The 115,343-nt window shown below is 42.1% G+C and carries 108 protein-coding genes, 1 tRNA gene and 4 pseudogenes (2 of these 113 running past the window's edge); 44 read left to right on the top strand and 69 right to left on the bottom strand.

Translation table 11 applies throughout. The features are described from left to right. The 6 genes from mlaE to dxs form a co-directional block, all read right to left on the bottom strand. Nucleotides 1-485, bottom strand: partial view of a lipid asymmetry maintenance ABC transporter permease subunit MlaE gene (mlaE, locus tag AC4CU2_RS01870; protein WP_004691368.1) — the 5' portion only. The gene continues 295 nt to the left of window position 1, outside the view; the window shows 485 of its 780 coding nt (coding positions 1-485); it begins with the start codon at nucleotides 483-485; its stop codon lies off the left edge, out of view. Next, nucleotides 482-1,300 (bottom strand): ABC transporter ATP-binding protein, encoded by an 819-nt coding sequence (locus AC4CU2_RS01865; RefSeq protein WP_004691369.1) that lies wholly within the window; start codon nucleotides 1,298-1,300, stop codon nucleotides 482-484. The genes mlaE and AC4CU2_RS01865 overlap by 4 nt, the downstream gene beginning before the upstream one ends. Nucleotides 1,301-1,702: 402 nt before the next feature. Then, a complete protein-coding gene (locus AC4CU2_RS01860; RefSeq protein WP_490768192.1) occupies nucleotides 1,703-3,625 on the bottom strand; it encodes a DEAD/DEAH box helicase in 1,923 nt (640 codons plus the stop codon). Nucleotides 3,626-4,351: 726 nt separating this feature from the next. Further along, a complete protein-coding gene (locus AC4CU2_RS01855) occupies nucleotides 4,352-5,653 on the bottom strand; it encodes an IS4 family transposase (RefSeq protein ID WP_039891156.1) in 1,302 nt (433 codons plus the stop codon). Nucleotides 5,654-5,774: 121 nt separating this feature from the next. Beyond that, complete coding sequence (locus tag AC4CU2_RS01850; protein WP_004691373.1) at nucleotides 5,775-6,605, bottom strand: inositol monophosphatase family protein; 831 nt, start codon at nucleotides 6,603-6,605, stop codon at nucleotides 5,775-5,777. A gap of 116 nt (nucleotides 6,606-6,721) precedes the next feature. After that, the gene (gene dxs, locus AC4CU2_RS01845; RefSeq protein ID WP_490768191.1) at nucleotides 6,722-8,623 is read right to left on the bottom strand and encodes a 1-deoxy-D-xylulose-5-phosphate synthase; all 1,902 of its coding nucleotides are present in this window, start codon (nucleotides 8,621-8,623) and stop codon (nucleotides 6,722-6,724) included. 305 nt (nucleotides 8,624-8,928) lie between these two features. Here dxs and ribA point away from each other — a divergent pair, with 305 nt between their 5' ends. After that, the gene (gene ribA, locus AC4CU2_RS01840) at nucleotides 8,929-9,531 is read left to right on the top strand and encodes a GTP cyclohydrolase II (protein WP_058870370.1); all 603 of its coding nucleotides are present in this window, start codon (nucleotides 8,929-8,931) and stop codon (nucleotides 9,529-9,531) included. Between the two features lie 61 nt (nucleotides 9,532-9,592). On the opposite strand, the gene hemN is transcribed toward ribA, so the two are convergent. Then, nucleotides 9,593-10,957 (bottom strand): oxygen-independent coproporphyrinogen III oxidase, encoded by a 1,365-nt coding sequence (gene hemN, locus AC4CU2_RS01835; RefSeq protein WP_490769196.1) that lies wholly within the window; start codon nucleotides 10,955-10,957, stop codon nucleotides 9,593-9,595. A gap of 267 nt (nucleotides 10,958-11,224) precedes the next feature. On the opposite strand from hemN, the gene hemF reads away from it, so the two are divergent. From hemF to aroE, 3 genes are all read left to right on the top strand, one after another. Beyond that, nucleotides 11,225-12,166: an oxygen-dependent coproporphyrinogen oxidase gene (gene hemF, locus AC4CU2_RS01830; protein WP_490768190.1), complete on the top strand. Its 942-nt coding sequence runs from the start codon at nucleotides 11,225-11,227 to the stop codon at nucleotides 12,164-12,166. Between the two features lie 288 nt (nucleotides 12,167-12,454). Continuing rightward, complete coding sequence (locus AC4CU2_RS01825) at nucleotides 12,455-12,661, top strand: hypothetical protein (protein ID WP_010327619.1); 207 nt, start codon at nucleotides 12,455-12,457, stop codon at nucleotides 12,659-12,661. A gap of 100 nt (nucleotides 12,662-12,761) precedes the next feature. Further along, nucleotides 12,762-13,550 (top strand): shikimate dehydrogenase, encoded by a 789-nt coding sequence (gene aroE, locus AC4CU2_RS01820; RefSeq protein ID WP_159151591.1) that lies wholly within the window; start codon nucleotides 12,762-12,764, stop codon nucleotides 13,548-13,550. Nucleotides 13,551-13,593: 43 nt separating this feature from the next. Here aroE and AC4CU2_RS01815 read toward each other — a convergent pair whose 3' ends face one another. After that, nucleotides 13,594-15,987, bottom strand: coding sequence for a hypothetical protein (locus AC4CU2_RS01815; protein ID WP_159151590.1), 2,394 nt, complete (start codon nucleotides 15,985-15,987; stop codon nucleotides 13,594-13,596). 51 nt (nucleotides 15,988-16,038) lie between these two features. Next, the gene (locus tag AC4CU2_RS01810) at nucleotides 16,039-17,067 is read right to left on the bottom strand and encodes an IS701 family transposase (protein WP_007116247.1); all 1,029 of its coding nucleotides are present in this window, start codon (nucleotides 17,065-17,067) and stop codon (nucleotides 16,039-16,041) included. A 257-nt stretch (nucleotides 17,068-17,324) separates the two neighbouring features. On the opposite strand from AC4CU2_RS01810, the gene AC4CU2_RS01805 reads away from it, so the two are divergent. Both AC4CU2_RS01805 and AC4CU2_RS01800 read left to right on the top strand, forming a co-directional pair. Then, a complete protein-coding gene (locus AC4CU2_RS01805; RefSeq protein WP_159151589.1) occupies nucleotides 17,325-19,148 on the top strand; it encodes an acyl-CoA dehydrogenase C-terminal domain-containing protein in 1,824 nt (607 codons plus the stop codon). 192 nt (nucleotides 19,149-19,340) lie between these two features. Continuing rightward, the gene (locus AC4CU2_RS01800; protein WP_159151588.1) at nucleotides 19,341-20,102 is read left to right on the top strand and encodes a substrate-binding domain-containing protein; all 762 of its coding nucleotides are present in this window, start codon (nucleotides 19,341-19,343) and stop codon (nucleotides 20,100-20,102) included. A 124-nt stretch (nucleotides 20,103-20,226) separates the two neighbouring features. Here the strand turns inward: AC4CU2_RS01800 and hchA are convergent, their stop codons facing one another. Then, entirely contained in the window at nucleotides 20,227-21,096 is an 870-nt protein-coding gene (hchA, locus tag AC4CU2_RS01795) for a glyoxalase III HchA (RefSeq protein ID WP_159151587.1), read from the bottom strand. Nucleotides 21,097-21,597: 501 nt separating this feature from the next. On the opposite strand from hchA, the gene AC4CU2_RS01790 reads away from it, so the two are divergent. Continuing rightward, the gene (locus AC4CU2_RS01790) at nucleotides 21,598-21,975 is read left to right on the top strand and encodes a hypothetical protein (protein ID WP_126035149.1); all 378 of its coding nucleotides are present in this window, start codon (nucleotides 21,598-21,600) and stop codon (nucleotides 21,973-21,975) included. A gap of 160 nt (nucleotides 21,976-22,135) precedes the next feature. On the opposite strand, the gene AC4CU2_RS01785 is transcribed toward AC4CU2_RS01790, so the two are convergent. Together AC4CU2_RS01785 and hemW are read right to left on the bottom strand one after the other, a co-directional pair. Then, nucleotides 22,136-22,642: a hypothetical protein gene (locus AC4CU2_RS01785; protein WP_159151586.1), complete on the bottom strand. Its 507-nt coding sequence runs from the start codon at nucleotides 22,640-22,642 to the stop codon at nucleotides 22,136-22,138. A gap of 312 nt (nucleotides 22,643-22,954) precedes the next feature. After that, nucleotides 22,955-24,109, bottom strand: coding sequence for a radical SAM family heme chaperone HemW (gene hemW, locus AC4CU2_RS01780; protein WP_159151585.1), 1,155 nt, complete (start codon nucleotides 24,107-24,109; stop codon nucleotides 22,955-22,957). A gap of 124 nt (nucleotides 24,110-24,233) precedes the next feature. On the opposite strand from hemW, the gene AC4CU2_RS01775 reads away from it, so the two are divergent. Continuing rightward, on the top strand, nucleotides 24,234-24,695 hold the full coding sequence (locus AC4CU2_RS01775) for a DMT family transporter (RefSeq protein WP_131230683.1): 462 nt from the start codon (nucleotides 24,234-24,236) through the stop codon (nucleotides 24,693-24,695). A gap of 101 nt (nucleotides 24,696-24,796) precedes the next feature. Beyond that, nucleotides 24,797-26,098, top strand: coding sequence for an MATE family efflux transporter (locus tag AC4CU2_RS01770; protein WP_431189378.1), 1,302 nt, complete (start codon nucleotides 24,797-24,799; stop codon nucleotides 26,096-26,098). Nucleotides 26,099-26,153: 55 nt separating this feature from the next. Here the strand turns inward: AC4CU2_RS01770 and AC4CU2_RS01765 are convergent, their stop codons facing one another. After that, nucleotides 26,154-26,363, bottom strand: coding sequence for a DUF1737 domain-containing protein (locus AC4CU2_RS01765; protein ID WP_005401312.1), 210 nt, complete (start codon nucleotides 26,361-26,363; stop codon nucleotides 26,154-26,156). A 193-nt stretch (nucleotides 26,364-26,556) separates the two neighbouring features. Between AC4CU2_RS01765 and AC4CU2_RS01760 the strand changes: the two genes are divergently transcribed. Further along, entirely contained in the window at nucleotides 26,557-27,855 is a 1,299-nt protein-coding gene (locus AC4CU2_RS01760) for an ABC1 kinase family protein (protein WP_490768189.1), read from the top strand. 129 nt (nucleotides 27,856-27,984) lie between these two features. Beyond that, complete coding sequence (locus AC4CU2_RS01755; protein ID WP_004691406.1) at nucleotides 27,985-28,239, top strand: type B 50S ribosomal protein L31; 255 nt, start codon at nucleotides 27,985-27,987, stop codon at nucleotides 28,237-28,239. A 123-nt stretch (nucleotides 28,240-28,362) separates the two neighbouring features. Here AC4CU2_RS01755 and crcB read toward each other — a convergent pair whose 3' ends face one another. Next, nucleotides 28,363-28,740, bottom strand: coding sequence for a fluoride efflux transporter CrcB (gene crcB, locus AC4CU2_RS01750; RefSeq protein ID WP_279744796.1), 378 nt, complete (start codon nucleotides 28,738-28,740; stop codon nucleotides 28,363-28,365). Between the two features lie 387 nt (nucleotides 28,741-29,127). On the opposite strand from crcB, the gene AC4CU2_RS01745 reads away from it, so the two are divergent. After that, the gene (locus AC4CU2_RS01745; protein ID WP_104221770.1) at nucleotides 29,128-29,460 is read left to right on the top strand and encodes a HopJ type III effector protein; all 333 of its coding nucleotides are present in this window, start codon (nucleotides 29,128-29,130) and stop codon (nucleotides 29,458-29,460) included. A 218-nt stretch (nucleotides 29,461-29,678) separates the two neighbouring features. On the opposite strand, the gene AC4CU2_RS01740 is transcribed toward AC4CU2_RS01745, so the two are convergent. Next, on the bottom strand, nucleotides 29,679-30,239 hold the full coding sequence (locus AC4CU2_RS01740; RefSeq protein ID WP_058870379.1) for a hypothetical protein: 561 nt from the start codon (nucleotides 30,237-30,239) through the stop codon (nucleotides 29,679-29,681). Between the two features lie 174 nt (nucleotides 30,240-30,413). Between AC4CU2_RS01740 and AC4CU2_RS01735 the strand changes: the two genes are divergently transcribed. After that, nucleotides 30,414-31,055, top strand: coding sequence for a class I SAM-dependent methyltransferase (locus AC4CU2_RS01735; RefSeq protein ID WP_224468180.1), 642 nt, complete (start codon nucleotides 30,414-30,416; stop codon nucleotides 31,053-31,055). Between the two features lie 65 nt (nucleotides 31,056-31,120). Here AC4CU2_RS01735 and AC4CU2_RS01730 read toward each other — a convergent pair whose 3' ends face one another. Further along, nucleotides 31,121-31,594, bottom strand: a complete 474-nt coding sequence (locus tag AC4CU2_RS01730) for a Holliday junction resolvase-like protein (protein WP_004691414.1) — start codon at nucleotides 31,592-31,594, stop codon at nucleotides 31,121-31,123. Nucleotides 31,595-31,717: 123 nt separating this feature from the next. On the opposite strand from AC4CU2_RS01730, the gene AC4CU2_RS01725 reads away from it, so the two are divergent. From AC4CU2_RS01725 to AC4CU2_RS01705, 5 genes are all read left to right on the top strand, one after another. After that, on the top strand, nucleotides 31,718-32,362 hold the full coding sequence (locus tag AC4CU2_RS01725) for a ParA family protein (RefSeq protein ID WP_004977991.1): 645 nt from the start codon (nucleotides 31,718-31,720) through the stop codon (nucleotides 32,360-32,362). Nucleotides 32,363-32,499: 137 nt separating this feature from the next. Further along, complete coding sequence (locus tag AC4CU2_RS01720; protein WP_171503107.1) at nucleotides 32,500-33,621, top strand: AI-2E family transporter; 1,122 nt, start codon at nucleotides 32,500-32,502, stop codon at nucleotides 33,619-33,621. Between the two features lie 144 nt (nucleotides 33,622-33,765). Continuing rightward, nucleotides 33,766-34,317 (top strand): superoxide dismutase family protein, encoded by a 552-nt coding sequence (gene sodC, locus AC4CU2_RS01715; RefSeq protein ID WP_005401320.1) that lies wholly within the window; start codon nucleotides 33,766-33,768, stop codon nucleotides 34,315-34,317. A 216-nt stretch (nucleotides 34,318-34,533) separates the two neighbouring features. Further along, nucleotides 34,534-36,684, top strand: coding sequence for a YccS family putative transporter (gene yccS / locus AC4CU2_RS01710; protein WP_159151581.1), 2,151 nt, complete (start codon nucleotides 34,534-34,536; stop codon nucleotides 36,682-36,684). A gap of 114 nt (nucleotides 36,685-36,798) precedes the next feature. Next, nucleotides 36,799-37,098, top strand: coding sequence for a DUF3817 domain-containing protein (locus AC4CU2_RS01705; RefSeq protein ID WP_159151580.1), 300 nt, complete (start codon nucleotides 36,799-36,801; stop codon nucleotides 37,096-37,098). Nucleotides 37,099-37,200: 102 nt separating this feature from the next. Here the strand turns inward: AC4CU2_RS01705 and craA are convergent, their stop codons facing one another. Beyond that, a complete protein-coding gene (gene craA / locus AC4CU2_RS01700) occupies nucleotides 37,201-38,430 on the bottom strand; it encodes a chloramphenicol efflux MFS transporter CraA (RefSeq protein WP_159151579.1) in 1,230 nt (409 codons plus the stop codon). A 132-nt stretch (nucleotides 38,431-38,562) separates the two neighbouring features. Between craA and AC4CU2_RS01695 the strand changes: the two genes are divergently transcribed. Continuing rightward, on the top strand, nucleotides 38,563-39,222 hold the full coding sequence (locus tag AC4CU2_RS01695) for an IS1595-like element ISAba36 family transposase (RefSeq protein ID WP_000782406.1): 660 nt from the start codon (nucleotides 38,563-38,565) through the stop codon (nucleotides 39,220-39,222). 177 nt (nucleotides 39,223-39,399) lie between these two features. On the opposite strand, the gene AC4CU2_RS01690 is transcribed toward AC4CU2_RS01695, so the two are convergent. Both AC4CU2_RS01690 and AC4CU2_RS01685 read right to left on the bottom strand, forming a co-directional pair. Beyond that, entirely contained in the window at nucleotides 39,400-40,290 is an 891-nt protein-coding gene (locus tag AC4CU2_RS01690) for a pirin family protein (protein ID WP_159151578.1), read from the bottom strand. Nucleotides 40,291-40,377: 87 nt separating this feature from the next. After that, entirely contained in the window at nucleotides 40,378-40,554 is a 177-nt protein-coding gene (locus AC4CU2_RS01685) for a hypothetical protein (RefSeq protein ID WP_490768188.1), read from the bottom strand. A gap of 49 nt (nucleotides 40,555-40,603) precedes the next feature. Here AC4CU2_RS01685 and AC4CU2_RS01680 point away from each other — a divergent pair, with 49 nt between their 5' ends. Continuing rightward, complete coding sequence (locus AC4CU2_RS01680) at nucleotides 40,604-41,080, top strand: helix-turn-helix domain-containing protein (protein WP_005262470.1); 477 nt, start codon at nucleotides 40,604-40,606, stop codon at nucleotides 41,078-41,080. After that, nucleotides 41,076-41,615, top strand: coding sequence for an IS630 family transposase (locus AC4CU2_RS01675; RefSeq protein ID WP_126038012.1), 540 nt, complete (start codon nucleotides 41,076-41,078; stop codon nucleotides 41,613-41,615). The genes AC4CU2_RS01680 and AC4CU2_RS01675 overlap by 5 nt, the downstream gene beginning before the upstream one ends. A gap of 7 nt (nucleotides 41,616-41,622) precedes the next feature. Here AC4CU2_RS01675 and AC4CU2_RS01670 read toward each other — a convergent pair whose 3' ends face one another. The 3 genes from AC4CU2_RS01670 to AC4CU2_RS01660 form a co-directional block, all read right to left on the bottom strand. Continuing rightward, nucleotides 41,623-42,837 (bottom strand): AbiH family protein, encoded by a 1,215-nt coding sequence (locus tag AC4CU2_RS01670; RefSeq protein WP_490768187.1) that lies wholly within the window; start codon nucleotides 42,835-42,837, stop codon nucleotides 41,623-41,625. A 94-nt stretch (nucleotides 42,838-42,931) separates the two neighbouring features. Beyond that, nucleotides 42,932-43,309: a hypothetical protein gene (locus tag AC4CU2_RS01665; protein ID WP_094148680.1), complete on the bottom strand. Its 378-nt coding sequence runs from the start codon at nucleotides 43,307-43,309 to the stop codon at nucleotides 42,932-42,934. 140 nt (nucleotides 43,310-43,449) lie between these two features. After that, nucleotides 43,450-44,859 (bottom strand): FAD-binding oxidoreductase, encoded by a 1,410-nt coding sequence (locus tag AC4CU2_RS01660; protein WP_004978025.1) that lies wholly within the window; start codon nucleotides 44,857-44,859, stop codon nucleotides 43,450-43,452. Nucleotides 44,860-45,223: 364 nt separating this feature from the next. On the opposite strand from AC4CU2_RS01660, the gene serA reads away from it, so the two are divergent. From serA to AC4CU2_RS01645, 3 genes are all read left to right on the top strand, one after another. After that, nucleotides 45,224-46,456 (top strand): phosphoglycerate dehydrogenase, encoded by a 1,233-nt coding sequence (gene serA / locus AC4CU2_RS01655; RefSeq protein WP_004691438.1) that lies wholly within the window; start codon nucleotides 45,224-45,226, stop codon nucleotides 46,454-46,456. 138 nt (nucleotides 46,457-46,594) lie between these two features. Beyond that, entirely contained in the window at nucleotides 46,595-47,470 is an 876-nt protein-coding gene (locus AC4CU2_RS01650) for an EamA family transporter (protein ID WP_348942917.1), read from the top strand. 177 nt (nucleotides 47,471-47,647) lie between these two features. Next, nucleotides 47,648-48,520, top strand: coding sequence for an EamA family transporter (locus AC4CU2_RS01645; RefSeq protein WP_348942920.1), 873 nt, complete (start codon nucleotides 47,648-47,650; stop codon nucleotides 48,518-48,520). A 41-nt stretch (nucleotides 48,521-48,561) separates the two neighbouring features. Here AC4CU2_RS01645 and AC4CU2_RS01640 read toward each other — a convergent pair whose 3' ends face one another. The 3 genes from AC4CU2_RS01640 to truB form a co-directional block, all read right to left on the bottom strand. Beyond that, entirely contained in the window at nucleotides 48,562-49,020 is a 459-nt protein-coding gene (locus AC4CU2_RS01640) for a hemerythrin domain-containing protein (protein WP_348942915.1), read from the bottom strand. 158 nt (nucleotides 49,021-49,178) lie between these two features. Further along, the gene (locus tag AC4CU2_RS01635) at nucleotides 49,179-49,946 is read right to left on the bottom strand and encodes a sulfite exporter TauE/SafE family protein (RefSeq protein ID WP_348942914.1); all 768 of its coding nucleotides are present in this window, start codon (nucleotides 49,944-49,946) and stop codon (nucleotides 49,179-49,181) included. A gap of 34 nt (nucleotides 49,947-49,980) precedes the next feature. Then, the gene (truB, locus tag AC4CU2_RS01630; protein ID WP_490768186.1) at nucleotides 49,981-50,886 is read right to left on the bottom strand and encodes a tRNA pseudouridine(55) synthase TruB; all 906 of its coding nucleotides are present in this window, start codon (nucleotides 50,884-50,886) and stop codon (nucleotides 49,981-49,983) included. Between the two features lie 154 nt (nucleotides 50,887-51,040). On the opposite strand from truB, the gene AC4CU2_RS01625 reads away from it, so the two are divergent. The 3 genes from AC4CU2_RS01625 to AC4CU2_RS01615 all read left to right on the top strand — a co-directional run bounded on the left by AC4CU2_RS01625 (nucleotide 51,041) and on the right by AC4CU2_RS01615 (nucleotide 54,237). Then, a complete protein-coding gene (locus AC4CU2_RS01625; RefSeq protein ID WP_490768185.1) occupies nucleotides 51,041-52,072 on the top strand; it encodes a lipase secretion chaperone in 1,032 nt (343 codons plus the stop codon). A 54-nt stretch (nucleotides 52,073-52,126) separates the two neighbouring features. After that, on the top strand, nucleotides 52,127-53,092 hold the full coding sequence (locus tag AC4CU2_RS01620; protein ID WP_490769195.1) for an esterase/lipase family protein: 966 nt from the start codon (nucleotides 52,127-52,129) through the stop codon (nucleotides 53,090-53,092). Nucleotides 53,093-53,265: 173 nt separating this feature from the next. Next, complete coding sequence (locus tag AC4CU2_RS01615; RefSeq protein ID WP_131230717.1) at nucleotides 53,266-54,237, top strand: esterase/lipase family protein; 972 nt, start codon at nucleotides 53,266-53,268, stop codon at nucleotides 54,235-54,237. Nucleotides 54,238-54,296: 59 nt separating this feature from the next. Here AC4CU2_RS01615 and rplS read toward each other — a convergent pair whose 3' ends face one another. The 12 genes from rplS to ispH all read right to left on the bottom strand — a co-directional run bounded on the left by rplS (nucleotide 54,297) and on the right by ispH (nucleotide 65,048). After that, on the bottom strand, nucleotides 54,297-54,671 hold the full coding sequence (gene rplS, locus AC4CU2_RS01610) for a 50S ribosomal protein L19 (protein WP_004691454.1): 375 nt from the start codon (nucleotides 54,669-54,671) through the stop codon (nucleotides 54,297-54,299). Between the two features lie 140 nt (nucleotides 54,672-54,811). Next, nucleotides 54,812-55,552 (bottom strand): tRNA (guanosine(37)-N1)-methyltransferase TrmD, encoded by a 741-nt coding sequence (gene trmD / locus AC4CU2_RS01605; RefSeq protein WP_490768184.1) that lies wholly within the window; start codon nucleotides 55,550-55,552, stop codon nucleotides 54,812-54,814. A gap of 27 nt (nucleotides 55,553-55,579) precedes the next feature. Continuing rightward, nucleotides 55,580-56,128: a ribosome maturation factor RimM gene (rimM, locus tag AC4CU2_RS01600; protein ID WP_125273567.1), complete on the bottom strand. Its 549-nt coding sequence runs from the start codon at nucleotides 56,126-56,128 to the stop codon at nucleotides 55,580-55,582. 28 nt (nucleotides 56,129-56,156) lie between these two features. Next, entirely contained in the window at nucleotides 56,157-56,414 is a 258-nt protein-coding gene (gene rpsP, locus AC4CU2_RS01595) for a 30S ribosomal protein S16 (protein ID WP_004718284.1), read from the bottom strand. Between the two features lie 138 nt (nucleotides 56,415-56,552). Next, nucleotides 56,553-56,990, bottom strand: coding sequence for a type IV pilin protein (locus tag AC4CU2_RS01590; protein WP_125273568.1), 438 nt, complete (start codon nucleotides 56,988-56,990; stop codon nucleotides 56,553-56,555). Beyond that, complete coding sequence (locus AC4CU2_RS01585) at nucleotides 56,984-57,484, bottom strand: type IV pilin protein (RefSeq protein WP_490768183.1); 501 nt, start codon at nucleotides 57,482-57,484, stop codon at nucleotides 56,984-56,986. The genes AC4CU2_RS01590 and AC4CU2_RS01585 overlap by 7 nt, the downstream gene beginning before the upstream one ends. After that, nucleotides 57,484-61,194, bottom strand: a complete 3,711-nt coding sequence (locus tag AC4CU2_RS01580) for a pilus assembly protein (protein WP_490768182.1) — start codon at nucleotides 61,192-61,194, stop codon at nucleotides 57,484-57,486. The genes AC4CU2_RS01585 and AC4CU2_RS01580 overlap by 1 nt, the downstream gene beginning before the upstream one ends. Nucleotides 61,195-61,209: 15 nt before the next feature. Beyond that, nucleotides 61,210-61,953, bottom strand: a complete 744-nt coding sequence (locus AC4CU2_RS01575; protein ID WP_125273570.1) for a hypothetical protein — start codon at nucleotides 61,951-61,953, stop codon at nucleotides 61,210-61,212. Nucleotides 61,954-61,955: 2 nt separating this feature from the next. Beyond that, the gene (locus AC4CU2_RS01570; RefSeq protein WP_125273571.1) at nucleotides 61,956-62,867 is read right to left on the bottom strand and encodes a PilW family protein; all 912 of its coding nucleotides are present in this window, start codon (nucleotides 62,865-62,867) and stop codon (nucleotides 61,956-61,958) included. Continuing rightward, complete coding sequence (pilV, locus tag AC4CU2_RS01565) at nucleotides 62,864-63,382, bottom strand: type IV pilus modification protein PilV (protein WP_125273572.1); 519 nt, start codon at nucleotides 63,380-63,382, stop codon at nucleotides 62,864-62,866. The genes AC4CU2_RS01570 and pilV overlap by 4 nt, the downstream gene beginning before the upstream one ends. Further along, nucleotides 63,382-63,936 (bottom strand): pilus assembly FimT family protein, encoded by a 555-nt coding sequence (locus AC4CU2_RS01560; protein WP_094148546.1) that lies wholly within the window; start codon nucleotides 63,934-63,936, stop codon nucleotides 63,382-63,384. Before AC4CU2_RS01560 ends, pilV begins: the two co-directional genes overlap by 1 nt. 161 nt (nucleotides 63,937-64,097) lie before the next feature. Further along, complete coding sequence (ispH, locus tag AC4CU2_RS01555; protein ID WP_279731396.1) at nucleotides 64,098-65,048, bottom strand: 4-hydroxy-3-methylbut-2-enyl diphosphate reductase; 951 nt, start codon at nucleotides 65,046-65,048, stop codon at nucleotides 64,098-64,100. Nucleotides 65,049-65,182: 134 nt separating this feature from the next. Here ispH and gmk point away from each other — a divergent pair, with 134 nt between their 5' ends. From gmk to bfr, 6 genes are all read left to right on the top strand, one after another. After that, nucleotides 65,183-65,806, top strand: coding sequence for a guanylate kinase (gene gmk, locus AC4CU2_RS01550; RefSeq protein WP_490768181.1), 624 nt, complete (start codon nucleotides 65,183-65,185; stop codon nucleotides 65,804-65,806). Nucleotides 65,807-65,882: 76 nt separating this feature from the next. Then, entirely contained in the window at nucleotides 65,883-66,164 is a 282-nt protein-coding gene (gene rpoZ / locus AC4CU2_RS01545; RefSeq protein WP_058870403.1) for a DNA-directed RNA polymerase subunit omega, read from the top strand. Nucleotides 66,165-66,387: 223 nt separating this feature from the next. Beyond that, entirely contained in the window at nucleotides 66,388-68,487 is a 2,100-nt protein-coding gene (locus tag AC4CU2_RS01540; RefSeq protein ID WP_178904364.1) for a RelA/SpoT family protein, read from the top strand. Nucleotides 68,488-68,556: 69 nt separating this feature from the next. Further along, entirely contained in the window at nucleotides 68,557-68,940 is a 384-nt protein-coding gene (locus AC4CU2_RS01535; protein WP_004691470.1) for a RidA family protein, read from the top strand. 155 nt (nucleotides 68,941-69,095) lie between these two features. Then, nucleotides 69,096-69,290, top strand: coding sequence for a bacterioferritin-associated ferredoxin (locus AC4CU2_RS01530; RefSeq protein WP_010327639.1), 195 nt, complete (start codon nucleotides 69,096-69,098; stop codon nucleotides 69,288-69,290). A 253-nt stretch (nucleotides 69,291-69,543) separates the two neighbouring features. Further along, complete coding sequence (gene bfr / locus AC4CU2_RS01525; protein ID WP_004691472.1) at nucleotides 69,544-70,008, top strand: heteropolymeric bacterioferritin subunit Bfr; 465 nt, start codon at nucleotides 69,544-69,546, stop codon at nucleotides 70,006-70,008. Between the two features lie 59 nt (nucleotides 70,009-70,067). Here bfr and tfpZ read toward each other — a convergent pair whose 3' ends face one another. The 17 genes from tfpZ to AC4CU2_RS01440 form a co-directional block, all read right to left on the bottom strand. Then, on the bottom strand, nucleotides 70,068-70,802 hold the full coding sequence (tfpZ, locus tag AC4CU2_RS01520) for a TfpX/TfpZ family type IV pilin accessory protein (protein WP_490768180.1): 735 nt from the start codon (nucleotides 70,800-70,802) through the stop codon (nucleotides 70,068-70,070). 12 nt (nucleotides 70,803-70,814) lie between these two features. Next, nucleotides 70,815-72,470, bottom strand: coding sequence for an O-antigen ligase family protein (locus AC4CU2_RS01515; RefSeq protein WP_490768179.1), 1,656 nt, complete (start codon nucleotides 72,468-72,470; stop codon nucleotides 70,815-70,817). Between the two features lie 56 nt (nucleotides 72,471-72,526). Next, the gene (locus tag AC4CU2_RS01510) at nucleotides 72,527-73,075 is read right to left on the bottom strand and encodes a pilin (RefSeq protein ID WP_490768178.1); all 549 of its coding nucleotides are present in this window, start codon (nucleotides 73,073-73,075) and stop codon (nucleotides 72,527-72,529) included. A 194-nt stretch (nucleotides 73,076-73,269) separates the two neighbouring features. Next, complete coding sequence (locus tag AC4CU2_RS01505; protein WP_490768177.1) at nucleotides 73,270-73,830, bottom strand: TPM domain-containing protein; 561 nt, start codon at nucleotides 73,828-73,830, stop codon at nucleotides 73,270-73,272. Next, the gene (locus tag AC4CU2_RS01500; protein ID WP_490768176.1) at nucleotides 73,824-74,897 is read right to left on the bottom strand and encodes a TPM domain-containing protein; all 1,074 of its coding nucleotides are present in this window, start codon (nucleotides 74,895-74,897) and stop codon (nucleotides 73,824-73,826) included. The genes AC4CU2_RS01505 and AC4CU2_RS01500 overlap by 7 nt, the downstream gene beginning before the upstream one ends. Before the next feature lie 37 nt (nucleotides 74,898-74,934). Further along, nucleotides 74,935-75,525: a LemA family protein gene (locus AC4CU2_RS01495; protein ID WP_125273585.1), complete on the bottom strand. Its 591-nt coding sequence runs from the start codon at nucleotides 75,523-75,525 to the stop codon at nucleotides 74,935-74,937. Nucleotides 75,526-75,674: 149 nt separating this feature from the next. Then, nucleotides 75,675-76,553 carry a metal-dependent hydrolase gene (locus AC4CU2_RS01490; protein WP_205667520.1) on the bottom strand — a complete coding sequence of 293 codons (879 nt, stop codon included), beginning with the start codon at nucleotides 76,551-76,553 and terminating at the stop codon, nucleotides 75,675-75,677. Between the two features lie 220 nt (nucleotides 76,554-76,773). Then, nucleotides 76,774-78,195 (bottom strand): FAD-dependent oxidoreductase, encoded by a 1,422-nt coding sequence (locus tag AC4CU2_RS01485; RefSeq protein ID WP_490768175.1) that lies wholly within the window; start codon nucleotides 78,193-78,195, stop codon nucleotides 76,774-76,776. 72 nt (nucleotides 78,196-78,267) lie between these two features. Further along, nucleotides 78,268-82,743 (bottom strand): glutamate synthase large subunit, encoded by a 4,476-nt coding sequence (gene gltB, locus AC4CU2_RS01480; protein WP_171293176.1) that lies wholly within the window; start codon nucleotides 82,741-82,743, stop codon nucleotides 78,268-78,270. A 447-nt stretch (nucleotides 82,744-83,190) separates the two neighbouring features. Further along, the gene (locus AC4CU2_RS01475; RefSeq protein ID WP_094148566.1) at nucleotides 83,191-84,030 is read right to left on the bottom strand and encodes a hypothetical protein; all 840 of its coding nucleotides are present in this window, start codon (nucleotides 84,028-84,030) and stop codon (nucleotides 83,191-83,193) included. Between the two features lie 7 nt (nucleotides 84,031-84,037). After that, nucleotides 84,038-85,123, bottom strand: a complete 1,086-nt coding sequence (gene aroB, locus AC4CU2_RS01470; RefSeq protein WP_094148567.1) for a 3-dehydroquinate synthase — start codon at nucleotides 85,121-85,123, stop codon at nucleotides 84,038-84,040. Between the two features lie 30 nt (nucleotides 85,124-85,153). Next, nucleotides 85,154-85,687, bottom strand: coding sequence for a shikimate kinase AroK (gene aroK, locus AC4CU2_RS01465; RefSeq protein WP_062032260.1), 534 nt, complete (start codon nucleotides 85,685-85,687; stop codon nucleotides 85,154-85,156). Nucleotides 85,688-85,724: 37 nt separating this feature from the next. After that, nucleotides 85,725-87,803 (bottom strand): type IV pilus secretin PilQ, encoded by a 2,079-nt coding sequence (locus tag AC4CU2_RS01460; protein ID WP_094148568.1) that lies wholly within the window; start codon nucleotides 87,801-87,803, stop codon nucleotides 85,725-85,727. A gap of 19 nt (nucleotides 87,804-87,822) precedes the next feature. Then, on the bottom strand, nucleotides 87,823-88,350 hold the full coding sequence (locus AC4CU2_RS01455) for a pilus assembly protein PilP (RefSeq protein WP_094148569.1): 528 nt from the start codon (nucleotides 88,348-88,350) through the stop codon (nucleotides 87,823-87,825). Further along, the gene (locus AC4CU2_RS01450) at nucleotides 88,350-89,072 is read right to left on the bottom strand and encodes a type IV pilus inner membrane component PilO (RefSeq protein ID WP_125273592.1); all 723 of its coding nucleotides are present in this window, start codon (nucleotides 89,070-89,072) and stop codon (nucleotides 88,350-88,352) included. The genes AC4CU2_RS01455 and AC4CU2_RS01450 overlap by 1 nt, the downstream gene beginning before the upstream one ends. Next, a complete protein-coding gene (locus AC4CU2_RS01445) occupies nucleotides 89,069-89,725 on the bottom strand; it encodes a PilN domain-containing protein (protein ID WP_094148571.1) in 657 nt (218 codons plus the stop codon). The genes AC4CU2_RS01450 and AC4CU2_RS01445 overlap by 4 nt, the downstream gene beginning before the upstream one ends. Then, nucleotides 89,725-90,783: a pilus assembly protein PilM gene (locus AC4CU2_RS01440; protein WP_279731422.1), complete on the bottom strand. Its 1,059-nt coding sequence runs from the start codon at nucleotides 90,781-90,783 to the stop codon at nucleotides 89,725-89,727. Before AC4CU2_RS01440 ends, AC4CU2_RS01445 begins: the two co-directional genes overlap by 1 nt. A gap of 165 nt (nucleotides 90,784-90,948) precedes the next feature. Between AC4CU2_RS01440 and ponA the strand changes: the two genes are divergently transcribed. Continuing rightward, nucleotides 90,949-93,477, top strand: coding sequence for a penicillin-binding protein PBP1a (ponA, locus tag AC4CU2_RS01435; RefSeq protein WP_490768174.1), 2,529 nt, complete (start codon nucleotides 90,949-90,951; stop codon nucleotides 93,475-93,477). 31 nt (nucleotides 93,478-93,508) lie between these two features. On the opposite strand, the gene AC4CU2_RS01430 is transcribed toward ponA, so the two are convergent. The 10 genes and pseudogenes from AC4CU2_RS01430 to AC4CU2_RS01385 form a co-directional block, all read right to left on the bottom strand. Next, entirely contained in the window at nucleotides 93,509-94,315 is an 807-nt protein-coding gene (locus AC4CU2_RS01430) for a putative RNA methyltransferase (RefSeq protein WP_094148984.1), read from the bottom strand. 69 nt (nucleotides 94,316-94,384) lie between these two features. After that, nucleotides 94,385-95,503 carry a phospho-N-acetylmuramoyl-pentapeptide-transferase gene (gene mraY, locus AC4CU2_RS01425; RefSeq protein ID WP_004691502.1) on the bottom strand — a complete coding sequence of 373 codons (1,119 nt, stop codon included), beginning with the start codon at nucleotides 95,501-95,503 and terminating at the stop codon, nucleotides 94,385-94,387. After that, on the bottom strand, nucleotides 95,504-96,913 hold the full coding sequence (locus AC4CU2_RS01420; RefSeq protein WP_438330949.1) for a UDP-N-acetylmuramoyl-tripeptide--D-alanyl-D-alanine ligase: 1,410 nt from the start codon (nucleotides 96,911-96,913) through the stop codon (nucleotides 95,504-95,506). Nucleotides 96,914-96,922: 9 nt separating this feature from the next. Further along, nucleotides 96,923-98,419: a UDP-N-acetylmuramoyl-L-alanyl-D-glutamate--2,6-diaminopimelate ligase gene (locus AC4CU2_RS01415; protein WP_438330948.1), complete on the bottom strand. Its 1,497-nt coding sequence runs from the start codon at nucleotides 98,417-98,419 to the stop codon at nucleotides 96,923-96,925. 7 nt (nucleotides 98,420-98,426) lie between these two features. Further along, entirely contained in the window at nucleotides 98,427-100,250 is a 1,824-nt protein-coding gene (gene ftsI, locus AC4CU2_RS01410; RefSeq protein ID WP_130235298.1) for a penicillin-binding protein PBP3, read from the bottom strand. Between the two features lie 12 nt (nucleotides 100,251-100,262). Then, on the bottom strand, nucleotides 100,263-100,595 hold the full coding sequence (ftsL, locus tag AC4CU2_RS01405; RefSeq protein WP_004691506.1) for a cell division protein FtsL: 333 nt from the start codon (nucleotides 100,593-100,595) through the stop codon (nucleotides 100,263-100,265). Beyond that, nucleotides 100,595-101,518 (bottom strand): 16S rRNA (cytosine(1402)-N(4))-methyltransferase RsmH, encoded by a 924-nt coding sequence (rsmH, locus tag AC4CU2_RS01400; protein WP_058951622.1) that lies wholly within the window; start codon nucleotides 101,516-101,518, stop codon nucleotides 100,595-100,597. Before rsmH ends, ftsL begins: the two co-directional genes overlap by 1 nt. Nucleotides 101,519-101,705: 187 nt before the next feature. Next, entirely contained in the window at nucleotides 101,706-102,725 is a 1,020-nt protein-coding gene (locus tag AC4CU2_RS01395) for a sulfate ABC transporter substrate-binding protein (protein WP_058870429.1), read from the bottom strand. A 252-nt stretch (nucleotides 102,726-102,977) separates the two neighbouring features. Further along, a pseudogene (locus tag AC4CU2_RS01390) lies at nucleotides 102,978-103,901 on the bottom strand (sulfate ABC transporter substrate-binding protein). Then, nucleotides 103,871-104,929: an RNA-guided endonuclease InsQ/TnpB family protein gene (locus AC4CU2_RS01385; RefSeq protein WP_438330947.1), complete on the bottom strand. Its 1,059-nt coding sequence runs from the start codon at nucleotides 104,927-104,929 to the stop codon at nucleotides 103,871-103,873. The pseudogene AC4CU2_RS01390 and the gene AC4CU2_RS01385 overlap by 31 nt, the downstream one beginning before the upstream one ends. Before the next feature lie 20 nt (nucleotides 104,930-104,949). On the opposite strand from AC4CU2_RS01385, the pseudogene AC4CU2_RS01380 reads away from it, so the two are divergent. The 5 genes and pseudogenes from AC4CU2_RS01380 to tnpA (AC4CU2_RS01360) all read left to right on the top strand — a co-directional run. Beyond that, nucleotides 104,950-105,111, top strand: a pseudogene (locus AC4CU2_RS01380) (transposase); the annotation flags it as partial. A gap of 76 nt (nucleotides 105,112-105,187) precedes the next feature. Next, nucleotides 105,188-105,616 carry an IS66-like element accessory protein TnpA gene (tnpA, locus tag AC4CU2_RS01375; RefSeq protein ID WP_005401365.1) on the top strand — a complete coding sequence of 143 codons (429 nt, stop codon included), beginning with the start codon at nucleotides 105,188-105,190 and terminating at the stop codon, nucleotides 105,614-105,616. Beyond that, complete coding sequence (gene tnpB / locus AC4CU2_RS01370) at nucleotides 105,613-105,948, top strand: IS66 family insertion sequence element accessory protein TnpB (RefSeq protein ID WP_004691523.1); 336 nt, start codon at nucleotides 105,613-105,615, stop codon at nucleotides 105,946-105,948. The genes tnpA (AC4CU2_RS01375) and tnpB overlap by 4 nt, the downstream gene beginning before the upstream one ends. A gap of 74 nt (nucleotides 105,949-106,022) precedes the next feature. Further along, nucleotides 106,023-107,669, top strand: coding sequence for an IS66 family transposase (gene tnpC / locus AC4CU2_RS01365; protein WP_490768173.1), 1,647 nt, complete (start codon nucleotides 106,023-106,025; stop codon nucleotides 107,667-107,669). A gap of 32 nt (nucleotides 107,670-107,701) precedes the next feature. Next, a pseudogene (gene tnpA, locus AC4CU2_RS01360) lies at nucleotides 107,702-107,965 on the top strand (IS200/IS605 family transposase); the annotation flags it as partial. 72 nt (nucleotides 107,966-108,037) lie between these two features. Here the strand turns inward: tnpA (AC4CU2_RS01360) and AC4CU2_RS01355 are convergent. Beyond that, nucleotides 108,038-108,280 (bottom strand): hypothetical protein, encoded by a 243-nt coding sequence (locus AC4CU2_RS01355; RefSeq protein ID WP_026056400.1) that lies wholly within the window; start codon nucleotides 108,278-108,280, stop codon nucleotides 108,038-108,040. Between the two features lie 101 nt (nucleotides 108,281-108,381). Continuing rightward, nucleotides 108,382-109,022, bottom strand: a pseudogene (locus AC4CU2_RS01350) (transposase); the annotation flags it as partial. A gap of 411 nt (nucleotides 109,023-109,433) precedes the next feature. On the opposite strand from AC4CU2_RS01350, the gene AC4CU2_RS01345 reads away from it, so the two are divergent. From AC4CU2_RS01345 to AC4CU2_RS01325, 5 genes are all read left to right on the top strand, one after another. Then, a complete protein-coding gene (locus AC4CU2_RS01345) occupies nucleotides 109,434-109,718 on the top strand; it encodes a hypothetical protein (RefSeq protein ID WP_490768172.1) in 285 nt (94 codons plus the stop codon). A 148-nt stretch (nucleotides 109,719-109,866) separates the two neighbouring features. Beyond that, nucleotides 109,867-111,375 carry a glutamate--tRNA ligase gene (gene gltX, locus AC4CU2_RS01340; RefSeq protein WP_490768171.1) on the top strand — a complete coding sequence of 503 codons (1,509 nt, stop codon included), beginning with the start codon at nucleotides 109,867-109,869 and terminating at the stop codon, nucleotides 111,373-111,375. 92 nt (nucleotides 111,376-111,467) lie between these two features. Next, nucleotides 111,468-111,543: transfer RNA gene (locus tag AC4CU2_RS01335), tRNA-Glu, on the top strand. 152 nt (nucleotides 111,544-111,695) lie between these two features. Beyond that, nucleotides 111,696-112,037, top strand: coding sequence for a hypothetical protein (locus AC4CU2_RS01330; RefSeq protein WP_005401372.1), 342 nt, complete (start codon nucleotides 111,696-111,698; stop codon nucleotides 112,035-112,037). 149 nt (nucleotides 112,038-112,186) lie between these two features. Further along, a complete protein-coding gene (locus tag AC4CU2_RS01325) occupies nucleotides 112,187-112,966 on the top strand; it encodes a DUF4198 domain-containing protein (protein WP_438330946.1) in 780 nt (259 codons plus the stop codon). Here AC4CU2_RS01325 and AC4CU2_RS01320 read toward each other — a convergent pair whose 3' ends face one another. The 3 genes from AC4CU2_RS01320 to ettA all read right to left on the bottom strand — a co-directional run. Next, complete coding sequence (locus AC4CU2_RS01320) at nucleotides 112,967-113,461, bottom strand: IS630 family transposase (protein ID WP_438330945.1); 495 nt, start codon at nucleotides 113,459-113,461, stop codon at nucleotides 112,967-112,969. Nucleotides 113,462-113,508: 47 nt separating this feature from the next. Further along, nucleotides 113,509-113,814: an IS630 transposase-related protein gene (locus tag AC4CU2_RS01315; RefSeq protein WP_000122230.1), complete on the bottom strand. Its 306-nt coding sequence runs from the start codon at nucleotides 113,812-113,814 to the stop codon at nucleotides 113,509-113,511. Between the two features lie 123 nt (nucleotides 113,815-113,937). Further along, a protein-coding gene (gene ettA / locus AC4CU2_RS01310) for an energy-dependent translational throttle protein EttA (RefSeq protein ID WP_004691537.1) crosses the window boundary here: on the bottom strand, nucleotides 113,938-115,343 show its 3' portion. Its footprint extends 256 nt past the window's final position; the window shows 1,406 of its 1,662 coding nt (coding positions 257-1,662); its start codon lies beyond the right edge, outside the window; the stop codon is at nucleotides 113,938-113,940.

The following is a 115,343-nucleotide window of genomic DNA, read 5'->3' as shown; positions in this document are numbered from 1 at the left end:
ACCGCAGCGAAGATGACAGACAACATCGGCAAACTAAAAATACCGGCCCAAAGTCGCGGCGAAATCACACGTTTAAGTGGATCAACCCCGATCATTTCCATACTGGACAGCTGCTCTGTGGCTTTCATTAAACCAATCTCAGCCGTCAATGCAGAACCCGCACGACCTGCAAACAGCAATGCCGCAACTACAGGTGCTAATTCACGGAGTAAGGTCAATGCAACCGCTGTACCCAGCATCGCTTCACTACCAAAGGTCACCAAGATGCTATACATCTGTAAGCCCAGTACAGCACCAATAAATAGCCCTGACACCACAATAATGAGCAGCGATAACACCCCAACACGGTACATTTGGTAAACAAATAACCGAACACCTAAAGCAGTGGGCATCGAAAATAAAATTTGTAATAACATCAGGCTGGCAACACCAATGCCGCGAACCCGTTCAATCACGCGTCGACCTAAGAGTGCTATCGCATTCATGCTTGCACCTCAGTATTTAGATATGCCTTATGGCTAAATTGATAATCGACAGGCCCTTCAACCGCACCTGTTAAAAACTGTTTAACAAACGGAGAGGCATTCGCCTGTAACTGTTCAGGCGTGCCTTCACCTTGCACCTTACCTTCAGCAACAACATAGATATAGTCTGCGATCGATAAGGTTTCAGCCACGTCATGCGAGACAATAATTGTTGTTAAATCAAGAGCTTCTCGCAATGATCGAATCAGACGTGTGAGTACACCCTTCACAATTGGATCTTGCCCTGCAAATGGCTCATCGTACATGATCAGCTCAGGATCCAGTGCAATTGCACGTGCCAAAGCCACACGACGGTTCATCCCGCCTGAGAGCTCAGAAGGCATCATCTGTTCTGCACCACGTAAGCCGACAGACTCTAGTTTTAAAGATATAATTTCTGACAGTAAATGCTCAGGCAGCTTGGTATGTGCTCTTATCGGAAAGGCTACATTTTCATACACCGACATATCGGTAAACAATGCGCCACTTTGAAAAAGCATGCCCATACGCGCACGCGCAGCGAATAACTCTTTGCGTGACATTTTCGCAATATTTTGCCCATCAAAAAGCACTTCACCTTGGTCGGGAGTCAATTGACCGCCAATTAAACGTAGTAAAGTGGTTTTACCTGTACCTGATGGGCCCATAATGCCCGTAATTTGACCCTGTCGAATTTTTAAATTGACCTGATCATAAATGACACGTTCCCCTCGCTTAAAGCTCAGGTCTTTGACCTCAATGAGGGCTTGAGCAGTCAGAGGCGCTTGATTATTCATAGCTGTGCGTTTTCCTGCATTTTTTCAGCATGCATACTATAAAGGATTAAAAAACGATATGTTAGCGTATTCCGTGTCTAATTTTGTGCACGAATTGATTTCAGTTGGTTGTATTTATATTTATTTGAACTGCGAAAACAAGCTACATAAGATGAATTGCTTCATCCATAACGACTATAGACAAAGAAAAGAATGTTGCAAATCAGCAAAAAGAGTCCGAGATAATGTGCCATATTGACCTCTTTCATGTCAGAGAGTGTGGCGATTGATTCAACCTCATTATTGTGCATCATTATTATCAATACAATTAAAATATGACTCAGTATACATTTTAATTTATTTTTTTACAGCCGTAGACAAAAAAAAACCAGTGTTTCCACTGGTTTTTTTATTCATTCAGACTTAGTCGTTAAACTTACGACGTGGGCGGTCAAAACCACCTTCAGTACGTGGACGATCTGAATTAAATTCACGCTTCGGACGGTCTTCGCCACCAAAAGTACGCTTAGGACGGTCTTCACCACCGAAAGTACGTTTAGGACGGTCTTCACCAAAAGAACGTTGTGGACGGTCGCCAAAACCACCTTCACGACGTGGCGCTGGACGATCACCAAAATCACGTTTTGGACGGTCACCAAAAGAACCTTCACGACGTGGTTTGTAATCTACACGGTTACCGCGGTTGTCATCATTTGAGTCAAAACGTGGCTTATCGTTGAAACCGCCTTCGCGACGTGGACGATCAGAGTTGAATTCACGCTTTGGACGATCATCAAAAGAACGTTGCGGACGATCACCGAAACCACCTTCACGACGTGGCGCTGGACGATCACCAAAATCACGTTTTGGACGGTCATCAAAAGAACGTTGTGGACGATCACCGAAACCGCCTTCACGACGTGGACGGTCATTATTAAACTCACGACGTGGACGATCTTCACCACCAAATGATGGACGATCACCACGAGGTTTGTCATCGTAGCTACGACGTGGACGGTCATCACCACCTTCACGACGTTTAAAGTTAGACTCACCTTCGAAACGAGCACGACCGCCGCCATCGCGACCACCGAAACCACCGCGACCACGACCGCCGCCATCACGACCACGACCATCACGACCACGACCGCCGCCATCACGACTACCGCGTGCAGGAGGTGGAGATGGCTCAAGGCCTTCAATTTCAGATACATTCAAACGCGCATCTAAGAAATCTTCTAAAGCACGGATTTTACCCCGTTCACGGTAAGTTGCTAAAGTGATTGCTTTACCAGTACGACCCGCACGACCTGTACGACCAATACGGTGTACATAGTCTTCGTTCTTCATTGGAAGACCGAAGTTGATTACGTGTGAAATGGTTGGTACGTCGAGACCACGAGCAGCAACGTCGGTTGCAACTAAAATTTTTGCACGACCTTCACGGATGCTACGTAAACGACGGTTACGCACAGTTTGTGGCATAGCACCATGAAGTGCTACAACTGATAAACCAGCTTCAGCAAGTTCTTCAGCCAACATATCGGTGTCTTCTTGAGTAGAAGCAAATACAACAGCTTGATCTACGTCTTCAGCACTTAACCAATGCGTTAGTAATTTTTTCTTGTGCTCAAAGCCATCAGTCCAGTGTAAAGTCTGAGTGATGTCAGTATTCGTAGAGTGACCAGTTTCGATTGCAATCCGTTGTGGATCATTCATCATGCGTTCAGCAAGTGTAATGATACGACCAGCAAATGTTGCAGAGAACATTAAAGTCTGTTTACGGTTTGCAGCAAGATCGCTAATTGCTTCTAAGTCTTCAGAGAAACCTAGATCTAGCATACGATCTGCTTCGTCAACAATAAGCGCATCAACTTGGTCTAATTTAATTTGACGACGGTTTACAAGGTCAAGTAAACGACCTGGTGTTGCAACAACAACTTGCGCACCTTTTAACTGTTGGATTTGCTTACCAAACGGCATACCACCCATGATCGCTGCAATACGCGCACCTTTCATGTGACGGACAAACCCAATCGCGTCTTGGCTTACTTGCTGCGCCAACTCACGAGTTGGGCAAAGAACCAAGATATTCGGTTGAGTAATTGCTTTCATACGTTCTTTGAACGGAACGAAAGTCTCTTGGGCTGCAAGTGCGTTTAACGTTGGAAGTAAGAACGCTGCAGTTTTACCTGAACCTGTTTGGCTAGATACTAAAAGGTCTTTACCTTCTAAAGCTGCAGGAATCGATTGTTCCTGTACAGGCGTAGGAGAAGTAAAACCTAAGCTTTGTAAAGCTTGTTGTAACGATTCATGTAAAGGAAAATCAGCAAAAGTTTTGCTCATAGAGTATTTCACCCGAAAAATGGGTGCTCCATTAAATATATGGTCTGATGGACATCGGCAAAAAGCGGCACAGCAATAATCGCTGAAAATATAGAATCAGCGGCGATCCGAGAACGACGATGCGTATAACGCACATTTGATTACAGCCGCAACCTGAAGGAATCGCTTAAGCGATTGGGTGGGGCGCGAAATAATGTCCTCTCTTTGGACCGGACGCGCATACACAATGATAGAAGAGAATGTTCAGGTAATGAACGAAATTTAGTGCGTGGGCGGAGTATAGCAGGATATTTTTAAAAGTCACCTCTTTTCGTGAAATTGATACAATATTTTCCTCAAAGATTGAATAAATGCAGGTTTTCACTTTAATTTTTTTGACCATCTAGAAAAATATTGAATAGTATTCTTTGCTCTTTCCTCAACTATCAGCCATATGACGCAATTAATTGTACTAGCTCTTGCTCTAATGCTGCCGTGATTTGACATGCTATCTGACCTGTCATAAACATTAGACACAACAAGCTTAAATAGGTATCTATACACTGGTTAATTTTAACCCGCTTTATTTCTGTATAGCGTGATCTTCATTAAGAGGTAATCAGAATCTGGCACAGCCTATGTTTTACAATCTATAGAGGTTAAAGCCAGAAAGTAAATCACCACAAAGACCTTTATTTTTTTCATCCATATCAAAGAAAAAGCCCTCTTCTGAGTAATGCCAGTCAGTTAAGAAATTGACTGGCATTTTCTTGGGTACTTTTGAGGCTTTATTTTGACGACTCTAGGGCATTGCCTTGATCTTCTTTCAGGCAAAACAAACATTTTAGACTGTTCCAGCAAACGCTCTAAATGCTTGGGCAAATTCCCTGCCGATTCCAGCGGAGTATGCCTTAATATATTGATAATGCTGATTGAAGCAATATGGAAACTGATACGCAAAGGGCTGACTTTCGCCCGTTGAGCCATAAATTTCATTTGCCTTCTAAGAATATTATAAGCAATCAATACACCCCATAATTCCTGATACACCAATTCAGGCTGCTTGCTTCTTAAATGCATCCCATCTTGCAGGTCGCTCTTGATTTCACGGTAGCACATCTCGATTTCCCAGCGCTGAGCATACAGCGTACTGACCTCTTCCAGAGGATAAGCCTTTGAATCTAATAATGATGTAACGTATCGTCTAACCCTTCCAGACTGTTCAGTTTCAATCAGGCGGGCTTCCCAATAGTCACCTAAATCCGGATTCAGTTTCTTCGCTCTTGGAGAAACAGGCATTCTGATTTGAAAGTCATGCGCTGAGTTTTTCCTGATAATTTCATAGCGCAGATTGTCTTTAGCCCGCATAAGCCAATGGCAGTTTTCCCGAGACTGCCACCCTGATAAGAAATCAGCAGAGAAGTAGGCCCGGTCAAATAAAGTCAGGCTATTTGCAGGCACTTTCAATTTCTTCGCTAAAGTCAGCTCGCCTTGATCCATACTTCCAATCCCGGCATCAATCACTTCATGAGTATTGGTGTTGATCAGGCAAACCGCTCTGGCTTGCGGCCAAGGTGCTGCTATCGTTTTGCCTTTGGAAGAACCGAAGTGCCTGAAGTTCTCATCTGTGTGGGGCATGGACCAGACGGCTCCATCTACAGCGCAGATGCTTAGGCCATGAAAGGCGGAATATTGCGGCTGAGAATCTTCAAACCATGTCTGACTCAGTGTATTGAACAGGACATTTAAAGGCTCCAGACCCAAGCGCTGTCTGGCCTGCACTGATGCGCTTGGGGCGCAGCTTTCAGCCGTGCCAAAAACCAGCTGCAGCTGCTGAACAACATACCAGATGGGCTGGTCGCGGAACAATGCAAGTCCAATAACTAGCCATACAGCATGCTCTGCGGGGAGTTTTCTTTTTCTGACCGATGCTTTCCCGGTCCGTTTTAAACAGTCTTCAATCCAGTTTAAATCAATTAATTCGCTAAAATTAGAAAGTGAAGGAGCTGTCTGCTGAAATGCTGAACTTAAATTCTGAGAAAAAGTCATAAAAAAATGAGCGTATCTGGATACGCTCATTTTTACCGCATTTCAGCTATTTTGTCTTAACTGATCAGCATTACCTCTTCTGAGGGCTTTTTCAATGTCTTAAAACACAATCTACATGCTATTACTTAGCAGCTTCACCCCAAGCAGGTACAACTGCTTTCATCAGAGGTTTCAACATTTTCATAGAACATGCCAGTACTTGGCCATTTTCCATAGATTCGCTACCACCACGTGCATCAACTACTGTACCGCCCGCTTCTTTCACGATCAACTCACCAGCTGCGATATCCCAAGGCTTTAAGCCAAGTTCGAAGTACGCATCGAAACGACCTGCTGCAACATATGCCAAATCTAATGCTGCAGAACCTGTACGACGGTATTGCGCGCCAGCTTCAGTCACATTTAACAATGAATCAAAATGATTTTTTGCATAAGAAATCACTTCACCATTACGTTTTGCACGGTAAGCATGACCCACAGACATGAATGTATTTTCAAGACTGTCTTTCACGTTTACGCGAATACGGCGTTGGTTCATCATGGCACCACGACCACGACTTGCAGAGAACAACTCATCTTTCACAGGGTCGTAAATCACGCCGTGTTGAGTAATGCCTTTATGTTGAACTGCAATAGAGATACAGAAGTGAGGAACACCGTTAATGAAGTTTAGAGTGCCATCAAGTGGGTCGATGATCCAACACCAATCTGCGTCGTGACCTTTACCTTCTTGAAAACCAAACTCTTCACCAAGGAAGCTGTGATTTTTATAGCTTTTACGTAGGGTATCGATAGCCAATTGTTCCAAATAACGGTCTACACGCGTTACAGGACCATCAATTCCTTTTTCTTCGACTTGTAGATCGAGCTTATGACGATTTTGATGCGCTTTTAAAAGCTCTTGACCGACTAATTGAGCCGCACGCGCAGCCATCACCACCATAGGTTCCATTGAACACCCACTACAATTTGAAGATATTGATAAAGAATAATGCATAAAAGCCCGCGCATCTTATCAAAGATCGGGGCTTTTAGGGAAAAAATGTTTCTAAAATTTAAAAACGGTGCTTAAACCATATGTACAAGTTTTGACCATGCTTGGCGCACCGAGCTTTCAATGCCTTCTGCATCTAATCCTGCCTGATGCAACATTTGCGCATGAGTCGCTTGATGCATAAATGTATCCGCTAAACCAAGATTTAACATCGGTTTCACGATTTGAGCCTGTGCCAAATATTCATTGACTGCACTGCCCGCACCCGCCATTACCGCATGTTCTTCAACCGTAACAAATAAAGCCGTTGATGGTGCTAAAGTCGCTATCATCTTTTCATCAAGCGGTTTAACAAAGCGCATATTCACCACACGAACCGCTAAATCTTGTTCAGCCAATTTATGTGCTGCCTCTACTGCGGCCTGAACACGACTACCAAAGGCAAGAATGCTAATAACGTCGTCTTGGGCATCATTAAAGCTCGCTACAATTTCAGCCTGACCAATTTCCATCGGGGTCATCTGTTGTTGAATCTCAACACCCAAACCATTGCCACGCGGGTAACGCACTGCGGCAGGACCATTGTATAAATAAGCAGTATGCAACATTTGACGACATTCATTTTCGTCTTTAGGCGCCATAATCACCAGGTTCGGTACGGTGCGCATAAAGGCATAGTCATAGGCCCCAGCATGAGTCGGGCCATCTTCACCCACTAAACCTGCACGGTCGATACCAAAGGTAACATCCAGATTTTGCAGGGCCACATCATGAATCAATTGATCATAGCCACGCTGCAAGAAGGTCGAGTAAATTGCAACCACAGGTTTTAAGCCTTCACATGCCATACCCGCCGCCAAAGTTACAGCATGCTGTTCTGCAATCGCGACATCAAAAAAGCGCTGTGGATACTGTTTGGCAAAACTCACCATCCCTGAGCCTTCGCACATGGCAGGGGTAATCGCCAGTAAACGCTCATCTTGTGCCGCTTCATCACATAACCATTGACCAAAGACATCTGAATATTTGGGCGCTGTTTGTGGCGCAGACTTGGCATTTATTTTTGTAATCGCGTGATATTTGATTTGGTCAGCTTCAGCAGGGACGAAGCCTTTGCCTTTTTTGGTATAGACATGGATCAAACGTGGACCTTTACGTTTTTTCAATGCGGTAAAGACTTGTGTCAACTGCTCAACATCGTGCCCATCGAAAGGCCCAAAGTAATCAAAACCAATCGCTTTAAATACGTTGTCAGCCGCATCTGTCGCTGCGCTATGTAAACGTGAGTTATAAGTCCATTCAGGATGTGGCTGTACATAAGCTTCGCCATCATCTGAAATATTAATGGACTGCCCACTTTCCCAAATCGAAGCCAGATGTTTTGCAAAACCACCAGTACTACATGAAATCGACATATCATTGTCATTCAGTACCACCATCAGGTCCGCATCATGCGCAACTGCATCGTTCATGGCTTCAAAGGCCATACCCGCTGTCATCGCCCCATCACCAATGATCGCGACCACTTCACATGGATTGTTTTGATAACGACGCGCCAGCGCCATACCTAGGCCTGCTGAAATCGCAGTCGAAGAATGTCCGACTCCAAAGGTATCAAACACCGATTCATCACGCGCAGGAAAGGCAGCCAAACCATCTTTGGCACGAATCGTCGTGAGCTGTTCACGGCGGCCCGTTAATGCTTTATGCGGATAAGCTTGATGACCGACATCCCAAATTAAGCGGTCATTCGGCGTGTTGAAACAATAATGTAATGCCACGGTGAGTTCGACTACACCGAGGTTTGCACCAAAGTGTCCCCCACTTTGTCCTGCGGCATACAGAATAAATTGACGTAGCTCGTCTGCCACTTGTGCTAATTGACTTTGCTCAAGCAAGCGAAGTTGTTGAGGATGATCAATCGTATCCAACAACGGTGTTACAGGGCGATGAGCTGGTATTTCTGTATACAACATAATATGGCAAAGCCTTCTAAAGCCTGGCAAATCTAGCTAGGTCAAATGGGTAATTCGATCATATCGTCGAATGCTATCACCTTCAATCAGCCATATTTCTAGCGATGCAGTTTTGAGCAGTGCTCTCACTGGGTGTTCGTTTAGTGCAGGTGATTATCCTGAATAATCTTACTATTTATCAACTATTATCGTTCGCTTTATACAAAAAAGAAAATCTTCTGCATAAATTCATGGATGCAATTCTACCAATGTCGATGCATTACGCTATACTTTAGCCAATTTCTGAACTATTTACAGGTTTAGCTGTGCCTATTGAATTTGTTGCCACATCCCGTTTACCGACTGCTTTTGGTGAATTTAACATCACCGTATTTCAAGATCCTAAGACCGGTGAAGAACATGTTGCACTCTCAAAAGGTTTGGATCAGCCGATCACAGAACCCGTTTTAGTCCGTGTTCATTCTGAATGTCTCACGGGCGATGCCTTTGCGTCACTGAAGTGTGACTGTGGTCCACAATTGCAAGCCACACAAAAACTGATCAATGAAGCTGGGCAAGGCGTGATTCTGTATTTGCGTCAGGAAGGTCGTGGCATTGGGCTGACCAATAAAATTCGTGCTTATGCGCTACAAGATCAAGGGCATGACACAGTTGATGCCAACCTAATGCTCAATCTCCCTGCCGATGCACGTCGTTATGACATGGTCAGCATTATGTTGGATCATCTCAATATTCAACAAGTCCGTTTGATTACTAACAATCCATTGAAGATTGCAGCATTGCAAGAGCAAGGGATCAATGTGGTAGATCGTGTGCCTTTGACGGTCGGTTTAAATCCTTTCAATGAAGAATATTTAAAAACCAAACATGAACGCATGGCACACTTGTACAAGAAAGATGATTTTTAAAATTTGAAAACATACTCTAAGCCTCCTTAGACAAAGGCCGGCTTAGAGCACTTCAATCAGATTAGATGGTCATGGAGAAAATACGACTCTCAGGTCGACGGCGTTTTAAATGCAAATCAAACGCCATACAAATATTGCGGACAAAGGCTTTGCCCTGCTCAGTCACCCGTATACTGTGTGGTCTAATTTCCAATAAACCATCGTCCTGCATTTCTTCCAGTTGTCCCAAGACCTCAGCCAATTCCAGAAATTGCATATCTGAATCTGCCCACGACGTCTGAAAGCTACACATCAAATTTAAAATGTGGCGACGAATTAGCAAATCTTCAGCACTCAAAATATGCCCGCGATAGACGGGAAGTTCATTGTTTTCGAGTCGCACATAATAATCTTCGAGTTTTTTTTCATTTTGCGCAAAGCCATACCAACTGTCGCTGATTGATGAAATACCTAAACCAATCATCACTTGAGTTTTCGATGCGGTGTAACCCATAAAATTGCGATGCAGAGTGCCTGCCTGAAATGATTGGTACATCGCATCACTTTCTAAAGCAAAATGATCCATACCAATTTCATGATACCCCTGCGCAAGCAGCTTCTTTTTCCCTTCTTCATAGCACTGACGTTTTACTTCATCTTTCGGCACATCATGGTCTTTAAACCCACGTTGCCCGTTGCCTTTGATCCAAGGCACATGCGCATAACTATAAAAGGCCAGACGGTCTGGGCGTAAACGATTGGTTTGATCAATGGTGTTGAGCACATCATCTAGGTTTTGAAAAGGCAGACCAAAGACCAAATCATGTGAAATTGAGCTATAGCCTATTTCACGCGCCCACTGCGTCACTTGCTCGACATGTTCAAAAGGCTGTATCCGATGAATGGCTTTTTGTACGGTTTCATTATAATCCTGCACCCCATAACTGACACGGCGAAAGCCCAAGTCATACAAGGCTTGCAAATGCTCCCGTGTGGTATTGTTCGGATGCCCTTCAAAGCTAAACTCATACTGCTCGGCAATCTCTGCTTGCGCAAGGATACTTTCAATCAGTTGAGTTAAATGCGCTGGAGAAAAGAAAGTCGGCGTTCCGCCACCCAAATGAATTTCTTTAATGCACGGCTTTTCTTCAAGCAAGTCACAATAAAGAGACCACTCTTTTAAAACCGCCTGAATATAAGGCTGCTCCATCTCATGCTTTTTGGTCACGCGTTTGTGACAGCCACAAAAAGTACAGAGACTTTCACAAAAAGGCAGATGAATATACAAACTTATGCCTTCAGTCGAATTCGATTCAGCAAACGATGTTTTCAGCGTCTGTTTCCATTGCTCTAAAGAAAACTGTGGCTCTTCCCAATACGGCACCGTTGGGTAACTGGTATAACGTGGACCAGGAACATTGTATTTTTGAATCAATGAATCGCGCATATTTACCATCAGCTCTTCCACATTCAGAAAATGCAGCCTATTCTGCATCGCCAAACTCGGGTCTGTACTGTGGTTATTCTGCTGAGCTTAGGATCAGAATTCAACCTAGCGAATTGGTCAGGTTATTTTGCACATAGCAGCATTTCATTTTTGAATTGTCTCACAACATCGAATGCTGCTGTAGGACTCTTCGGAAAATATTCTTAATCTTTTTGCTGTTTTATGTTTTGATGTAGGCAGTTTTCATCTTTTCCCATGAGGCTTTTCATGCAGCACCCAACGTCTGCGGATATCCAACGCGTTCGCGAATTTCTCCTCGACTTACAGGCTCGTATTTGTGCCGCACTTGAACAACAAGAGTGTGCTGGTGGCGGGACTGCGCAGTTTGAAATAGATGATTGGGAGCGTCCTGAAGGCGGTGGGGGTCGTTCACGCGTACTGCAAAATGGCACAGTGATCGAAAAAGGTGGAGTGATGTTCTCACACATCAACATATCTAAACTCCCTGCTTCAGCGACTGAACGCCATCCGCAAATTGCAGGTGCCAAAGCACAGGCCATGGGTGTGTCCTTAGTGATCCATCCGAAAAATCCAAATGTCCCGACTTCACATGCCAATGTGCGCTTATTCGTGGCTGAAAAAGAAGGTCAAGATCCAATTTGGTGGTTTGGGGGGGGCTTCGATCTCACTCCATTTTACCCAAATGATGAAGATGTGCTGTCATGGCATCAGACAGCGCATGACTTATGTGCGCCCTTTGGCGCTGAAGTCTATGCCGAACATAAACAATGGTGTGATGACTACTTCTATTTAAAACACCGTGACGAACAACGTGGTGTCGGTGGATTATTCTTTGATGATCTCAATCAATGGGACTTTGAAACCTGTTTTCAATATATTCAAGCAGTCGGCAATGGCTACCTAGAAGCTATTCTTCCAATCTTCCAGCGTAACCAAGACAAGCCATTTAGCGAGGTGCAACGCGACTTTCAAATCTATCGTCGTGGTCGTTATGTCGAATATAACTTAGTTTATGACCGCGGCACGCTCTTTGGTTTACAAACAGGTGGGCGGATTGAGTCGATTTTAGTGAGCTTGCCGAATTTGGCGGGTTGGTCATATCGACCTGAATGGGAGGCCGATTCTGCTGAGAAAAAATTGACCGACTTTTACCTGAAACCCCAAGATTGGCTCAACCTGCTCAAATAGACACACAGTCTTACAATTCTATATCCCCCACGCATGCCCTTTTCACTAGATGAGGGCAGCTTATATATTAAATTTTATATATTTCCCGATCAATTCCTCGTAGAATGGCCACTACACAAAGCGTCATTTCTTTGCATTTATTAAAGCATTGTCACAGGTTTAAAACAGCAATTGGGTTCTTTTAAGTTCGCAAAAACCGTAAGCTAAATTAAGTCATTTTCAATGTATTCATTTTAATGACATCAACATTTAGTATCCTCCTTTGCTGTTCTCTCTGAGGTCCCAAACATGTTCGCAAAAAGAGTTAGCTCGACCACCATGGTTCTTTTCTGCTTTGCTATTGTGTTGCTAAGCTCGATCAGTACCACTATTTTTTCTGAAAGTGCGTTTAATGACAATGCATCCATCAGCATCACCGTATTTGCAGGTATCGGCTTAACCCTGACCGCAGCAAAATTATTGTTTGATGCGATTCACAGCATCTGTAACCCATAAGCCGCCTTTCTTTTCTCTATTGATAAAAAACCACTGAACGCTTTAGCCTGCGTGTAATTTGCCGTATATTGAACAGCATTTCTCACATGGATTTGGTGCGATGAGCAAACAATTCGCTGTCATTGGCAACCCAATTGAGCAGTCTCGCTCACCTGAACTTCACCATGCGTTTGCACAAAAAATGGGGCTCGACCTCAACTATAGTAAACGTCTTGCGCCACTCGATGGCTTCCTCGCCAACATCCAAGAATTCTTCTCACAGGGTGGCATGGGTCTTAATGTCACTGTGCCGTTTAAAGAACAAGCCTTTGCCGCCTGCGCAGTCCTCACTGAACGCGCTAAAATCGCAAAAGCAGTCAATACGTTGTGGATGATCGATGGTCAATTACATGGTGACAACACCGATGGACAAGGCTTAGTCGATGCCATTCATGCGTTGGACTGGAACTTAGACCAGACAGATGTACTGATCATCGGTGCAGGTGGTGCAACTCGTGGCGTCATTTATCCACTGGTACAAGCAGGGGTGAAAAAAATTGTGATTGCCAATCGTACCCTTGCCCGTGCTGAGCAACTGGTTGCCGATTTGAAAACAGCTGTACCGCAAGCCGAATTACAAGCCATCGGCTTAGATGCACTCGAAGGTCAGTTTGACTTGGTGATTAACGCAACTTCTGCCAGCCTAAGTGGCGATGCCCTCATTCTGCCTGAAGCTTTGCACTTTCAACATGCTTATGAAATGGCCTATGGCAAACCCTCAACCTTTTTAGATCAAGCCAAAGCTCGCGGCGTACCCACCTCAGAAGGCTATGGCATGCTGGTTGGTCAGGCGATTGAATCTTTTTCGATTTGGAATGGCATCAAACCGAACCTGAAAGATTTTTTATAAGCACAAATAAAAAAGAACCTCCGCAGAGGTTCTTTTTTTCAGATTAGTTCATGTGTTTCTGTACGGCTTTATAGGTCTCGTAATAGGTCGAGTCGCTAAAGAAGTCGTCATGTTCAAGTTTCAAACCTTGCAACGATTTTTCTGTCAATTGACCCTTTAAGTCATCTGCAAATGCTTTAGCAAAGACTTGTGCAGACTGAGTCAAATATGCAGTTTGCTCTTGGTCAATCTCATAGGTATCGGTGAATTTATCTTGATAGACCTGAGCAAAAACCGCTTGCTTGGTTTTGTATTTCTTCGCCAAATCCTTCCATTGCTGATTTTCTTGTACATCTTCCAGTGCATCATTAACGATATTGGCGATACTTTCACCCAACTCATCAAAGTCTTGTTCGTGTTGTAAAGCATGTTTTTGACGTAGTTTCTGCAAACGTTTAAGTGCTGCACCCTTTGGTTCCTCAATATCGAGGAACTCATAAGCATAGACTTCTGAAATTTCATTGATAGTCGCTGAGCTATAGTAACGAATATACTCTGGACGCTGAGCGGCAAATACCAAAGCAAATACCGTTTGGTACGCTTTGACTTCAGAAGGGTAACGTGCATAACTTTTCTGTGCAACCTGCTGATAATATTCAGAAATATCTTGAGATAAAGCTGTCGAGCCTGATGATGCGCTCTCTACACTTGATGAATCTGTACCTAACGGGCCCAGTATGCCTTTCACTACATTTTCCAGCAGTGAACCTTTAGACACTTCCTCAATCGATTTGGCATTTCTTAACGCTTGACGGTCAATGGCGGTCGCACTGCCATAATTAAACACCTGATTGGTGCTCTTAATTTGTAGCTTACCAATTTGCTCATCGCTAATCACAATGTTGTAATCCATGTTTTGCGCACGGCCTTTTTGGTCCAGTCCAACATCCATCACAAACGGTGAACGCTCACTACCCAGCTGTGCCATGATGGGTGTAATTTCAGCCTGATGTTTTTGCCAAAGTTGTTTAAAGCTTTGTGCGTCTACCAGTTGCTCTGTTTGATACGCGCTAAAGAGTGGTTTCAGCTCTTCCAAAACATTGGTCGCTGTTTGTCCAAAGCTCTCTTCATCTGCAGATTCATTGGTTACTTTAGGTGCAAGTACATCAATATCTTGATAATCACGGCATGCGGTCACCTTCCCAATAGGAATGCTCTTGCTGTTGATGAGGGCATCGCAAGCTTCTTCAGAGAGTGTATTTGGTGCTGCAGAAGTAGACACTTCAGTTGCTGTCTCATCAGCATCTTCTGTCGCGGCCTGCGCATAAGCCACATCTGCTGCTGCATCTACAACAATGTCTTGTTCATCGCTCTGCCCATAACCACTCAGGTTCTGCATTTTTTGGTTTACCAAATGACTGACTCGTTCGAGTGAATCATAGGCTGGATCTTCACTTGCGCTACTTGCAGCACTCTCTACTTCTTTCGCTGCCTGCATTGCATCTTCCGCTGCGCTTGGCGTTTTTGCAGCATCCTCAATCAGACGCTCAGCATCAAAAGCTTGTATCTGCTGGGTATAGTGCAGTTTATTGACGTATTCAAACAAGCCCAATTGTACTTGTGCTGTTTCTAAGTCACCCATATAGCGAATTTTCTTGCTTAGCCCTGCTTCTTTTTCTGACTTGCTTAAATCAACACTATGCACCTGATTTGGCTCTGCCAAAGCATATGGCAGTGCATTCATCTGCTTTAAGTATTCAGCAAACTTTTTAAAATCAATATGACCGAATGCATCTTTATGCTTAGAAAAGTCAATGTAGGCAAAGCGATCCTGACTTTCACGATTCACCATGAACGGCATAAAGGCAAAGTAGTTGGTATAAAATTTATAATCATTAAAATCAACCACCATCGGCAACTGTGCTTGCACTTGTAAGGTTGGTTTTTGATAGCTTAACTGCAAAGTCAATGCCGCCAATTTTTGACGGAAATGCACAGAGCCCTGATAACTAAACTGTAAGTCATTGAGTAAATTTACCAAAGATTCTGCGATTTGAACCTTAGCAGAACGTGATTCACCACCGCCATACAACGATGCATACGGATTTTGTTCACGCGCAAGTGCATCATATAGCGCTTGTTTTTCTTTGGCAGTAAAGGAAATCTTTTGATTTTTTAATAGTTGATCTAATTGTTTTTTCAACTCTGGATCTAAGTTCGTCCCATTTGACTGAGTATTCGACTTAGAATTTGGCTTGGACTCATTAAAATTAAAGTCAGATTGAATAGAGAACTGACCTTTAAAATCATAGCTGGAATTTTCAAACATGGCATTAAGACCATGCGTGGCTTGTTGCCCGAGCTGTTGATCTGAAGAAGCATTGGATTTAATGACATGCTGAGTACACCCACTGATACTCAAACCCAATAAACAAAGTGTTATATATTTTAAGCGCATAATACTTGCTGAAAACCTGAGTTAATTATAGTTTATAGGACTTACGCACTATTATTTATAGATTCTCTGTGGTAGCAGATGATTTTTATCGAGAATAAAGTCATCAATGAAGTTTTTGATAACTGGTCTAAATAATTTCTTCTGCCAACGATATACATTTTCAAAGATCCGCTCAAACTGGTTCTTTTGTATCTCGACGTAGGCCATCAAGGCTGAAAAAATATGATTCAAAATCAGTTTAGATCGTCTTACTTGAAACTTTTCAATATGACAAACCTGTTTAATCACCCGGTGATATTGCTCTATTTTCCAATGACTTGAATGTAATTCATGAAAACCCTCAAAGGACAATAAATCATCTTCATCTTGATGCACAATATAAAACCTCTGCTGTTCTTTTAACTGAGTCTTAAATAATTGTACAAAGCCAAAATCTTTGAGCCAGACCACTTGACCCTGATGGAAATTTGGCAATAAACGCAGTTGAAACCATTGTCCTTTTTCTGGGGAAACCTTACGGTTACAGTCGATACCAAACATAAATCGAATACCATATTTTCTTATGGTTTTTAGATTTCCAGTCGATGAATACCAACTATCACCTGTAATAAATTGAATCTTTGCACCCCAACTGAGTACTTCACTTAACATATCCATAAAGTAATCATTCTTGGTTTTACTTTCAGATTTGTCATAAATTCGGAAATTAATTGGAATATTTTGACCATTCTGATCTGTCGCATACAAGGTAATGAGATTAATACCCTTGACGGATCGGTGGTGTTTGCCTGACCAAAAATAGCTAACCAAGTCCATATGTTGACTATAGGGTTTATCTAAAACAGTATCATCAATACTGACTATAAGTTTATTATTATCAATATGTTGAATTGCTTCTTGATATAGGTCGTGAGGTGTGTAGTCTTCACGTTCTAGAAAGCGATTTACACTATCATGCGAGATGTTATAAGTCTCGGCAAGTTGTGTGCAGCTAATAGAGTTCGGTTCTGTCATGAGAAAGCCCATATAAATGGGTAATGTACAAGTTGCTGTAGAAGCATGTTTAATTCGTCTGATCACAGATACTTTATAAAGTATTTTAATACTTTTTTGAATCCGTCAATGCGTAAGTCCTAGTTTATTAAAAAAGTACATGATCAAAAGACCACCGAGTCAGTGTAACAGAACTGTCTTTTTAGATTGATGATTTTATCTACCAATTCGCCTTTCTGACATTTTCTCAAGTCGGATCTATCAATGTATTTTGATACGATGTATGAATAATGAAATGATCGATTTAAATAATCCAATACTATTTCTAAATTAGGATTACACACATGCCTGCATATAAAGCTCCCTTACATGATATTCGCTTCTTAATGAATGAAGTGCTGGACTATCCTGCACATTATCAAACTCTATCGAATGGTGAAGCTGCCGACGCTGATACGGTAGATATGATCTTAGAAGGCGCAGCAGATTTTTGTGAAAATATTTTATCTCCTTTAAACCAATCGGGCGATGAAGAAGGTTGTACCTTCGACAATGGTGAAGTGAAAACACCAAAAGGCTTCAAAGAAGCTTATGACCAGTTTGTCCAAGGTGGCTGGCAAGGTTTGTCTTTCCCTGAAGAGTTTGGCGGTCAGAACCTTCCACAATCATTAAACCTAATTAAATCGGAAATGATGGGCACAGCAAACTGGTCTTTCCAAATGTACCCAGGTTTAAGCATCGGCTGTATGAACACCATTTTACAGTTTGGTACAGACGAACAGAAAAATCTGTACATGCCGAACTTAGTGGCAGGTACATGGTCTGGTACCATGTGTTTAACTGAACCTCAGTGTGGTACCGACTTAGGTCAAGTCAAAACCAAAGCCGAACCGAATGCTGATGGCACTTATAACATCTCAGGCACCAAAATCTTCATCTCTGCAGGTGAACAAGATTTAACGGAAAACATCATTCACATCGTACTTGCTCGTCTTCCAGATGCACCTGCAGGCACCAAAGGGATTTCACTGTTCATTGTGCCTAAATTCTTGGTCAATGCAGACAGCAGCCTTGGTGAACGTAACCCTGTGACCTGTGGTTCAATTGAACATAAAATGGGGATTCGTGCTTCTGCAACCGCTGTATTGAACTTTGATAATGCTGTCGGTTACTTGATTGGTGAACCAAACAAAGGCTTACATGCCATGTTTACCTTTATGAACACCGCACGTATCGGTACAGCAATTCAAGGTATTGCACATGCTGAGCTTTCATTCCAAGGTGCACTGCCATATGCCAAAGAACGTATGTCGATGCGTGCACTTTCTGGCAAGAAAGACCCTGAAAAAGTGGCGGATGCTATTATTCATCACGCTGACGTTCGCCGTATGTTGCTAACACAAAAAGCGATTGCTGAAGGAGGTCGTTCAATGATTTATTATGCAGCACAAATTGCCGACAAAATGGCAGATGCACTTGAGCGTGGCGATACTGCTGCATTTGAAGCACATGATGATCACTTAGGTTTCTATACTCCAATTTTAAAAGGCTTCTTAACTGAATTGGGCTTGGAAGCTGCAAACCATGGTATGCAAGTCTATGGCGGTCATGGCTACATTAAAGAATGGGGCATGGAGCAAATTGCACGTGATGCACGTATTGCGACACTGTATGAAGGCACAACAGGTGTTCAAGCACTGGACTTAATTGGTCGTAAAGTACTTCTGACCTCTAAAGGTAAAGTGATTCGTGACTACACCACTGAAATTTTAAAATTCTGTGGCCAACATGCTCGCAACAAATACATGCGTCGTTTTGCATGGGATTTAACCAAAGTATGCGCACAGTGGAATGCCTTAACTGTTCGCATTATGCTTGCAGCTCGTAAAGACCGTGACGTGGTATCTTCAGCTTCTGTCGATTTCTTGATGTTCTCTGGCTATGTGATGATGGCGTATTTCTGGGCGCAACAAGCGGCTGTGGCTTCAGAAAAATTGGCATCAGGTGAAGGTCAAGAAACACCTGAATTCTATAAAGCGAAAATTAAAGTTGCAGACTTCTATTTCGAACGTTTATTGCCACGTACCCAAGGCCATGCTGAAGCAATGGTCAATCCTTCAAAAACTATGACGTCATTGGCTCCTGAACACTTTAGCTTTGATTACTAATTAACAGTATTAGACCGATAAAAAGAGCGCCTAGGCGCTCTTTTTATTTCTTGTTCGACCTTATATTTCTATAAACCTGCAACTTTGTAGTTGCTGCTGTTCTCTTTCACATATTAAAAAATCATTTAATAGAAAAAATAATATAAAGATTCAAATACATCAGAAAAACAAATATCAATAAAGGGAATAACAATGTCAAAAAATTATAAGTTCAGCCACTATATATTTCCGCTTATGCTAGGCTTTTTATCAATGGATGTTATGGCGGCAATCAATGTTTATGGTCCAGCTGGGCCAGCGCCAGCAGTGCATGAAGCAGCGAAACAATTTAAAAATAAGACAGGAATTGATGTCCATGTAATCGCAGGACCTACGTCACAATGGGCCGACAAAGCCAAACTCGATGCCGACGTCATCTATAGCGGTTCGGAAGCCATGATGTCTGATTTTGAAAACCTGTTTGCTGACAAAATCGTAAAGGACACAATTGAGCCACTCTACTTACGCCCTGCTGCCATTTTAGTCAGAAAAGGCAATCCCAAACATATTCAAGGATTTAAAGACCTAAGCACACCAAACACTAAAGTTTTGGTCACACATGGCGCAGGCCAAGTGGGCATGTGGGAAGATATTGCAGGTAGAACAGGTAACATTCAGCTCACAAAATCCTTCCGTAAAAATATCGCCATGTATGCACCCAATACTGGCGCAGCGAAAAAAGCATGGGAAGCGGACAGCAGCTATGATGCATGGTTGGTGTTTAATATTTGGGGAGTCAGTAATCCAGACATTGGGCAAATTATTCCGATCGAACCTGAACTGGTGATTTACCGCGATGCAGGTGTTGCACTGACTCAGCACAGTCTAAAAAATCCTGAAGCAAAAAGTTTTGTTACGTTTTTAAGTTCTCCACAAGGCCATGCGATTTTTAAACAGTTTGGTTGGAACAAATGAGTGCTTAATTTTAATCTTTGATCCACATTCAAGATCAGTTTCCAAGCTTAAAAAATCGAACTTTTAATAAGCAAATTGGACATAAAAAAGAACGCCACGGCGCTCTTGATTGAAGAAAATATAACTACTGAACCTCGGCCAAAAGCGCTTGTGCTGCCATTTTACCCAAGGTATTCGATGCCAAAGGACTATCTCCTGTAATTAACTTACGGTCTTGAATACACTGTCCCGACATCTCTTTATTGACCACTTCAACACCCAACTTTTCTAAGCGATCTACCAACAACCACGGTAATTCTCCTGGCATATAACCTATGTCTAAGTTTGCCCCTTGATCGAGTGCATCGGGGAACACACACATTTTATAGCCTTTAAAAATATAGTTTTCAGGCGCTTCATTAACCGCAGCTGCCAATAAACCTGCTGGTCCATGACACAACGAAATGACAAATTTATCTTTTGCCACCGCCCACTTCAGTAAAGTTTTTAAGTCTTCACTGTCAGGTAAACCAATTAAAGCACCATGCCCACCGGGAATAAGAACAGCCAAATAAGGTGAGTCTTCATCCAAACTATTTTTCAGTACATCTACCAGTTTTAAGGGTTTCTTAAACCGGGCTGAGTATTTTTGGAATGTTGCAGGTACGACAGCATCTTCATGGGGCATCGCCCACATTTCAAGTTTAACGGGATTGCCCGATAACGTCGCAATATCAATGTCAAAGCCTGCGCGATCTAAATGATACATAGGCAGTAAAGTTTCTACTGGGTGGTTGCCTGTGGAGAAGAACTTGCCATTTTTCATCAGTAGATAACGCTCATCGCTTGCGACCATCAAAACTTTTTTATGCCCAATATAGGGTGTTGGATAGTCGGTTCCATCGAAGTCGGTTTTACTGGCGGTGTATTGGGAAAGTGAATAAGGCGATGGGAAAAAGGCATTATCTTCAGCTAAATCAGGGCTTGGATTACGGTCTTGGCTGGTCTGTGCCATGCTGATTCTCCTTTATTATTGCTTGGTTATTTTCAGTTTTACGAAACCTAGAGTTCTGTACCACAGCTCATTTATTCAGCATAACAAAGTTTCAACGTGGCTCTGTTTTAAGATGTAAATATGAGCTTGCCTGTATGACAAGATAAAAATTTAGACAATAAAAAACCCCGACGTCCTGTCGGGGTTTTTCGTATTAAGTGCTGAGGTATGACTCCTGTCGTACCTTCGTCCTTGAGCTGATTTTTATTGTTATTCTATTGGAGCATCCTGCTCTCTATGGTTCTATATTAGAAAACTTACAGGCAGACGTATAGGCGAAAAAAGCGGGAATTGATGTAAGCTAATTCGTACAAATGAATCAACCCTATTCATTATCGGCTGAATCAAAAATGGCTGACCATTTAAAGCCTGATGATTATTAACTCTCTTAATTTCACGTGCAGGTATTCTTTTAGACTTTATGTTTTAATTCTTTTGTATTTTTAGCTGAGTTTAATCCTGATGAGAAAGCAATATCATTTTAGAAAAGTTGAAAATGATACCTATATTTGGGATGTCGATCGCTTGGTCGAAATCACTCAATCTTTTCAAGTCAGACAAGTTCCGCTATCAGACATCAAGGAATTAGACGAAGCTTATTGGTATCCAGATGCTCACCCCACCACTCAAGACATTATTGCGCATATGCAACTCATTCAAGAGGCAGATTTAGCTTATCCCATCATTTTATGTGCTCAAGGCCGATTAATGGATGGTATGCACAGAGTGGGAAAAGCAAAGATTTTAGGCAAAGCGTCCATTTCTGCGGTTCAATTTGATACAAATCCGCAACCTGACTTTATCAATGTGCATGAAGATGATCTGATCTATGATGATTAAATCATCCAGTCATTTTTTAAATCAAAACAATATAGATACATGAAACACTAATCACAGATTGGGCTTTGAATGAGACTTTATGTAAAAAGAGGGATTGAATCGTAAGCTTTATATTGTTTAATATTTGAGCTAAAACTTAAGTGAACTTAAAAGAAAATATCTATTCAAATTGTGGGTATACAAAATCGTAATACCCTGTTTTTATACGTTTCACTATATCAAAAGGGTTCACAACCACCCCTATTTCGGCTTTACGGTTTTCCCCCTCTAACTCTCCAACATAAGTAAATTGATCATCATTGATGTGCCATACATACCAGTTTTGAGATATTTTTATTGTTTCCTCTCCTACTTTCGCACCATATTCTCTTGAATCTCTAAATAGAATTTTAGAAATATCTCCAAGCTCCGTACTCTTGCCAACTTTAGTCCACAGATCCATTTTTACTCCCCATCTCGTCACACAGTGGGCATAAAACTCGACCTCACCATGAACAATATCCAATATGTCAGGGTGAGGTCCACATGGATACTCAGTTTTAAATACCCTAATCACATCACTATTCAGTTGTGTTTGATCATAAGCAATAAGTTGAAAATATTTCTTCGTGCCATGCTCTAAGTCTACAGAAAAAATATCGCCGATCTTTGTATAAACTCTTGCCATGCTTGAATACCCAAATTCTCAGTTTTTTTAATTAAATGAAGATTCTTACTGAAGGCCGTGATATTCGCTCCCCAATTTCATGTCTTCTATTTTTTCTCACATATCTTAGCCGACTACGAAATGAAGACTGTGCCGTGCTGATTTATAGGTCTTACAATCAACAACAATAAAACAATTTTTATTATATAAATCTATATCTTATAAAAAATATCAAAAATTAGAATTTTTATAGAAATTCCACAGCGCATGTATCGCTTTTGAGCCAAATTCAAAGCCATGATGGCAACTCACACAAGCATGGCTTTATAAAATTTAGATAAATTCTTCCAACACTGAGTTTAAAAATACATGCCCTTGCTCGGTACATGCTAAGCGCATGGCATCATCCACCATTAATTTTCGACTGCGTAGTGAGTCTAACGTTTCAGCCAAACTATCCAGATTCAAACCTGTACGCTGCGCATAATATTCAGCTGCAACCCCATCATTTAAACGCAAAGCATTCATCATAAACTCAAATGGAAGTTCGTCGGCTTCAATCCGCTTAAACTGCACATGCTCCGCAGGGACTTTAGCCAAATAGTCTTTGGGTAAACGAGTTTTCTGGAAACGATAGACTCCATCTGGCTGGGTAACTTTGGCATGCGCACCTGCCCCAATCGCCAAATAGTCGCCAAACTGCCAATAATTCAAATTATGTGCGGAAGGCTGCTCTTTACGCCATGCCGAAACTTCATAATTGATAAAACCCTGCGCTTTTAAATAAGCTTCACCTTGGGCTTGAATCTCTTCAAGCACATCGTCCACAGGTAAGACAGGCTTGATTCTAAAGAACACGGTATTCGGTTCAATCGTGAGTTGATACCATGAAATATGGGTTGCACCATTTTCCACGGCCAGCTTCAAATCCAGTAAAGCTTGTTCTAAAGTTTGCTCAGGTAAACCATGCATGAGGTCGACATTAATTCGCTGAAAGCCTGCATCACGCGCAAGACCAATCGCAGAAATTGCATCGGCGTTACTGTGAATTCGTCCCAACTTGGTTAAATGCTCAGTATTAAAACTTTGCACCCCGATCGATAACCGATTGATACCTGCTGCCAAATAATCGGCAAAAGGGTCATGTTCGACTGTACCCGGATTGGCTTCTAAGGTAATTTCACAATCCGCCTCAAAAGGCAGCAGTGCTTTTAACTGGGCAAATAACCATTGATACCCTTGTGCTGAAATCAAAGACGGCGTTCCGCCGCCAATAAACACACTATGAATATGACGCCCTTGAGCAAACTCAAGCTGAGTTTTAAAGTCCTCCACCAAAGCATGTAAATATTCTTGCTCTAGATCTAAAGACAGTTTGCCATCTGGTACCGCATGCGAGTTAAAGTCGCAATAGGGACACTTACGCACACACCACGGCATGTGAATATATAAAGACAACGGAATATTTGCAGGATGTAAATCAGTCAAGGAAGAGACTCTAAAGCACAGCGGTAATCTTGCATATTTTAACATGACTGCATCAAGACACTTATGAAATCTGTGTCTATTTGGATTAGACTGATAAAAAGACAAGAAGAATGAATGGTTTAAAATGATGAAAATATCGAGCCACTTGCTGTTTATGCTACCACTGGCCTTTGGTATTGGCATTGCTATGACTTTTCAAACGGCGCTGAATACACAGCTCAGAGAATATTTTTACTCTCCACTACAAGCCGCATTGTTATCCTTCTTCATTGGTACCTGCGTTTTAGTACTTTTGGTTGTACTCCAACCCGTCGACAAACCGCAGTTACATGATTTTTCCAATATTCCATGGTACTTATGGCTCGGTGGTTGCTTAGGGGTTTATGCCATCAGTATAAGCATCTATACTGCGCCTAAATTAGGCTTTCTCACGTTTTCAGGTTTGGTTATTTTTGGACAAATCCTGACCTCGATGATTTTTGACCACTATGGTCTACTTGGTACCGAAAAAACCCCTGTCAATTGGCAGCGTTTACTTGGTGGCGTCGTAATTTTTATTGGTGTGCTTCTCACTTTACAACGCTGAATTTATTTAGACCAAGCACATGATGAATATGAGTAATTTTTGTGTCGACTACAAATAAAATCACGTCCCATCGTTTCGAATTAAAAAAGTTATTGGTGTTAATGCTGCCCATCCTGATCACGCAGTTTTCTCAAGCGGGTCTCGGGTTAATTGATACCATCATGGCGGGGCATTTATCCCCTACCGATTTAGCCTCAATTGCCGTCGGTGTCGGTTTATGGATACCAGTGATGTTGCTATTCAGTGGCATCATGATTGCGACAACGCCGTTGGTGGCAGAAGCCAATGGCGCACGCACCCCTGAAAAAATCGCCACTATTGCTCGTCAATCCCTGTGGGTGGCCTTTATTTTGGGAAGCATTGCGGGTTTAATTTTACAAAGCATGCCGCTATTACTGCCACTCATGGGTGTACCTGCAAACTTACTACCTAAAGCCAGCCTATTTTTACATGCCATTGGCTTTGGCATGCCTGCAGTGACTATGTACGCAGCACTGCGCGGATACTCAGAAGCACTCGGCCATCCACGTCCTGTGACCTTCATTAGCTTAGCGGCCTTGGTTCTTTTGGTTCCACTGAACTTTGTCTTTATGTATGGTTTCGGCCCGATTCCAGCACTCGGTTCAGCAGGCTGTGGATTTGCTACTGCTATTTTACAATGGATCATGTTTTTCACCTTGGCCACTTATATTTTTAAAGCCTCGGCATATCAAAAAACGCAAGTGTTTAGCACTTGGGAGAAGATGGATCGCTACTGGATCGAGCGTATTTTAAAACTTGGTTTACCTATTGGCTTAGCTATTTTCTTTGAAGTCAGTATTTTTAGTACCGCTGCGATTATTCTCAGTCCATTGGGTGAAACCATTGTGGCGGCGCATCAAATTGCAATGTCGGTCACCTCTCAGTTATTTATGATTCCGATGTCTCTTGCCATCGCCCTGACTATTCGTGTCGGGACTTACTATGGCGAAAAAAACTGGGAGGCTATGCGAAAGGTGCAAAAACTCGGACTGGCTACAGGCACAGTTTTGGCGCTGATGACCATGCTGCTGATTGCACTGTTTCGTCCTGAAATTGTGGCGATTTATACCTCTGATCATGAAGTATCAGAAGTTGCGATGTATTTACTGCTGTTCGCACTCGCCTACCAGCTGATGGACGCTTGGCAAATTAGTGCCGCAGGCTGTTTACGCGGCATGCAAGATACCAAAGGCCCAATGTGGATTACCATGGTTGCCTATTGGATCGTGGCCTTTCCTGTCAGCATTTATTTGGCGCGCTACACCAACATAGGTGCAGCAGGTGTTTGGATTGGACTGATTGTCGGTTTAAGCGTGGCGTGTGCCCTGCTCTTGCTCCGACTTTATAACAACAATAAACGCCTCAGTCAGGACTATCCATAAGTCATGCATGGCACTGAATAGGAAGAAGTCAGTCTCTTCTCCTATTCCAGCTATTTTACTGCTGTGCCAAAGCGTCTTTCAGACCTTGTGGCACTTCACTTTCATCCTCAACATCTTTAACCACCACCTGCCCCACGATCACCTCACTGCCATTAAAGGTCATGGTGGGTGAACCATACAAACTATAGCCTTCATTCAATGCTTGGGTGACGCGCGCACAAAAATGTACATCGTCCTTGCCTGTAAAATAACGATAAACTTTCATTTATTTCTTACTCAAAATTTTTCGCACAGTGTAACGCGATTTTTAAATGCAGCGACATCTTGTGTGCAATTCACTCAACTGACCACTATTATTTAAATAGAAACATCAGCTTAACAATTTAAAGTAGGCAGTTTTGCATTTGTCGCCTATGATCAAATCTGAGATGTAATGAAGATGCCCCGAGGAATATCGCATGGCAAATACGACTCGTACGCCCGGTCGTCGCTTTATGAAACTTGCCAGCATGACAGCAAGTATCGCAACCAAAACTGTGACCAATTCAATTAAAAACTTCAATGCCGATGAAGATAAAAAAAATGCGGCGCGCAGTCAGCTTTTTCAGGACATTGGACTTCAAATTGCAGATACCTTAGGTGAAATGAAAGGTGCCGTGATGAAAGTCGGGCAAATTGCATCTCAATACAAAGACATTTTCCCGCCTGAAGTGGCACGTGCAATTAGTAAATTACAACGTCAAGCACCTGCGATGCCTTTTCAAGAGATCAAAGCTCAAGTTGAAAAAGAACTCGGCAAGCCGCTCAATCAAATTTTTACCACCTTTGATGAACAACCCTTTGCCGCAGCCTCCATTGGCCAAGTGCATAAAGCTACTTTACCGAGTGGTGAGCAAGTTGTAGTTAAAGTTCAATATCCGGGCGTAGAAGAAGCCTGTGAAAGTGACTTAAAACAGGTCCGTTTAGCACTACGCTTGATGGGTGTCCTTAAAATTGACCGTAAGCTGCAAGATCAACTCTTTAAAGAAATTCAGGACAGTTTAGACAACGAGCTAAACTATCAAATAGAAGCGCAAAACTTAGAGGTCGCACGTACCTTTCATCAAGCTTTAGACCCTAAAATTATTATTCCTCAAGTCTATAAAGACTATTCAAGCCGCCATATTTTAACCTTAAGCTTAGAGCACGGCGAAAGCATTGAAACTGCCAGTACATGGTCACAAGACACACGCAATGAACTGGGGCGTCGTTTATTTCGTGCCATTGGCCGTGAGATTTTCTTCTTAAAGCGCTTCCACTGCGACCCACATCCGGGCAACTTTGCTTTCCGAGAAGATGGTAGCGTGATCGTATATGACTACGGCGGTGTAAAAACCCTATCGACTGAAATCGTGATGCATTTTAAGCAGCTGATTCAAGCAGCGCGCGACAGTGATATCTTGGTCATGGAACAGCAACTGACTGCTTTGCACTCCATGTCTGAGCAAGGCAAGTTCCCTGCCGAACTGTATGAAGCATGGTTAGAAGTGCTCATGCGTCCACTGACTACTTTGTATGACTTTGCTGAGAACTCAGCGCATCATGATGGTATTGAATTGGTCAAACCATCGCTAAAATACTGGGATGTATTTAAACCCTCACCCGATACGCTGATGGTCAATCGTACAGTCTCAGGACATTATTGGAACCTGATTCATCTCAAAGTACACGACAACCTCAATGATCTATTTGAAGAGTTGGTGCCACCTCCTGCCTAAATAAGAACTGCGGGCACGATAAAATCACTACAACTCAATAAACCCAGTTACATAAAGTCACGGGGTTTATTTTGACTTCTTAAATGTTATATTATAACATTTCAGAATAATACATTTAAGGAGAAGTCTATGCGTGCCAATATTCATCCAGAGTATCGTGAAGTCCTGTTCCACGACACCAATGCCGACGCGTTTTTCGTGATCGGTAGTACCTTACAAAGTCATCAAACTCGTGAGTATGAAGGCAAGACCTATCCTTACGTCAGTTTAGATATCTCAAGTGCATCACATCCGTTTTATACAGGTGAACAACGCCAAACCAGTAATGAAGGTCGTGTTGCAAGCTTCAATAAACGTTTCGCGCGTTTCAAACGCTCACAATAATTTCATTTTTCTTTAAGCTATACGCGTTATAGTAAAGATATCAAGAAGCCTAAGACCTCCTCCAGCTTAGGCTTCTTTTTTATGCATTCTTTTCTGGTTCTGATTTTGACCATCTTTTTTTTCTTAATGTTTAAGCACGCTATCTAACAGATAAAATCCGATCCCAAGCACGATGACGCCCACCACTACACTCGACAGTGCATAACTCAACGCTAGGACAGTTTGTCCCTGTCTAAAAAGCTGAAAAGTTTCGAGGCCAAAACTCGAAAATGTCGTAAAACCGCCCAATATGCCCACCATCAAAAATAAACGTGCTTCTTGTTGCAGTACTGGAAACTTCTGGCTAAAAGCAAAGAAAATACCCGCAGCAAAACAACCGATGATGTTGATCCACCATGTCGGCCATGGAAAACTCATACTGGGTTTAAACAACCATAATCCTGCACCGTAGCGTAAACAGGCCCCTATTCCGCCCCCCATTGCCACCAAGATCCAATTCATTGACCTATCCTATTCTTTACAAAATGCAGTATGGATAAGTCCGAAGTTATCCACAGTTCATCAACTATAATGCTATTAAACCTGAATCAATCCTCGTACTTCAAGGTTTTTCAACATCGGTTGTTGATCCCTACATATCTTGCTGTCTCACTCTCAAAGTGAGCATCAGCATTCAAACTCACACATGCTTTACATGGGATATTAAACCTAGCATCGCCGAATATCTTTACTTCACCCTAGTGTACTCTATGACCAATACAACATAGATTCCCAAAATCACTAGCACCCGTTCTTCATGCAAAACAGTCGGTTTTCTCTCGGGCAAAAACTCCCAAACATGCAATTTTTGGGTATGATGTGGACATAAATTTAGTCGGAAATAGACGCATGGCACAGGTACTATTGGCTCAGCTTGCAGCGGGCGAAGCAAAATTTTCAGATGTATTGGCTTTTATTGAAGCAGCCTATACACATACACCAACTGCATTTAAAAATGGTTTGCAGCACAATGCGGCAACTGAAAACCAAGGCAGTGCAAAAGTGTTTTCGTTTGCACAACTTCAAGGTCTCGATCAAGCGCAAACTTTAAGCCTATTTGCAGAACACTATGCTTCTGTTTTAGCCACACCTGATGCAACAGATCATCAAAATATTCGTCAGTTCATGTTGAATGGATGGGATGGTATTGAATTTGACGGTACGGCATTAACTGCAAAATAAAGATAAAAAACCACGTTCAAGTTACTTGAACGTGGTTTTAAACAAATACAAGATTAATTTTATTATCAGATATTTATAAACACTATTAACATTGATACACCTATAAGCATCCGCAGATTTGACAAGTAGGTTTCACGTGGAGCAAGACTTCATATGGCTATTAATCGCCTAGAAAACATTAAAACAGCACGATGAAGTAACTCAGCGCTACTTCCACATTACCCCTTTACCCGTTCGATCCATTGGATTGAGCTGACCCGAAATACTTCACATGCTCCATCGCCCGTATCGGTCGGGGTTAAGGATGAGGTCCAGACCATATCTTTGTCTTTAATTTCAACCAACTCACCTTTTAAACGAACCAAATCACCACGTTTCACGTGTTTAATTTGTTTAGCAATTTCAGGGTTGGCTGGAATGATGTGCATATTTGACACCATTTGCATGGCTTGCTCGGCAGGCACAGGCAAACGATCGATTTTCCAGTTGAGATAACGGTCGTATTGATTCACGGTAATATGGCGTGCAATTTCAGGTTCAGCAAATAAGCCCCAACTTACGGCGTAGTCAATCGGAGAGAATTTGGCTTGTGCATCATCCGAATACATTTTAGAACCTAAAATTCGAAAATCACCTTTAAACGGTTTCAACACCGAAATCGATTGATCTTTAGAGGTCGGCGCTAAACCTTTGGCAATGTTGTAATCCACAGTGGCACTGGCACTGATGGGCAATAGCAAACTGCTGAGTAAACTGAGCAGGATAAATTTAGATTTCATTGCAAACCTCATTCCCATCGACCTAGGAAAATTCGAACCAATTTCATCTTAGTCCAGTTTCCTGAAAAGAAGCTTATGAACTTAGTAACATTGTGAACGAATTATGCAGTCTACTTTTAGCCACAGCACTTTTCAGTTAGGCTAGAGCTGAAGAACAGAGCCCCAAAAACAATCATGCTTTATAAATACTATCAACAACACATCTTTCCACATGTCCTGAATCAGGTCATGCAAGTACCAAGCTTAATGGACAAGCGCCGCGAACTGCTTTTGCCGATTCAGGGAGAGGTATTGGAAATTGGTTTTGGTACAGGGCTAAATCTACTCTTTTATCAAAATGTCGATACTGTCTTTGCCCTTGAACCCAGTCCTGAAATTTATCATTTGGCTTTAGAGCGGGTACAAGCAGCAGCATTTGAAGTGCATCATGTACAAGCCCTTGCGGAAAAGCTGCCTTTTGCTGACCAGAGCCTTGAGCATGTAGTCAGTACATGGACACTGTGTAGTATTGCTGAGCTAGAACAGGCTTTGGCAGAAATATTACGCGTGCTCAAACCGGGTGGCACCTTACATGTGGTGGAGCACGTATTAAATACAAATAACCTTTATATTCAGCGCCTACAACACTTACTCACGCCTGTGCAAAAGCGTTTAGCCGATGGTTGCCATCTCAATCGAAACATTGAACAGGCCTTAAAAGCAGCAGGTTTTAATTTGATAGAACAACACTACTTTTATGCCGAAGGTATTCCGAAACTCGGACAACTGATGTTTTTTGCACGTGCTCAAAAGCCACACTCAAGCGATGGATCATGATAGTCATGTAGAAGACATCTGCTCTATATCAAGCAAGATGCTTTCATGGGTAGACATTATCAAGCTTATTCAATCGTATCGAAGTCGATGCGGACCGTTTCAAAACGAACCCGCCCTGCTTGAATCGCTTGCGCAATGGCAACCTGTCCTTTGGTTAACCTCGCCCCACCGCTTTTAATATCAATGAGAACAATTTCAATATCTTCCGCCCTCCCCTCACCATCACGCAGGTCGGTATAGCCATCAAAGACCACATAGTCGACAGGATCACCCAAAAACTTGGCATCGCTGGGTAAGTATTCAAACTGGGGCATAATCGGTGCCAGTTGCTCTGCCATTTTACCTTTGAGCACTGCACGACTGGTATTGACACTGCGCTTTTGTGCTTGAGCCAAAGCCTGCTGATGCTCTAGTTCTAATTCGGCAATATAGCGCTCATATTCTGCTTTGATGCGTCCATTTCGGCTGTGACTTAAAATAAGAGTGGTCAAGACCACACCAATTGCTGCACCGATCAACATTGCCATCCATATGGACATGGTTCTTTCCTAATTTTGTGCTACAGGTAGCAAGATTTAAACTTACAACTTTGGTTTGGTGCCATATGCGACACACAAAAGAATGATATGCTAGGGGTGAGCAGAATAAAATCATTTAAGGTCATGAAAACGATATTAATCGCCAACCAAAAAGGTGGCTGTGGCAAAACGATAACCGCAATCAATTTAGCTTCGGCACTCGCACAAAAAGGTTATAAAGTGGCTTTGGCCGATGCCGATAATCAAAAATCTGCTCGTCAATGGTTAAAACAGCGTCCAGAGCAAGTGGCGCATATTCAAAGTTTAGATTGGCGCCATGAGAAATCGATTGGTGAAGTACCTAAAAACATTGAATATTTAATTATCGATGCGCCGGGTGCGCTGTCTGGTGAGCATGCCGAACAGCTGGTCAGTGAAGCGCATGCGATTGTGACGCCACTGCAACCCTCGTTTTTTGATATTGACAGTACCCGTCGTTTTTTAAAGCATTTACAAGATATTAAACGCATTCGTAAAGGCAAAGTGCAAATTTTGCTTTTGGCCAATCGGGTCAAAGCCAACAGCGCCAGTGCCAAAGACATCCAAGATTTTTTTGCGAAAATTGAACAACAACCTGTAGCATGGATTTCAGAACGTACCGCATATGGCCAATTGGCAATGCAAGGTTTAAGCGTATTTGATAAAACACAAAAGAATTATCTCTCCATTCAAAGCCAATGGCAACCGTTGCTCAACGCCATTGTCGATGACCCAAGTGCTTGGTTCTAAAATATTTTGCTATAGATAAAACGGGGCTATTCCCTATTTATAGTCGGTTATTCACGAGAACTTACTAAGGGTACGTTCTCGTGCGCATTTTTTTCAGTTAATATGACTTTGACCTTAGAGATATAGCAGTGAATACCGTGCAACGATACGCACCAGCCTTACAAAAAGTATTGTTATTTGGACTGATTTTTATTCTGTTCTATTTGAGCTTTCAAGTCCTGAAATACTTTATTGTACCTGTGCTTTGGGCTGCGATTATTGCCTACATCACATGGCCTTTATATCACTCAGTGCAGAAACTCTGTGGACCACGTCCAACCTTAAGTGCCACCATCATGATCAGTATGGTGGTGTTAGTTGTCGGTATCCCGCTGACCTTTGCCATTTTTATGCTGCAGCATGAAGGCCGTAATCTGTTTTATGAATTGCAAAGACAAGTGTTCTCAGGTCATTTAGATGTTCCGCAATTTATTCGGGATTTGCCGATTATTGGTAAAGAAGTCACTCGTACTTTAAAAGAAATCAATACCGATCCGAACAGTATTGTGCAGAATGTCTCGGGCTGGTTTCAAAGCCATTTAAATTATGGTCGTTTGGTACTGAGTGAAATTAGTAAGAATATTTTTAAACTCTGTTTTGCGGTGATGTCGTTATTCTTCTTCTATCGTGACGGACAAACCATTTTAAATCAGGTCAGTAAAGCACTGGAGATGGTGATTGGCCCACGTATCCACCACTATTTAGACACCATTTCCGAAACCACGCGTGCTGTGGTCTATGGAGTTGGCCTGACTGCAATTGCGCAAGCACTCTTGGCAGGCCTGAGCTATTTTGTTGCTGGTGTCCCAAACCCAATGGTACTGACCATTGTGACTTTTATCTTTGCACTCATTCCTTTTGGCCCTCCTGTGGCATATAGCGCCGTGTCTTTATGGTTATTCTCTCAAGGGCAGACTATTGAAGCGATTGGTGTGATGGTGTGGGGTGTCTGTGTGGTCAGCACAGCAGACAATGTGATTCGCCCATTGGTGATCTCAGGTGCAACGCAAATTCCATTCTTACTCATCATGTTTGGTGTATTGGGTGGTTTAGCCAGCTTTGGTATGGTCGGCTTATTTGTCGGCCCCGTGATTCTAGCAGTACTATTAGCCATTTGGCGCGAATGGCTACATGAACAAGTCCATGAACCACTAATGATGCCGAAAGCGACATTGGCTTATGATCCACCCGAAGAGCCTTTAGATACGCCCAAAAAATAAGTTCAGTGAAATGACTTCAACGCATGCTTTCAATGAAACCATGCGTTTTTTATGTCAGATACAAAAACGCTGTACGGACAACATTGAACAGAAGCCCTGGCTTTGTTTGAATGGTTCTGAATTTTAAGGAAAAAAGGATCCAACATGTTGTCTTCTGCTTTCAAACTAAGCGCACTTGTGACTTTAATCGGTTTAGGGACTGTGGCATGTACCACTACACCTACTGAAACCAACACAATGGTCAAAGACGTCGATGTACACGCTGTTTCAACTGCAGGTGTGGGACAAAAAATTGGCACCATTCGTTTTATTGATAGCCCTGTTGGTTTAGCGATTCAAACCAATTTGACTCAACTTCCACCCGGCCCACACGGTTTTCATATCCATGAAAAAGGTTCGTGTGATGTGGCTGAAAAAGAAGGAAAACCTGTGGCTGCTTTAGCGGCTGGGGGACACTTTAACCCAGAAAAAGCACCAAACCACGGCACACCACTGAATGGCCATATGGGTGATTTACCGATCTTGAATGTCGACTCGGCAGGTAATGCAAAAGTCAATTTACTCGCTCCTCGCTTAAGTTTAGCTGACGTTGAGGGCTTAGCGGTGATGGTACATGCAGGTGGTGATAACTATTCAGACACCCCTAAACCACTTGGCGGTGGCGGTGACCGTATCGCCTGTGGCGTGATTAAATAAGGCTATCGCCTTTGCACTGTGAATAAAACAGTGTTCTGACCTCGTATCTGTGGATAAGTTTCAACTTATACACACAATGCAGCGGAGCCATGCTCTGCTGCATTTTTATTGTCATAGGTGAATATTTGATGCAATGGACCACAGCATTAAATTGACAGTGCCCTGAAAAAAGTTCAGGCTAAAACCAAAATAAAACTAAGCCTAGACTATTACATCGTGAACAATCTTCGTCAGTGGTTTCAGTCCTTTCAGTCCAATGCAGTTTTTATGTATTGCTTGCAAATTTTGATTGTGCTGAGTGGCACAACCTTAGGTTTGTATTTTTTAGGACTGCAACAGCTCATCGTTCCGACCACATTAGGCGCAATTGCAACGGCCTTGACTGACTTCGACGACCGACTCAGCATTCGTCTCAGAAACCTTGCCTATGTCTGTATCTTGTTCTTTAGTGTTAGTAGCATTTTAGATTTTTTACATCCTTATAAATTCTTTTTCATCTTATATTTATCACTGTCTAGTGCTTGTTTTATTTTACTGGGGGCACTGGGGCAACGCTATGCAGCAATGAGCTTTGGCACCATTCTACTTTCCCTATACAGTATGTTTGGCCTAGGTGAATATTCGGTGTGGTACTTTCAACCCAGTTGTTTTGTCTTAGGGGCATTGTGGTATGGCTTTACCGCCATTGTGTTTTATATCCTTAAACCCACCTTGGCCGTTCAGGACAACTTAGCCCGCTGTTTTAATCAAGTTGCCGATTTGCTCAACGCAAAAGCACGTCTATTCGACCCAGACAATCGAGACAATGTAGAAGCGCTGCTCTACGATTTATCCTTACAAAACAGTACTGTGGTGCAAAGTTTTAATCACACCAAAAGTTCACTACTGACGCGACTAAAAGCGTCTCGTGCCAACCAAAATACGATTTATTGGCTCAACCTCTATTTTCTCGTTCAAGACATTCATGAACAAGCCAGCTCTAATTATTTACACTATGAGCAGTTACATCAAAACTTTAGCCGTACTGACCTCATTTTTCGTATTCAAAAAAATATTCGGCTGCAAGCCCTTGCCTGTCAGGCTTTGGCACGATGTATCTTAGCCAATCAAACCTATGTATCCGATCCAACGACCACTCAGGCGTTGCTGAATTTACACAGTTCCATGCAGGACTGGATTCGAGATCATCCACACAATATTGAAGTCAAAAATCTACAACTGATTTTAAATAATTTGGACAGTGTGCATGAACGTTTTCAGCACCTCAACGAACTACAATCGCGCCAAGAACAGCGTTATCAACAGCATATTGATAACCTCAACTTATATGATGATGATATTCATGATTGGCATGATCTGTGGCTCAAACTCAACCAACATCTCACTCCCCAATCCGCACTGTTTCGCCATGCGGTGCGTATCGCCTTTGTCTTTGCTGTCGGTTATGGCATCTCGCTTCTGCCCTTTGCGCAACATGGCTATTGGATTTTGCTCACCAGTTTATTTGTTTGCCAAATGCGTTATTTCGCCACCAAAAGCCGCTTAAAAATGCGAACCTTGGGCACTATTTTGGGCGTTATTTTAGGGATTCCGCTGCTATATTTTGTGCCGAGTATTGAAGGACAACTGCTACTAACCATTATTTTTGGCGTGTGCTTTTTCTATCTCAGTTCCAAAAAATATGCCATGGCGACCCTAATGGCAACACTCATGGTGCTGCTGATTTTTAATTTAAAAGGTGCAGGCTATGCCATTATTTTACCGCGAATTATAGACACCCTCATTGGTTGTGCCATTGCTTGGTTCGCAGTGAGTTTTATTTGGCCCGATTGGGACTTCCGCAATATTTCCAACACCATTAAAAAAGCATCCGATGCAACCCTCAACTATTTCAATGCCATCTGTGAGCAATATCAACACGGCAAAAATAATAGTCTGGCTTATCGCAGGGCACGACGTACTGCGCATAATGCCCAAACCGAACTGGCAAACATGATTTCTAGTCTCAGTACCGAGCCTAATCCAAACCCAGAACTGGTACATCATGCTTTTCGCTACTTGGTATATAGCCACAGTCAACTCAGTTATATTTCTGCTTTAGGAAGCCACCGAGAATTGGTGCAGGATACGCAAGTGCTGGAACTCATGCTGTGGTGTCAAAATACGCTGAATCATGTACTACTCCATCAGCAGGCATTAGCTGAACTCGATATCCAGCAGAAACTGGCAGAGATTAAACGCCTAAATGCGCAAGAAACAATGAGTCCGAATTTACACTTGGTCCTCAAACAAATCAGTCTACTACTGGAAACCTTGCCTGAATTGCTGAAGTTAAAAACTGAACTACTGGCCCGAGATATTAAATAAAATGGACTACACAACGACGATCTTTAAATGGTTCATGATGTAAGGACGTATTGTGGTTCATTTTTATCTGGTTCTTGCGTACATTCGAGCTTCATTCTCATAGATTTTTTGACCATGAACATTCAGACATTACGTGTTGTAGGATTTTTAGAAGGGATTTCTTTTTTACTGTTGTTATTCATTGCGATGCCAATGAAATACATCTTTGATAACCCGATCCTAGTCAAATACGTGGGTATGGGGCATGGCGTATTATTTATCTTGTTTTTAATTGTGCTGTTTGTGGTCTGTGAAAAGCAAAAATGGTCTTTGAAGATGTTTATTCTAGGTTTGATTGCTTCGATCTTACCTTTTGGACCTTTTGTGTTTGATGCCAAAATTAAAAAATTAGAACCTGAGCAAGCTCAAGCCTAAGTTAAAAAACTGGCTTTAAAAGAATTTTTTAGAGCAGTAATAAAAAGCGCCCATTCAAAGGAATGCGCGCTTTTTTTGATGTGAACTTAGCTGAATTCAATCTTAGTAAACACCACGCTCAAGACGTTTTTGCATCACTTTTTTCACGGTCGCACGTGGAAAGCTAAACCAAAGTGCAATTAAAATGAGGCAGACCAAACTATAGGCCCAAAGGCCAAATGCCACATAAGCCATGCGAACCAGTTCAATCACGAAGAAGAACGTAAACATCATCAATACCGAAACGGCTGCGGCAACCGTCCCTTTGGACACCTCCGATGACATCAACGCAAAGCGATATAACACCGAAAAACTGATACCTTCGCCAAAGCTCACCAAAGTCATCCCCACAATCAGTAACGGCAAGAAATAGCTTTGGAAAATGGTGCCGAGCACCACCAACAGCGTACCGACGAACATTAAAGGCAAACCGAGTAACACAGTTTTACCGAGTGCCATTTTGTCGATGACTTTAATCAATACAATGTTGCCCAGAATGAGACCGCCCAAGACGGGGAACTGTGCCAAGCCGTATTGCATACTGCTCAAGCCAAGTTCTTCCACCAAAATCACAGGCGACAGCGCAATCCACAGCATCAAAGGCATGGCGACCATGGGTAGGCCAAAGGTGAGCGCCAAAAAGATCTTATTTTTATAGACCGTTTTATAATCATCCCATATATAACTCAATGGCTTTTTAGAATGACGCTGTTGTGTTGCAGGCATTTTGGCTTTTAAACCAAACCAACTTAAAAAAGCCAAAAAGGCGATGCCAATAAAGCCCCAATGCCATGACACATGGTCGATCATAAACGCCCCGACCACAGGACCAAGTAACGGTGCTAGCAAAGAAATATTTGCCATAAGAGCCATGACTTTAATAGCATCACGCTCTTCAAAACTTTCCTGTACTGCGGCATAACCCACCGCAGAAATCATCGATAGCCCCACGCCTTGTAAAAAGCGGAGCGCCAAAAAAGACTCAATGTTTTGAGTGAGTAAAATTGCAAGGCAGGTCAGCACAAAAAATGCCACACCTGCGAGCAACACTTTTTTACGGCCTAAACGGTCTGAGAGTGGTCCAAGCAGCCACGCGACACAAGCCCCGCCCAGTAAGTAAAAGGACATAGACGATGGTGCCCACGCACTGCTTACCCCAAAGTCTTGAGTAATCGCGAGCATGGCAGGCTGGACTAAATCGTTACCGATATAGACCGAAAATTCGAATAAAACCAATGCCAAAGGAAACATCAATGTGGCGCGGCTTAACTTTAAATTTTGTACGTTTTGCATTGTTATCTACATATAAAATGCGTACACGCCTGAGCGAAGTCCGTTGGAGGGAGAGACGACTAAGCCCAATGGCAAGCACTGTAAAATTGAATAAAAAAAGGGGCTGTAGTAGATTAGCAGAAGTGCTACTCTATGAAAATGAAGATAAATCGTTGTAAATTAGATAAAAATACCCAAAGAAAGCTTGTCGAGTTCTTTGTTGCTGAGGTAACAGCTAGAACTGCGGCCAATTTGCTGGATATTCAGCCTAATACTGCCGCACTATTTTATAGAAAAATACGTGAAATAATCATGTACCACCTTGACCAAACTGCCGATGATATTTTTGAGGGAGAGGTTGAGTTAGATGAAAGCTACTTTGGTGGCACTCGTAAGGGAAAGCGTGGGCGTGGTGCTGGTGGAAAAGTGGCTGTATTTGGTATACTAAAGCGCGGTGGTATGGTTTATGTCAAGGTTGTCCCTGATACCAAGTCTGATACATTAATGCCTGTTATTACACGTAAAGTAGCGCCTGATAGTGTGGTTTATACTGATAGCTATCGAAGCTACAATGTGCTTGATGTTAATTGTTTTTATCATGAGCGAATTAACCATTCTAAAGATTTTGCAAAAGGTCGAAATCATATTAATGGTGTAGAAAATTTCTGGAATCAAGCTAAACGCATCCTAAGGAAGTACAATGGGATTGACCGAAATGCCTTTCCATTGTTTATTAAAGAATGTGAGTTTAGATTTAACTATGGGAGTCCAAAACAACAGCTCGAAATACTGTTGGATTGGACGGGTATTTGACCTTATCTACTACAGCCCCTAAAAAAATGTATGGGTGCTAGAAATGCACACTGGTTTTACGCTGTATTCACAAAGCGTTTTTAGAAAAGGTGTTATTAAAATAGACCGAGCCGTGACACCAACAAAGCTCAGTTAAGCTATTTTAGCAGTGTTGCATCTGTTTGTATTGTTACTTTTTTAAGTTTCATCTGTCGCATTTGGTTTGGTACTAGGCGCAATAAAATGCCCTTGTTTTAAGTCCTCATACGCCTGTAAAACTTCGGTGAAGCTGTTCATGACAAAATAACCGCGTCCATAAATCGGTTCATTTAAAGGCTGCCCACTGAGTAATAAAAAAGCGCTGTCTTGTACCGCTTTTATTTCAAGGTGCTCGCCATGATTGGACATGACTGCCATCTGCTGTGCTTCTATCATTTCTCCGCTATTGAGCTGAAGACGACCACTACGGATATACAGCAGTGTCGTTTCGCCTTCCAATGCAGGTAAAACTGTTTTTGTTCTTGCTGTAAGCTGAATATCCAACACGTTCATAGGGCTATGCGTTTGAGCAGGCCCTGTCTGGTTTTCATAAGTCCCTGCAATCACCCTGACCGTTCCTTGGGCTTGCGCTAACTCAAGCTCTGGAATGGCTTCATGACTCAAGTGTTGATAACGTGCAGGATTCATTTTATCTTTGGCAGGCAAATTGACCCACAACTGGATCATTTCAAATGCCCCACCTGTTTTGGAAAATGCCTCACTAAACACTTCTTCGTGCAGTACTCCTGCCCCTGCCGTCATCCACTGTACATCCCCTGCCCCAATCACACCGCCACTGCCTGTAGAGTCCTGATGGGCAAGTTCACCTTGATAAACAATGGTTACGGTTTCAAAGCCACGATGCGGATGTTCACTCACGCCCTTTTTTAAGCGAGTTGGCCGTAAATAACTCGGGCCGATATGATCGAGCAATAGAAAAGGTGAAACCGAATTTCCCAGTTCATAGTGTGAAAACACAGAGACGACTGGGGCAAAGTCGCCAACAGCCGTCCGTGTACTTTCTGAGTGAATAAAGGCAAGGGTTTTCATTTTATTCTGCTTATCATTTGAATAATTTGATCATAGCCTACCAAACAACCCCGTTCGATAGGTTAGATGAGTTTCAGTGTTTTGAATTTAGGATGCTTGATCTACATCTGGGCTTTCTTGAGCAAGAAATTTAATTTCTGGGTTAGGCTTAAAGCAAAGCCATTTATTTTTCATCCATTGCTCAACTTTGTCTTTACCCAAAATTGCTAACAAATTATTAAGTAATGAAAATTTTGCAGTTTTATTAAAGTAATAAGTTGACAAAAATAACTAAACATGCGAAAAGACATTTTTGGTTAAACGATGTTTGCACATGCCACGGATTGTTACCGTCCCACTCAGCTTAGAACAGCGTGCACAACTAATTCTCCTGACCAAGCATGCAGCACATTGGCGTGAAAGACAACGTGCCCAAACTATTCTCTGGCTTTCCGAAGGTAAAACTGTTGCCGAAGTTGCTGCGTTACAAGAGCGTATCCCAGAAACCATAAGGCTACAACGCCGACATTGGGAGCTACATCAGTTTGAATCGATTCAAGAAGGTCATCGCTCAGGCCGTCCCAATACACTGACATCAAACTATCAGGCTCAAATCTTAGAGTGGGTCAACACAAGCCCACTCAATGCAGAACAAATCCGAGTCAAACTGCATGAAAAACACGGTGTGTCCGTGTCTGTTGAAACTATTCGCAAGTTTTTGCGAGATTCAGGCATGGTCTTCAAACGCACCCGCCACAGCTTGAAAAAAAAGAGACCCGACCGCATTTGGACAAGCGCAACAGCAAATTGAAGCATTACGTGAGCAAGCGGCACGTGGTGAAATTGTATTGGGCTATGTCGACGAAACAGGATTTTCGGCTACGCCAGATAACCGTTATGCATGGACAAAGATAGGCGATGTTCATGCGGTTGATGCTGTAAGACTAAAGCGAGTTAATGTGATGGGTTGTCTCCTGTCAACGGGTCATCTGATCACCAGTTGCCTACAGGAGTCCGTTAACAGTCGCTGGTTTTATGCCTATTTGATGGGTGTAGCAGCACAGGTGAAACGCAGCTATCAAGTTCCTTTGGTGTTGATTGTTGACAATGCCTCGATTCATCGCAGCAAACAGATGGTAGATTGGCGCAAGCTTCTTGTACAAGAATATTCAACGACTTTGTATTTTCTACCTGCGTATAGTCCTGAGCTGAATAGAATTGAGATGGTTTGGAAGCAGATGAAGTATAACTGGCGGGATTTTAAGGTAATGAAGGCAGATCAAATAGAGCGTTGGGTTGGGCAGATTTCAAAGGGTTTTGGTAATGAATACATGTTTACTTTTTAGTTGATACTTAAACAGTAACTCGAACATTCCGATCGATATCATCATTTAAACCAAATAAATCTAGAATGTAATCTTTATCCGAAATATCTAGTGAATGTCCCCAAATTGTTATTTCTAAGTTCAATTTACCCTCATTCTGCTTTGCCCTAATTCTTCTATTTAAATCATCACGATAATTGGATCTATTTTCCCCCTTCAATTCATCTTTCAAAGCCAAAATATCATCTTCATTTTCTAAAATATTATTTTTATATTCATCTAGAAATAAATAATCCGTATCTTTAAAAAGCTTCTGATGGTATTTGGTAAAACCATATGCTTTTAGCTTTTTCAAAGAATCATCGTTTAAATCTGATATCCCTAAAACTATATTTTGATCCTGCCCATAACTACCATGCAAATATTCAACTATGACTTCTTTATGAATTCGCTGGTAAGTATTTGTATAATTGAAAGAATAAATCTTATCTGGCACTAACCGTGCTTCTAAGTTAATACTCAAACTACAATTTTCAATTAGCTTAGAAACAATCAATTCTAAATATAGATTAAAGATGAAAATAAAATCATCCAACTGATTAACTAAAAAATTTAAATACATATCTTTAGAAAAACCATATTCAGGTTTTTCTTGCGAGATGAACCATAGAGAACCTATTTCCGCAAACTTCTCATCGGTCCAAAAATCGACATGCTGACCATAATTACTATTTTTGGCAAGAAGTCTCAAATTCATTAGGTGATTACATTCGAGTAATGAAAGATAATATTGTTCAGCAACTTTTTTCTGCTCTCCATTTTGAATTAAATGAATTGGAAAGTTACAATCACCAAACTCTTCAAAGCTTGATTCAACTTGGTTTAAAAATTTATTCACTGTATTCAGTGCATTTTCAATTTTGACTTCAAAATCAATCCAAGTTTTAACTTCTTTAACGTGATCTGAAAAGTAATGATACCAAACATTTTCTTTAAGCTTCTTTTGTAATTCTTCAACTTGTTCAACAGCTAAATTTATATTTTCAGTCTTATAGATTACTTTTGTTTTATCAAAAAAATAGCTTTCTTTCTCATATAAAGCACCAAACAGATCATCAAAATTCATGTCACCTTTTAACACATCCCAATTTTCTATTGCTTCCATTGCGACCATAAAATGGTCGTACTTCGTCGGCAAATAGTGCGACAAATCAAAACCGTTCCCAACAATCAAAATATTCATTTTTATAAAACCCCAAAAAGCAAAAAAGCGCATCAACCGATACGCTTTTTATGAGGTAGAATCGTCTACATTTCAACCATAAATCAAAGATTTATTATGCACACTTCGCTGTTTGGAAGTTTTTGGTATTTTTACCGCGCGCACATTGGTAAGAGGTTTTCGTCGCAGTTTTTTCCCAGTCGCCATCAACCAACTTAAAGTTATACACGGTACGCACCGACTTTACTGAATCATCTAACAAACCTGTTTCAGTCACTTTGACTTCTGCCGCAGTCGGGGACTCCACTGTATTAAAGTACTGACGGATTTCAACCGTAGCTAACTCATTACGCAAATCTGGGCGCTCTTTAAGTACCTGAGTCAAAGGCGTATCAGATGTACCTACGCCTACTTTATTGACCAAATTCTTTGTCGTCGCACAACCTGACAATAATCCCACACATACGGCTGAAGCTAAAATAAGACGCAACATAAATCCCACCCAAAATTCATTATTTATCAGTCCATCATGCCTTTTTTAGGCCTATTACACTATTTAGTAAATGTAATTCAGTTGCTTCAGCCATAAAAAAGCGCATCACGGTAGATGCGCTTTTAAAATTCAATTCGAACTTAAAGGTCGAATAATTTACCAGGGTTCATAATCCCGTTTGGATCGAAAACTTGCTTCAATGCCTTCATATATTCAATTTCTTCTGCTGAACGGGTGTAGTCAAGGTATGGCTTTTTGGTCATACCAACACCGTGCTCCGCAGAAATTGAACCGTCGTATTTTTTCACAGTTTCGAAGACATATTTATTCACCACCTGACATTTGGCAAAGAATTCGTCTTTGCTTAAGTCAGCCGGTTTTAAAATATTTAGGTGTAAGTTCCCGTCACCAATATGACCGAACCAGCAGATTTCAAAGTCTGGGTAGTTACTTGCCACAATCGCATCAATTTCTTTAATAAATGCAGGCACATGCGTAATCAAAACTGAAATGTCATTTTTGTATGGTGTAAATGGTGCAATTGACTCAGAAATGTCTTCACGTAAACGCCATAAGCTTTCCACTTGATCGAGGCTTTGGCTCAACACGCCATCCAGTACCCAGCCTTGTTCCATGCAGTGCTCAAAAATTTCCATCGCCTTATCCATAATTGGCTCAAATGGCGCTTCAAATTCTAACAATACATAGAATGGACATTCAGTTTCAAATGGACGTTGTACATGACCATGTGCCAACACTTTTTGCATTGCAAGTTCACCAAAGAACTCAAATGCAGTCAGGTCAATTTTTGCTTGGAAAGCATGCAGTACAGGCATCACAGCATCAAAGTCAGGTACGCCCAATACCATTACTTGAAGGTCCTGCGGTTGGCGCTCCAGCTTGATTTCAGCTTCAGTTACCAAGCCCAGTGTCCCTTCACCACCAATGAATAAATGTTGCAGTGCATAACCGGTCGCGTTTTTGATCATGCCTTTGTTTAGACGCAGCACATCACCCTTACCCGTAACTACAGTTAAACCGAGTACCCAGTTACGCGTCATGCCGTATTTAATGACTTTAATACCGCCTGCATTGGTGCCAATGTTTCCACCAATTTGACTCGAACCCGCAGAAGCAAAATCGACTGGGTAATACATGCCTTGCTCTTCAGCATAGTTTTGCAGCTGTTCAGTCACCACGCCTGCTTGGACGCGAACCATACGATCTGCTGGGAAGAATTCCAAGATTTGGTTCATCTTGTCCATGCTCACCACAATTTCACCGTTGGCAGCGACTGCACCGGCAGATAAGCCAGTACGACCACCTGATGGTGTAATCGCAACATTAAACTCATTTGCAAGTTTCACAACCGCTTGCACTTGTTCCGTACTCGATGGAAAAACGATGACTGACGGGTTTGGATCAAAATGTTTGGTATGATCGCGTCCCCAATTTTCAAGGCTATCCGCATCGGTTTTAATGCGGTTTTCACCTACAATTGCTGTCAATTGGGTCAATAACTCTGGGGTTAAAGCGACTGGAGCATTCATCGTTTTCAGACCTTGCAAGAAGTAAACAAGTTGTTTGTGGCGCTAGGGTTCTCTGCATGAAAAGCGCTTCATTTCAGTCTTTCCATGCCCTAAGGCTCAGGCAGTTCGTGAGGATTTAAGCAGCAGTGTGCAACTGGCTTATTTTCACGGAGTTATATTATAAGGCATTTTTTCTGTTTCCCGCAGAAAAAGCTGTTTTATTCAGGATACCTTTGAAATGATTAATTTAATTAGACCAAAAAGACTTTTTTACGCACCATAGAGGCTAAAAATACCCAGCAGAGTCCGCATAAAGGAAATGTATATCGGGCGCGGTACGTGCTATTATATCGCCACTAAATTTGGCCTTTGTAGCGGAGCCGTAATGAGCCAACATCTTTCACTTCCTAAAGATAAAATTCGTTTCTTGTTGTTAGAAGGCGTTCACCAAAACGCAATCGACACACTAAATGCTGCCGGATACACCAACATCGATTATCGTAAAACTGCGCTTGAAGGTGAAGCGTTGAAAGAAGCGATTAAAGATGCACATTTCATTGGTATTCGTTCCCGTACACAACTCACTGAAGAAGTGTTTGAAGCAGCGAATAAATTAATCGCTGTTGGTTGTTTCTGTATTGGTACCAACCAAGTGAACTTAAATGCTGCGATGGTTCGTGGTATTCCAGTATTTAACGCACCATACTCAAATACACGTTCAGTGGCTGAACTTGTACTTGCTGAAGCTATCCTTCTTCTTCGCCGTGTACCTGAAAAATCGACAGATACACATGCAGGCGGTTGGAACAAGTCAGCTGTTGGTTCGTTCGAAACTCGTGGCAAAACTTTAGGGATTGTCGGTTACGGTTCAATCGGTTCACAACTTTCTGTCCTTGCTGAAAGCTTGGGTATGAAAGTAATCTACTTCGACACAGTAACGAAACTACCATTAGGTAATGCACGTCAAGTCGGTAGCTTAAACGAACTTTTAGCCAATGCTGATGTTGTTTCTTTGCATGTACCTGATGTTCCTTCTACACGTAACTTCATGACCAAAGAAAAATTTGCACAAATGAAAGAAGGTGCAATCTTCATCAATGCTGCACGTGGTACATGTGTCGTGATTGAAGACTTAGCAGATGCCTTGAAATCAGGTCATGTTGCTGGTGCTGCGGTTGACGTGTTCCCGAAAGAACCAAAAGCCAATGGTGAAGAGTTCATTTCTCCACTACGTAATATTCCAAACGTGATCTTAACCCCTCACGTGGGTGGTTCGACTATGGAAGCTCAAGCGAACATTGGTTTAGAAGTGGCTGAGAAATTCGTTTCTTATTCAGATAAAGGCATGACTTTATCTGCGGTGAACTTCCCAGAAATCGCGTTACCATTGACCGAAGGCAAACACCGTTTACTTCACATCCACAAAAACGTGCCAGGCGTGTTGTCAAAAATCAACAACTTGTTTGCTGAACACGGCATCAACATTTCTGGTCAGTCTTTAATGACCAAAGGTGATGTAGGTTACTTGGTGATGGATGTAGACGCAACAGCATCTCAAGAAGCTTTAGATACTCTACAAGACGTTGAAGGCACAATCCGCGTTCGCGTATTGTTCTAATTCGACTCTATTTAAAAACCACAGCTGCCAAGCTGTGGTTTTTTTATTTTTGAATACTTGTTAAAATTTTATGTGCGATCCAAGCACATTCTCCGCTACTTTTCGCAAGTATTCATTTCTCTATCTAGTATTCTAATAATGCCAAATCTAAAAAGTACTCCCCATCTCCAAGCGACTTTTTTATTGCTGATTGCAATGCTTAGCTTGCAAAGTAGTGGTTCACTGGCCAAAGTTTTGTTTGATCAATTTCCCATTTTAACCGTTTCCGCCATGCGCTTGCTGTTGGGATCAATCATTTTGGCCGTGCTGTTTAAAATTTGGCAGGTTGATTTTAAGCAAGTTAAATATAAAGCCATTCTTAGCTATGGTTTTGCTTTGGCAGGCATGAACCTATTGTTTTATTTATCCATTGCTCGCCTGCCACTCGGCATTGCAGTGTCGTTTGAGTTTATTGGCCCACTCAGTGTTGCTCTGTTTTATGCCAAACAACGCTTTGACTTTGTTTGGGTCGGGCTGGCTATTTTAGGCTTAGTTTTACTGTTTCCTTTCGACCAAGCAGCTCAACCTTTAGATCCTCTTGGGATTGCATTTGCACTAGGTGCAGGTGCATGTTGGGCCTTGTATATCGTGGCGGGACAGCGCCCATCGGGTGTTTCGGGCAATCATACCGTGTGCTTAGGTATGTTTGTCGGCATGCTGATATTAATGCCACTCACCCTGTTCAGTGGTTTACCCACAAATGTGTTTGAACCCTCAAACCTGATCTATTTCGTAGCTTTGGCAGTTTTGGCCAGCGCTTTGCCTTTTAGCTTGGAAATGATTGCGCTACGCAATTTAACCGCTTTAAGTTTTGGGACGCTCATGAGTCTTGAACCTGCTATCGCAGCACTATCTGGTTTTGTATTTCTAGGCGAGCAACTATTGTGGTCGCAGTGGCTTGCGCTTAGCGTGATTATCATGGCGTCTATTGGTTGTACTTATACAGCCCAGAAAAACCGCCAAGCCGCAGTTTAAACCATGTGATTCAGTGTTTGAATTTAGCTTTTAAATCCAAAGGCTGTATCGATTACTTTTAAATTCATGTCGTTGCATTTAAAAAATCAGCTTATTCAGCATCCAACTTGGGTGCTGAATCGTTATACTAATCCACCTTCTTAAAATAACAGGTCGCCATGACCTGATGTGTGCATGATGCCTAATTCTCAACTGATGGCAGTGATATTCATGGTCTTGTCCATGCTGTCCTATCAAATCAGTGCTTCTTTTGCCAAGCAGTTGATTGCCGTGCTGGATCCCCTCACCGTGGTGACCCTTAGACTGTGCTTTGCGGCAATTTTAATTGTGCTGATGTTCCGCTCATGGAGCATCATCAAACGCCTACCGCATTTAAAGTGGAAAGATTTACTCAGCTATACGGCAGCCTTATGCCTCATGAATATTTTATTCTACGCTTCACTGGGTAGATTGCCGCAAGGTATTGCCGTAGGTTTAGAGTTTTTAGGCCCTTTAACTTTAGCGCTACTCTCAATCAAACAACGTCGTGATTATATTTGGGTCGGATTAGCGATTTTAGGGATTGCACTGATGGTGCCGTGGCATCAAGCCAATGCAACCAACTTCTCTTTCTTAGGAGCTGCATTTGCGGTTTCAGCGGGTGCGTGCTGGGCACTGTATATATATTTTGGGCAAAAAGTCGTCCGTCAAAATATCGGCATGCATGCCCTCAGTATTGCTATTGTGATCTCAGCCTTGGTGCTTCTGCCCATTAGCGCCACGCATAACCCTACAGCGTTAAAGCAAACGGAATACTGGCCCAAAGCCTTATTGATTGCATTACTCGCCACAACCATTCCCTATGCTCTAGACCTCATGGCGTTGAAACGTTTAAGTAAACTCAGCTATGGGACGCTTTCAAGTTTGTCACCGGCTTTAGCAGCCTTGGCAGGTTGGTTACTACTGAAAGAACAAATTAGCATGTGGCAAACGTTGGCACTGGTTTGCATTATGATTGCCTCTGTTGGCGTTACTTTTAGAGCCAAACCGCAAAGTGATGACGCGATTTAATTACAAAAGATGGCACTCGCCATCTTTTGTTTAAAATGGACTTAAACCAAACTGTCTTTTTCAATTTTTTTGTACTTTTTGTATTCCTGCTGATACTGCTTGGCGAGCGCAGTCTTTTGAGCATCGAGTAAAATTTTTCCTGCTTGCTGAAAGAAACCATGTTCCTCTTCTTGTAAGTGATGATGTATGGTTTCCGATAATTTTTTTGCAATTGCCAACCAACCTGGATTTGAGAATTCCGTCTCCGTCAGTTGCTCCAATAACTCATCCATTTTATGGTGCTCTGCCAAAGCATGGCGGGTAATATTAAGGCCCGAATCAGTCATCATTAAAGGGATATAAAAATAACGATCTTCTGCCACAGCATGGGCAAATAATTCATTTTTAAGGCGTTCAAATAGCTCACGGCGTTCAGGCGTATCCCCTGAAGTTTGGAGTAGTCGTTCAGCCAAATTTCGTTGTATAACGTGACTTTCTCTTAAGGCTTCAAATATATTCATTCTATGCTCCAGTTCCATTCAACTTAAAACATCTTTTTTTATTGAAAAGCTTCTTGGCACAGCATTGAGTGCACTGTATTTATCTTAAATGCAATAAACGAGAAATGAGGTCACAGACTACGCGTTTTTTGTAATGAAGTTTTAAAGCTATCTCACCATTACATCAAAAACATTTGATAACTCAATCTTACGATCAGAATTGTCACCAAAATAAGAAATAAAATGCGGATAAAACCACTGCCGTATTTCAGCGCCATTTTTACCCCACAAATAGACCCGATCATATTTGCGACGGCCATCGTGCCTCCTACAGCAAAGAGCACATGCCCCGAGGGAATAAAAAAGCTTAGCGCTGCAAGATTGGTCATCACATTGCCAATTTTAGCCAATGCCGCCGCATGCAAAAAATCAACGCGTAAATAGCGAATAAAATAGAAAATAAAGAAACTGCCCGTGCCTGGGCCAAACAAACCATCATAAAAGCCAATGGCTAAACTCCCGATTCCCGCCAACAGCAAAATTTTAGGCGTCACACGCTGTGCCATATGCACTTGCCCAAATTGCTTCTTCATGAGGGTATAGACCGCCATCACAATCAACATGACCAAGACAAAGGGTTGGAGGACTTCTTTTGGAATCATGGCCACACTGGCCGCGCCCCCAAATGAACTGATGGTGGCACACACTGCGACCACAACCAAAAGTTTCCATTCAAAGCGAACTTTGCGGGCAAAGGAAACGGCGGAAGTGGCTGTACCGACCACTGCCGCTAATTTGTTGGTGCCAAATAAAGTGGCAGGTGCCATCGACGGAAATGCATTCATCAAAGCGGGAATTTGGATCAGTCCACCACCGCCAACGGCAGCGTCAATTGCGCCTGCACAAAAGGCAAAAAAGATCAGACTGATAATAATGTCGATGTCCACGCCTCATCCTTTTTGACCGAGTGATATATTTCGATTATAGATTTAAAACCCGCTTTGGAACCAATCTTTTCTTATCAGTAATTTCAGCCAAGCCTAAGCATTTTTCCCCATCGAAAACCAAGACCTGCGCTTCCGCTGCATGCTCAATATTACTTTCCATACCGCGACTAAAGTATTCACTGCGTCCTTCTGGAACTTGTACTTTAGGAAAATGATCTACAGGTGCATATACAGGTAACAACAGTGCTTCGCGCTCTTGTTCAGACAAGCTTTCCAAATACTCAATGGTATAACTTGGAATCAGATCAAAATGACCTGTTTTAATGCGGTGTAAATAAGTTAAATGACCATAAGTACCCAATGCCTTCGCAATATCTTCGCCTAAAACACGAATATATGTGCCTTTGGAGCAGGTAATATCAAGGGTGATACTGTCTGCTGTGAATGAAAGTAGCTCAATCGCAGAGATGCTAACCGGACGGGCTTCACGCTCAATTTCAATCCCTTTACGGGCTAACTCATATAAAGGACGGCCATCTTTCTTCAAAGCGGAATACATTGGTGGCACTTGCTGAATATCACCCATAAACTGAACCAAAACGGCTTCAATCAACTCTTTGGTTAACTCAGGTACAGCCTGCTCTAACAACCGTTCGCCTTCTACATCACCTGTGGTGGTACTGTGACCCAGCTGAATGGTGGTTTGATAGCGCTTCACTGAGTCCAACAAAAAGTGCGAAAACTTGGTCGCTTCCCCCAAACAAATCGGCAGCAGTCCTGATGCCAATGGATCAAGCGCTCCTGTATGCCCCGCCTTTTGCGCACGGTATAACCAGCGCACTTTTTGCAATGCCGCATTTGAACTGATCCCCAATGGCTTATTCAATAAAAATACACCATTCACTGCACGGCGCTGGATTTTTGAAGCAGATGATTTCATAACATAGACACGTCTTAAAGCTGCCGCAATACTATCAACCGCTTGTCTAGTTTTACAACTTTTCTGTTGTTTATTTGCCCTTTTGTTTCAGAATAAATCGAGTTCAGTCATATGAACCAAATAAAAAATACAATAGGGATGTTAGGCATAGGATATGCAAAAAAAGAAATTATGGCTCATTTTCGCCGTGATCATCGTTGTCATTCTTGGTTTTCTCACTTGGCTTGCACCCAATGCAACTGTTGGCTCAAACCAAGGGCCGATTCGCTCTAGCGCTAAAAACACTACAGGCTTACTACCCACAGCGTCAGACTTGCCACATGCATCAGGGTTGCCTTTTGCCAGTAACAGCCAACAGGACACCGAAGTCAACTGCCAACTGGTGCTCGACCAAAGTAATCGCTTAGTTGTAAATGAACAGACTCGTAATTGTTTTGAATATTTTATTACCCAATATGGTGAAAAAAATATTGACCAGATCAAGCAAGATTTTAAAGCCTATATCCAGCAAGGTTATAAAGAACCTGCGCTTAAGCAAATTTTAGATCTTTGGACTCGTTATTTAGATTATCGTGTGCAATTGGGTAGTCTGAAGGAGCCAAACCTAAATAAAGAAGATCCTGAGTACTATCGTAAAATTTTTGCTTCGATGAAAACCCTACGTAGCCAGTTCTTTTCCGACTATGAAATCGAAGGCCTCTTTGGCGCTGAAAATACCTACCATGAATATACCTTAGACCGCATGAGCATCATGGCAGATCAGTCCTTAACTGAAGTACAAAAAGCGCAGAAACTGAAAGAACTGTTTGCTCAACTGCCTGAAGATTGGAAAGAAAACCTAGAACAGCTCTCCAAACTCGAAGATCTGCGTAAACTGACCTCGGATATTAAAGCCCGCGGCGGCTCTGCCGAAGAAATTCGCCAAATGCGCCAGAATCTTGTCGGTGCCGAAGCGACCGTACGCCTAGAAAAACTCGACCAAGATCGAAACCATTGGAAATCTCGGGTCAATACTTACTTAGAACAACGCGACAGCATTCTCAAAAGCAACATGAGTCAAGACGCGCAGCAGCAAGCCATTCAAAAACTACGTGATCAACAGTTTAATAATTCACAAGAACAACTTCGACTAGGAGCCTTTGAAACCACACATGACACGGGAGGAAAACTTCCGTTCGCAGATTAAAGCTATACCGTGTTTGACTTTTTCAGGATGAAAAAAATGTTTATAACGAAAAGAATGATACAAACAATGTCACTCGTAGGTCTGGTTACCAGCCTTGGACTCAGCGCAACTACAGCCACAGCTGGATTACAGACGGTGACTGCAAGCGTAAAAAGTAATTATGCTCAAACCAAATATCCATTGCTATTTACCCATGGCATGTTTGGGTTCAGCCGAGTGGGCGTTGCCGAACTTGGACTCGATTACTGGTATCAAATTTTACCCGACTTGGCTCGAAATGGTGCGACCACCTTTGCAGCACAAATTTCCCCTTTAGAATCAACTGAAGTACGGGGTGAACAGTTACTACAACAAGTTGAAGAGGTCATCGCCCTGACTGGCAAGCCCAAAGTTAATTTGATTGGGCATAGCCATGGTGGACCAACCATTCGCTATGTAGAAGCAGTTAAACCGCAATATGTGGCCTCACTGACAGGTGTGGGGGCAACGTTTAGAGGTTCAAAAGTGGCTGATCAGCTTCTTGCCAATCAAGGCGGAACACAACTGCTCAGCCTAGCGGCGGATTATATTATTGGTCCTATGCTTGCTTATGGACAAAGTAACCCTTCATTAAAAAGCAATTTAACGGCATCACTCACTTCAATTAGTGAGCAAGGTTCCCGTGTTTTTAATCAGAAATATCCAACAACAGCACTGGCTTCGGACTGTAACAAGAGCGGTGCAACATCCAGCAATGGCGTGTATTACTATTCGTGGACTGGTACGTCTCAAGTCACGAACATTCTCGATGTCGCAGATAGTGCGATCTCACTGTTGGGGCCTTTGGCCTATGGCCATTTAGACAATGATGGTTTAGTGGCACGCTGTAGTACACACTTCGGTAAAGTCATCCGTGATAACTATGACTGGAACCATTTAGATGAGGTCAACCAAGTTATGGGACTACGTGGACTATTTAGCGCAGACCCTGTTGATGTCTATCGCCAACATGCCAATCGCTTAAAAATGCAAGGACTCTAGTTCTATTTTTCCCTTCGAATCTTTAACGTTTCGGAGGGATGCCTCCTAGAATTATCCAGTTACAAACTGTATTTAATTTAATCGGATTTCTCTACGCTCCTCCTCCCTCACCTTTATACTCATTTTTGACAACTTAAATTGTCGTCATAAAAAATAAAAAACGAGGATGATCAATGAAATATGGATTATTGATAGCTGGACTGCTGTCGACCTGCGCACTTGCTGCTACACAAACGCAAGCAGCCGCTTCACAAATTAAATCAAACTACGTTGCCTCTAGTTATGCAAAAACCAAATACCCTTTGGTTTTTGCACATGGTATGGGGGGCTGGATTCGAGCAGGAACCGATGAACTTGGTGTGGATTACTGGTATCAAATCTTGCCAGATTTAGCCCGTAACGGTGCAAACGCATGGGCAACACGCGTTTCTCCATTCAACACATCTGAAGTTCGTGGTGAACAACTGCTGCAACAAGTTGATGAAATCTTAGCGATTACAGGAGCACCCAAAGTCAATTTGCTTGGTCATAGTCACGGCGGACATAGTATTGCCTATGTCTCAAATGTTATGCCCAATAAAATCGCGTCTGCAACAGCCATTTCTAGTCCTTTAAAAGGCTCTCCTGTGGCGGATTTGATTATTTCCGCTCAAGGTACGCCGCTAGAACAACCGCTGGTAGGCTTAATCAACTTTGGGTCCAAGGCTATTGTTTGGGCACAACAGCAAGATCCGAAATCACTTCCACATGATGCACTCGGTGCTGGTAAAAGTTTAAGTCAAGCTGGTTCTAAAGCTTTTGCACAGAAATATCCACTGGGTATGCCAAAAACAAGCTGTGGTGAAGGTTTAGCGAAAGAAAATGGAGTTTATTTTTACTCTTTCTCTGGCAACTCAACGTTGACGAACGTACTTGATCCAGACTCATTACTGGCGGCGACAGGCTTACTCATGCAAGCGCCCAATGATAACGATGGCTTAGTCTCACGTTGTAGTGCCAAGTATGGTAAGACCGTGCGCGATAACTATAATTGGAACCATTTAGATGTGATTAACCAGTTCTTTGGTCTACGTTCTATTTTTGCTCCAGACCCTGTGGATGTTTATCGTCAACACGCCAACCGTTTGAAGCTTCAAGGACTCTAAAATTTAGGCATAAAAAATGCGCCATTGGGCGCATTTTTTTACTCGCATAAAACTTAAAATTAAGCTTTAACTTTACGAGCTGGTAACTTTTCACGAATACGTGCAGCTTTACCAGACAATTCACGTAGGTAGTAAAGTTTAGCACGACGAACGTCACCACGACGTTTCACTTCGATTTTAGCAACGATTGGAGAGTGAGTTTGGAAAACACGCTCAACACCAACACCGCTAGAAATTTTACGTACTGTGAACGCAGAGTTCAAGCCACGGTTTTTCTTCGCGATTACAACACCTTCAAATGCCTGAAGACGCTCACGGTCACCCTCTTTTACTTTAACCTGAACGATAACTGTATCGCCTGGTGCAAAAGCAGGGATGTCTTGTTTAAGCTGTGCATTTTCAACAGCTTGTACTAAAGGATGCTTACCGCTCATGGGGTATCTCCAATATGTGCGGGTCAGAAGAGGTCTGATATCCGCTGGGTATAGAGGCTAAATCGCATAGACCCGATTATCTTTCTCTTTATGCTTGACCACTTCAATGCACAAAGAGCCTATTAAAAGAATACTCTGAATTAAGTATTCAAATCTGTTAGCCATTTCTTTTGCTGCTTCGTCAACTCCACATTTTCCACCAACTCAGGTCGGCGTTGTTGTGTTCGTTGATAACGCTGCAAAAACCGCCATTTCTCAATATTGGCATGATGTCCCGACTTTAAAACTTCAGGGACATCCAAACCTTCAAAATGGTCTGGCTTGGTATATTGTGGGTAGTCCAAAAGACCATCCACAAATGAGTCTTGCACATGAGACTGTTCATCAGACATTGCACCCGGGAGTCTCCGAATAATACTGTCTAATAAAACCATCGCAGGAAGCTCGCCACCCGATAAAACGTAATCCCCTATCGACCATTCCTGATCAACATATTTTTGGATCAAACGTTCATCGACCCCTTCATAACGACCACACAATACAATCAATCCATCATAGTCGACAAACTGTTGTACTGCAGGCTCATTTAAGGTTTTTCCTTGCGGTGACATATACACCACAGGAACATGAACTGCACCTGCTTGCATGGCAAGCTCTTTGGCATGTTGAATTGCTTTTGCCAGAGGCTCAGCCATCATCACCATACCAGGACCACCACCAAATGGACGTTCATCCACTCGTTTGTAGTTGCCCTCAGCATAATCACGAGGATTAATACAAATTACTTGTACTAAATCACTTTTTGCTGCACGCCCGCTAATACCGTAGGCTGTAATCGCTTCAAACATTTCAGGAAAAAGCGTAATGACTGCAAAAAACATCGCAGACCCCCGTATTTCCAAAAATAATTAGTAATCTACGCCCCAATTAACGTAGATACGACCAGCTTCAAGATCAACGCGTTGCACCACATCTTTATGCCATGGAATCATACGCTCTTCAGCATCAACGCTGTCTGGTGTTGCGTGAACCACCATCACATCATTGGCACCTGTCTCAAACATTTCATGGATTTTTCCGAGATTTACTTCTTGTTCTTCATCATCCAAACCTAACACTGTTAAGCCTTTCAAATCTGACCAGTAGAACTCATCCATTCCTGCTTTAGGAAGTTGCACTTTTGAAATCCAGACATTTGCGCCAACTAGGTTATCTGCTGCAGTGCGATCAATGACGCCTTTGAGTGAAACAACTAAGCCTTTGCCATGCGGTTTCCAACGTTTTACATCTATGGTTTGCCAACCTGCTTTGGTTTCAATGTACCAAGGCAGATAGTCAAAGATGTTGCTCATCGGTTCTGTATTGGAATAGATCCAGAGCCACCCATTTAATCCATATGCTGAACGTAACTGTCCAATCTGAATACGATCTTCGGGAACATTCTGTGTTGGTGTCATGGGCTACCTACTACTTAATTAGCAAAAATTATGCAGTAGCTGCAGCTTTCTTAGCTTGAGCAGCTAAAGAAGCAACACGTTCAGATGGTTGAGCACCTTGAGCAACCCAGTGTGCAAAACGATCAGCATCTAAACGAAGTTTTTCTGCTTTACCTTGAGCTGTTGGGTTGAAGAAACCAATACGTTCGATGAAACGACCGTCACGTGCATTACGACTATCAGTTACAATAACTTGATAGAACGGACGTTTTTTAGCACCACCGCGTGCAAGACGAATAACTACCATGATACAACCTTATAGTTTTTACGGATTATCCCTGCCCCGACCACCGGAACATTTCAAACCCCTTTCATAGAGGGCGGTATTTTACGTGAATTTTGCCCTGAATGAAAGATCAAATTTTAGGTTATCAACAGTTAGAATTTATTTATCGGACCAAGCGGAACAAGTATCTGTTTTTACAGGTGAATCCATGCCTTTAAACCAGCATTGGCGACCTGTAGAATCTATCGTCATAGCGCCAGTCTTAGCTTGGGAACCAATAGGTTTAGCAGTCAATACCCAGTTATGGGTGGGATCTATTTCTGTACTTGATAATTCTAAGCTGTATGTTGCAGAACCAGATTTAGAAATACTACTACTGCCATACACCTTTGTTAAATTCGCTCCATAAAAAGAACCATTCGCTAATTTATAACTAGCCAATTTGTTCGCAATTTCCATTAGTTCAACTTGTGCCTCGACCCTCTTCGTTCTTTGCACATATTCCTGATATGAAGGGTAAGCAATAGCAGCTAAGATTGCAATAATTGCAACCACAATCATTAATTCAATTAAAGTAAAACCTTGTTTTTTTACCATTGTTCTACTCCACTTCCAGTACAAGCACTATAAGACACATTTGAACTCGCCGTAGTTTTACAACGAACTCCCGTACTTGTTAACAATAATGTATATAGCTTTCCGTCTGATAAATCTAATGGAGTCGCTTTCATTGACCAAACCATTCCATTGTCTGTGGTCAGTAAATTTTCAGTAGTCGCGCGGCTAATATCTTTTAACTCAATTTTATATTTGGATGTAGCTACATTAAATATCCCTCCTGGTACAAATACTTCAGGCATAGCAACAGTCCCCGCATATAAATATTTAGGATCAAATTTTTTATAAGAGAAATTTTTAGCTTTATGTCTCTCTAATTGATCAGCTAATTTCAACATTTCTTGCTGAACTTGGGCCGTTAGATTTTTGCGAATATAGCTTTGATAGCTTGGTATTGCTATCGCAGCTAAAATCGCAATAATCACCACGACAACCATTAACTCAATTAGAGTAAATCCAGATGATTTACGCATTACCCTCCCCCTTGCGCATATTGCTCATACCAACGGTTCGGAATAAGTCTCAAAGCACCACCATAATTTTTGATTTGTCCTGATCCACTACCAGTGACACCGTCTTTTTTATCTTCATTTAATACAAAGATAGAGCGTTTATTTGGATCGCCATCACGACCACCACCAATAATAGGCTCACCAATACCCGCACCTAATGGAATATAAATATTGGTTTTACAAATACCGTATGGCAAACAAAAGCGCTGTAATGCTGTTTCTCCTGCTACACCTGCACTACAACTTCCCGTTGTACCAGGTTTAGAAGAATCAAAAACAGGAACATATAAATCACGTTCCATTGCAACTAATGAGCCCAAACTTTTTAAAATTTGCTTATTCTTAGTTGATGTTTCTGCTGTTCCAGTAGCACTAAGTGCCTCTTCCTTATTAAATAAATAGTACCAACCACCATTTCCTGATGAAGAGTCTATTTTCGGACGTTTAATATAAGTTGGTGAATCATTATTATCCACACGATTATCCAATAATTTTAACTGACTTATGGCTGTTGCGTTGTTTGCACCTAAGGTACGAGTATCAAAAGCTGACGTTGGATACTTACTTGAATAGACATCATAGTCATAAATAGCAAACACACCATCAAAATCATCAACTCCGGACACAGGTGTCGCATGTCCATGTAATGGTTGACTCTTATTACCAGAAGCAAAACTGACTACAGCAACCCCCTCCTTGGAATGAACCGTAAAAGTAGGAGCATTATAAAAACGCTTACGAGTCGCACTTAGATCTAATACTCGATTAACTTGTGATTTAAATCCATTTGTAGAGGGTGAAAAATCGACGCGGAATGCTTGGCCTCTTAAATCACCAAAATATAGATGATCAATTAAGCCATCATTATTACGGTCTACCGTTTTTATTTCACTAACGATACTGTAATTCATATTTACAGTATTACCATTACCAGCTAATTTCAGATTGTTTGTACCACTTGTAGTAGTAGCTGTATTATTACCACTTACCGACCAAAGTAAATCACCATTATCGGCATCAAACATATAGACCCCAGCACCAATTTTGTTGGTTTGGTCATAGTCCGCAGCTTCATAGCCACCATAACCATCACGCTTATCTTTGACTAATTTACCTTCTTTTTTTGTATAAATTCCATCTCCATCAGCTTCTAAACCTGGTGTACTACCTGCATCATAGCCACCACCAACAATCATGACTAATTTTCGCGTACCAAACCAATTCACATACGCAAGCGTAGGCTTAGACCAGCTCTGGCCCATATATTTCAGCTCATCAATCGTTTTCGATTGAGTTACACTACCATCCAAATAATGTACCTGTTTATTATTTGGATCAATGTGAAATTTAACTTTAGGTGAACTCATGTCTGTTAGGTCTAATGAGTAATAACTTCTCCCACCCATTCGCAACCCACCATAAACCCATTGTTTTCCTTTTAAATTAATGGTTTCATCTTCACCAGCATCATTCTGAATTGTGCGTGAACCACCATCTACTGTAAGTTTCCCATTTGAGTCAGAAACATATACTGTATGTGCAGTCCATTCTCCATCTATACCGTAATACAGTTTATTTTTACCACCAGTATCAGCACCGCCATTAAGTAAAAAACCTTGATTCTGTAACTCAATCATTTCTTTAGGGATGAAAGCAAATACTTCATTACCTTTACCATTTTTTGCATCTAGTACATGTAATACGCCTTGTGTGCTCCCAAACAAGATATAGTCATCTCGATTTGTTGTATCAATAGTTGCTGATGTACTCGTTCCAGTAACTGTCGGTAAGCCAGATTGGGTTAAAAGTACAGGTTTTGAATGTAAAATAGCCCCAATTTGAGGTAATTTACCTGTTACAGTTCCTTGTGTTAAATCTTGACCACCTACTGCATTTTCATAGCCAAGCAATCCCATTAACGCCGCACGATAGGGCGCAGAACCATTCAAATTATATGCCGTCGTAATTGCGTTAAACTTAGTTTTTTTGTCTGAGTCGTCATACCAAGTTAAATTTAAATTTTGAGACACTGTTCCATCTTTATAACTAAAATCCGTAAGCAACAATCTTTCTTTGGGCGAACGATCAGCAACATAGCCTTGGACTAAATTACTTAATGCCCCTCCTTGAAAAGCAGTTTCATTTGAAGTTGGTACATATACCGAGTTCTTCCACAAGTCTGGTACATTCTTAATTTCATTGTTTTGCATTACAGGATTTGAACCTGTAATCGTACCTGGGTAGGATCCAGAGCGATTCCCATATAGTGACCCAAGAACAGCATGATATTTTTTTAAGTTGCCATACCAAGTCTGTTGTAATTCAGTTGTCGCAACTTTAGGTACAAATTGAGGAAAATAACCGTATGGTTGGATCGCATTACTATTCAGTGCATCGATAGGCAAGGTAGCATTACCAGTACTAATACCTGGAATATCTGTTTTGACAAAAGTTAAAAATTTTTCGAAACTCTTAACAATGGCTTTACTATCTAAACCTGAGTAGGACCCACCTTCTCCAAGCTCTCCCCACGACTTAGCATCCTTAACATCATTACTCGGATCAGTTGCTTCTGTATCAAAATCACGACCAAATCCTACAACAGCTGTTCTAATTTTAATGCCTACGGGGTTTTTTTCAGGATCTAACAAGGCCTGATTAAATTTACCAGTACAATTCCAAGCATGCTGATCACTATGATATGAAGAAAGACGACCCAATACACTAGTTGCTGTTGCTTTACAGTCAAATAAACTCCCCTTTGTATCCAAAGCAGATTTCATTACAGTATACGCATCTCCACTTTTTCCATCATCCCCTGGTGCCGTACCACCAGGCTCTGGTCTACCATCCGTTAAAAAATAAATTCCTTGAGCACTACACTGTTTAGCAGTATCAGTCGTTTGAGCTGAGATAGATACTGGTTTTGAGTAATTAGTACTAGAATTACTGTAATCTCCTCCACCAGTTTTCGTACCCATTAATATTGCTGCAGCCTCTGCATATGCATATGGTGTGGGTGTACCTCCTGTAGCTGTTAAATCTAAGATTGTTTGTACTAAGTTTTCTCTATGGGTCTTATCTAACTTTTTTACATCTTGAATTTTCTGACCTTTACTTCCTGAAAAAACTGCTAAACCTATATAAAGATCTGGACTTAATGGTTGGACAATATTATTTGGATCTGATTTATCACCCAATAATAACTGTAATAAACCTATTTTTAATTGTACTAATCGTGTACTTTGACGATCAATTTCACTTTCAAATGAACTTACCCAGCCAAAGAGCCCTAGTCTCCATTTTGTAGTCCCTCGTATACACTCTCTGTAACTAAGCGTTTTAGTCCCATACCAATCGCTATCGCCAAATGTGTGAGTTACGTCAGAATCAGCTTTCTTATACGAAAATCCACCTGCATCATTACTTTTTGAAGGACAGTTTTGCTCATCATAAGTAACAGTATTGCCATAGTCAGTAAAATTCATACTCCCCGATTTATCAAGCATGAATAAAACAGTTGTAGCTCCAGCACCCGATGCCGGCGCCTTATAAATATCAATATCACTTGCGTAGACACTGCTACAAATCAGTGCTGTAATAGATGCCGACAATATTGATAATCTTGCCTTAGTTAAGGCAGTATGATTTAAAATTTGCTTCATATTCATTTTATTTCTCCTACCTTAATTTACTTGGCGCAACTGATATTCCATTTCTTGACTACTATATGGAACATTCAATTTTGATAGACAATCAGCAACACTATCTTTGGTTACACCATCTACAACAACATTAAAACTTGGGTAATTCATCACACACTTATTAATTTCATCAGCAGACGCTGTAGATAAATTTGGAATAAAAGAAGTAGCATTTATAATAATGGTTCCGATATCTTTACCAGCATAGGTCTCTGAGTCAGTTCCTTCATACATATGACCCCAATCTTTACGTCCCTCGAGGATAGAACGTGCCCCGATACGAGTCACCACAGCACCACGATCTGAGGTAAAATCAGTAGTATTATTCACCTTACAGTAACCATCCTGCCCCATCTCATTTTTTGAAATATTAGCCCCTTGCCAATAAACAAGACTGGCTTTACCTAAATTATATTTATCGTCTTTTTCACTTTTTCTTAAACAATAAACCAACTCTTTGCCCTTATTTTCAGGTTTATTCACATATCCGATCATTCCGTTATCTAATTGAAGCTTTGCAATTTTAACTGCATGATCAGCATAAGATTCCAGCTGAAAGAATACAGCATCCGAATTTTGTACCAATAAAGCTTGAGCCTGCGCATTCGTTGTAATATTAAGTGATGTTATTGCTCCACGAATAGCCCAAGTACCAATGATTGTGATGAGCAAAAGTATGACCAAAACAAAAATTAATGTATTTCCTGCTTGTTTATTTTTCATCATGTTCACTCCGCCCGATTTTCCACACCAAACCCATTGCGTAAAGCGACTGTTTGGGTAATAACTTGACGTAAATATTTACTTTTATCTGGATCTGTTAATAACTCTTTATTTTCCAAATCTAAAACCGTAAATTTAGTCAATTCTGTGCCATTTGCCACGGATTCAGGTGAGCGAACCAAAATACCCAATTGAATAGACACAATTTGTGGTTTATCAATTAGCTTTATATATTCAGATGGAGAAACATAAAGAAAATCATCCATCACACCATCTTTGACTGCATTATCGCGAGCAACCCCTAATAACACACGTAAATGATCGACATTTGGGATCAGCATTTCACCATCACCAGATAAATCTAAACTCGTAGCAGAATCACCTGTATATACCGTCGCTTTGCAACGCAATGAAAGTGGTCTATATTGACCAGCAGTTACCGCTGCCTTTTCTTCCTTTAAAAAATAGCGTTGTACAACGAATTGATTTGGTAAAACTTTCACACCTTCACAATTAAATTGACTACCAATTGTATTTTTATATTGAATTACAATTTGATCACTCTTAAGGTTATTAAAATTACTAGGACCAATGGAAGATTTAGTTAACAAAGCATTTATGGATCCAGCATCTGTCATTGTCGCCTTGCTTATATTTTTATTATTAAAAACAATACCACCATGCAATGTATCTATTGTCATAGCTACACTATTTGAATCTATGTTCGCACGACGCAAGTCTCGAATAATGTAATCTATCCCAAATAAACCGCTATTTTGAATATTCGCACTGCTTTGTTGAAAGGCTAGACTTTGATTTGCATTAATAAAGACTTGTATTGAGGCCGCCACAATAAGTGATCCTAAAATCAAGGCGATCATTAATTCTATTAAGGTGAATCCTCTTTGAATATTCATGACCCATATGCCTCCATAACCAAACATTTAGCACCTGCAACATATACACCCGACACCATACAATTTGCCTGACTGGTCGCCGTAATCTCTGTGTCTCCCCAAGCGACATAAACACATTGACGATCCCCTCCGTGGCAATCGCTAATTATGATTGTCATATTCTTTTGTTTTGCCACGCCTAAAATTTGACTAGCATCAAAAGTCGCCAGTTCAGTTCGTGTACACATAGATGTAATGGGATCAGCAGGTTTATCACTATCCGCTCTTATGCAATTTTTAGTAGTCGCATTTCCAGGGGCATTAATTTCAGATTTATATTTACTAAGCTGTGTTCTATTTACGCGAATTTTTTCCGCAAGCTCTCGTGCGAGTGTCATTGCTGCTGTCCTATCATTTGCTTCTTGTATCGCGTCGAGTGCTCTAAACTGTAAAGCAGCAAAGCCTAGAACAGCTATAGCTAAAATAACTAGGGAAACAAGGACTTCCATTAATCCAACGCCACGTTGACTTTTCATCACTTACACTCCCCAATTAGTGGTTTATTTTGAATACGATCAATCACTCCACTCTTAAAGATTTTTATAGATTTAATTTCTGTTAATTTTTCATGACAAATCTCGAATACCAGTTCTTCAGTATTATCCCATTCGATAATTGTTTTCGGGTTAGTCAATGGATTTTCAGGAATTTCCTTGTTAAAATCCGGGTTTGGTTTTTCCAATTTACGAATCGATGTTGTGCGTTTTTTCACCAAACCTATTGGTGTAAAAGTAATCCCTTCTGGCAATCCTTTAGCAAGCACATGTACAGTTGACCTTGTCGTATCCCAATAGAACTTATCACCAGTATTTTCTTGATTCTTAAATTCTAAAGAAATATCTTTTCGAAGTGAAACGGCTGTTCCTCGAACATTTGACAATGTCATGGCTAAATCTCTTGCCTCTGTTTCCAATTGCTTCTTGTAAACAAATTGCATCATATTGGGTGCAGCCATCATTGCGATAATCGCCGATATAGCAATGGTCACCATCAACTCAATTAAGGTGAACCCGTTTTCTTTTTGTCGCATACTCCCCCCAAGACACAGACTTTGCCCTATTAAAAATAATAACCAACAACTTTACAAAATCCTCACACTTCAGGATAAAAGGCATAAAAAAACAGATGATTGCCAATTTACAATCATCTGTCAATTTTTCAATAAAATTAGAATGTTAACCAATCCACCTTTTAAGCTTGAGTTACCGCAATACGTAACTCTTTTGGCAGACTAAAGGTAATATTTTCTTCCGTTCCAGCAAGCTCTTGTGGTGGCGTTGCACCCCAATCTTGTAATCGTTGAATTACTTGCTTAATTAAAATTTCAGGTGCAGATGCACCCGCTGTGACGCCAACCTTGGCGATATTTTCAAACCACGGTTGTTGAAGTTCATCTGCATTATCGACCAAATAAGCGGCTTTACCCATTCGCTCGGCCAATTCTCGTAAACGATTCGAATTCGATGAGTTTGGTGAACCGACCACCAACACCACATCACATTGGGTTGCTAAATCACGCACCGCATCTTGACGGTTTTGAGTCGCATAACAAATATCATCCTTACGCGGCCCTTGAATCTCAGGAAATTTCGCCCGTAAAGCATCAATCACTTTTGCAGTATCGTCGATCGACAAAGTAGTTTGGGTCACAAAAGCCACACGCTCAGGATGATGCACTTGAAGCTCTGCGACGTCTTGTTCATCTTCAACCAAATAAATCGCACCACCATTTTTCAGATCATATTGCCCCATGGTACCTTCAACTTCTGGGTGGCCTTCATGACCAATTAAGATGGCTTCAACCCCCTCACGGGCATATTTAGTGACCTCAATATGAACCTTGGTCACCAATGGACAGGTTGCATCAAAAACTTTTAAACCGCGACGTTCGGCTTCGATCTGTACCGCTTTAGAGACTCCATGCGCACTAAAAATTACAATATTGTCATCGGGTACTTCATCCAATTCATCGACAAAAATTGCACCACGTTGACGTAAATCGTCCACGACAAATTTATTGTGCACCACTTCATGTCGTACATAAATGGGTGGATTAAAGCACTCAAGTGCACGATTTACGATGGCAATCGCACGGTCAACACCTGCACAAAAACCACGTGGATTGGCCAATACAATTTCCATATGTTCCTCGATACCACTTTTCAATCAGCGGAAACTAATAAAATAAATGTAAACAAAGTGACGCCTTGCTATTTCGTTTAAACCTTGTCTACTCTAAAATAGAGAAGATATTTTATCATATCAGGAAAAATATCATGTCGGGTCTCTTGTTTGTCGTTTCTGCAGCTTCAGGAACAGGCAAAACATCCCTCGTAAAAGCCCTCCTTGACCGTGTAACGAATCTTCACGTTTCTGTTTCTCATACTACACGTGGGCAACGTCCCGGCGAACTTGATGGTGTACATTACCATTTTACCGAAAAAGACTCATTTTTAGCCTTGGTTGAACAAGGCGGTTTTATTGAATACGCCGAAGTCTTTGGTAATTACTACGGTACAGCTCAAGCTACAGTAAAAGAACAATTGGCGAAAGGTCATGATGTCCTACTAGAAATTGACTGGCAAGGCGCACAGCAAGTTCGTAAGCTTTTTCCTGACTCTAAACAAATTTTCATTTTGCCACCGAGCCAGTTTGATCTGCGTCAACGTCTGTCTAACCGTGGGACAGATTCAGTTGAAGTGATTGAACACCGTTTAGGTTGTGCAGTTGAAGATATGCAGCATTATCTTAATTTTGAATATCTGATTATTAACGATGACTTTAACAAAGCCTTACATGATTTAGAATGTGTCATTATTGCCAATCGCTTAGTGTTATCGCAGCAGGCTGCGCGTCATGGTGAACTCATTCAAAAATTAATAACACTTGATGAAGAGTGATTAAAACTTGAGTCTTCGGACAAAGCCTTTTATACTGCCCAGTCTGTTCAGATTTACTATTCAAACGAGAATTCTTATGGCACGCGTAACCGTTGAAGATTGTTTAGACCATGTAGACAACCGCTTTGAGCTTGTACTAGTGGCAAGCAAGCGCGCGCGTCAATTGGCACGTCAAGGCATTGAACCTACTGTTGAGTGGGACAATGACAAACCGACTGTTGTTGCATTACGTGAAATCGCAATCGGTCATGTTTCTAAAGATATTTTGAAACAACGCGACCAAGACTACCAAACTTCGAGTCTTGATCTTGCACTGTCTGCAAACAATTTGAATTTAGATGGTTTTTCTTTCCAATAAGAAAAATTTATCGTTTAAAAGCCTAGTTTTTAACTAGGCTTTTTTATTGGATAACTTTTATATTTGTGCAATACACGTTATAACTAGAAGATAAGATTCATCGTGGTTTAGGTGTATCTTTTTTGCTTTTCTCTCAATGAATAAATTGACAACTCATGCAATATGTTTTTCATTAGAGGATCAGTAAAATTTTCTTGTAATTGCTACGTCTTAAAGGTGTTTTATGCCAGGCCCAATGGTCAGCCAAGCTAAACAACAGCTCAAAACTATTATCGATGCTTACTTAACTGAAAGCGACGTCGAGCGAGTGCTTGCGGCCTGTGATTATGCGGATATTGCCCATGATGGTATTACCCGTAAAAGTGGCGAACCCTATATTTTGCACCCGATTGCGGTAAGCTGTATTTTAGCGCATATGCGTCTAGATGCCGAAACGCTGATGGCAGCACTTTTACACGATGTCATAGAAGACACAGACTTTAGCAAAGAAGATATTGCAGAAAAATTTGGAAAAACTGTCGCCGAACTGGTCGATGGCGTCACCAAACTTAGCCAATCCAGCGATAAAGAATATAACAAAGCCGCTTCATTCCGAAAAATTCTGCAAGCCACACTACAAGATCCACGTGTCATTATTATTAAACTGGCTGACCGCTATCACAACATGACCACCTTGGATGCACTGCGTCCCGACAAACGCGCACGTATTGCCCAAGAAACCTTTGATATTTTTGTCCCAATGGCACGTATTGTTGGTATGAATGAGATGGGCGATAACCTCGAACATCTGTGTTATCAAAACCTCGATCTCGACATGTATAACAATGTCCAAGAAGCCCTCCTGCAAACCAAACCCAAACGCTGTGAATATCAAAGCAAATGGGAAAATAATCTTACTGAGCTATTAAAAACCCATCAAATTTCAGGTCGAATTAAAAAGAAAAATAATAATATCGAACTGTTACGTCACTTTGTAAAAAATGACATTGATCTACATGAACTCACGCATAGTCATGCCTTTGAAATTATTCTAAATAGTATTGCTGACTGTGACCGCTTAGCCGATGTGTTGCGAGAGAGTTTTCAAGTTTTACACTTTGCAGACCATATTCGTAAACCACTCCCAGGTGGTAACCAATCGCTACTACTACGTTTAAAAGGTGAAAATACAACCTTATCAGTCACCATTCAAACCGAACTGATGCGCAAAGCGGCGCGTTTTGGTGTAGTACTAGGCGACAGTGCTCCACAAGCGTGCCGCTCTGCGATTCAAGCCTCGATGCAGAACTTAAATGTCTTGATCGATGGTGCCTGTGCCAAAACCACTTTTAGCGAACTGCTCGATTATTTACACCAAGAGAAAATTTGGGTTTACACCCCGCAAGGTCATTTACACGAATTACCGCAAGGAGCAACAGTCGTCGATTTTGCCTACTCTGCCAGCTTATTTTTAGGTAACCATGCGGTAGGCGCAAAAATTAATGGGGAGACCAAGCCCCTTTCTACACCATTGCACAGTGGGCAGGTGATTGAAATTATAACCGATGTCTTGGCCACCCCAAATCCAGATTGGCTCAGCTTCGTCAATACGCAAAAAGCCCGTCGTGCCTTACAAAATATACTGCGTGAGCAAGACATCGAAGAACAACGCCTCGTTGGACAACAAGCTTTAAATCGTGCTTTAAAACTATTCAATGTATCCATTAAAGATTTAACCGAATCAGACTGGTTAGAGCTTTTACAATGGCGACATATTGAAAGTAAAGACCAACTCTTTGAACAAATTGCCGTGGGCGATTTACTGCCGCAATTGGTTGCGAATCATTTGTTTGCGCATGACCAAAGTGCACAGGAATCTGACAGACTCATTCAAGGTACTGAGGGTGTCGATGTTAAATACGCACATTGCTGTAACCCCGTGTTGGGTGACCCAATTCAAGGACATTTATCACGCCGCGGTCTTATTGTGCATCGTGCACGTTGTCATAACCTCCTACATGAACAACATCTGCACCCTGAAAATATCATGCCGTTGCAGTGGACCAATGAGAATGAAGAAGAAATTAGTTTTACTGCATATTTATTGATTAACATGGCCATGGATGACGAACAAATTTCTGACCTAATTTATCAATGCCGTAAAGAAAAAATCGGGGTCGAAATGGTACGTAATCAAGATGATAAGACTTATGTCAATGTTGTGGTGCACAACCGTAAGCAAATTGCAAAAATAATTCGCGATCTACGCATGCATTTTGGCTTCCCACGTATCAGTCGATTGGCTCAACCTGTTAGTATTGCGGAAACATCGATTGCGAGTTAATTGTTTAAATCCACACATTTTAATGCCAATCTAGGCTATGATTGATGGTGAATATAATAGGAGAACACGATGTCCCGCCAAGTAATTCATACTGAAAATGCCCCTGCTGCGATCGGCACTTATTCGCAAGCAATCTTAGTCGGCAATACACTTTACCTTTCTGGTCAGATCGGTTTAGACCCATACAGTATGGAGTTGGTTGAAGGCATTGAAGCACAAATTCGTCGTGTGTTTGATAATTTAAAAGCTGTCTGTGAAGCTGCTGGTGGAACACTGGCTGATATCGCGAAGTTGAATATTTTCTTAACCGATCTTTCAAACTTCCAGTTGGTCAATCAAATTATGGGCGAATATTTCGCACAACCCTACCCTGCACGCGCAGCGCTCGGTGTGGCTAGCCTACCTAAAAATGCATTGGTTGAGATGGATGGCATTGTGATTATTAATCAATAAGTTATATTTTTTTAAGAAAAAGCCACCGATTGAGTGGCTTTTTTTCATCCAAAATTCCAATAAAGACAAATGAGATTTCAAATGATTTTTATTGACAAACGATAACAATTATCAATAATATTACTTATCTTATTTCTTTCATGTGGCTTGCTGAAATGTACGTGTGCTTATGCCGTGGTATTACAGATCAAGATATTAAAGACGCTGTTGAAAATGGTGCGGGTAGTTATCGTGAAGTTCGCGAGATGCTCGACCTCGGCACATGCTGTGGTCGCTGTGCACCAGAAGCACGCTCAATCATCAGTGCTGAAGTCTCTGCGATTGCCTCACGCTTAGCCATTGCTGCCTAGATATTTGATTCGTTTTTTAGAATAACCATAATTATAAACTTACTCTTTATGAGTAGCTTCTCCCCCGCTTATGACTCTAGGCGGGTTTTCTTTTTTAAAGGTCTCAAAATAAAATTTGCATCCCGCATGCTTTTGATTGCGATTTTCATTTGCTGTTCTATAAATTACTCGCCAAACTCCACTTTGTTGTTTAAGATATTTCTCATAAGTTATTGATATTATTTTTAAGCAGCAGTTTGAATGGAGCTTTCTCATGAAGGGCAATCGTGATGTAATTAATCAGTTAAATCAGGTGCTTTATCATCATTTAACTGCCATCAACCAAAATTTCCTACACTCTCGTATGTTTAATGACTGGGGCATTGAGCAACTCGGTTCTGCAGAATATAAAGAATCAATTCGTCAAATGAAGCATGCGGACAAAATTATTGAACGTATTCTATTCCTAGAAGGTCTACCAAACTTACAACACTTGGGTAAACTCTACATCGGTCAACATACGGTTGAAGTATTGAACTGTGATGTACGCAAAGTGAAAGAGAACATCGAATCCATTCAGGCAGCGGTTAAGCTTGCTGAAGAGCAACTGGACTATGTGACGCGTGATTTGGTACAAGAAATTTTAGAAAAAGAAGAAGAGTGGTTAGACTGGACAACTACACAACTCGATTTGGTTGAAACCGTCGGTGTAGAAAATTATATTCAGAGTCAAATTTAAGACTTTTCTATCATTTAAAAAAACCTGCATATGCAGGTTTTTTTATTATGGTTTTAGGTTTACTTCCAAGGTCTAAGGTCGACAATTTTAATCACTTCGCCTTTTTCTTTATTAATTAAAACTGTCATATCAACAGCATTTGCTTTTAAAGGAACAAAACCAGTTGCTTGTGGATATTTTGATAAAATACGATCTACTTGTTGTACATCATTATACTGATTAAGCTCTTTCAAACTTCTTACTCGTTGTTGTAATTGTGATCTTGCTTGAACAAAATCGACATAACGCTCAGGTTTCTGCGCAATCGAAATACCTCCAAGCACCTCAGTAAACAGGTCATCATTACGCGTTTTTGTATCTCTAGCAAACTGTATAGCCACATATTGAGGCTTCAACCAAGGAACATTTTGATATTGTGGCAAAACTTGATCAATATAATTATTGACAATTTCATTTTTTCGAACCAATTCAAATCTATCGATGTTATAAGCAATCCAAACAGGTCTACCTTGCTCAATACTAAAGAGACCATAGCAAAGCGCAGCAATTTGAATACCAATGATCAAACTCAAATCAAACTTAAGCGACTTTTTACCTTGCTTGTAAACCAATAATCCCAAAAATGGTCCAACAATGACATCGATTACCAACAGCATTAAAAAGATATGCGTCACACCTGCTGCTGTGGCAAGTGGTGATGGATACCATATAAAAAAGACTACCCCAATAACTACTAAAGTAATCAGAAATGAAATAAATAAATGGCTAATAAAAAAATTTAGACGTTTTGACATAATAACTTTAAGTCACTCTTTCATGTTTGTTTTTAATTTTATGGATCCTAAATACGGGCTTGAAATATTACTAATTCTAGCATCACGCTTTTGACATATCTCTTCATACTTAATTTTTTTATTATAAAGTGCATTCGATATTTCAAAATAGTGCCTTGCCTTAACAAAATCATGATTGTGATATAAAATTTGACTAAATTTAAATAAATTAAAATAACTTGGCTGACTATCTACATAACGTTGAAAATCCTCTAAATCCCTAACATTATACTCTTTTTTAGATTCAGCAACTAAAAACTTCTCTTGTGCTGAAAACTGTGAAAACAAAATTGAACTATGGTTTTTAAACTCCCCCGTACCCTCCATACCAGATGCATAACCTAAATGGCTTTGCCATTGATCATAACATTTAAAAACAGTCGCATAAATTAGAATGCCAAATAAAAATATAAAATAATTTGTATTTTTATTTATAAAATAAACTTTAGATTTTATATTTATCAACAATAAGCCAATAAAAAAACCTGTAGGAAATAGAAAATAAGAATAATATAAAGGGAACTCAAGATTAGCATGTACCAAGATACACATAAGCATTGAAAATATATAGAAATCTGAAAGTGTCTTAATATGTAAAAATAGTAACCTTAATAAATAAAGCGTATATACTACAATCGACAATCCAAAGGGAACCCCTACCCAAAGCACTAAATCAAGAACAATATTGTGAGCACTACTCAAATAACCTTCATTCTTAAATAAGAATACTCCTTGTAGCTGTGCAATATTGGTTTGAAACCAACCATAGCCCAACCAGGGCTGTTGAGAAGTAGCGTATAATAAATGTTTCCACATTTCTATACGCAAATAACCTGTACTCATGCGTTCAACTAAAGACTGCGGTTGCATCAAATATAAATATTCTGCAATATTTACATTAAAATAAAATAATGAAAAATATCCAATAGTCATACCTAGCAAAATTATATACATCCATTTTCGTTGGCATCGTTGTTTTTGTAAAAAATAGAATATTGGCAAAACTAATAATACTATCGATACAGTTCTAGATTGGCTGAGGGAAATTGCAAAAATATGACAGCTCAGTAAGAGTAAAAATACTTCTGTACGAATTTTTAAATGTTCATATAATAGGACCAAACTGCATACACCCATCATCAACAAGGTTGCCATATTATTAGGTTGGTTAAGATTCGCATAAGGACGATTATGATAAAGTGGTGAAATAAATGAATAGTCAACTTGTAACCATTGTGCCATCGCAAAACAAGAAGTTAGAAATCCAACACTTGAAAAAAATAACGCACAATGCAAAATCAACTTTTGCGGATTAATCTGTTTTGGGCTGTTATATGCCAACACCACCGCAATGAAAAAAGTAAATAAAAAACAAAAGCTAAAAAAACTCGTAGAAAAATAATAATTTTTTTGAAAAGAAAGCTGTAAAAAAGGAATTATTGAAATAATTAATATAGGAATAATAATTTTAGGTATGGATAATTTTTTATTTTTATACAAGACAGATAATAGAATAATACCCAAAAACCACAACATATCTTGTGCGTAGCTTATCCACGGATTTGCCGCCCCCCCTATAAAATAAGATAAAAATATACAATATATAAAAAAATAATAATAAATTTTCAATTTTTCATCCTAAAAAAAGCTGACCTTTGTCAGCTTTTTTTAACATCTTTTCTATTCTAGAAAGTACCAGCAGTTTGTGTAGCACGGCAGGTTGCAGGTAAATATTTCTGCTTATCAACATCAGCAGAAAGTAAACCACAAGACCAAGATTTAATTAAAGCTGAGGTCGCTGTATTAACAGGAGCACCAGAAACAGTTGTGATAGTTAAAGGAGTTGCACCTGCTGTATCAGATGTTGGAGTCATAAAAATATTAAGATTCGCTGCTGATTTCAATGATGAATCACCTGTTAAGGTTACTCGAATTTGACCAACTGCTGCTCCAGTTTTTGAAACTGCAATTTGCTGTACGTATTTAGTTGCAGCAGTACCACCAGCAGCAGCACCTTGTTCGCAACCCCAAGTATTCGTACCTGTTGGGATATTGCCAGAATCTACACCCTCTGTTACCGCTGATCGGCAAGAAGAGGCAGCCAAAATACCTTCAGATACTTTTGCTCGAACTGTATAGTCTTGGTAAGCAGGTAGTGCGACCGCTGCAAGAATACCGATAATCGCAACAACAATCATTAATTCAATAAGAGTGAAACCCTTTTGAGCGTTCATAACATTCTCCACAAATGTTTTGTTAATTTTTTATAAGCTTTTTAAGCTACTTTGTAATTAGCATGTATTATGCCAACTTTTATTATATTTATTTTCAAATAAAAAACAGCACTTTATTTCACTATTTAAAAATTTATTTTTGATCATTGTGTTTTTATGTAAAAAACTGACAAATATTGTCAATTTACCTCTTTCTAGTTCAACATGATTGGAGAATTACCCAATTCATCAGCTTTATCGTCTATTTTATTGGCATAGAATTCGTCCAAAATAGTCGCAATTTGGGTTACGCCATCGACTAAAGCCTGCCGATACTGCTGCTGTGACATTTTTTCAATAATGCATTGGCAAACCTCATCCCACACTTGCTGTGTAGTGGCATCCTGTATCCCACGATCAATCACAATTTCAACTTTTCGCTCACACAAGTTTATGTAAAGCAAAATACCACTATTCAACTCGGTATCCCACACACCAAGCTCAGCAAAAAGCTGTTTTGCACGTCCACGAGTATCTAAATAATAGGCTTCTCGTGCAGGCATATGCCCTTCGATCACTACCTGAATTTCACCAACATGACCCTGTTCAGCAGCAGCTACCGATTGTGCAATCGCATGTTGATCTTGCTGATTAAAGAAACGTTTACTCGCTGGCATATGTAGCAAATGCTTTAACCAACGTTTAAAACTCGGTTGCATTACTTCATCTAGCTTTGGTTTGGTGACGATTTCCGTCGTTTCAGTTGTTGTTACCATGACCCTGATGCTCCTCCACCGCCGAAGCCGCCGCCTCCGCCACTATATCCACCTCCACCAAAACCGCCGCCGCCACGACCTCCGCGCCCACCTCCACCGCCAGAAGAGAGAAAGAGCTGAAAAATCGTTTGGGCTAAGGTCGTGATGAGTAAAAAGAAAATCCCACCACCAATCAGTAAGCTGGTGATTAAGCCTGCTCCATTCACCAAGCCTGCCACGGTTCCTGCAACTGCAGCCGTCGAGGCACTTAAACGCTTACCCACCACAAATGAGCCAATTGCGCCAGCAATTAAGATAAATAAAGCAGTACTCAACGTTTTACTTTTGGCTTCCTGCTCTCGAATGGCTTGATCTTGGCGTTCTTGTAGTTCTTGCGCCGCTTGGGCTGCAACTTCAGGATCAAGATTTAAAATCCGTTCAATTTCAGCAAGCCCTGCATTGATCCCTTGAGCATACTGTGCTTGCTTAAAATACGGCGTGATTTGTTGGTTAATAATGCGATTCGCAATAATGTCAGGAATGACTCCTTCTAGCCCATAACCCGTAAGAATCTGCATACGTCGGTCATTAACAGCAATTGCAATTAGTAAACCATTATCCTGCTTTGCTGAACCGAGTTGCCATTGGTCTGCAATACGCATGGCAAAACCAAAAATATCCTCTTGACCTGTAGTCGGGACAATCACCACGCCTATTTGGGCTTTTCCAGTGTCATGCAAGGCACGGATTTTTTGGCCAATGGCTTGCTTATCTTCAGCACTTAAAATATGTGCTTGATCAATCACGGGTTCATTTAAGGTCGGTAACGCCCGTATCGATTCACCTTCTGCCATATCATTAGCAATAGGTGGTTGTGGCACGACATCAGTATTCGTCGAGCTTACCTTATTGGAACTCTCCGCTTGCTGACCTTGAATAATTTTTCCAGCGATAACTGTTTCAGCACCACCATCTGTTACTGTAGCAACCTCTGCCCATGTTAAAGAACTTAGACACAGCAGTCCTGATAAAATGAATGCAACCACCCATTTATACGAAAACCGTAAGAACTGCTGCTGTACTATCATTCATTCACCCTATGGTTGCGATTACTTTAAGTCACAGCTAGTTAAATGACACCGTTGGTGCTTTTTGCGCGCTTTGCTCTGCACTAAAGTTCGGTTTGGTGTCCATACCAATCACCTTCGCGGTCATGACTTGTGGGAACTGACGCGCATAGGAGTTAAAGTCTTGTACTGTACTAATATAGCGATTACGCGCCACAGCAATACGGTTTTCGGTGCCTTCGAGTTGAACCTGTAAATCACGGAATTGCTCATTGGCTTTTAAGTCTGGATAATTTTCTGAGACCGCAATTAAACGCGACAATGCACCTGTCATTTGCGCCTGCGCTTCTTGATATTTTTGGAATAATGCAGGGTCTTCTAATACTTCTTTATCGACTTTTAAACCTGCCACATTGGCACGTGCCTGCGTAACTTCGGTCAGGACTTGCTCTTCATGTTTAGCATAGCCCTTCACCACATTCACCAAGTTTGGCACCAAATCTGCACGGCGCTGATATTGGTTTTGTACTTCCGACCACGCAGCTGTAACCGCCTCATCTTTGACCTGTAATGTATTATAACCACAGCCCGATAGCGTTAACGTGCCCGCAAGGGCAACAACGACAGCAGTTTTTTTCATAAAATTCATTCAGCTATCCTCTTTCTTTTGTATTTATTGCAATAACCTGATTGTAAACACATTTGATTCTCCTTTTGTTGCTTTTAGTTAAAGTAGCTAAAAGTAAAAAACCGAGTGATCTTCACTCGGTCTTTATTGCTCATTTTTTATATTTAATACTAAACAACCGCGTGCAACTCCTGCTGAAAACCTTCGAGTTGATAGTCTTCTGCCAAACGGCTTTTCCAGTATTTCAACAACTGGGTGTAATCAATATCTGAGGGATGAAAGTTGGTTTTGTAGTAAGACAGATATTCTGGCAGCAATTGCACAAATATCTTCGCCAGCAAATACAATCCAAAGAGATTCCCGCCCAATTTAGGTATACTCTTTTTGTGGTCTTGTAAAAATAATCGACTGGCCGAGTAAAAAGTTAAACTGGCGAAACCTGTCGTTACACTGCGCATAATTAAACAGCGAATCTTGTCATCACCATAGACATCTTGATATACATCAAACGCAACCGCACGATGCTCAATTTCTTCAATGGCATGCCACACCCAGAGCTTAACCGCATCATCATCCAAGGTACTCAATACCTCAGGATGCCTTAAGATATAGCCACCTAGAAGTGCCGTAAAATGCTCAAAAGCGCAGGTGATTGCGAGCTGAATTTTAGGATGCAGATTTTTCACATCATCATCTTTACGCGCCAACCATGCCTGAAAACGGTCAAGATTATAATCATCACGGCGCCATGCAGCATTAAATGCAGTGTGTGCTTGAGAATGCATCGCCTCTTGACCAATAAATGCCGCAATCTGCGCTTGCAGATTGTCATCCTTCACTTGGTCACGTACATTGCGTACGCTATGCACAAAGAACTGCTCACCGATAGGAAACGTCGAAGACAATGCCGTCAGCAAATGCGACATGACCGGTGAATTGGCAAAATAATGCCGACGGATGGCTTTGGGGTTGAATTGCAAACGTCGAATCGTAATACCCTGAGCTTTTGGACGATGTTGATATAATTTTTCTGTCGTCACTTGAGTCATGTCTATTTCCTAACATTTAACCGAGCGATCTTCAGTATCTAAATTTAGAGGCCGTTCACATATGGCAAAAATGCTTAGTGCGTTTGCAAATTCGTCCATTTTATCAGACACTACCAGATCTCTTTCGATTTATCCCGATCCACCTCTTTCATATCATCTCAGGCAAACAGTGATCAATAAAAAACCCGCCGAAGCGGGTTTTTGTGTTGAACGATTTAGATTAAATGTCTAAATAATCCAAAATACCTTCAGCTGCTTGACGGCCTTCCCAAATCGCTGTGACAACAAGGTCTGAACCACGAACCATATCACCACCCGCAAAGATTTTCGGATTTGAGGTTTGGAATTTATAGGTTTGCTGTTCAGCCGCAACTACACGACCTGAACCATCAAGGTTAATATTCACATTTGTAAACCAATCCGCAGGGCTGGTACGGAAACCAAATGCCAATAACACTGCATCTGCAGGTAAAATTTCTTCTGAATCTGGGATTGGTTCTGGGCTGCGACGACCACGGCTATCAGGCTCACCAAGTTGAGTTGTAACCACTTTCACACCCGTGACTTTGCCATTTTCACCGACAATTTCAATCGGTTGACGGTTAAACAAGAAGTTCACACCTTCTTCTTTGGCATTTTGCACTTCACGACGTGAACCCGGCATATTTTCTTCATCACGACGGTATGCACAGCTCACCACTTCTGCACCCTGACGAATCGAAGTACGGTTACAGTCCATTGCAGTGTCACCACCGCCAAGAACAATCACCTTTTTGCCTTCAACACTGATGTACTCACTTGGGTCTTTTTCCCAACCTTGAGTACGGTTGACATTGGCAATCAAGAAATCCAATGCATCATAGACACCATTAAGGTCTTCACCTGCAAAGCCGCCTTTCATATAGGTATAAGTACCCATACCCATGAACACCGCATCGTATTCTGCAAGTAGTTGATCGATGGTGACATCTGTCCCAATTTCAGTATTTAAACGGAATTCCACGCCCATACCCGTGAAGATTTCACGGCGACGCTTCATCACATCTTTTTCCATTTTAAATTCTGGAATACCAAAGGTCAGTAGACCACCAATTTCAGGGCGTTTGTCGAATACAACAGGTTTAACCCCGCTACGCACCAAAATATCAGCACAGCCTAGACCCGCAGGGCCTGCACCAATGATCGCGACTTTTTTATCTGTCCACTTTACTGAAGACATATCTGGACGCCAGCCCAGTGCAAAAGCGGTGTCATTGATGTATTTTTCAGCGTTACCAATCGTCACTGCACCAAAACCATCGTTTAAGGTACAAGCCCCTTCACATAAACGGTCTTGCGGACAAACACGACCACATACTTCAGGTAGCGTGTTGGTTTGGTGGCACAATTCTGCTGCTTGGAAAATACGACCTTCAGCGATCAATTTTAACCAGTTTGGAATGTAGTTATGTACTGGACATTTCCATTCACAATATGGGTTACCACACCCTAAACAACGGTGGGTCTGATTTGCTGCCACTTCCGCTGTAAAAGGTTTATAAATTTCCACAAACTCTGCTTTGCGGACCTGAATCTCTTTTTTCTCTGGATCTTGGCGTGCTACATCCAGAAATTGAAAGTCATTGTTTAGGCGCTCTGCCATGTCTCTCTCCGTGGGTAGGTGCAGCCCGTTTATCTATCGTCTGCACCTGCCTATGTATCAGCAGTAGTGGAATTATTGTGGATCAGCTTGAGTGGTTTTCAACAAAGTCTGTAAGTTGGCAGCTTTCGGTTTCACCAACCAGAATTTACGACTGTAGAAATCAAACTCGTTACGGATCTTGTACGCCCAAGCACTACCAGTCTCAGCAATGTGTTCATCTAAAATACGGCTTAAGAACTCTTTATGTTCTTCCATCGACTCAGTCGAAATACGATTCAGCTCAATCAGCTCGTGGTTGTAATGATCAACGAAGTCATTATCAAGGTCAAGAACGTAAGCAAAACCGCCTGTCATACCTGCACCGAAATTATGACCCACTTTACCAAGGACGGTCACGATACCACCTGTCATATATTCACAGCAGTGATCGCCCGCACCTTCAATTACAGCGAAAGCACCCGAGTTACGTACTGCAAAGCGCTCACCAGCTGTACCTGCCGCGAACAATTTACCGCCCGTTGCACCGTATAAACAAGTGTTACCAATAATTGCAGTTTCTTGGGTTTGGAAAGGCGAACCTTTTGGAGGGAAGATCGATACGCGACCACCCGCCATACCTTTACCCACGTAGTCGTTCGCATCACCTTCAAGTTTAATATGAAGACCACCTGCGTTCCATACACCTAATGATTGACCCGCTGTACCGACCAAGTTCATTTTTACTGGGTGCGCTTCCATGCTGAGATTGCCATAACGACGCGCAATCTCACCAGAAATACGAGCACCAATTGAACGGTCACAGTTACCAATGCTGAAGTGATATTCACCTGTGGTCCCAGCTTCAATTGCTGGTAGCATTTCAGCCACCATTTTCTCAGCGAGCAAGCCTTTATCAAATGGAGCATTGCCTTGTACTTCACAGTACTGCGCCTTACCTTGCGCAGAAGGATGTGACTCAAGAAGTGCGCTCAAATCAAGGTGCGCATGTTTCTCCGTTTCACCTGGAAGCATTTCAAGCAAATCTGTACGACCAATCAAGTCTTTGAGGCTTGCAACACCCAACGCTGCCAGCCACTCACGTGTTTCTTCAGCAATGAAGGTGAAGAAGTTGATGAGCATTTGTGGCTCGCCAATATAATGTTCTTGGCGTAAATGATCTTGCTGAGTCGCAACACCCGTTGCACAGTTATTCAGGTGACAAATACGCAGGTATTTACAACCTAAAGCAATCATTGGTGTAGAACCAAAGCCAAAGCTTTCTGCACCTAAAATGGCTGCCTTCACCACATCTAGACCGGTTTTCAAACCGCCGTCGGTTTGAACACGAACTTTACCGCGCAGGTCATTGACACGAAGTGCTTGATGCGCTTCAGAAAGGCCCAACTCCCAAGGCGAACCTGCATGGTGAATTGAAGACAATGGCGATGCTGCTGTACCACCGTCATAACCTGAAATGGTAATGAAGTCGGCATAAGCTTTTGCCACACCTGCTGCAATGGTACCTACACCCGGCTCAGACACCAGTTTCACTGAGACCATCGCCTGAGGATTGACTTGTTTTAAGTCAAAGATCAATTGTGATAAATCTTCAATCGAGTAAATATCATGGTGCGGTGGTGGAGAAATTAAGGTCACTCCCGGCACAGAATAACGTAAACGTGCAATTAAGCCATTCACTTTACCACCTGGTAATTGACCACCTTCACCCGGTTTAGCCCCTTGTGCTACTTTAATCTGCAAGACTTCAGCAGAGGTTAAATACGCAGGTGTTACACCAAAACGACCTGATGCAATCTGTTTGATTTTCGAGTTACGAATCGTGCCATAACGCGCTGGATCTTCACCGCCCTCACCCGAGTTTGAACGGCCACCAATGGTATTCATCGCAATCGCAATCGCCTCATGTGCTTCAGGAGACAATGCACCCAAGGACATGCCTGCAGAGTCGAAGCGCGGTAAAATCGCTTCTACAGACTCCACTTGATCTAGAGCAATCGAGTTATCTGTTTTTAACTTTAATAGGTCGCGAATTGTTGCCACTGGACGGTTATTCACCAGCTCAGCATATTCTTTGAAGTCTGTATATTGACCAGAACGCACTGATTTATGCAAAGCATTGATCACGTCTGGGTTGAATGCATGGTATTCCTTGTCGAAGACAAATTTCAGCAAACCACCTTGATCGATTGGTTTACGTGTTTTCCATGCGGTATCAGCCAATTTCTTTTGGTCATTTTCAAGGTCAACAAAGGTTGCACCTTTGATACGGCTCGGTACACCCGTGAAGCATTTTGAAACCACTTCTTCAGACAGACCCACCGCTTCAAACAACTGACCACCACGATAAGAGGCAACTGTTGAAATACCCATTTTTGAAAGAACTTTTAACAAGCCTTTTTCAATGCCTTTACGGAAATTCACTTGCGCTTGGATTGGGTCACCCAATAGCTCGCCTTTTGCAACCAAGTCATTGATCACATCATAAGCAAGGTAAGGATAAATCGCAGTTGCACCAAAACCTAGAATAACCGCAAATTGGTGCGGATCACGTGCCAGCGCCGTTTCAACAATAATGTTGGCATCCGTACGTAAACCAACATTAATCAGGTAGTGATGCACAGCACCTGTTGCCATCAATGCATTGGCAGGCAAGAAACCTTGACGAATTTTCTTATCAGACAACACCAACAAGGTTTTGCCGTCACGAATCGCTTGCGCTGCTTCTTCACAGATACGCGCAATTGCAGCTTCTAGACCTTCATCTTCCGCATAATTTAAATCGATATCTGCAATTTCATAACCCTTACGACCCAACGTACGGATTTGATGCATTTTCGAATTTGACAACACTGGGCTTGAAATGATCAAACGATCCGCATGCTCAGGGCTTTGTTCAAAAACGTTTTGCTCACGGCCTAAACACGTTTCCAATGACATCACAATCGATTCACGTAATGGGTCGATTGGTGGGTTAGTGACCTGAGCAAACTGTTGACGGAAGTAATCCGATACATGACGTACTTGGCGAGACAAAACTGCCATTGGCGTATCATCACCCATTGAACCCACTGCTTCCTGACCGCTTTCAGCGATTGGACGAAGCAATTGGTCACGCTCTTCAAAGGTCACCATAAACATTTTTTGTGATGCTTTAAGGTCGTCGCCTTTTAAGCCTTGATCACATAAATATTCTTCAAGCTCTGGACTACCTTGTACACGAACCGAGTTTTCACGTAACCATTCACGGTAAGGACGCATTTTTTTCAAATGCGTGCTGACATCTTTAGTGTCGAGCATTTTACCTGTGAAGGTATCAATCACTAAAATTTGACCTGGACCGACACGACCTTTAGAAATCACATCTTCAGGCTCGTAGCCCCACACACCAATTTCAGATGCCAGTGTGATGTAACCATTTTTGGTAATCACCCAACGTGCTGGACGTAAACCATTACGATCCAACATACAAATTGCATGACGACCATCTTGAATCACGAGACCAGCAGGGCCATCCCACGCTTCCATATGCTTCGAGTTAAACTCATAGAATGCGCGTAAATCGGCATCTAAAGTTTCCACGTTCTGCCATGCTGGCGGAACCAACATACGCAATGCACGGAACAAGTCCATACCGCCGCCCACCAGAATTTCAAGCATGTTATCTAAGCTTGAAGAATCCGAGCCAGTACGGTTCACGATTGGGTTTAGCTCAGTTAAACCAGGCAATAATGGGTTTTCAAACTTTGGCGTACGCGCCATCGCCCAGTTACGGTTCGCAGTAATGGTATTAATTTCACCATTGTGCGCAAGATAACGGAATGGCTGCGCCAAAGGCCAACGCGGCAAAGTATTGGTCGAGAAACGTTGGTGGAACACCACAATATGTGACTCAAGACGTGGGTCTGCCAAGTCTGTATAGAAGTCAGCAATCGCTTCAGGCATCATCAAGCCTTTATAGCTAATCACTGTTGAACATAATGTAGTTACATAAAATGATGAGTCATTGCTGAGCTGCTGTTCTGCACGGCGGCGTGCCAAGAAGAGTTTACGGTTAAACTCAACTTCAGACACACCCATTGGGCAGTTCACAATAATTTGCTCAAATGCAGGAAGTGACTGCATCGCAATCGAACCCAAAGCATCGTTATTGGTCGGGACCACACGCCACGCCAATACTCGGCAACCTTCAGATTCAATTTCTTTAGTTAGAATTTGTTTTGCATGTGCTGCAATTGCTGGATCGAGGCTTAAGAACACCGTACCGACAGCAAAAACCTCACTGAGTGTAATATCACTGATTTTTTTCGCTTCTTCACGGAAAAACTGTTTTGGCATTGCTAAGAGTAAACCGCAACCATCCCCTGTCTTACCATCTGCAGCAATACCACCGCGGTGGGTCATACAGCTCAGACTGTGCATAGCGGTCTTGACAAGATCATGGCTTGCATCACCCTGCATATGGGCGATTAAACCAAAACCACAGTTATCTTTAAACTCATCCGGTTGGTATAAACCTTGAGCGGGAGCTACAGTATTAGGCGATGGCATGTGCATAGCGTACCCTTCTTTCTACAGGCCCTGTCGGGCGTCTAACAATCTAATTACTTCTTGCCGATTCGTTCAATTGACTCATATTCAGATTCTGATTGAAGTACAGCATTTTTTCTTCACACCCAAGATAGACTGATTTTCGTCTTTATGCATGTCTTAATTGAAAAAATGTATGCAGCAGTCACGCACTTATTTAAGGCACTTGGCCGCTACTATTTCGCTCATAAATCGAATCTTTTTTGCGCCAAAACAGTGACATCAACTCAATTCATGCACCATTAAAGCAAGTTTTGTGCCAATTATTTATTTTGTGTGTTAAGCGCTTTAGTTTTATTAGGTTTGTGTTTTTTAAGTAAAAATAAAGTTCGAGGTCAATCCATTTATTGCACCATATTTGTGCGTATATGAAATTTACATTTTTTGATGCGCCATAATGAACCAATTTTAATTAAATGGGTCGGTCACTTCAGGTTCATTTGTTTTATTTTGTGGCGCATTCTCTACGGTTGTTTGTGACTTTTGCACATCAACCACATTTCCATCCGCATCACGACGAGTAACCGTCGTCGATGTTGTCGATTGTTTATTTTGTGCAACTGCTGCACGTGCCGCTTGTTGACGCGCAGCAAGAGTAGCTTCATCAATCACGGGCACAGCGGCTGGTTTCAACTGCACAGCATAGAGCTTATTGCTAAGGCCAAGTTCATCAGAACCGAGGTCATTGACATATTCAGCATAACTTTCAATTTTTTCAACTTTGGGTTGCACCGACTTCGGCAACGTCAGTTTTAAATCCGCCAATGCCTTTTGCGCCTCATTGGCATTTTTATACACACCATAGATCAGCACATATTGCTCAATTTGGTTTTCACCCGTCAGTCTTAAATAGTTAAAAGCTTGACGATCAGATTGTCTTTGCAAAAAGCGCTTAATAATCGCTTCTTCTGAGACTCTAAACAGTTCAACTGTACTGTTCTTTTTATTTTCCTGAATAAATTTGGTCCCACGAAATTCAGCTTCATGCTGTGCAATGGCCACCACACGTGTCGTCATATCCAAAGGTTTTACTTCATCAATAAATGAGCCCAAATGTGCGGTGGTTGCGACTTTTTCTGGCTGAATTTGTAACTCAACTTCAGATTCAGCCTTTTTTTCAACTTCAACCACAGTCTCTTGATCTGTAATAGCCCAAAAGACTAAGGCGCCAAACAAGCATACCCCTCCAAATGCAAGCCAAATATAATTTTGCTTTGTCTGCCACTGGGTTCGAAGGGTTGTTGCCATAATAAAGTTATGCCTGTTCTTGGTTGGCTAAAATTGCCTGTTTCATCAATTCTACATCAAATGTTTTGGTAATGATGGCCTGCCCTACCGCTTGCATCAAAACCAAACGCAGCTGCCCGTTCAAAACTTTTTTATCATGAGCCATATACGCTAAAAAGTCATCAAGGGGAATCTGCGGACATACTATCGGTAAATTCGCACGTTGAATGATATTTTTTGTACGCGCCAAATCTTCTGCACTGATCCATCCCATACGCTGCGATAGATCTGCTGCCATCACCATGCCTGTTGCCACAGCCTCACCATGGAGCCATTCACCATAGCCTAGATACGATTCAATCGCATGTCCAAAGGTATGCCCAAGATTCAATAAAGCACGCTCACCTTGTTCTTTTTCATCATTGGCAACAATACGCGCTTTATGAGCACAAGAACGATAAACAGCTTCAGCCAGTGCAGCTTCGTCCCCTTGCACCAAAGCATCCATATGTTGTTCCAACCAAGCGAGAAAGTCAGCATCGCCCAAAAGTGCGTACTTAATCACTTCTGCCAAACCCGCGGATAACTCACGTGCTGGCAGCGTTTTAAGTTGAGACATATCCGCCAAGACCACTTGCGGTTGTTGAAATGCCCCGATCATATTTTTACCCAGCGGATGATTAATCCCTGTTTTACCACCGACACTCGAATCAACCTGTGACAGAAGTGTCGTTGGCACCTGAATAAAATAAACCCCACGCTGGAAGCATGCCGAAGCAAAGCCCGCCATATCACCAATCACACCGCCGCCTAAAGCTAAAACTGTACAATCACGGTTGAAACCTGACGCTAACAATGCATCAAAAACCAGGTTGAGGTGCTCAATATTCTTATATTTTTCACCATCAGGCAAAATACACGTTGCAACTGTTTTCCCTAGCGCCTCAATTGCAGCCACATAACGCGCTAAATACAAAGGCGCGACCGTTTCATTACTCACAATCATCACTTGGCGACCATGAATATACGGCTCAAGTAAAGCTTTCGGATCTAAATCACTACCAATAAAGATCGGGTAACGGCGTTCGCCAAGTTCAACATATAAGGTTTGCATGGATCAAATCACTTCAAAACTGAATCAAAACTACTTTACAAGAATCAAGTTTAATATACGCTGCGCGAGATCACGTGCAGCCCCTTGATTGGTCTCGATAATATAATGGGCAACTTCACGATATAAAGGATCTCGAACGCTGAGCAAGTCAGTTAACTTTTGTTCAGGATTCTCCACTTGAAGCAGTGGACGATTTTTATCACGATAGGTTCGCTGTAGTTGAATCTCTACAGGAGTATAAAGATAAACAACGATACCACGTTGTTTGAGAAATGCGCGATTTGGAGCCTGAGTCACCGCCCCACCACCTGTGGCCAAGACCAAGTTGGGTCGAGAGGTTAACTCATCAATTACAACCGTTTCACGACTACGAAATCCAAGCTCACCCTCTTTTTCAAAGATCCATGGAATCGTTGCCCCTGTTTTACGCTCAATCTCATGATCGCTATCAAGAAATTCACGTCCTAACAGTTCAGCTAAATGTCGTCCTACCGTTGTTTTTCCAGCCCCCATAGGCCCTACCAAATAAATATTTGGTAGGGTTTCAAACTCTTTGCTTGGCAAGGAGTCACCTTTTAGATTTGTTCAAATTGAAAATATATTAATGATTTCTTGAAACACTGTCATTAACAATTCGTGGTGTCACAAAAATCAATAACTCAGTTTGCGCACTAGATTTGGTGTTATTTTTAAATAAAGCACCCACTACAGGCAAATCCCCAAAAAATGGAACTTTCTCATATTGATTTTGCTTAATGTCATCAAAAATACCACCAAGTACGACTGTTTCACCATCATCCACCAAAACATTGGTTTCAAGTTCATTGGTATTAATCAAATAACCCGCTGCGGTTAGTCTACCAATAGTATCTTTTTCAATTTTTAGCGACATTTGTACGCGACCATCAGGTGTAATACTTGGCGTGACTTCTAACTTCAAATTCGCATCAACAAAACTAGTTGTTGTTCCTGTATCCGCACTCCAAGTTTGGTAAGGAATTTGATCTCCACGTAGAATATAGGCTTTCTGCTTATCACCTGTTAAAACTTTAGGAGCTGACAACACTTCACCGTGACCATCTGCTTGTAGTGCCGTTAGCTCAAGGTTCAACATATAATCTGAAATTTTCAGCAATCCAAAATTAAACGTTCCTGCTGTCGCTGTTGTCAGATCCACACCTAAATCAAAACTCGGTTGGAAATCCCCACCCCACACAGGATTGTTATTGAGTTTTTGCGCACTCCAACGAATACCTAATTCGCGAGAGAAATCTGTTTGTGCGGTTACTATTCGGGCTTCAACCATCACCTGTTTCACCGCAACATCAAGCAAATCAATCATGCGACGAATCTTATCAATATTCTGTGATGTGTCGTTTATGATTAAAGTATTGGTTCGTAAATCAGCAACCACACTACCACGTGAACTCAGCAAGCTTTCTAATGCCAGTGAGTCTGTGCCAGCAGTACCGTTAGATGCCGCCCCTTTGCTATTTCGAGAGTCTTCTAGCAATTTTAAAACATCAGCAGCTTTCGCATAGCTCAACTGAATATAATCAGTTTGAATCGGTGCAAGTTTAATACTTTGTGCAATGGCTTTGGCTTCATCATCCTCAGATTTGATCAGTTCAGCTACAGGGGCAATCCAAATCACATTACCATTACGCCGCTTGTCCAAACCCTTGGTTTTCATAATAATATCAAGCGCTTGATCCCACGGAACATCTTTAAGGCGCAAGGTGATATTTCCTTGTACTGTGTCAGAAGCCACCATGTTAATGCCTGTAAAATCAGCTAAGAGCTGTAATACACGTCGTACTTCAATATCTTGAAAATCTAAAGAAATCTTTTTGCCCGTATAAGCACTTGGTGCTTTAGGCTTCATTGGATTTTTATCTTCAGGGCGCTTCAAACTAATAGTGAGCTTATCTTCTGCCTGATAAGCCATATATTCAAAACTGCCATTCGATTGAATCGTAATCAGGCCGTTACTGCCATCGTTTTGTGCATCTATGGTCGATACAGGCGTTGCGAAATCATTCACATTGAGACGGCGCGATAAGTGGGCAGGAATTTTATTCCCCAAAACGCGCACCACAATTTTACTGCCTTGTTGTTTCACATCGACAGGGGTATTGCTGCCTTTTAAATCAATGACAACTTGGCCTTCGCCGTCTGAACCACGTTGGAAGCCAATATTCGAAATACCTTGCTCTGAACGTGCCGCAGCAACAGGTGTTGCTAGCACTGGGTTCGCTGAGTTAATTTTCAGAATAAAGGTATTACCTTCAACACGTGTAGTAAATGCACCGGCATCAGCCAAATTTACAGTTAAACGTGAACGCTGCGCATCTGAAGTTACATCTACTGTACTTGCTTCAGCCGTTGCTACGGCAATACGGCCTTGTTTTAAGCTCTGCTGTGCTTTATCAAAATCTAAAACCAAACGTGATGGCTGTTCCAACTGATAGGCTTGCGGCTGTGGTGGCAAACCGTTGAACATGACACGAATTTCTGTTCCCTGTCCCGAAATTTGCATCGGCACAATATTCGTAATACTGACTTGCGCACTTGCAGCCTGCATCACCGCCATTGCAATTGCACCCATTGAAAACTGACGGAACATATGGTTCATCGTATTGCCATCCCCAAATATAAAATCTTTAGCACTATTTTTCATTTTTATTCCTTTTCCTTTTTTAAGGCGCCGGCCCAATTAATACTAGGCTTCTCGGGCGCTCGACATAGCCCTCACGCCCATCCGGAATAATTTCAATCAAATCAATTTGTGTGGCAGTAATATTAATCACACGACCATGATTCATCCCCAAATAACTACCACGCTGCACGCGTTCAATTTCACCATCTGGTGTTTGAATCAACGCCAAAATTTGTCCATTTTGTCCGCGCATGCTGCCTTTCATGTTAAGCGATTCAATCGCATAGCTTTCCAAGGGTTGTAATTGGCGAGATAGGTTTGGATAGACACGCTTTCCAGCCATAATCTTCAGTTCAGCCGCTAACGAGCTTGGCATAAACGGGCTCTTTAATTGGTGCGCAGCATAGTTAAAGGTCGGTACAGGTGGGAAATCTGGCGCAGGCTCAATCGGCAATGGTGGCTGATTGCGAATTTCAGCCATTTGCATATTGACCGCATCTATACGTGAATCACAACCGACAAGGAAGAGTCCTACGCAGAGACTAAGCATGAGATTTTGATATTTCATTACTGAGCTCCTCCTGCATCTACCTTAGCTATATCTTCCACACCAGTAGCAGCTGTCGCCCCGACATAACGGTAGGTTTTAGCCTTTACACTGTATGAAATTTGCGGAATATCCGTCTTTTTCTCATTGTTACTTGATGCTGAGATATCGAAGTCATGCAAGGTCACAATACGTGGCAAAGCTGCAATTCCACTGACAAATGAACCAAAAGAATGATAATCGCCAGTCGCTTCAATGGAAATCGGCTGTTCGATAAAGAACTCTTGGCGAATTTCTGGCTCTAAACGAATATTTTTAAACTTTAATCCAGAATTTACGCCGCTCACGTTGATATCTTCAACCAAACCTGGAATTTCAGTTTCTTTCGGCAGCTGTTCTAACTGCTGATTGAAATTGGCTTCCATTTCTTGTAATTGCGCTTGATATTGCTGCAAGTTACGTAATTTTGAATCTTTTTCACGAAACTCATTCAGTAAATTTTGCTCTTGTGCATGTGCATTTGAAATCGCATCAAGCTTCGGCTTAATCACGACAAAATAACCCAATGCCGCAATCACTAAAATGATAAAGATCCAACAAGTCAATTTGACTGAAAAGGGCCAACTGCCGTAATTGTTTGGATCTAAGGTATTAAACTGTTGAAAAAACTTATCAACCGTCATTTTCTTCTTGGTTACAGCATGGTTTTCTGATGTTAATTCTTCAAATTCATCGCGACTCATTGTGCTGCCCCCGCTGTTGAATTATTAACTGTGCTTGCGGCTTCAGGTGTCGTCGCATCAGGCGCTACTGGCTGTGCAATCTCATCTAAATCTGCCGTGACCACAAAGGTGCCATAGGTTTCTTCAATACGTGGCACGATGGAACTTAGTGCTTTATCTTTTTTCTCTTCAGCAACCAAGAATGAATTCATAAAGGCATTGCGATACCACGCCGATGCTTCGAGATTACGTAAGAATTCCGCAACTGTATTCGGGCTTTCCGCTTTACCTTCAATGGTAAATTTATCACCTGTACGCACAAACTTAGTAATGTACATATTACTCGGTGTAACGCGTACCATTTCATCGACCAAACGCACAGCCACAGGGCGTTGACCTTGCAAACCTTGGATCAACTTCATCCGTTCAACAATCGCATTGCGCTGCTCTTGCAGACCTTCCAATGACTTTAATTGGACATCTAAGTTTTGATTGGTACTCACCACCAACTGATTGGCTTGTTCTTGATCTTCCAGTTTTTGACTGTAAAAGAACCAAGCTAAAGCAACAGCTAAAACCCCAACTAATGCAGCCCCAACACAATAGGCAATAAATTCTTTTTTTCGTTTCTCTCTTAATGCATCACGCCAAGGGAGTAGGTTTATTTTTGCCATTAATCAAAACTCCTCAATGCCAATCCACATGCCACCATGAGTGATGAAGCATCATTTTCAATTTTTTTAATGTCGATTTGTGGAGAAAAGCCCATTTGTAAAAATGGGTTAGCAATGGTGACCCGATAACCTAATTTTTGTTGTAATAACTTCGCCAGTCCTGGAATATTGGCATTCCCCCCTGCCAATAAAATATGGTCGACCTCATTAAATTGAGAGGACGAAAAGAAGAACTGCAAAGAGTGTGCTGCTTGTTGCACCACAGCTTCAAGAAAGGGTTCAAGCACTTCAATATCATAGTCGTCAGGCAGGGTACGGCTTTTTTTGGCGCGTCCAGCTTCTTCAAAAGACAAACCATAACGATTTTGAATTTCTTGAGTCAGCTGTTTACCACCGAACACCTGCTCACGCGTATAAATGACTTTATTGTTTTGCATGACAGATAAGGTGGTCATGGTGTGACCGATGTCCAGAATCCCAACGGTGTTTACACCCATTGGAAGCGTATCTGAAAAGACTTTGAATGCATTTTCAATGGCGAAACTTTCAACATCGGCAATCTTAGGCGTTAAACCACCCAACTCCAATGCTTCGGCACGCGCCTCTACATTTTCGATGCGGGTTGCAACGAGAAGTACATTGACACGATTAGGATTGGCTAAACGGTCTGGAAGGACTTCAAAATCCAAACTCGCTTCATCTAATGGGAATGGAATATATTGCTCAGCATCATCACGAATCTGAATTTCACGTTCGTCATCGTTCATATCGGCATCCATTTCAATGATTTTAGTAATCACCATGGACGTCGGAACTGCCAGTGCTACGTCTGTCGATTGAACATTGGCCAAATTTACCGCACGCTCAAGGGCATCACCAACTGCTTCTGGATTCAATATATTTTTTTCGACCACACTTCCTTCTGGTAATGGGACTAGTGCATAGCTCTCCACCCAATACCGATTGTTTTTAACAGAAAGTTCCAATACCTTAACAGAAGTCGAACTAATATCTACTCCTATTAACCCCTTACTTGGCTTACGATATAACCTGAGCACAGTATCATTCCTATTATTTTTTTATCCCCAAAAAAAGTAACCCACTAATTAGTCCGCGTCTATAATTTTATACGGATACAATAACTCATCTAACATTCCGTATGTGTAAAGGATATACTGACCGCTAATTAGTTTGCCATTAGCTCTTATTAAAACTTACTTGTTATGAAAAAGCTATCTTGTTCGGGCCGTGTTCATCCATTTTTTTTGATCATTATTATAATGTTGGTCTCAATTCCAATGGGTTTTTATGGCATGTATCTCTATATTGCCCCATCTTTGCCGCAAATGACAACTCTAAAAAAGGCGCCATTACTAAAACCTTTACAAGTTTATAGTGCGGATAACCAACTCATTTCGGAATACGGTGGCAAGCTATCTGTACCCGTAGATTACGATCAGATCCCTCGAAGTTTTATTCATGCCTTTTTAGCGGCGGAAGATTCTTCTTTTTTTGAGCATAGTGGTATCAGTTTTAAAGGTTTAGGACGTGCAGTCAGTGAAAGTATTACTGGGTCAAACGTCCAAACGGGTGGCTCGACCATCACCATGCAAGTGGCAAAAAACTATTATCTCAGTCCCGAACGTACCTTAAAACGTAAGTTGACTGAGGTTTTTCTGGCACGAAAAATTGAACAAAATTTGACGAAAGAGGAAATCTTAACCCTCTATGTCAACAAGATTTTCTTGGGTAAAAATGCCTACGGTATCGCAGCGGCAGCTAAAATTTACTACAACAAAAGCTTAGATGAACTCAGCATTGCACAAATGGCGATGATTGCAGGTCTGCCTAAAGCGCCGTCTAAATACAATCCAGTGGTCAACCCCGAACGTGCTTTAGAACGTCGTAACTGGATTTTGGGTCGTATGCTCCAGCTAGGCTACATTAACCAAAGCCAATATGAAAAAGGGATTGCTGAACCAATTAACCTTGATATGCCTGACCGGGGGGTAAGCAACCGATTTCCCTATATCGGTGAAATGGTCCGCAGCGAACTGATTGAAAAGTTTGGCGAGCACGCGATTGACTCTGGTTATAAGGTTTACACCACCATCAACAGTGAACGCCAAGCCTATGCCGAACAAGCGGTACAAGATGGTTTAGAAGCCTATGACCGTCGTCATGGTTGGCGTGGTGCAGAAGCCCATGACAAACCCTTAAGTAGCTTTAGTGCATTTGCCAACACCTTCCCTGCCGAAGTTACCCGTGTCAATCAAAATAGTTTTGATGCCCTAATGCAAGATGGCTCAACAGTAACCGTGCCATGGTCTGGCATGTCTTGGACACGTCCTTATCGCAATGCGAATGCGGTAGGCAGTGCACCATCAAGAGCATCTCAAATTGTTAAAGTGAAAGACATTGTACGTCTGCGCCCCAATGACAACAAAACCTCATGGGCTTTGGTGCAACTGCCTAAAGTTCAGGGCCAGCTGATTGCACTTAACCCAAACAATGGCGCTGTAGAAGCACTGGTTGGTGGTTATAATTTTTATCAATCTAAATTTAACCGAACCACCCAAGGCTGGCGCCAACCAGGTTCAATTATTAAACCCTTTGTCTATGCACTCGCTTTAGAGCGCGGTATGACCCCATATAGCATGGTCAATGACAGCCCAATCACCATTGGGAAATGGTCACCACGCAATGCCGATGGTCGCTATTTAGGCATGATTCCATTGCGTCGTGCACTCTATTTATCGCGTAACACCGTGTCAGTTCGACTCTTACAAACTGTGGGCATTGAACGGACACGCCAATTGTTCATGGACTTCGGCTTAACCGATGAACAGATTCCGCGTAACTACACCATTGCACTCGGAACACCTCAGGTTTTACCGATTCAAATGGCTACTGGATACTCAGCCTTTGCCAATGGCGGTTATCGTATTCAACCACACTTCATCAATCGTATTGAAGATGCCTATGGCAAGGTCATTTATCAGAACAACCCTGAATATGCATGTATCAGTTGTATCTCTCAACAAGAATCAAATCCTCAGTCTGCTGACACCATCACACCTGATGATGAAGTAATTGAAGTCACTAACCAAGATCTAAACCCCACTGAAAAATCGGCAAATCCAGTGGAGATCAACAGTGACTATCGTCAAGCGCAACGTATTTTAAAATCTAGCTCTGCTTATGATATGGCGAATATTTTAAAAGACGTGATTCAACATGGTACAGGCCGTGCTGCGCTGCGTATTGGACGAGATGACTTGGGCGGTAAAACAGGAACCACCAATGATGCAAAAGATGCTTGGTTTGCAGGCTTTAATGGCAAATTGGTGACTGTAGCGTGGGTTGGTTTCGACCAACCCACAACTTTAGGACGCCGCGAATACGGCGGTGTGGCTGCGCTTCCAATTTGGACAGACTTCATGGCCAAAGCCTTACAAGGCACGCCTTCGGCGTGGGTTCAACTCGATGCCAAAGCCAAAGCGCCAATTCAACGCCATCAGAAAGAAACACCTCAGAGCAACTTAGGGCCAACCCCACCTTTGGCGCAGCCGTTGTATCGCCCTGCACCGGTGGTGGTTCCACGTGCTCCTGAGCGTGACTTTGATGATTTGCCTGGTGAAGAGGAAACGTTGGTTCCAAAGAACAGCACCCCACCCACCATGCAAGCACCCAAAGAACAACCAAAACCTAAATCAGATGCGCTCGATCATTTGATTGATCAAGTCCAATAATAAAAGCCCGCATCTGCGGGCTTTTTTATACTTATGCTTTTTTCTGAAACAGTAAAATTTGATACTGCGCTTGTAGTTCAAAAGCTGTTTGAGCCTCTAAAGCTTCACGGCGCTCTTGTTTTGCTTTATAGGCATAAGGGGTCATGGCAATCAGGTTTTTTAAGTCCTGCTGATTAAGCTTAAGTTCAGCATCAACAACATCATCACTCACCAAGTCAAATGCATCACTCAACTGCTCTACAAATTTGCTCGGTTCATGCGGCTTCACCTCTTCGAACAGAGCTTCACGCATGGCATACAAATGCTGAGGCGCAGGCGTCACTACAAATAAATATCCTTGCGGCTTGAGCACCCTTAAAATCTCTTGTTTTGGAATCGGGCTAAATAAACTGCTACATAAATCAATTGACTGATCCAGTACAGGTAAAGTTGCTCCAGTACCCACAACCCAAGTAATCTTTTTATTGATTTTCGCAGCCACTTGCACTGCATTTTTCGCAATATCGACACCAACACATTGCAGCACTTCAGCCTGCATCGCGTCTGTGTAATAGCCTTCACCACAGCCAATATCGAGTAAATTTTCAATACGTAAATCACGCACCTTATTTACAACTGCTTGCTGTAAAGGCGCGTAATGACCTGCACTTAAGAAGGCACGGCGGGCTTGTACCGACTCAGGCGTATCCCCCGGATTTTTGCTGTGCTTATGTTGGACGACATGCAGATTGACGTAGCCTTGTTTCGCCACATCATAACTATGTGAATTCGCACAGCGCCATGTTCTTTCGTTTAAAGTTAGAGTCTCACGACACACAGGACACATGAGCAGATTCATTATTTTCTCCAAGACATTACCTCACGCATAAAAAAAGCCGGCAAATACCGACTCTTTTCATACTTTTGCTTAGCGCAATTTTAAAGTCATTAGCCCTAAAACTACCAGCATAATTGTGATAATCCAAAAACGAATCACCACTTGGGTTTCACGCCAGCCTTTTTTCTCATAATGGTGGTGTAAAGGTGCCATCAGAAATACCCGTTTATTGCGCATTCTGAGAGAACCAATTTGCAAGAAGACTGAAATCGCTTCGACCAAAAACACACCAGCCATAATGGCAAAGACAATTTCCTGACGAACCATGACCGCAATTGTACCGAGCATTGCACCCAATGATAATGCACCCACATCGCCCATAAAAACCTGTGCAGGGTGTGCATTAAACCAAAGGAAGGCTAGACCTGCGCCAATCATGGCTGCACAAATCACCACCAACTCAGAAGCAAAGCGCACATAAGGAATATGTAAATAATTGGCAAAACGGACATCACCGGCCAAATATGCAAATACACCTAAACCCGCTGCAACCAGCACTACAGGCATAATCGCTAAACCGTCCAAACCATCGGTCAGGTTCACGGCATTTGATGCACCATTAATCACCAAATAGGTGAAAATGATAAAACCAATACCCAGCGGAATCACCGATAAAGGAATACTTAAATCTTTAAAAAATGGAATCAGCAGATCCAGCATATTTGCGGTATGTACAGGATTGCTCTGTTGCTGTGCAATTACATATAGTGCAATACCAGCACCCAGTGACGCAAGCGACGTCCAGAAGAACTTTTTACGGGCAGGTAAGCCAGCATTGTCTTTATAGCGAATCTTGATCCAGTCATCGGCCCAACCCACTGCACCAAAAATCACCATCACTGCCAAGACAATCCATACATAAGGGTTGGATAAGTCTGCCCACAACAGTGTGGAGATACCAATTGAGAGTAAGATCAGCACCCCACCCATGGTTGGTGTACCCATTTTTTTGGCATGATTTTCAGGAGCATATGAACTCACGGCTTGACCATATTTGAGTGCTTGCAACTTGCGAATCATCACAGGACCGAGCACTAGACCAATGGTCAGTGCGGTTAAAACACTGAGCAAAGAACGCAATGTTAAATAACGAACCACCTGAAACGAACTATGGTAGCCCGCCAGTTGTTCAAATAACCATAACAACATTTAGAGTTTCTCCATCAAATCAGCCATCAACGTTTCCATATGGGTATAACGAGAACCTTTAAACAGGAAACTCATAGACTGGGGTTGATGTGTTTCAATTAAACTGAGTAAGAACGGCAAAGCCTGCTCTTGATTCAAAAAAGCCTGCATTTTTTTGCCATATTGGGTGCTGCGTGCACCTTCTTGTGCCGCAGGTGCAAATTCACCGACAGCCACTACGAAGTTCAGCCCTTTCACTGAGACCAAATCACGCCCCAGCATATAGTGCTGCTGTGCAGCAGAGCTACCTAGCTCACCGATATCACCCATCACCATCACCCGAACCCCCTCTTGCTGTGCAAGCACTTCAGCAGCGGCACGCATAGAAGTTGGGTTGGCATTATAGGTATCATCAATCAACAAATGACGGCCTTGTTGAATAAAGTTCAAACGCCCTTTTGCACCGACCGCTTGCTCAAGGCCAAGCACGATATCATCCAAGCTAATACCAATCGCTAAAGCAAAAGCTGCCGCAGCGGTTGCATTTTGAACATTATGCTCCCCAGCAAATGGTAAATTCACCTGACGCACGCCTTGCGGGGTATTCAACTTAAACGTTGCAGATTGCGCCTGTAGTTCAATCTCAGTCGCAAAGACTTCTCCACCCGCACCAAAGCTGAGCACCTGTTCAGTTTGCACTGCTTGACGAATGCTATCGGCAAAATCATCGGCCGCAGGAACAATCGCTGTACCATTTGCAGTAATATGCGCATAAATCTCAGACTTGGCACGGCAGATGCCATCGCGTCCACCAAACTCACCCAAGTGTGCTGTACCAATATTGATAATGCCTGCAACCAAAGGCTGGACCAAATTCGAAGTATAGTCAATTTCACCTTGATGGCTTGCACCCAACTCCATCACTGCATATTGATGCTCAGGACGTAATTCCAATAACATGACTGGCACACCCAGGTCGTTATTCAGATTGCCACGGGTCACCAACGTTGGTGCTATACGTGACAAAATACTGCCTAACATTTCTTTGGTGGTGGTTTTACCACTACTACCCGTCAGCGCAATCACTTTTAGCTGTGGGTTTTGTGCACGACGATAAGCCCCCAGCTGTCCCAATGCCAAACGTGTATCAGGCACCACCAACTGACAAATCTCTGCATCTATAGGCTGACTCACAATGGCCACTTGGCAACCTTGTTCAGCAACTTGCGTAATAAAAGCATGTGCATCAAAACGTTCGCCTTTGAGTGCTAAGAAAGCATCTCCTGCTTCTGCATCACGCGAATCCGTCAAAATACGTTTAATTTCAGTATTTGGCGCTTGATCATTTAGCCAATAACCTTGGGTGGCTTCGAGTAACTGTGCGGCGGTCCATGACACTAAAGGCACTGTGCTGGTTGTTGAGGTATGCATACGACTTCCTTAGTGTGCAGGATAAGCAGAATCAGTAGTGTGGTGCTGTGCATCAATCGCGGATTGCACTTCGACGACATCGTCAAACCAATGCCGAACACCCTCTATTTCTTGATAGTTTTCATGACCTTTGCCTGCAATCACGACAATATCACCCGATTGGGCGTGTTGAACGGCAAATTTAATCGCTTCACGACGATCATGGATTTCATGAACCACACGGTTTGAGAAATCAATCCCCGCTTTCATATCGGCAAAAATTTGCTCAGGATTTTCTGTACGTGGGTTATCTGAAGTCAACAACACCACATCTGCTCCGTTTAATGCTGCTTGGGTCATGAGTGGCCGTTTGCCACGGTCGCGGTCTCCACCACAGCCAAATACCGCCCAGAGTTGCTGCTCTACATGGCGCTTCAACGTGCTTAAGACTTGCACCAGAGCATCAGGCGTATGCGCATAATCAACCACAAATAAACGCGCATCATCACGAATCACTTGCATACGGCCTGGTGCACCTTTGAGTTGTGCTGTCATAGCAACCACATCGGCTAAATCAAAACCCGCTTGTTCAACCATAATTAAACTTGCGACCAAATTTTCAATATTAAAATGACCCAATAATGGGTTCTGTACCTGATATTCGGCCTGTGCCGTACACAGGCTAAAGTTCGCACCCGTCAGGCTATATTGAATATTCTTCACCTGATAGTCTGCAGGCTGTGTGGTTGAATAGGTTAAAATTTTCGGTTGGGCTGGATTATTTTGTGCCGCTTGAATCATGACTCCAGCATGCTCATCATCCAGATTGATGACTGCAACTTTCAATGATGGAAATTGAAACAAGCGAGATTTAGCTTCGGCATAGGCCTCAAGCGTGCCATGGTAGTCCAAATGGTCGCGACTTAAGTTGCTATACGCAGCAATTTCAATTTCACTGCCCGCTAAACGGCCTTGTTCCAAACCATGTGAAGAGGCTTCAATCGATGCAAATTCAGCACCTTGCTTGGCATAGCTATGTAATGCATTTTGTAAGTGCAGCGCATCCAAGGTAGTATGCGACGATGCTTCTAAATTGGGTAAAATCCCATTACCTGTCGTGCCCATCACAGCACAAGACTGACCTTGCAACATCAACAGCTCAGCAACCAAACGAGAAATGGTGGTTTTACCATTGGTTCCTGTCACCGCTAAAATGCGAGCAGGCTGGACTTGGCTAGTGGCCAACAAAAATTGCTTTTGCCAGCCTCCCATCAAGTGACGCACATTCGGCACCACAATACTGTTTTCAAGTGCAAGCTCAGTTTCACTCACCACCGCTAAAGCCCCTTTGTCCAAGGCTATTTGCGCAAACTGCTCTGTTTTCTCAGGTTGTGAAAGTGATGTCAGCGCAATAAAAATTTGCCCTGCCTGTACTTTACGACTATCAAGAACAAAACCTTGAAATGGCTGTGCCATCCATTCAGCGCTTAAGTTAGCGGTGTAGAGTTGTTGAAATGTAATGGACATTCATCACCTATCTCTTGATTACAGGAGCATCTAAAGGTTTATCTAAAGGCACGTTCATTAAACGTAAGGATTCTTGCATAACACGGGCAAATACAGGCGCAGACACCGTACCACCATAGTAGGTCCCTTGCGGGTTTTCGACCACAACCACCATCGCTAAACGCGGGTCGCTGACTGGTGCAACACCGGCAAAAAGTGCACGATATTCATTGGTTGAGTAGCCTTTACGGTCAGCACGTAACTTATGCGCGGTTCCTGTTTTACCACCTACACGGTAACCCGGAATGGTTGCACGAGTCGCGGTACCACCCGGTAAGGTTGCCGTTTCCATCATCAACAAAACTTGATCCGCAATTTTTGGATCAATCATTTGTTCACCACGGGGAGGCGCATCTAACTTATACAAACTCAAAGGCATTTTCACACCTTTGTTAGCCAACATGGCATAAGCATCCACCATTTGCAGCACAGTCGCATTTAAGCCATAGCCATACGCCATGGTCGCCACTTCCGATACATTCCATTTACTTGGTGGAAGAATTAAACCACCACTTTCACCCGGGAATTTAACAGCTGAACGCTGACCAAAACCGAGACGTTTATAAAAAGTCGGTAAAGTTGCATAAGGGAGAGACAAAGCAATTTTAGCCACACCCACGTTAGACGATTTTTGAATAATTCCACCCAAAGTCAGTGGACCATAGTTATGTGTATCTCGAATGGTGTGGTTGCCGACTCGCATCGAACCCGGAGTGGTATTAACCACAGTATTCGGCATGTATTTGCCGCTTTCCAAGGCCATTGAAATGGTCAAAGGCTTCATGGTTGAACCCGGTTCGAAAGAGTCAACCGCACCACGGTTACGCATGGCGTCTTTATTGGACAAACTGTTTTTATCGTTCGGGTTATACGACGGCCAAGACGCCATCGCTAAAATTTCACCTGTTTTCACATCGACCGCAATTGCTGTTGCAGAACGTGCATTATTGGCTACGCCCGCAGCGGTCAGTTCACGGTACATAATGTACTGAAGGCGTGAGTCAATACTGAGCGTAATATTTTCGCCCGGCTCAACTTCTTTAATTACCTCTGCATCTTTAAAACGATTGCCCTTTTTATCTCGAACAATTTGCTGCTCACCATCAATACCCGACAGGCGTTGATTCAGCTGCATTTCTAAACCTTCAATGCCCGAACCTTCACTGTTGGTCAAACCAATAATTTGCGCATTCGGTTGTGGTTGTGGATAGTAACGCTTGTAGTTCTTTTCGGTATACACCCCTTGGAACTCACGTTTTGCAATCAGTTCAGCTTGCTGAGGTGGCACTTCTTTTTTTAAGACCAAGTAGCGCGAACGCGGACGTTCATTCAGTTTCCGCTTCAGTTCCGCACGATCCATGCCCACGGCATCAGCCAACTCATCCAGATTTAAGTTTTTGTCTGGTAATTGACGCTTCAATTTACGATTGTGTGGATCTTTGGCTAATTCAGCGGTAATTTCATCAAACAGTTTTTTATTATCAAAATAATCACGCGGGTCAATCACCACTTTCATAATCGGCGTACTGATCGCCAAAGGCACACCATGACGGTCATAAATCACACCACGCATGGCTTTAATTTTTTCTGTTCTTAAAATATTGGCATTGGCTTTATTTTGCAAAAACTCAGTATTAATAACCTGTACGTAAAAAGCACGTCCAACCAAAGCAATAAAGCAGGCTAAAACCACAGCCCACATGAGATAAAAGCGCCACATTTCAACCTGTAGAGCCGATTTTTCAGTCACCGCTTGCTGTTTTTTACGAGTGGGTTTACGCTTTTCTACCATGTTACAGCGGCCTTATTTTTTGTCTTCTGAAGTCGTGGGTAAAGAAATCACTACGGTTTGCGCCGCAGGTGGTGAATACATCCGCAGTTGCGTCACCGCGCGCGTTCCAATTTGTGCAGTTGCGCCAAAAGTTTGCTGTTCAATCAGCAAACGGCCCCACTCTGCATTTAGGTCATCACGCTCGCGCATAAAAGAGCTCATTTCGCGATAGTCATGGCGGTATTCAAACACTTGGAACACCACCATCATGGCACTGATAAACACCAGCACCAATAAAATGACATAGGCAATCAGCTTCTTAAACTTTAACTTTGTTGGAATTTTTTCAACGACTTCAGTTTTCATTATTCGCCTTTAAGTGCTAAGCGCTCTGCAACTCTAAGCCATGCACTACGTGAACGTGGATTGGCTTTAACTTCTGCATCACTTGCTTTCACACGTGATACTTTCTTTAAACGACGTGTATCTGGTCGTTGTTGTGGCATACCCCAACCCATATCTTCCTCAAGTGTCGACTCTTTTTGAATAAATTGTTTAATTAATCGATCTTCTAAGGAATGGAAGCTAATCACAGCCAAGCGACCATTCGGTTTTAATACGTCTACCGCTTGCGGTAGGAAAACTTCAATATCTTCTAATTCTTTATTAATGGCAATACGAATTGCTTGGAAAGTTCGTGTTGCGGCATGTTTATTTTTTTCCCATTTCGGGTGCGCCACTTTCACAATTTCAGCCAACTGCGCGGTGGTTTCAATCAACCCAGCTGCTTTAATCGCTTTGGCAATACGACGGCTATAACGCTCTTCACCGTATTGGAAAATAATATTGGCTAACGCTTCTTCCTCAATATTCACTAGCCACTGCGCTGCAGTTGGACCTTTTGAATTGTCCATACGCATATCCAGTGGTCCATCTTTCATAAAACTAAAGCCACGCTCCGCCTGATCAAGCTGCGGTGAAGATACGCCCAAATCGGCCATAACCCCATCGACCAAGCCAATACCGCGTACTTCTAACTCATGCTTAAGGTCAGCAAAGCTGGCATGGATAATTTTAAAACGTGGATCTTCTTGTTCTAAAATCGCGGCTGTTTCCAGTGCTTGCGGGTCTTTATCAAAACCATAGACACGTGCATTTTCATCCAGCTTAGACAACAGCAAACGCGTATGTCCGCCACGACCAAACGTCCCGTCAATGAAAATCCCTGTATTGCGATCTGCTACCAAAGCATCAACAGTTTCGTGAAGTAATACAGAAATATGCGACATAAAGACTCAATATGATCGGAAGGAAAAATGTAACTGCACATTATTACCTTGTTTTAACAAAGCTCCAAACGACTTTTTGTAGGGAAATATTACTTTTCATAGACAAAACCGTTTTTAAACGGCATTCATTATCAAAAAAGCCTCCCAAGGGAGGCTTTGTAAGCAGCAGCTGAAATAATTAACTGGATTATTTACGGCTATTATAGATTTGGTCGAAAGTCGCCCCATTCACAAAGTGGGTCTTTTGAGCATTGGCCCAACCACCAAACACTTCATCAATGGTGAAGGTTTTTAACGGTGGAAATTGCGCTTTATATTTTTCTAGAATTGCCGCATTACGCGGACGATAGAAGTGTTTCGCCGCCATTTCCTGACCCAGTGGTGAATATAAATAGTTGATATAACCCTGTGCTAACCACTTGTTGCCATTTTTCGCCACGGTCTTATCAACGATTGCCACCGAAGGCTCGGTTAAAATCGAGATCGATGGATAAACAATATCGAACTGATTTTTACCTAAAGTTTTTTGTGTCACTAAGGCTTCATTTTCCCAAGTCAATAACACATCACCAATGCGACGTTCTGCAAAGGTGGTCATAGACGCCCGTGCCGCAGAGTCCATGACTTTCACGTTATGGTACATTTTACCCACGAACTCTTTGGCTTTGGCCTCATTGCCACCGGGTTGTTTCAGTGCATAACCCCAAGCAGACAGATACACCCAACGTGGTAGACCGCCTGTTTTAGGATTAGGCGTAATAATTTGTACACCTGGTTTGGTTAAATCAGACCAATCCTTAATTTTTTTCGGGTTGCCTTTACGTACCATGAACACAATGGTCGATGTATAAGGCGCAGAGTTATTTGGGAACTCTTTTTGCCAACCCGGCTGGATTTGACCTGATTTAACAATTTCTTCAATGTCATTGGCTAAGGCCAAGGTCACCACATCCCCTTTTAGACCATCCACGACCGAACGGGCTTGTTTACCTGAACCCCCGTGTGACTGTTTAAAATCGACCGTTTGTCCAGTACGACTTTGCCAATAAGCACCAAAGGATTTATTGAACTCATCGTAAAATTCACGTGTTGCATCATAGGAGACATTGAGCATAGTACGGTCAGCTGCTTGAGCTGATGTCATACTGAATGTCAGACCTGTTGCCACTACGGCAGCAGCCCAGAGAGATTTCAAATGCGTTTTCATAGCGTATTAAATTAAATATCAAGAATTATGCTAAATATATGAAACAAAATCATAAATCGCAATTCGCTTTTGTTTTTTAAATACACATTATTTTTACATCACTAAGACTTAATGAATTGTTTTTATTTAAAATAATAGCAAACACTTTACTTATTCTTATTATATACATTTTTATGCTTAAAATATAATAAAAGTGGATATGTGTATATCCACTTTTATGTTCGAACGTGATCGCGTCAAACCATAGCACGTTTATTTTTCAGTATAAATTTGATCAAAGATCGCACCATTTACAAAGTGAGTTTTCTGCGCTTTGGTCCACCCTCCAAAGACATCATTAATATTAAAGGTTTTTTGCTTTGGAAATTGCGCAAGGTATTTGTTCGCCACTTGTTTATTTCGTGGACGGAAGAAATGCTTCGCCGCCAACTCCTGCCCTTTTGGCGAATACAGATAGTTTAAATAGCCCTTGGCCAAATTTCGATTGCCATTTTTGTCCACGGTTTTGTCTACAATCGCAACTGACGGCTCCGCTAAAATCGAAATAGACGGATAAACAATATCGTATTTGTCTTTACCTAGGCCTTGAGTTGCCAGTAAAGCTTCATTTTCCCAAGACAACAACACATCACCTATGCCCCGTTCAGCAAACGTGGTCAATGAACCTCGCGCGCCTGAATCAAGAACTTTGACATTTTGATACAGTTTTTCACCAATTCTTTGGCTTTAGCATCATTACCTCCAGGTTGTTTTAACGCATACCCCCAAGCAGATAAATAGATCCAACGCGGCGCACCGCTTGTTTTTGGATTTGAGGTAATGATCTCACCCCCAGCTTGGTTAAATCATTCCAGTCTTTAATTTGTTTGGATTACCTTTACGCACTAAAAAAACAATGGTTGAAGTATAAGGTGCAGAATTATTTAGAAATTCTTTTTGCCAGTTTTTATCAATTTGTCCAGTATTCACAATTTCATCAATATCATTGGCCAAGGCCACCACATCTGCTTGTAGACCCGTTGCAACGGCACGTGCTTGCTTGCCCGATCCACCATGAGACTGTTTAAAGTTGACCTCCTGCCCAGCTTTGCTTTTCCAATACTGTCCAAAGGCTTGGTTATATTCTTGTTGACATCCTCCCAGACCTAAAGAACGGGGATTCCTCCTCCGAGACACTCATGTCCGAGCGCAAGAATATTCAGTGCGGAATTTATATCCCGATCATGGAGCGTACCGCACTCCATACACTGCCATTCTCTTATTCCAAGACCTGCTCTACCTTTCGGACTGCTAGAGCGTGAGCCACAGCACGAACATGTTTGGGTCGTATAGGCTTCGTTGACTTCTCCATACCATACTCCTGCGTTCTCGCATTTATACTTGAGCATGGTTCTTAGTGTTGTCCAACTGGCATCTAACACTGACTTCGCTAATCTAGTTTGTGCTAATGCTTTAGCATTCACATTGCCAACAAAGATTGCTGCATGTGCATTCACCAGTTTATGGCTGAATTGATGCAACATATTTTGGCGTATATTTTTAATCTTGGCGTGAATCGCTTTGACACGTTTCTTATTTTTTGCTCTTTGAGCAATGCCAAGTTTTTCCTCATATTGGCGATAGATTTTAGGAGCTTCGAGTTTCACACCATCTGAACAAGTGGCTAAATCTTTCAAACCCAAGTCTATGCCAATTGAGCCTTTAGCTATAGCTTTAACTTGTTGAATATCATCAACCACAAGGCAAACATACCAACGTCCACGACTGTCTTCTACAAATGAGCCTGTTTTGACGTTGTATTTGCTTAGTCCGTAGCTGTCCCATAGTTTGAATTGGTGCTTGCCATATTGCACATAGCCATCGGCGTATTTAATGGCTACTTTCTTAAAAGGTATCCAGCCTAATGAGCGTCTTGCAGATTTGTTGTTACTGACACGCCATTTTAGCTTGGCTTTTTTAAACTGCTTTCTTCGTGTAACTAATTCTTCTGCAATTGCCTGTATGGTTTGGCTATGTAAGTTACATTCTTTTGATGTGCCTTTCGTGTATTGAGCAATATCGTATGCTGAAAAGAATTGTTGTTTACGTTGTAGGTGCTTGAAACACAAATCATTGACATAATTCCAAACAAAGTTCACCTCTACTGCTAGTTGGTCTAGCATCTTGCAATGTTTGTCTTTTATTCGTAATTTAAGTGTTTTCATTACTAAAATATATTTGGTCTATGAGCAATAGTCAAGAGATTAGAACAGGTCGTCATTGTGTTTTTAATATGCACGTTCATTTAGTCTTTGTCGCTAAATATCGTAGAGATGTTTTTACCAAAGCAATGCTTGAAACAATGCGTGAAGTGTTTGAGCGTGTTTGTTTAGACTTTGAAGGTAAGCGTCCGCTGAACCCCACTTTTTCTAACTCATTAATACCGCGATAGTGTCCACTAAAATTTAAGTGGACACCTATTTATGGATTTAAAGACAGTTATAGACAGCACACCAACCCTAAAAAAGCCCCGTCGAACCTTCACGGCTGAATTTAAACATCAACTTATTCAGCAATGTCAGCAGCCAGACACATCAGTGGCCAAGGTGGCAATGCAACATCAGGTCAATGCGAATCTGTTGCATAAATGGATTCGTCAGTCCAGATCAATGGTTCCATCATTAACACCCCCATCTATTCCACAGACCGACTTCCTTCCCGTCATTCTTCACCCGACTCCAGTCAGACAAGAAGCACCTCCGCCACCTGTACCAGAGAAGAAAGTTGTCGCTCATATTAGGATTCCACTACATGAGGAACCAGGTTCCGTAAGGGGTCAGATGATCGAGATCGACTGGCCGGTGGAGTCAGTAACTGAATTACTGGTGCTGATCCAGGGTTTGACTCAATGATCCGTATTGATGAAATCTGGCTTGCTACCCAGCCGATGGATATGCGTGCAGGTATGGATACTGTCATGACTCAGGTGCTGAGAGCCTTTGGCTACATCAAACCGCATTGCGCTTACCTGTTCTGTAATAAACGTGGCCATCGCATGAAACTGCTGGTACATGATGGATTGGGTATCTGGCTGTGTGCCCGGCGGCTGGAACAGGGAAAATTCCACTGGGTTCAGCTTCATCAGGGTGAAACCGTAGCCCTCAGTCCGGAACAGTTACAGGCATTGATCCAGGGTTTGCCCTGGCAGCGCATTGGACGACAGCAGGTGGTGACTATGCTCTAAACCAGGCTCGTCCATTCTGCTATTCTCCAAACGTTCTATTTCCTCTGCATCATGACATCAGGCATACTGCGGTCATGAATACGCTGCCTGACTTAAGCCAACTGACCCATGAACAACTGCTGGAATTTACCAGACAGTTGGCGATGCAGCATCAGTCTCTGGCACAATCTAAACAACAACTGGAACAATCAAATCAGCAATTAGATGCCAGAGTTCAACATCTTGAAGTCACCAATCAGCAATTAGATTCTAAAGTTCAACATCTTTCTATTCTCAATCAAAAATACGAGCATGAACTCGCACTATTTAAACAGCACAAATTCGGCAGTAAAAACGAACATCTAACCGCAAAACAAATCCATCTGTGGGATGAAGCGGTCGAAGAAGATATCGCAGCAGTTGATCTGGAACTGGAGCGGCTGAATGCAGATAAAACCGATGCAGCGACACAGAAAGCCACAGTCAACAAACCTAAACGTCGACCACTGCCAGATCACCTACCAACCCTCCGTATTGAGCATGAACCAGCATCAACCCAATGCAGTTGTGGCTGCCAACTCCGTCGTATCGGCGAAGATATCAGTGAAAAACTGCATTTCAGACCGGCACAGTTCTATAAGGAACAACATATCCGTGGTAAATGGGTCTGTGATCAGTGTGACATCCTGACTCAACAAGCGATGGCTGCGTATGTTATTGATAAAGGAATCGCTACACCTGAACTGCTCAGCCATGTGCTGGTATCGAAGTATGCCGATCATTTGCCGCTGTACCGTCAGCGCCTGATCTATCAGCGGGCGGGCATTGATCTGTCCAGATCCACGTTATCTGACTGGATTGGTCGCTGCGGTGTGGAACTGGAACCTCTGGCCAATGCCTTAAAACAGGTGGTGCTGCAACAGCGGGTGATCCATGCCGATGAAACGCCGGTCACCATTATGCGGATGGGTGAGAATGAGAAAAAACCGAAGAAAGGTTATGTCTGGGCCTATGCCACCACACAGTACAATCCAGTTCAAGCGGTGATCTATGACTTTCAAGATAGCCGTTCAGGTCAGCATGCAGAAGAGTTCCTGAATGGCTGGCAGGGCCATCTGGTCTGTGATGATTACAGTGGTTATAAAGCACGCTTTAAATCAGGCCAGGTCATAGAGGTGGGCTGCATGGCACATGCACGTCGTAAATTTCATGAACTGCATGTGACCGGGAAAAGTCAGATCGCTGAACAGGCATTACTGATGATTCAGAGACTGTATGCGATAGAAGCAGAACTCAGGAAAAAGACGGATGGTACAGCAGAACACCGCCGCGAATACCGGCAACAGTATAGTCAACCGGTGATGCAACAACTATATGAGTGGCTCAACCAACATCAGCTGACGGTGCCATCGAGTTCCCCAACTGCCCGAGCGATCAACTACAGCCTAAAATGCTGGCCAGCCTTAAGTCGCTATCTGGATAATGGCAATTTGCCCATTGATAATAATTGGTTGGAAAATCAGATGCGTCCCTGGGCCTTGGGACGTAAGAACTGGCTATTTGCAGGTTCGCTGCGTAGTGGTCAACGAGCGGCCAATATCATGACCCTGATCCAGTCAGCAAAACTGAATGGGCTGGATCCGTATGCCTATCTCAGTGATGTGCTGAAAAGGTTACCGACCCATAAAGTGACCCAAATAGAAGAATTACTGCCACACCGCTGGAAATCCAACCCAAGTTAAAAAATAGCTATGGGGTTCAGCGCACGCTTACCTTTGAAGCCGAGTTGGCAGAATTTGATGGTGAAGATGATCATGTCCATCTACTTGTGCATTATCCGCCAAAGGTCGCTATTTCTAGCTTGGTAAATAGTTTAAAAGGTGCTTCCAGTCGTATTTTACGAACCAAGCACCCTGAAATTAGAAGCAAGTTATGGGGTAATGCTTTGTGGTCGCCTAGCTATTTCGCTGCATCATGTGATGGTACACCTATTGGGATTATCAAACAATATATTCAGCAACAGCAAACTCCGCATTAGCAATCCTAGCTAATCCCCACAAGGGGACTAGCGGATTGCAGCCTTACATCCCCGCCCTGAAGGTATAGGTATCTACACATCTTCGTGTGGATACCCCAACGCAATTTTAGCCATTTCCTTTAACTCATCCACCGAATAACTTTCCAGTAGCTTCAAGGTGTTTAATAAGATTGAAAGTCCAGCAAGTATTGATGGTGCACTTTCTCTTTTCCCTCGCTTTTGCTGTCGCCCAGATAGTCGTGTTAGTACGGCTCTTACTCGAGTAGTTTGTTCATCATTACAGCGTTGTATTCGCCATGTCAGTACGCAGGCCATACTCGCAACAAGTAGTTTTCTTAAAATTGCTTGAGGGGTCGTTTGGAGCCACGATTCAACATCATGACCCGCTTGTTTTAGAAGCTTGAAGTAGCTTTCAATTGACCAACGCCAAATTGACGATCCAACAAGTTAGGCGCTGTAGGCAAACGATGGTTTGAATCAGTCGTATGCTTGTATTTACGTGCAATCCTGCTACGTAAACCAAGCTTTTTAAGCATTCTTCCAACGGTTCGTTCGCTCATGCTGTAACCTAAATCATGCATGTCATGTACCAATGAAGGTGCACCCAATCGTGCATGATGCTGCCAATATACGGCTTTTAAATCATTATATTTCTGCGCTAGATTGGCCTGGCATTTTCGCCAGGCATAATAGCCTGAAGTGCTGACACCCAGGCATTTACAGGCAGAAGATACAGTGACTTCATTCACATCCAGATCTTGAATTACCGTGTACTTTTCTTGGCATGATCTGTCAGAAAGTACACATGCGCTTTTTTTAAGATGTCATTGGCGTCCCTGAGCTGTTTGACTTCTTTCTCTAATTCTAAAATCCGCTGTTGTTCTGATGAAAGTTGGCGTTTGCTTGAACCCACTGGATTGGCTTCACGAATCCATTTATCCAATGTTGAATAACCAACACCTAATTTCTGGGCGATTGCAGCTATAGGTTCGTGGGGGTTTGAAAGTGCATAATCAATCGCTTGCTGTTTAAATTCAGGACTAAAACGTTTAGCCATTTCTTGAATCTCCAAAGATTAAAGTTACGTTATCTTTAGAGGGACGTGCTGTCCATTATTTTGGCTAGGATCATAGATACCTATACCCTGAAGGCGAGGTTTTACGGCTATACTGATAAAAAGATATCTCTAAAAGGACTATTTTGTGCACTTTTAAGGATAACCCATATCCACCCTCCACAGATCAAGCTCAAAATCTCCATGCTATCTCCACAGTTATTTGGTACAAAAAGCCAAATGATTTATATTTGATGTTTAAATGTCAATTTAGCCCAAATTTGTTTATAATTTTGTAAATTGTGTGACACAGTTCTACTTTTTTATTTGTGAAATCGGTTAAATTGAAACTAGATTACCAATGACTTTAATAAAAATCTGTTCCAATACCATGTTGAGAGGGGGGAAAAGGACATGAAAGCAACATTTTTACATACCGTTACGTTGAGTATCGGCTTGGCTTGTTTTAGCCAACTGGGACATAGTGCAGCCATTCAAAGCAATGACAAAGCGACGATACCCACTGAGAAAACATCGTTGATTGAAAAAGCGATCAGTCAACAAAAAGGCAGTGACCGAACCACGATGACGGATAATGATTTAAAAATCATGACCTCAATCAAAGTTGCACCGACACAAAATTTCTTTGCTACACAAAACCAGCGCTTTAGCCGTTTTGTGCAATCATTGTTCCTCTAAACTAAAAATAAGCCACAGTGTCGTAACCTCTCTCAAGTTATGACATTTGCGCGCAAAAGCCTGATCACTGAATGTTGAATTAAGCATTAAGTGGTCGGGCTTTTTCGTTATAATAGACCTCAATTTACATTCTGAATCATAATTGGCTATGACTGTTCGTACTCGTATTGCACCCTCTCCAACTGGCTTCCCGCATGTGGGCACAGCGTATATTGCGTTATTTAACTTATGCTATGCCAAGCAACATGGTGGTGAATTTATTCTGCGTATCGAAGATACCGACCAACTTCGTTCGACTCCTGAATCGGAAAAAATGATTTTAGATTCATTGCGTTGGTTAGGATTGAATTGGTCTGAAGGTCCGGACATTGGCGGGCCATATGCACCGTATCGCCAGTCTGAACGCATGCATATTTATAAACAATATGCACTGGATTTGGTTGAAAAAGGTCATGCGTTCTACTGCTTTGCTACGAGCGAAGAGTTGGATCAAATGCGTGCAGAACAACAGGCCCGTGGTGAAACACCAAAGTACGATGGTCGTGGTTTAAAATTATCTGCTGAAGAAGTTCAAAGTCGCCTTGCTGCAGGTGAGCCACACGTGATTCGTATGAAAGTGCCCGAAGAAGGCATTTGTACAGTCAATGACTTACTGCGCGGGGAAGTGGAAATTCCTTGGGTGCAAGTGGACATGCAAGTCTTGCTTAAAACAGATGGTTTACCAACCTATCACCTTGCCAATGTGGTCGATGACCATTTGATGCAAATCACCCACGTTTTCCGTGGCGAAGAATGGTTGCCTTCTGCACCTAAACATCAGTTGCTGTATCAATACTTTGGTTGGGAAATGCCTGTACTGGGTCATATGCCATTACTACGTAACCCAGACAAATCAAAACTGTCGAAACGTAAGAACCCAACCTCTATTAACTACTACAAAAATATTGGTGTCTTGCCTGAAGCCTTGTTGAATTACTTAGGCCGTATGGGCTGGTCGATGCCAGATGAACGCGAAAAATTCACATTGGCCGAGATGATTGAACACTTTGACATTCAACGTGTATCCCTCGGTGGTCCAATTTTTGATGTGGAAAAACTGAATTGGCTCAATGGTCAATGGATCAAAGGCTTAAGCCCTGCTGAACTGTTAGATACCTTATTGGCATGGAAAGCAGATCGTAAGATGCTCGAAGACATCGCCGCAGCAATTCAACCTCGTATCAACTTACTTTCAGAAGCGGTGAACTGGTCTGCGCATTACTTTAACCAGTTCCCAAGCTTGACCAAAGAACAGTTTGAAAGCAAGAAACTGAGCGAAGAACAAGTTCGTCAAAGTCTGCAATTTGCGATTTGGCGTTTGGAAAGCATGTTCACATGGAACAATGACACCGTAAGTCAAACCTTGATGGACTTAGCCAACCAAATGGAAATTAAGCTCCGTGACTTTATGCCAGCGTTCTTTATTGCGATTGCCGGTTCAACCGCTTCGACTCCAGTGATGCAAACCATGGTCACCATTGGCCCTGACTTAACCTTCGCGCGCTTACGTCATGCCCTTGAAATTGTCGGTGGTCCAAGCAAAAAAGAAGCAAAAGTTTGGGAAAAACTCAATGAAAGCCTAAAATTGCCGAAAAATGACGCAGTTGATGAAGCTTAATTGATTTTTTAGTTGACGCATGGGCGTTATATCCCTAATATAGCGCTCACACAGAGAGACGGTGTTAACCACTCAACGTGATGCCTCAATAAGTCCCTATCGTCTAGAGGCCTAGGACATCGCCCTTTCACGGCGGTAACCGGGGTTCGAATCCCCGTAGGGACGCCATATTTAAGATGGCAACATCTGGTAAAAAACCCAAGCATTATGACTTGGGTTTTTTATTGCCTCAAAATTATCAGCACTTCATTACCACGCTTTTTTGGCTTTCTGCTCCAATCCGATTAGAATACGGCATAGATTCGAATTTTGGAGTTGTAATGCAATATCGTTGTCCTCAATGTCAAAGCCCAAAAATTATGCCAGTTGCTCAAGCAGGGGTTCCAGCAACGCGCCCTGTTGTGCCTAAAAGTCTGGTTTTTTTGGTTCCAGCCATTTTTGTATTATTACTTTTGGTGCTCATTAGCATCGCAATGTGGCTATTTGGGGATGGCGCTGGCTCAACACTACAAATTGCAACGGTTGTGGTTTTCATCGTGTGTGTAATTGCAGGCTTCTTATTTTACCGCGACCTTCCTGATTTTAAGATTTCAATGCAAGGCTTCATGCAGTCTCAGAAAAAATGGAAATGCCGCGAATGCGACCATGAGTGGGAAATCTAAGCCTTAACTTAGAACCTGCATCCAAAAAGGGAGTCTATGTACTCCCTTTTTATCTGCTCAAAGAATAAATAATAATTATTATCACCTGTTAGTTTTTCTCGATATAATCAAAAACCTCATCTTACGAAATATTTTTAGGCCTAGTCTCTATGAAAAACGCTCTACTCTGCACACTCTTGTTCTTTTCAGTGGCTCAAGCACATGAACCCTACGTCGCTCCACTGGCGTATCACACTGAAAATACCCAAGTCCCTGTATTGAGCGCCTATGCGGAACAAGCCTTTCATCCTGAATATGCCCTAAAAGATATTTCATTCAGCGTTTTCCAACCAAACCAAACACAGACTACGATTCAAGCACAGAAGCACTTAGAATCTGCAACTGCATTTGATCTTAAGCTACCAGAAAAAGGCACCTATACCATTTTTGCCAAAACCTCATATCCAATTGAATATGTACAACATAATCGGCAATGGAAAATCTTTACTGATGTCGCAGCAGATAAAGTCCTGGCCCTAAGCGAGCGTGACTATGTCATACCAAGTGACTTTAAAGGCAAAGTGCCAAGTAAGGTCGCTACGGTTCGCGAATGGAGCATTCAAAGCTATGTGAGCAAAGACAGCACCTCACCTGTTGCTATAACGCCAGCCCCAATTCAAGTCAACTTTAAAACCCATCCAAACCAAATCACGGTGCAACAGCCTGTACAACTACAAATTACTCAAGCAGGCAAAGCTCTTGCACACGCAGAACTCATGGTTCGTGCTCAAGGTGAGCTTGAGCAGCAAGCAAAAAGCACACCTGTGGATGCACAAGGCCATGCCACACTCACTTTTGCACAAGCTGGGCAATACCTAATTGAAGTGAGCGAAAAAGTCGATGCCAAAGCAAAACCTAAAAATCAGTATTACACCATTATCAGCTTATAGTCAAACTACTTTATTATTCATACAGGATTCGAAAAAAACTTGAAATAACTCATCGACTGAATCGATCAACCATTCTTTACGCTTACGTTTAACCCATGCCCACATCTGTTCTATAGGATTTAAATCAGGGCTGTATGTAGGGAGCCAAAGAATTTTATGCCCTTGTTGTTCCAATAACTCCTGAATATCTGCTCTTTTATGAAATGCTGCATTATCCATAACCACTACACTATTTTCTGGTAATGCTGGTATGAGGAATTGCTCAATCCAAAAATGAAAAACATCTGAATTGATTTTGCAGTCAAATAAACCGACTGAAAATAAATACCCTTTATGGATTGCTCCAATGGCATTGGTCTGATTCTTTAATTGCCAATTATATTGCCCTAGACAGGGTACTCCTTTTCGTGAGTAGCCATGAGGTCTGTAATCATGTGACTTAAAACCACTTTCATCCAGATAAATAATCGGGTGGTTTTTTTCTAATTCATTCACTTGCTGAATAAATTTATCCCTAAGCTTCGTATCTGCTCTAGGATGGCTTAACGTCTTTTTTTAACTGTAATATTTAAGCGCTTTAATGCAGCACCAATAGATGAAACACCACAATTAAAACGTGCAGCGCGTTCATATTGATAAGCATCAGGATACTTTTCAACATCTTCACGTAAAGCATCATCGTTAATTTTAGAAGGTTTACGTACACGAGTTTTTTTAATCTCTATACGTTTCTTCCATTCAACAATGGTATTTTTATTAATTTCAAATTGTGCAGCTACCGCTCGAATAGAATAACCTTCCTCAAGCTTAGCTAAAATTTTACGTCTAAAATGTTCTGAATAACTCATTGCACCATTGTATTGGTTTTATAATGATTTGACTATACAAGTGAATACCCCTAAAACGCCTTAAGCGGCAATTGCTAAGCATAAAAAAACCAGCCCGAAGGCTGGTTTTTTTATGCGGGGAAATTAACCGCCAATTTTCTTGTATTTGGTCCGTTTTTGAACTGCAGCATCACCCAAACGCGCTAAACGATAGGCTTCATACTCAGCATAGTTACCTTCGTAGAATTCAGGCTGTTCGTTTTCAAATGACAAAATGTGCGTTGCAATACGGTCAAGGAACCAACGGTCGTGCGACACTACCATTACCGTACCTGGGAATACAAGAATTGCATCCTCAAGTGCACGTAAGGTTTCGATATCCAAGTCGTTCGATGGCTCATCCAGTAAGATCACGTTTGCGCCCATTTGCAGGATTTTCGCAAGTTGTAAACGGTTACGCTCACCACCTGACAACTCACCTACACGCTTCTGCTGGTCTTGACCTTTAAAGTTAAAGCGACCGATATAAGCACGTGATGCAATTTCATAATCGCCAATTCTTAAGATATCCAAACCGCCAGAAACTTCTTCCCAAACGGTTTTATTGTTATCTAAGGTGTCACGAATCTGACCCACATACGCTACTTTAACCGACTCACCCAAAGTCACCGTACCTGTATCTGGCTGTTGTTCACCAGTCATCATACGGAACAGTGTGGTTTTACCCGCACCGTTTGGACCCACGATACCCACAATTGCTGTAGGCGGTACGGTAAAGCTTAGGTTTTCGTACAGTACGCGACCATCAAATGATTTGCTGATGCCTTCCACTTCTACGACTTTATTTCCTAGACGTGGACCAGGTGGAATATAGATTTCAGAAGTTTCGTTACGCTGTTGGAATTCGCGTGAGTTAAGCTCTTCAAAACGCTCCATACGCGCTTTGTTTTTCTTTTGCTGACCTTTCGCATTTGAACGAACCCATTCAAGTTCTTTCTTCAATGCTTTAGCAAAAGATTCTTCTTGTTTGTTCTCTTGCTCTAGACGCGCATTCTTCTGCTCTAACCAAGAAGAATAGTTGCCTTGATATGGAATACCCATACCGCGGTCAAGCTCAAGAATCCATTCCGCCACGTTATCCAAGAAATAACGATCGTGCGTAATCGCCACAATCGTGCCGGCAAAGTCTTTCAAGAAACGCTCTAACCAAGACACAGATTCTGCATCCAAGTGGTTCGTCGGTTCGTCTAGAAGTAACATGTCTGGCTTAGATAAAAGCAAACGACACAATGCAACACGACGACGCTCACCACCTGAAAGTAGTGTGACATCCGCATCCCAAGCTGGAAGGTTCAAGGCAGCAGCAGCTTGATCCATTTGGTTGCTCAGGTTATGCGCATCCCATGAATGGATAATCGCTTCAAGTTTTTCTTGCTCTTTTGCCAATGCATCAAAGTCTGCATCTTCTGCTGCATATTCAGCAAATACTTCGTCCAAACGCGCCAAAGCATCCAATGGTTCACGTAAACCATCTTCTACGTTTCCACGGA

This window comes from Acinetobacter sp. 797_lipA (genome assembly GCF_058243025.1).
The sequence above is the reverse complement of the archived record's forward strand: the minus strand, read 5'-3'. Positions and strand labels throughout refer to the sequence as shown.

Bases quoted from the DNA above. Each gene is read 5' to 3' on its own strand.
- AC4CU2_RS01865 (WP_004691369.1), bottom strand. From the start codon at position 1,300: ATGAATAATCAAGCGCCTCTGACTGCTCAAGCCCTCATTGAGGTCAAA.
- AC4CU2_RS01860 (WP_490768192.1), bottom strand. From the start codon at position 3,625: ATGAGCAAAACTTTTGCTGATTTTCCTTTACATGAATCGTTACAACAA.
- AC4CU2_RS01855 (WP_039891156.1), bottom strand. From the start codon at position 5,653: ATGACTTTTTCTCAGAATTTAAGTTCAGCATTTCAGCAGACAGCTCCT.
- AC4CU2_RS01850 (WP_004691373.1), bottom strand. From the start codon at position 6,605: ATGGAACCTATGGTGGTGATGGCTGCGCGTGCGGCTCAATTAGTCGGT.
- dxs (WP_490768191.1), bottom strand. From the start codon at position 8,623: ATGTTGTATACAGAAATACCAGCTCATCGCCCTGTAACACCGTTGTTG.
- hemN (WP_490769196.1), bottom strand. From the start codon at position 10,957: ATGCGCGATTCATTGATTCAAAAATACAATGTTCCTGGTCCACGTTAT.
- hemF (WP_490768190.1), top strand. From the start codon at position 11,225: ATGCAGCACCCAACGTCTGCGGATATCCAACGCGTTCGCGAATTTCTC.
- AC4CU2_RS01825 (WP_010327619.1), top strand. From the start codon at position 12,455: ATGTTCGCAAAAAGAGTTAGCTCGACCACCATGGTTCTTTTCTGCTTT.
- aroE (WP_159151591.1), top strand. From the start codon at position 12,762: ATGAGCAAACAATTCGCTGTCATTGGCAACCCAATTGAGCAGTCTCGC.
- AC4CU2_RS01815 (WP_159151590.1), bottom strand. From the start codon at position 15,987: ATGCGCTTAAAATATATAACACTTTGTTTATTGGGTTTGAGTATCAGT.
- AC4CU2_RS01805 (WP_159151589.1), top strand. From the start codon at position 17,325: ATGCCTGCATATAAAGCTCCCTTACATGATATTCGCTTCTTAATGAAT.
- AC4CU2_RS01800 (WP_159151588.1), top strand. From the start codon at position 19,341: ATGTCAAAAAATTATAAGTTCAGCCACTATATATTTCCGCTTATGCTA.
- hchA (WP_159151587.1), bottom strand. From the start codon at position 21,096: ATGGCACAGACCAGCCAAGACCGTAATCCAAGCCCTGATTTAGCTGAA.
- AC4CU2_RS01790 (WP_126035149.1), top strand. From the start codon at position 21,598: ATGAGAAAGCAATATCATTTTAGAAAAGTTGAAAATGATACCTATATT.
- AC4CU2_RS01785 (WP_159151586.1), bottom strand. From the start codon at position 22,642: ATGGCAAGAGTTTATACAAAGATCGGCGATATTTTTTCTGTAGACTTA.
- AC4CU2_RS01775 (WP_131230683.1), top strand. From the start codon at position 24,234: ATGATGAAAATATCGAGCCACTTGCTGTTTATGCTACCACTGGCCTTT.
- AC4CU2_RS01770 (WP_431189378.1), top strand. From the start codon at position 24,797: ATGCTGCCCATCCTGATCACGCAGTTTTCTCAAGCGGGTCTCGGGTTA.
- AC4CU2_RS01765 (WP_005401312.1), bottom strand. From the start codon at position 26,363: ATGAAAGTTTATCGTTATTTTACAGGCAAGGACGATGTACATTTTTGT.
- AC4CU2_RS01760 (WP_490768189.1), top strand. From the start codon at position 26,557: ATGGCAAATACGACTCGTACGCCCGGTCGTCGCTTTATGAAACTTGCC.
- AC4CU2_RS01755 (WP_004691406.1), top strand. From the start codon at position 27,985: ATGCGTGCCAATATTCATCCAGAGTATCGTGAAGTCCTGTTCCACGAC.
- crcB (WP_279744796.1), bottom strand. From the start codon at position 28,740: ATGAATTGGATCTTGGTGGCAATGGGGGGCGGAATAGGGGCCTGTTTA.
- AC4CU2_RS01745 (WP_104221770.1), top strand. From the start codon at position 29,128: ATGGCACAGGTACTATTGGCTCAGCTTGCAGCGGGCGAAGCAAAATTT.
- AC4CU2_RS01740 (WP_058870379.1), bottom strand. From the start codon at position 30,239: ATGAAATCTAAATTTATCCTGCTCAGTTTACTCAGCAGTTTGCTATTG.
- AC4CU2_RS01735 (WP_224468180.1), top strand. From the start codon at position 30,414: ATGCTTTATAAATACTATCAACAACACATCTTTCCACATGTCCTGAAT.
- AC4CU2_RS01730 (WP_004691414.1), bottom strand. From the start codon at position 31,594: ATGTCCATATGGATGGCAATGTTGATCGGTGCAGCAATTGGTGTGGTC.
- AC4CU2_RS01725 (WP_004977991.1), top strand. From the start codon at position 31,718: ATGAAAACGATATTAATCGCCAACCAAAAAGGTGGCTGTGGCAAAACG.
- sodC (WP_005401320.1), top strand. From the start codon at position 33,766: ATGTTGTCTTCTGCTTTCAAACTAAGCGCACTTGTGACTTTAATCGGT.
- AC4CU2_RS01705 (WP_159151580.1), top strand. From the start codon at position 36,799: ATGAACATTCAGACATTACGTGTTGTAGGATTTTTAGAAGGGATTTCT.
- craA (WP_159151579.1), bottom strand. From the start codon at position 38,430: ATGCAAAACGTACAAAATTTAAAGTTAAGCCGCGCCACATTGATGTTT.
- AC4CU2_RS01695 (WP_000782406.1), top strand. From the start codon at position 38,563: ATGAAAATGAAGATAAATCGTTGTAAATTAGATAAAAATACCCAAAGA.
- AC4CU2_RS01690 (WP_159151578.1), bottom strand. From the start codon at position 40,290: ATGAAAACCCTTGCCTTTATTCACTCAGAAAGTACACGGACGGCTGTT.
- AC4CU2_RS01680 (WP_005262470.1), top strand. From the start codon at position 40,604: ATGCCACGGATTGTTACCGTCCCACTCAGCTTAGAACAGCGTGCACAA.
- AC4CU2_RS01670 (WP_490768187.1), bottom strand. From the start codon at position 42,837: ATGAATATTTTGATTGTTGGGAACGGTTTTGATTTGTCGCACTATTTG.
- AC4CU2_RS01665 (WP_094148680.1), bottom strand. From the start codon at position 43,309: ATGTTGCGTCTTATTTTAGCTTCAGCCGTATGTGTGGGATTATTGTCA.
- AC4CU2_RS01660 (WP_004978025.1), bottom strand. From the start codon at position 44,859: ATGAATGCTCCAGTCGCTTTAACCCCAGAGTTATTGACCCAATTGACA.
- serA (WP_004691438.1), top strand. From the start codon at position 45,224: ATGAGCCAACATCTTTCACTTCCTAAAGATAAAATTCGTTTCTTGTTG.
- AC4CU2_RS01650 (WP_348942917.1), top strand. From the start codon at position 46,595: ATGCCAAATCTAAAAAGTACTCCCCATCTCCAAGCGACTTTTTTATTG.
- AC4CU2_RS01645 (WP_348942920.1), top strand. From the start codon at position 47,648: ATGCCTAATTCTCAACTGATGGCAGTGATATTCATGGTCTTGTCCATG.
- AC4CU2_RS01640 (WP_348942915.1), bottom strand. From the start codon at position 49,020: ATGAATATATTTGAAGCCTTAAGAGAAAGTCACGTTATACAACGAAAT.
- truB (WP_490768186.1), bottom strand. From the start codon at position 50,886: ATGAAATCATCTGCTTCAAAAATCCAGCGCCGTGCAGTGAATGGTGTA.
- AC4CU2_RS01625 (WP_490768185.1), top strand. From the start codon at position 51,041: ATGCAAAAAAAGAAATTATGGCTCATTTTCGCCGTGATCATCGTTGTC.
- AC4CU2_RS01620 (WP_490769195.1), top strand. From the start codon at position 52,127: ATGATACAAACAATGTCACTCGTAGGTCTGGTTACCAGCCTTGGACTC.
- AC4CU2_RS01615 (WP_131230717.1), top strand. From the start codon at position 53,266: ATGAAATATGGATTATTGATAGCTGGACTGCTGTCGACCTGCGCACTT.
- rplS (WP_004691454.1), bottom strand. From the start codon at position 54,671: ATGAGCGGTAAGCATCCTTTAGTACAAGCTGTTGAAAATGCACAGCTT.
- trmD (WP_490768184.1), bottom strand. From the start codon at position 55,552: ATGTTTTTTGCAGTCATTACGCTTTTTCCTGAAATGTTTGAAGCGATT.
- rimM (WP_125273567.1), bottom strand. From the start codon at position 56,128: ATGACACCAACACAGAATGTTCCCGAAGATCGTATTCAGATTGGACAG.
- rpsP (WP_004718284.1), bottom strand. From the start codon at position 56,414: ATGGTAGTTATTCGTCTTGCACGCGGTGGTGCTAAAAAACGTCCGTTC.
- AC4CU2_RS01590 (WP_125273568.1), bottom strand. From the start codon at position 56,990: ATGGTAAAAAAACAAGGTTTTACTTTAATTGAATTAATGATTGTGGTT.
- AC4CU2_RS01585 (WP_490768183.1), bottom strand. From the start codon at position 57,484: ATGCGTAAATCATCTGGATTTACTCTAATTGAGTTAATGGTTGTCGTG.
- AC4CU2_RS01580 (WP_490768182.1), bottom strand. From the start codon at position 61,194: ATGAATATGAAGCAAATTTTAAATCATACTGCCTTAACTAAGGCAAGA.
- AC4CU2_RS01575 (WP_125273570.1), bottom strand. From the start codon at position 61,953: ATGATGAAAAATAAACAAGCAGGAAATACATTAATTTTTGTTTTGGTC.
- AC4CU2_RS01570 (WP_125273571.1), bottom strand. From the start codon at position 62,867: ATGAATATTCAAAGAGGATTCACCTTAATAGAATTAATGATCGCCTTG.
- pilV (WP_125273572.1), bottom strand. From the start codon at position 63,382: ATGAAAAGTCAACGTGGCGTTGGATTAATGGAAGTCCTTGTTTCCCTA.
- AC4CU2_RS01560 (WP_094148546.1), bottom strand. From the start codon at position 63,936: ATGCGACAAAAAGAAAACGGGTTCACCTTAATTGAGTTGATGGTGACC.
- ispH (WP_279731396.1), bottom strand. From the start codon at position 65,048: ATGGAAATTGTATTGGCCAATCCACGTGGTTTTTGTGCAGGTGTTGAC.
- gmk (WP_490768181.1), top strand. From the start codon at position 65,183: ATGTCGGGTCTCTTGTTTGTCGTTTCTGCAGCTTCAGGAACAGGCAAA.
- rpoZ (WP_058870403.1), top strand. From the start codon at position 65,883: ATGGCACGCGTAACCGTTGAAGATTGTTTAGACCATGTAGACAACCGC.
- AC4CU2_RS01540 (WP_178904364.1), top strand. From the start codon at position 66,388: ATGCCAGGCCCAATGGTCAGCCAAGCTAAACAACAGCTCAAAACTATT.
- AC4CU2_RS01535 (WP_004691470.1), top strand. From the start codon at position 68,557: ATGTCCCGCCAAGTAATTCATACTGAAAATGCCCCTGCTGCGATCGGC.
- AC4CU2_RS01530 (WP_010327639.1), top strand. From the start codon at position 69,096: ATGTACGTGTGCTTATGCCGTGGTATTACAGATCAAGATATTAAAGAC.
- bfr (WP_004691472.1), top strand. From the start codon at position 69,544: ATGAAGGGCAATCGTGATGTAATTAATCAGTTAAATCAGGTGCTTTAT.
- tfpZ (WP_490768180.1), bottom strand. From the start codon at position 70,802: ATGTCAAAACGTCTAAATTTTTTTATTAGCCATTTATTTATTTCATTT.
- AC4CU2_RS01510 (WP_490768178.1), bottom strand. From the start codon at position 73,075: ATGAACGCTCAAAAGGGTTTCACTCTTATTGAATTAATGATTGTTGTT.
- AC4CU2_RS01505 (WP_490768177.1), bottom strand. From the start codon at position 73,830: ATGGTAACAACAACTGAAACGACGGAAATCGTCACCAAACCAAAGCTA.
- AC4CU2_RS01500 (WP_490768176.1), bottom strand. From the start codon at position 74,897: ATGATAGTACAGCAGCAGTTCTTACGGTTTTCGTATAAATGGGTGGTT.
- AC4CU2_RS01495 (WP_125273585.1), bottom strand. From the start codon at position 75,525: ATGAATTTTATGAAAAAAACTGCTGTCGTTGTTGCCCTTGCGGGCACG.
- AC4CU2_RS01490 (WP_205667520.1), bottom strand. From the start codon at position 76,553: ATGACTCAAGTGACGACAGAAAAATTATATCAACATCGTCCAAAAGCT.
- AC4CU2_RS01485 (WP_490768175.1), bottom strand. From the start codon at position 78,195: ATGGCAGAGCGCCTAAACAATGACTTTCAATTTCTGGATGTAGCACGC.
- gltB (WP_171293176.1), bottom strand. From the start codon at position 82,743: ATGCCATCGCCTAATACTGTAGCTCCCGCTCAAGGTTTATACCAACCG.
- AC4CU2_RS01475 (WP_094148566.1), bottom strand. From the start codon at position 84,030: ATGGCAACAACCCTTCGAACCCAGTGGCAGACAAAGCAAAATTATATT.
- aroB (WP_094148567.1), bottom strand. From the start codon at position 85,123: ATGCAAACCTTATATGTTGAACTTGGCGAACGCCGTTACCCGATCTTT.
- AC4CU2_RS01460 (WP_094148568.1), bottom strand. From the start codon at position 87,803: ATGAAAAATAGTGCTAAAGATTTTATATTTGGGGATGGCAATACGATG.
- AC4CU2_RS01455 (WP_094148569.1), bottom strand. From the start codon at position 88,350: ATGAAATATCAAAATCTCATGCTTAGTCTCTGCGTAGGACTCTTCCTT.
- AC4CU2_RS01450 (WP_125273592.1), bottom strand. From the start codon at position 89,072: ATGAGTCGCGATGAATTTGAAGAATTAACATCAGAAAACCATGCTGTA.
- AC4CU2_RS01445 (WP_094148571.1), bottom strand. From the start codon at position 89,725: ATGGCAAAAATAAACCTACTCCCTTGGCGTGATGCATTAAGAGAGAAA.
- ponA (WP_490768174.1), top strand. From the start codon at position 90,949: ATGAAAAAGCTATCTTGTTCGGGCCGTGTTCATCCATTTTTTTTGATC.
- AC4CU2_RS01430 (WP_094148984.1), bottom strand. From the start codon at position 94,315: ATGAATCTGCTCATGTGTCCTGTGTGTCGTGAGACTCTAACTTTAAAC.
- mraY (WP_004691502.1), bottom strand. From the start codon at position 95,503: ATGTTGTTATGGTTATTTGAACAACTGGCGGGCTACCATAGTTCGTTT.
- AC4CU2_RS01420 (WP_438330949.1), bottom strand. From the start codon at position 96,913: ATGCATACCTCAACAACCAGCACAGTGCCTTTAGTGTCATGGACCGCC.
- AC4CU2_RS01415 (WP_438330948.1), bottom strand. From the start codon at position 98,419: ATGTCCATTACATTTCAACAACTCTACACCGCTAACTTAAGCGCTGAA.
- ftsI (WP_130235298.1), bottom strand. From the start codon at position 100,250: ATGGTAGAAAAGCGTAAACCCACTCGTAAAAAACAGCAAGCGGTGACT.
- ftsL (WP_004691506.1), bottom strand. From the start codon at position 100,595: ATGAAAACTGAAGTCGTTGAAAAAATTCCAACAAAGTTAAAGTTTAAG.
- rsmH (WP_058951622.1), bottom strand. From the start codon at position 101,518: ATGTCGCATATTTCTGTATTACTTCACGAAACTGTTGATGCTTTGGTA.
- AC4CU2_RS01395 (WP_058870429.1), bottom strand. From the start codon at position 102,725: ATGAAAACGCATTTGAAATCTCTCTGGGCTGCTGCCGTAGTGGCAACA.
- AC4CU2_RS01385 (WP_438330947.1), bottom strand. From the start codon at position 104,929: ATGAAAACACTTAAATTACGAATAAAAGACAAACATTGCAAGATGCTA.
- tnpA (WP_005401365.1), top strand. From the start codon at position 105,188: ATGGATTTAAAGACAGTTATAGACAGCACACCAACCCTAAAAAAGCCC.
- tnpB (WP_004691523.1), top strand. From the start codon at position 105,613: ATGATCCGTATTGATGAAATCTGGCTTGCTACCCAGCCGATGGATATG.
- tnpC (WP_490768173.1), top strand. From the start codon at position 106,023: ATGAATACGCTGCCTGACTTAAGCCAACTGACCCATGAACAACTGCTG.
- AC4CU2_RS01355 (WP_026056400.1), bottom strand. From the start codon at position 108,280: ATGGCCTGCGTACTGACATGGCGAATACAACGCTGTAATGATGAACAA.
- AC4CU2_RS01345 (WP_490768172.1), top strand. From the start codon at position 109,434: ATGAAAGCAACATTTTTACATACCGTTACGTTGAGTATCGGCTTGGCT.
- gltX (WP_490768171.1), top strand. From the start codon at position 109,867: ATGACTGTTCGTACTCGTATTGCACCCTCTCCAACTGGCTTCCCGCAT.
- AC4CU2_RS01330 (WP_005401372.1), top strand. From the start codon at position 111,696: ATGCAATATCGTTGTCCTCAATGTCAAAGCCCAAAAATTATGCCAGTT.
- AC4CU2_RS01325 (WP_438330946.1), top strand. From the start codon at position 112,187: ATGAAAAACGCTCTACTCTGCACACTCTTGTTCTTTTCAGTGGCTCAA.
- AC4CU2_RS01315 (WP_000122230.1), bottom strand. From the start codon at position 113,814: ATGAGTTATTCAGAACATTTTAGACGTAAAATTTTAGCTAAGCTTGAG.